This is a genomic window from Embleya sp. NPDC127516, from assembly GCF_044765325.1.
Taxonomy (GTDB): Bacteria; Actinomycetota; Actinomycetes; order Streptomycetales; family Streptomycetaceae; genus Embleya.
Window position 1 is genome coordinate 115,344 of sequence record NZ_JBIWJT010000019.1, and the last position, 106,224, is coordinate 221,567.

General features: G+C 69.9%; 68 protein-coding genes and 4 pseudogenes (1 of these 72 cut by a window edge). 37 read left to right on the top strand and 35 right to left on the bottom strand.

Annotated elements, in window-relative coordinates:
* From ACIRL2_RS32475 to ACIRL2_RS32505, 7 genes are all read left to right on the top strand, one after another.
* Positions 1–698 carry the final stretch of an SCO6880 family protein gene (locus tag ACIRL2_RS32475; RefSeq protein ID WP_402236797.1) on the top strand. Its footprint begins 793 nt before the window's first position, so only the last 698 of its 1,491 coding nucleotides appear in the window; its start codon lies beyond the left edge, outside the window; the stop codon is at positions 696–698.
* 280 nt (positions 699–978) lie between these two features.
* Positions 979–2,352 carry an ATP/GTP-binding protein gene (locus tag ACIRL2_RS32480; protein WP_402236799.1) on the top strand — a complete coding sequence of 458 codons (1,374 nt, stop codon included), beginning with the start codon at positions 979–981 and terminating at the stop codon, positions 2,350–2,352.
* Position 2,353: 1 nt separating this feature from the next.
* Entirely contained in the window at positions 2,354–4,033 is a 1,680-nt protein-coding gene (locus tag ACIRL2_RS32485) for a hypothetical protein (RefSeq protein WP_402236802.1), read from the top strand.
* A gap of 62 nt (positions 4,034–4,095) precedes the next feature.
* Positions 4,096–5,859 carry a type IV secretory system conjugative DNA transfer family protein gene (locus ACIRL2_RS32490; RefSeq protein WP_402236804.1) on the top strand — a complete coding sequence of 588 codons (1,764 nt, stop codon included), beginning with the start codon at positions 4,096–4,098 and terminating at the stop codon, positions 5,857–5,859.
* Positions 5,856–6,503: a DUF4913 domain-containing protein gene (locus tag ACIRL2_RS32495; RefSeq protein ID WP_402236807.1), complete on the top strand. Its 648-nt coding sequence runs from the start codon at positions 5,856–5,858 to the stop codon at positions 6,501–6,503. The genes ACIRL2_RS32490 and ACIRL2_RS32495 overlap by 4 nt, the downstream gene beginning before the upstream one ends.
* A gap of 40 nt (positions 6,504–6,543) precedes the next feature.
* On the top strand, positions 6,544–7,143 hold the full coding sequence (locus ACIRL2_RS32500; protein ID WP_402236809.1) for a hypothetical protein: 600 nt from the start codon (positions 6,544–6,546) through the stop codon (positions 7,141–7,143).
* 47 nt (positions 7,144–7,190) lie between these two features.
* Positions 7,191–7,541, top strand: coding sequence for a hypothetical protein (locus ACIRL2_RS32505; RefSeq protein ID WP_402236811.1), 351 nt, complete (start codon positions 7,191–7,193; stop codon positions 7,539–7,541).
* 19 nt (positions 7,542–7,560) lie between these two features.
* Here the strand turns inward: ACIRL2_RS32505 and ACIRL2_RS32510 are convergent, their stop codons facing one another.
* From ACIRL2_RS32510 to ACIRL2_RS32540, 7 genes are all read right to left on the bottom strand, one after another.
* The gene (locus ACIRL2_RS32510; protein ID WP_402236814.1) at positions 7,561–8,763 is read right to left on the bottom strand and encodes a hypothetical protein; all 1,203 of its coding nucleotides are present in this window, start codon (positions 8,761–8,763) and stop codon (positions 7,561–7,563) included.
* Positions 8,751–11,186 carry a DUF3488 and transglutaminase-like domain-containing protein gene (locus ACIRL2_RS32515; protein ID WP_402236817.1) on the bottom strand — a complete coding sequence of 812 codons (2,436 nt, stop codon included), beginning with the start codon at positions 11,184–11,186 and terminating at the stop codon, positions 8,751–8,753. The genes ACIRL2_RS32510 and ACIRL2_RS32515 overlap by 13 nt, the downstream gene beginning before the upstream one ends.
* Positions 11,183–12,376, bottom strand: a complete 1,194-nt coding sequence (locus tag ACIRL2_RS32520; RefSeq protein ID WP_402236820.1) for a DUF58 domain-containing protein — start codon at positions 12,374–12,376, stop codon at positions 11,183–11,185. The genes ACIRL2_RS32515 and ACIRL2_RS32520 overlap by 4 nt, the downstream gene beginning before the upstream one ends.
* Positions 12,376–13,398, bottom strand: a complete 1,023-nt coding sequence (locus ACIRL2_RS32525; RefSeq protein WP_402236823.1) for an AAA family ATPase — start codon at positions 13,396–13,398, stop codon at positions 12,376–12,378. Before ACIRL2_RS32525 ends, ACIRL2_RS32520 begins: the two co-directional genes overlap by 1 nt.
* Before the next feature lie 198 nt (positions 13,399–13,596).
* Positions 13,597–16,125, bottom strand: coding sequence for a hypothetical protein (locus ACIRL2_RS32530; protein WP_402236824.1), 2,529 nt, complete (start codon positions 16,123–16,125; stop codon positions 13,597–13,599).
* A 144-nt stretch (positions 16,126–16,269) separates the two neighbouring features.
* On the bottom strand, positions 16,270–17,751 hold the full coding sequence (locus ACIRL2_RS32535) for a hypothetical protein (RefSeq protein WP_395867354.1): 1,482 nt from the start codon (positions 17,749–17,751) through the stop codon (positions 16,270–16,272).
* A 260-nt stretch (positions 17,752–18,011) separates the two neighbouring features.
* Positions 18,012–19,412 (bottom strand): hypothetical protein, encoded by a 1,401-nt coding sequence (locus ACIRL2_RS32540; protein ID WP_402236826.1) that lies wholly within the window; start codon positions 19,410–19,412, stop codon positions 18,012–18,014.
* A 2,332-nt stretch (positions 19,413–21,744) separates the two neighbouring features.
* Here ACIRL2_RS32540 and ACIRL2_RS32545 point away from each other — a divergent pair.
* Positions 21,745–22,023: a hypothetical protein gene (locus ACIRL2_RS32545; protein ID WP_395867358.1), complete on the top strand. Its 279-nt coding sequence runs from the start codon at positions 21,745–21,747 to the stop codon at positions 22,021–22,023.
* 875 nt (positions 22,024–22,898) lie between these two features.
* Here the strand turns inward: ACIRL2_RS32545 and ACIRL2_RS32550 are convergent.
* Together ACIRL2_RS32550 and ACIRL2_RS32555 are read right to left on the bottom strand one after the other, a co-directional pair.
* Positions 22,899–24,857, bottom strand: a complete 1,959-nt coding sequence (locus ACIRL2_RS32550) for an endo-1,3-alpha-glucanase family glycosylhydrolase (protein WP_402236829.1) — start codon at positions 24,855–24,857, stop codon at positions 22,899–22,901.
* A 212-nt stretch (positions 24,858–25,069) separates the two neighbouring features.
* Positions 25,070–25,936 carry a hypothetical protein gene (locus tag ACIRL2_RS32555; protein ID WP_395867362.1) on the bottom strand — a complete coding sequence of 289 codons (867 nt, stop codon included), beginning with the start codon at positions 25,934–25,936 and terminating at the stop codon, positions 25,070–25,072.
* A gap of 290 nt (positions 25,937–26,226) precedes the next feature.
* On the opposite strand from ACIRL2_RS32555, the gene ACIRL2_RS32560 reads away from it, so the two are divergent.
* The gene (locus tag ACIRL2_RS32560; protein WP_402236832.1) at positions 26,227–28,065 is read left to right on the top strand and encodes a VWA domain-containing protein; all 1,839 of its coding nucleotides are present in this window, start codon (positions 26,227–26,229) and stop codon (positions 28,063–28,065) included.
* A gap of 830 nt (positions 28,066–28,895) precedes the next feature.
* On the opposite strand, the gene ACIRL2_RS32565 is transcribed toward ACIRL2_RS32560, so the two are convergent.
* From ACIRL2_RS32565 to ACIRL2_RS32580, 4 genes are all read right to left on the bottom strand, one after another.
* The gene (locus tag ACIRL2_RS32565; protein ID WP_402236835.1) at positions 28,896–29,606 is read right to left on the bottom strand and encodes a hypothetical protein; all 711 of its coding nucleotides are present in this window, start codon (positions 29,604–29,606) and stop codon (positions 28,896–28,898) included.
* Between the two features lie 132 nt (positions 29,607–29,738).
* Positions 29,739–30,875 carry a YbdK family carboxylate-amine ligase gene (locus tag ACIRL2_RS32570; protein ID WP_402236838.1) on the bottom strand — a complete coding sequence of 379 codons (1,137 nt, stop codon included), beginning with the start codon at positions 30,873–30,875 and terminating at the stop codon, positions 29,739–29,741.
* A 285-nt stretch (positions 30,876–31,160) separates the two neighbouring features.
* Positions 31,161–32,000 (bottom strand): SAM-dependent methyltransferase, encoded by an 840-nt coding sequence (locus ACIRL2_RS32575; protein WP_395867369.1) that lies wholly within the window; start codon positions 31,998–32,000, stop codon positions 31,161–31,163.
* A gap of 214 nt (positions 32,001–32,214) precedes the next feature.
* Positions 32,215–33,024, bottom strand: a complete 810-nt coding sequence (locus ACIRL2_RS32580) for an alpha/beta fold hydrolase (RefSeq protein ID WP_402236840.1) — start codon at positions 33,022–33,024, stop codon at positions 32,215–32,217.
* Positions 33,025–33,200: 176 nt separating this feature from the next.
* Between ACIRL2_RS32580 and ACIRL2_RS32585 the strand changes: the two genes are divergently transcribed.
* Positions 33,201–34,532 carry a GAF domain-containing protein gene (locus ACIRL2_RS32585; RefSeq protein WP_395867373.1) on the top strand — a complete coding sequence of 444 codons (1,332 nt, stop codon included), beginning with the start codon at positions 33,201–33,203 and terminating at the stop codon, positions 34,530–34,532.
* A gap of 200 nt (positions 34,533–34,732) precedes the next feature.
* Here ACIRL2_RS32585 and ACIRL2_RS32590 read toward each other — a convergent pair whose 3' ends face one another.
* The 3 genes from ACIRL2_RS32590 to ACIRL2_RS32600 all read right to left on the bottom strand — a co-directional run bounded on the left by ACIRL2_RS32590 (position 34,733) and on the right by ACIRL2_RS32600 (position 38,802).
* Positions 34,733–35,788 (bottom strand): hypothetical protein, encoded by a 1,056-nt coding sequence (locus ACIRL2_RS32590; RefSeq protein ID WP_402236842.1) that lies wholly within the window; start codon positions 35,786–35,788, stop codon positions 34,733–34,735.
* Positions 35,785–37,167, bottom strand: coding sequence for a VWA domain-containing protein (locus tag ACIRL2_RS32595; RefSeq protein ID WP_395867377.1), 1,383 nt, complete (start codon positions 37,165–37,167; stop codon positions 35,785–35,787). The genes ACIRL2_RS32590 and ACIRL2_RS32595 overlap by 4 nt, the downstream gene beginning before the upstream one ends.
* A 231-nt stretch (positions 37,168–37,398) precedes the next feature.
* A complete protein-coding gene (locus ACIRL2_RS32600) occupies positions 37,399–38,802 on the bottom strand; it encodes a hypothetical protein (protein ID WP_402236844.1) in 1,404 nt (467 codons plus the stop codon).
* A 549-nt stretch (positions 38,803–39,351) separates the two neighbouring features.
* On the opposite strand from ACIRL2_RS32600, the gene ACIRL2_RS32605 reads away from it, so the two are divergent.
* Positions 39,352–40,518 carry a glutamate--cysteine ligase gene (locus ACIRL2_RS32605; RefSeq protein ID WP_395867381.1) on the top strand — a complete coding sequence of 389 codons (1,167 nt, stop codon included), beginning with the start codon at positions 39,352–39,354 and terminating at the stop codon, positions 40,516–40,518.
* 318 nt (positions 40,519–40,836) lie between these two features.
* Here ACIRL2_RS32605 and ACIRL2_RS32610 read toward each other — a convergent pair whose 3' ends face one another.
* The 3 genes from ACIRL2_RS32610 to ACIRL2_RS32620 all read right to left on the bottom strand — a co-directional run bounded on the left by ACIRL2_RS32610 (position 40,837) and on the right by ACIRL2_RS32620 (position 44,254).
* Entirely contained in the window at positions 40,837–42,264 is a 1,428-nt protein-coding gene (locus ACIRL2_RS32610; protein ID WP_402236845.1) for a relaxase/mobilization nuclease domain-containing protein, read from the bottom strand.
* A complete protein-coding gene (locus tag ACIRL2_RS32615; RefSeq protein ID WP_402236847.1) occupies positions 42,261–42,683 on the bottom strand; it encodes a hypothetical protein in 423 nt (140 codons plus the stop codon). Before ACIRL2_RS32615 ends, ACIRL2_RS32610 begins: the two co-directional genes overlap by 4 nt.
* Before the next feature lie 905 nt (positions 42,684–43,588).
* Positions 43,589–44,254, bottom strand: coding sequence for a M20/M25/M40 family metallo-hydrolase (locus ACIRL2_RS32620; protein WP_402236848.1), 666 nt, complete (start codon positions 44,252–44,254; stop codon positions 43,589–43,591).
* Between the two features lie 523 nt (positions 44,255–44,777).
* On the opposite strand from ACIRL2_RS32620, the gene ACIRL2_RS32625 reads away from it, so the two are divergent.
* From ACIRL2_RS32625 to ACIRL2_RS32635, 3 genes are all read left to right on the top strand, one after another.
* Entirely contained in the window at positions 44,778–46,034 is a 1,257-nt protein-coding gene (locus tag ACIRL2_RS32625; RefSeq protein ID WP_395867388.1) for a M20 family metallopeptidase, read from the top strand.
* Positions 46,035–46,378: 344 nt separating this feature from the next.
* A complete protein-coding gene (mobF, locus tag ACIRL2_RS32630) occupies positions 46,379–50,947 on the top strand; it encodes a MobF family relaxase (protein WP_402236850.1) in 4,569 nt (1,522 codons plus the stop codon).
* 151 nt (positions 50,948–51,098) lie between these two features.
* A complete protein-coding gene (locus ACIRL2_RS32635; RefSeq protein ID WP_402236852.1) occupies positions 51,099–51,611 on the top strand; it encodes a hypothetical protein in 513 nt (170 codons plus the stop codon).
* A 237-nt stretch (positions 51,612–51,848) separates the two neighbouring features.
* On the opposite strand, the gene ACIRL2_RS32640 is transcribed toward ACIRL2_RS32635, so the two are convergent.
* Positions 51,849–52,724: a 4'-phosphopantetheinyl transferase gene (locus ACIRL2_RS32640; protein WP_402236854.1), complete on the bottom strand. Its 876-nt coding sequence runs from the start codon at positions 52,722–52,724 to the stop codon at positions 51,849–51,851.
* Positions 52,725–53,011: 287 nt separating this feature from the next.
* The gene (locus ACIRL2_RS32645) at positions 53,012–53,950 is read right to left on the bottom strand and encodes a hypothetical protein (protein WP_395867396.1); all 939 of its coding nucleotides are present in this window, start codon (positions 53,948–53,950) and stop codon (positions 53,012–53,014) included.
* 401 nt (positions 53,951–54,351) lie between these two features.
* On the opposite strand from ACIRL2_RS32645, the gene ACIRL2_RS32650 reads away from it, so the two are divergent.
* The 6 genes from ACIRL2_RS32650 (at position 54,352) to ACIRL2_RS32675 (ending at position 61,027) form a co-directional block, all read left to right on the top strand.
* Entirely contained in the window at positions 54,352–55,089 is a 738-nt protein-coding gene (locus ACIRL2_RS32650) for a S1 family peptidase (protein ID WP_395867397.1), read from the top strand.
* A gap of 467 nt (positions 55,090–55,556) precedes the next feature.
* The gene (locus ACIRL2_RS32655; protein ID WP_402236856.1) at positions 55,557–56,309 is read left to right on the top strand and encodes a DUF4232 domain-containing protein; all 753 of its coding nucleotides are present in this window, start codon (positions 55,557–55,559) and stop codon (positions 56,307–56,309) included.
* A gap of 1,038 nt (positions 56,310–57,347) precedes the next feature.
* The gene (locus ACIRL2_RS32660; protein ID WP_402236859.1) at positions 57,348–57,602 is read left to right on the top strand and encodes a DUF397 domain-containing protein; all 255 of its coding nucleotides are present in this window, start codon (positions 57,348–57,350) and stop codon (positions 57,600–57,602) included.
* Positions 57,599–58,177, top strand: coding sequence for a hypothetical protein (locus ACIRL2_RS32665; RefSeq protein ID WP_402236861.1), 579 nt, complete (start codon positions 57,599–57,601; stop codon positions 58,175–58,177). Before ACIRL2_RS32660 ends, ACIRL2_RS32665 begins: the two co-directional genes overlap by 4 nt.
* A 538-nt stretch (positions 58,178–58,715) precedes the next feature.
* Positions 58,716–59,837: a hypothetical protein gene (locus tag ACIRL2_RS32670; protein WP_402236864.1), complete on the top strand. Its 1,122-nt coding sequence runs from the start codon at positions 58,716–58,718 to the stop codon at positions 59,835–59,837.
* A gap of 569 nt (positions 59,838–60,406) precedes the next feature.
* Positions 60,407–61,027 carry an L-threonylcarbamoyladenylate synthase gene (locus ACIRL2_RS32675; protein ID WP_395867400.1) on the top strand — a complete coding sequence of 207 codons (621 nt, stop codon included), beginning with the start codon at positions 60,407–60,409 and terminating at the stop codon, positions 61,025–61,027.
* Positions 61,028–61,494: 467 nt separating this feature from the next.
* On the opposite strand, the gene ACIRL2_RS32680 is transcribed toward ACIRL2_RS32675, so the two are convergent.
* Together ACIRL2_RS32680 and ACIRL2_RS32685 are read right to left on the bottom strand one after the other, a co-directional pair.
* On the bottom strand, positions 61,495–62,448 hold the full coding sequence (locus ACIRL2_RS32680; protein ID WP_402236867.1) for a carbohydrate-binding protein: 954 nt from the start codon (positions 62,446–62,448) through the stop codon (positions 61,495–61,497).
* A gap of 727 nt (positions 62,449–63,175) precedes the next feature.
* Complete coding sequence (locus tag ACIRL2_RS32685) at positions 63,176–64,171, bottom strand: MerR family transcriptional regulator (RefSeq protein WP_402236869.1); 996 nt, start codon at positions 64,169–64,171, stop codon at positions 63,176–63,178.
* Positions 64,172–64,348: 177 nt separating this feature from the next.
* On the opposite strand from ACIRL2_RS32685, the gene ACIRL2_RS32690 reads away from it, so the two are divergent.
* From ACIRL2_RS32690 to ACIRL2_RS32700, 3 genes are all read left to right on the top strand, one after another.
* Positions 64,349–65,872 (top strand): alpha/beta fold hydrolase, encoded by a 1,524-nt coding sequence (locus ACIRL2_RS32690; RefSeq protein ID WP_402236872.1) that lies wholly within the window; start codon positions 64,349–64,351, stop codon positions 65,870–65,872.
* A gap of 144 nt (positions 65,873–66,016) precedes the next feature.
* Entirely contained in the window at positions 66,017–66,370 is a 354-nt protein-coding gene (locus ACIRL2_RS32695) for a VOC family protein (protein WP_395867405.1), read from the top strand.
* A gap of 321 nt (positions 66,371–66,691) precedes the next feature.
* Positions 66,692–67,102 (top strand): transposase, encoded by a 411-nt coding sequence (locus ACIRL2_RS32700; RefSeq protein WP_402236875.1) that lies wholly within the window; start codon positions 66,692–66,694, stop codon positions 67,100–67,102.
* A 627-nt stretch (positions 67,103–67,729) separates the two neighbouring features.
* Here the strand turns inward: ACIRL2_RS32700 and ACIRL2_RS32705 are convergent.
* The 3 genes from ACIRL2_RS32705 to ACIRL2_RS32715 form a co-directional block, all read right to left on the bottom strand.
* Positions 67,730–68,185 carry a hypothetical protein gene (locus tag ACIRL2_RS32705; RefSeq protein WP_402236877.1) on the bottom strand — a complete coding sequence of 152 codons (456 nt, stop codon included), beginning with the start codon at positions 68,183–68,185 and terminating at the stop codon, positions 67,730–67,732.
* Positions 68,186–68,527: 342 nt separating this feature from the next.
* Entirely contained in the window at positions 68,528–69,187 is a 660-nt protein-coding gene (locus tag ACIRL2_RS32710) for a hypothetical protein (protein ID WP_402236880.1), read from the bottom strand.
* 973 nt (positions 69,188–70,160) lie between these two features.
* Positions 70,161–70,679 (bottom strand): GNAT family N-acetyltransferase, encoded by a 519-nt coding sequence (locus ACIRL2_RS32715; RefSeq protein ID WP_395867413.1) that lies wholly within the window; start codon positions 70,677–70,679, stop codon positions 70,161–70,163.
* Positions 70,680–71,664: 985 nt separating this feature from the next.
* On the opposite strand from ACIRL2_RS32715, the gene ACIRL2_RS32720 reads away from it, so the two are divergent.
* The gene (locus ACIRL2_RS32720; RefSeq protein ID WP_402236883.1) at positions 71,665–73,179 is read left to right on the top strand and encodes a M1 family metallopeptidase; all 1,515 of its coding nucleotides are present in this window, start codon (positions 71,665–71,667) and stop codon (positions 73,177–73,179) included.
* Between the two features lie 402 nt (positions 73,180–73,581).
* Here ACIRL2_RS32720 and ACIRL2_RS32725 read toward each other — a convergent pair whose 3' ends face one another.
* From ACIRL2_RS32725 to ACIRL2_RS32735, 3 genes are all read right to left on the bottom strand, one after another.
* Positions 73,582–74,718 carry an LLM class flavin-dependent oxidoreductase gene (locus ACIRL2_RS32725; protein WP_395867417.1) on the bottom strand — a complete coding sequence of 379 codons (1,137 nt, stop codon included), beginning with the start codon at positions 74,716–74,718 and terminating at the stop codon, positions 73,582–73,584.
* Between the two features lie 464 nt (positions 74,719–75,182).
* On the bottom strand, positions 75,183–75,266 hold the full coding sequence (locus tag ACIRL2_RS32730) for a putative leader peptide (protein ID WP_395867460.1): 84 nt from the start codon (positions 75,264–75,266) through the stop codon (positions 75,183–75,185).
* Between the two features lie 124 nt (positions 75,267–75,390).
* Positions 75,391–75,987, bottom strand: a complete 597-nt coding sequence (locus tag ACIRL2_RS32735; protein WP_395867420.1) for a TetR family transcriptional regulator — start codon at positions 75,985–75,987, stop codon at positions 75,391–75,393.
* An 87-nt stretch (positions 75,988–76,074) separates the two neighbouring features.
* Between ACIRL2_RS32735 and ACIRL2_RS32740 the strand changes: the two genes are divergently transcribed.
* Positions 76,075–76,869, top strand: a complete 795-nt coding sequence (locus ACIRL2_RS32740) for an NAD(P)-dependent oxidoreductase (RefSeq protein WP_402236887.1) — start codon at positions 76,075–76,077, stop codon at positions 76,867–76,869.
* Positions 76,866–77,243 (top strand): pyridoxamine 5'-phosphate oxidase family protein, encoded by a 378-nt coding sequence (locus tag ACIRL2_RS32745; protein WP_402236889.1) that lies wholly within the window; start codon positions 76,866–76,868, stop codon positions 77,241–77,243. Before ACIRL2_RS32740 ends, ACIRL2_RS32745 begins: the two co-directional genes overlap by 4 nt.
* A 162-nt stretch (positions 77,244–77,405) precedes the next feature.
* Here ACIRL2_RS32745 and ACIRL2_RS32750 read toward each other — a convergent pair whose 3' ends face one another.
* The gene (locus tag ACIRL2_RS32750; RefSeq protein WP_395867426.1) at positions 77,406–78,020 is read right to left on the bottom strand and encodes a TetR/AcrR family transcriptional regulator; all 615 of its coding nucleotides are present in this window, start codon (positions 78,018–78,020) and stop codon (positions 77,406–77,408) included.
* A 291-nt stretch (positions 78,021–78,311) separates the two neighbouring features.
* On the opposite strand from ACIRL2_RS32750, the gene ACIRL2_RS32755 reads away from it, so the two are divergent.
* From ACIRL2_RS32755 to ACIRL2_RS32770, 4 genes are all read left to right on the top strand, one after another.
* Complete coding sequence (locus ACIRL2_RS32755) at positions 78,312–79,709, top strand: MFS transporter (RefSeq protein ID WP_402236892.1); 1,398 nt, start codon at positions 78,312–78,314, stop codon at positions 79,707–79,709.
* Between the two features lie 1,196 nt (positions 79,710–80,905).
* Positions 80,906–81,625, top strand: coding sequence for a hypothetical protein (locus ACIRL2_RS32760; RefSeq protein WP_402236895.1), 720 nt, complete (start codon positions 80,906–80,908; stop codon positions 81,623–81,625).
* A complete protein-coding gene (locus ACIRL2_RS32765) occupies positions 81,588–82,595 on the top strand; it encodes a TMEM175 family protein (protein ID WP_402236898.1) in 1,008 nt (335 codons plus the stop codon). Before ACIRL2_RS32760 ends, ACIRL2_RS32765 begins: the two co-directional genes overlap by 38 nt.
* Positions 82,596–84,047: 1,452 nt before the next feature.
* Positions 84,048–85,040 carry a hypothetical protein gene (locus tag ACIRL2_RS32770; RefSeq protein ID WP_402236901.1) on the top strand — a complete coding sequence of 331 codons (993 nt, stop codon included), beginning with the start codon at positions 84,048–84,050 and terminating at the stop codon, positions 85,038–85,040.
* A gap of 167 nt (positions 85,041–85,207) precedes the next feature.
* On the opposite strand, the pseudogene ACIRL2_RS32775 reads toward ACIRL2_RS32770, so the two are convergent.
* The 3 genes and pseudogenes from ACIRL2_RS32775 to ACIRL2_RS32785 form a co-directional block, all read right to left on the bottom strand.
* A pseudogene (locus ACIRL2_RS32775) lies at positions 85,208–85,588 on the bottom strand (transcriptional regulator); the annotation flags it as partial.
* A gap of 1,186 nt (positions 85,589–86,774) precedes the next feature.
* Positions 86,775–88,052, bottom strand: a complete 1,278-nt coding sequence (locus ACIRL2_RS32780) for an acyltransferase family protein (protein ID WP_402236904.1) — start codon at positions 88,050–88,052, stop codon at positions 86,775–86,777.
* 495 nt (positions 88,053–88,547) lie between these two features.
* Entirely contained in the window at positions 88,548–93,614 is a 5,067-nt protein-coding gene (locus ACIRL2_RS32785) for an FG-GAP-like repeat-containing protein (protein WP_402236907.1), read from the bottom strand.
* A gap of 432 nt (positions 93,615–94,046) precedes the next feature.
* Here ACIRL2_RS32785 and ACIRL2_RS32790 point away from each other — a divergent pair, with 432 nt between their 5' ends.
* Positions 94,047–100,595 carry an RHS repeat-associated core domain-containing protein gene (locus ACIRL2_RS32790; RefSeq protein WP_402236910.1) on the top strand — a complete coding sequence of 2,183 codons (6,549 nt, stop codon included), beginning with the start codon at positions 94,047–94,049 and terminating at the stop codon, positions 100,593–100,595.
* Positions 100,596–100,631: 36 nt separating this feature from the next.
* The gene (locus ACIRL2_RS32795; RefSeq protein ID WP_402236913.1) at positions 100,632–101,054 is read left to right on the top strand and encodes a hypothetical protein; all 423 of its coding nucleotides are present in this window, start codon (positions 100,632–100,634) and stop codon (positions 101,052–101,054) included.
* A 223-nt stretch (positions 101,055–101,277) separates the two neighbouring features.
* On the opposite strand, the pseudogene ACIRL2_RS32800 reads toward ACIRL2_RS32795, so the two are convergent.
* Positions 101,278–101,379, bottom strand: a pseudogene (locus ACIRL2_RS32800) (IS5/IS1182 family transposase); the annotation flags it as partial.
* A gap of 219 nt (positions 101,380–101,598) precedes the next feature.
* Between ACIRL2_RS32800 and ACIRL2_RS32805 the strand changes: the two are divergent.
* Positions 101,599–102,002 (top strand): annotated as a pseudogene (locus ACIRL2_RS32805) (transposase); the annotation flags it as partial.
* 242 nt (positions 102,003–102,244) lie between these two features.
* Here the strand turns inward: ACIRL2_RS32805 and ACIRL2_RS32810 are convergent.
* Positions 102,245–102,577: pseudogene (locus tag ACIRL2_RS32810) on the bottom strand (transposase); the annotation flags it as partial.
* Positions 102,578–102,813: 236 nt separating this feature from the next.
* Here ACIRL2_RS32810 and ACIRL2_RS32815 point away from each other — a divergent pair.
* From ACIRL2_RS32815 to ACIRL2_RS32830, 4 genes are read left to right on the top strand one after another with little or no spacing between them, the layout of a single operon-like run.
* On the top strand, positions 102,814–103,107 hold the full coding sequence (locus tag ACIRL2_RS32815) for a transposase (protein ID WP_402236916.1): 294 nt from the start codon (positions 102,814–102,816) through the stop codon (positions 103,105–103,107).
* A complete protein-coding gene (locus tag ACIRL2_RS32820; protein WP_402236918.1) occupies positions 103,104–103,793 on the top strand; it encodes an IS3 family transposase in 690 nt (229 codons plus the stop codon). Before ACIRL2_RS32815 ends, ACIRL2_RS32820 begins: the two co-directional genes overlap by 4 nt.
* On the top strand, positions 103,760–105,157 hold the full coding sequence (locus ACIRL2_RS32825; protein WP_402236919.1) for an IS30 family transposase: 1,398 nt from the start codon (positions 103,760–103,762) through the stop codon (positions 105,155–105,157). The genes ACIRL2_RS32820 and ACIRL2_RS32825 overlap by 34 nt, the downstream gene beginning before the upstream one ends.
* The gene (locus ACIRL2_RS32830; protein ID WP_402236922.1) at positions 105,138–105,527 is read left to right on the top strand and encodes an integrase core domain-containing protein; all 390 of its coding nucleotides are present in this window, start codon (positions 105,138–105,140) and stop codon (positions 105,525–105,527) included. Before ACIRL2_RS32825 ends, ACIRL2_RS32830 begins: the two co-directional genes overlap by 20 nt.
* Positions 105,528–106,224: the final 697 nt, after the last annotated feature.

The following is a 106,224-nucleotide window of genomic DNA, read 5'->3' on the forward strand; positions in this document are numbered from 1 at the left end:
TGTGCGCGGGTCTGCAGATGACCGGAGCCGGGCAGGCGCGCCCGATGAGCGGCACCGAACTCGCCGAAGCGGTACGGGTCGCATACGACCCCAGCGTGGCCGCACTCATCGACCAGGCCCGCTCCGAGGGCGGCGCGGGCATCACCTGGGACGACGCGGGGCCCAGCGCCACCCAGGAGGCATGGGACCACTACCGGCACGACGGCGCGCTGTCGGTGACCTGGGCGATGTCCGACGCACCGCGTGGCGAGGTCTTCTCCAATGTCCTGGCGCGACTGTTGGGGCCGCACCCCGACATCGACCGCAAGCGGGTTACGCTGCTGTACCGCCCACACGACTCCTCGACCGCCGCGAGCATCGTCGAACGGGACGTGAAGGACGCGCTGTTCAAGGCCAAGCAGGCCAAGGTCGGCAACGCCCGCGACTCGATCGCGGTGCGCGCCGCACAGCAGAGTGCGCAGGAAGAGGCCACCGGAGCGGGACTGGTCAAGTTCGGCATGCTCGTCACCGCGACCGTCGAGGACAGCGACGGTCTGGACCTGGCCGCGTCGGCGATGGACAACCTGTCCGCCTCCGCCCGGATCGCGATCCGTCGCGTGTACGGATCCCAGGCATCGGCCTTCGCCGCCGCGTTGCCGATCGGCCTGGTTTTGCCGAAGCACCTCAAGGTGCCGCAGAGCGTCCGGGATGCGATGTGACCGGTCACCGGACATCGACCGTGTACTCGCCGGGCGTTCGCGCACGCGGCTAGAAGGGCAGGACGAAATGTCGGTGCAAAACCCCACAGGGGTCATGCCCCCGGACGATGCCGAGCAGACGGACGTCGGACGGAAGCGGGGAAGGCGGTCGAAGCCGACTCCTCTTCCCCATGGGCCACAAGGTACGAGCGCCAAGGCGAAGGCCGAGCAGAAGAAGACCCAGACCCCGCGGCCGAGGACGGCCGGCTGGCGAGGCTGGGCCGGCTACGGCGCGGGCTCGGTGGGATATGTCGAGGCGCCACCCGAGTGGCGTGGCACCACCGTCCAGGTCTGTGGGCTGTGGCCGTTCGCGGCCGGGTCCGGCACGCCCGCGGTCGGTGTACCGCTGGGGCGCTCGCTGACCGGCGGCGGCACGCTGTGCTGCGACCCGATCAGTTGGTTCCAGCGGGCCAAACTCATCCTCAACCCGAGTGAGTTCGTGCTCGGCAAGCCGGGTCTGGGCAAGTCGACCATCGTGCGCCGCCAGGCACTGGGGCTGGCGGGGTACGGGGTCAACCCGGTGGTGTTCGGCGACCTCAAGCCCGACTACGCCGACCTGATCCGCGCACTCGGCGGACAGGTCATCGAACTCGGCCGCGGGCGCGGCTATCTCAACGTCCTGGACCCGGGCGAGTCGAAGGCCGCCGCCGCGCGTCTGCCGGAGGCCGCGCGCCGCTCGCTGTTGGCCGACGCGCACGGCCGGCGGCTCAACGCCGTCGCCTCCCTGATCACGGTGCTTCGCGGCGCTCCCCCCGCGGACCGTGAGGAAACGATCCTCAACGCGGCGTTGAAGCTGCTCGACGAACGCTTCGTCGGGGTACCGGTGCTCGCCGACCTGCTGAAGGTCATTCAGGAGGCGCCCGACGAACTGCGGGCTGTGGCCCTGGACCGGGGCGACGTGGCTCGCTACCGGGAGATCACCGAAACCCTGGAGTCGTCGCTGATCGGTCTGTTGGGCGACGGCCGGCTGGGCGAGATGTTCTCTCGGCCGACCTCGGAGCCGATGCGCCGGGACAGCCCGGTCTGCTTCGACGTCAGCGCCATCGACGACGGCGAAAGCTCGCTCCAGGCCGCGGCGTTGCTGGCGTGCTGGAGCTACGGCTTCGGTGCGATCTCGGTCGCCCAGGCATTGGCGGACGCGGGGCTGGAGCCCAGGCGCAACTACTTCGTCATCCTCGACGAACTGTGGCGTGTACTCCGCGCCGGCCGGGGCCTGGTCGACCGTGTGGACGCCCTGACCCGACTCAACCGCCAGCGCGGTGTGGGCATGGCGATGATCACCCACACGATGTCCGACCTGCTCGCGCTGCCGGCCGAGGAGGACCGGATGAAGGCCAAGGGTTTCGTGGAACGCGCGGGAATGGTGATCACCGGTGGTCTGCCCGCGGCGGAGATGCCGCAGTTGAACTCGGTCGTCCCGATGACGATGGCCGAACAGCGGATGATCGAGGACTGGTCGACGCCGCCTTCATGGGACTCCACGCGGGGCGAAGAGGCACCACCCCCCGGCCTCGGAAACTTCATGATCAAAGTGGGCGGTCGCCCCGGAATCCCGGTCCACGTCGACCTCACCCCGGCCGAACTCGATGTGAACAACACGAACAGGCGGTGGTGAGATGTGTGATTTCGCACTGGTCAATCCATACGGCGTCGATATCAACGAGAAAAAGGCACACAACCCGTTCACGGGCGCTTTCCACGTCTGGCCGGAGTCGCAGGACTACGAAATCGGCAAGTTCGGGTGTGAAAAATTCCATCCCGACGACGCTTACAACTGGATCACCACCTGTGAGCTGAAGGACGACGAGTGGAAGTGGGCGGTCGATCAATGGTCGCAAGACCAGCGGAAGAATCCGTACAACTTTCTCGGTGAGCCGATCAACTGGATCCGCTACGAGATGAGCCAGTTGGCATCGGACGCGCTCAGTTGGTGGCTGAAGGTCGATGCCCCGTTCACGGGCGGCTCCGACCGTGGTGCGAGCGGCATCACCAACATGCTGCGCAGCCACACGATCTTCATCACGACGGTCGTCGCGGTGTTGTCGTTGCTGTGGGTAGCCGGGAAGATGGCGCTCTCGCGCAACCCGATGGCGGTGTCGGGCATGGTCAAGGCCATGTTCACGCTGATCGTGGTCACCACCTCGAGCATCGCGTTCTTCGGCCTACTGCTCACCGCCGGCCATTCGTTCACCCAATGGTTCATGATCAGAGGGTTGTCCGGAAAGGGCGATACGGCGGTCAACCAGGCCGAGGTCTGCAACGCCGTCCAGAAGTACCTCGAAGTCACCCCCATGGGCAGCAAGCAGAACCCGATCAACTTCTTCCTGTTCCTGGTGTCCGCAGTCCTGCTCATCATCTGCGGGGTGATGCTGTACCTATACATGCTGGCCAGACTCGTAGGCTTGACGCTACTTCTGGGCATCATGCCCGTATTCGCGGCCGGATCGGGAACGGAAACCGGTAAATCGGCGCTGAAGAAATGCTTCAGTTTCGCCATCGGGTTCGCGCTGCTGGAACCGACGGCGGCCTTCGTCATAGTTCCCGTGTTCCGAATGTGGGCCAGTCCGGCGGACGGCAGCGCCGCCGAGGGGTTGGCCAGCGTCATCATTCTCGCCGCGGGCACGCTGTCGCTACCGGCGACGATGCGTATGGTCAATCCCCTGGTCGGCCTCGTGGCGGAGGACGGCAAGGGCGCCCACGGCATGGTGATGGGATCACTGGCGCTGGGCGCCAAGGGGGTGGGCGCGCTGGCCATGGCCGGCGCTACGGGCGGGACGGGACTTGCCGCGGCCATGGCCAAGGGTTCAGGCGGCGGCGGCGGACGGCGTCGACCGCCTGGCCCACCGCAGGACCCGCAGCAACGACGACAGCAACAACAGCAGCAGCAACGGCAACAACAGCAGCAGTCCAACGATCCGGCTCCGGCTCCGGCACCTGTGTCGCTGGTCAAGGCACCGCGTCCGGCCCCGCCGGCACCGCCCGTGCCGCAACCACCGCCCGTGCCCGCCTCCGCGCCGGTCAACGCCGCCGCCAAGTTCGTGGCCTCCAACGTGGTGCAAAGTGCGACCGGCCTACCGCCTGGCACCGGCAAGCTCGCGGCCATGTCCATCCCGGTCCTGGGAGCGGTCGCCGAGCACCAGTTGAACCAGACCGGTGGAGGCGTTGAGGGCAGCGCCTTCATGAAGTCGCCCAAGTACGTGGAACCTCGACTGCCGCAACCGCAGCCGCAGCCACGTCAGGTCCCCGTCCCGGCGGGCGGCCCCGCAGGAGGAGCGACGGCGCCGGCGCGTTGGTGAGCAGTTCTCGGCCCGGGGCCGTGCGCCCCGGGCCGTGCGTACGAAAGACAAGGGGGTAACGCATGAGCGCCACTCAGAAGCGCAGAGGGCCCAACGTCGAACTCGAGGCGTTGGTATTCCTGTTCGGCATCGTCGCACTGGTGGCGCTGCATGTGATGACCTGGCTCTCCGCCTCGTTGGCGGCCGAAGGGCCGACGGAACAGCCCGGACCCAACCCACTCGTGCTGTGGGTGCGCCTGGCCATCGGCGACTACCAATGGCCGGGCGCGATAGCGACGGTTTACCTGTGCCTGCAACTGGTCGTCGTACTCGTCCTGGTCGGCCTCGGGTGGAAGGTCTGGACGAAGGCTCGGGGCAAGCGCGAGCGGATCGACATGGCCATCCGCTACCTGGCCTCGCCCAAGGAACTGGCACCGTCCATGACCCACCAAGTCACCCGTACGGCCAGCAAGTTCGGCCTCGCGAAGGGGACCACGCCCGGCGTCTTCATCGGTCGCACTGTGCGTGGTGACAACGAACTGTGGGGTTCCTGGGAGGACATGCACGTCGACATCTGGGGTCCGCGTACCGGTAAGACGGCGACCAGGGCGATCCCGAACATCGTCAGCGCCCCGGGCGCGGTCGTGGTCACCTCCAACAAGCGCGACGTGGTGGACGCCACCCGGGCCATTCGTGAGGCCAAGGGCACGGTCTACATCTTCGACCCGCAGAACCAAGCGGGCGGCAAACCGGTGTTCTGGTGGAATCCGCTGACCTACGTCGGCGACAGCATCGTCAAGGCGGTCAAGCTCGCCGCCCGCTTCGTCTCGGTCAACCGCCAGGACCACGCGCGCAGCGACGCCTACTTCGAACCCGCCGCCCAGGACCTGTTCGCCAACCTGCTGCTGGCGGCCTCGATCGACAAGCGTCCGATCACTCAGGTCTACGTGTGGCTGACCCGCCCGACCGACGACACTCCCGTACGCATCCTGCGCGACGGCGGCCATCACATGCCCGCCGAGGCCGTGGAGTCGGTGATCGGTCAACCCGACCGGCAGCGGGCCGGTGTGTACGGCACGGCGATCCAGATGGCCTCGTTCCTGGTGGCCGAGAACATCAACGAATGGGTAACGCCGGGAAGCGACCCCAGCCGACCCGAGTTCGACTACATGGCGTTCGTGCGCTCGCCTTCGGACACCCTGTACCTGCTGTCCGAGGAGACCAACAAGATCGCCGCTCCGCTGGTGATGGCCCTGACCACGATCCTGGCCGAGGAAGCGGAGAACTACTCGCGTGACTCGCCCAACGGACGGCTGCCCATTCCGGCGCTCTTCGTCCTGGACGAGGCCGCGAACGTCTGTCCCTGGAAGGCGCTTCCCGACAAGTACACCCACTTCGGTTCGCGTGGCGTCATCGTGATGGTGATCCTCCAGTCCTGGGCCCAGGGGGTCTCGGTGTGGGGCGACAACGGCATGCAGAAGTTGTGGGGTTCGGCGAACATCCGGGTCTACGGAGGCGGCGTCTCCGACGTGTCGTTCCTGGAGAATCTGGCCAAGTCCGCGGGCATGTTCGAACCTCGTACCACGTCCACCAGCCACAAGTTCGGTGACCATCGCGGGATCAGCCGGGCCAGCCGAGCGGAGGCGGTGCTGGACGCGTCGGACCTGATGTCGATGCCGCGCGGCCGGGCGTTCGTGCAGATCAGTGGTTCGCGCCCGACCCTGGTGCGCACCGTGCCGTGGTGGGAGACGGAGTACGCCGACCGGATCCAGGAATCGATCAACACCTACGACCCGTCCCAGGTGATGAACGCCGCCCAGATCAACATGGCCAAGGCGGTGAAATGAGCGGCGAACTCCCGGACGACGACGTCTGGGGACAGGGCGACGCGCCGGAGCGATTCCGGTCGATGGCCGAAGCCGCCCGGCAGGCACAGGAGGCATCACCCGATCCGGAGGAGTTCGACGAAGAGCTGGAGCCCGAGCCGGAGTTCGTCTTCGAATCGGTCGATCGCTTCGTCGTCGACTACATGGTCAAGGTGATCGAGCGCCGGTTGAACCGCTCGTCGATCATGTGGTGCCCCGCGTGGTGGAAACACCCCGAGGCGATCATTCGCTTCACCGCGATCTGGCGTGCGTTCGAATACCTGCGCCACGACGCGGCGTTGGGCATGTCGACGTGGTGGCTGCAACACGCGGATCCGCATCTGCGGATGCTGATGGATCCCGAACTGGGCCCCTTCGTCGCCTGCGACCCGCGCGAAGGTCACTCGGATCGTCCCCTCGCGGAGCTGCCCATCGAACCCTCGCCGCCGGAGATGTGGGACGACCCGGCGTTCCGGGTGACCCCGCGCGATCCCGACGCTTCATGGGATGATGGCGACATCGCCTTCGAGATCGACGACGATTTCGAAACACCGGGTCAACCGGAACGGCCCAAGGAACAGTACGACCTCCAGAAGGCCAAGCTGAACCGCCCGGGCTGGCCGTGATGTTCGCCGGAGCCATCAGCCGGCAGGGAAGGGATGAGCGATGAGCCAAGCCGTCGAGTTCGGCCCGAACGGTGGTCCTCATTTCATCGAGGATGCGGCCAACTTGGCCCAACCGGTTATCTCGTTCGTCAGTAAGGGGCTCGACAAGGCCCTCAAGTATATGAAGGCCAAGCGGAAGTCCCACTATAAGGTCCTCGGCCCCGCCGCGAAGGCAGGCCTGGCCAAGGGCGTGGCCAATGTCGCAGCCAGATGGCAGTCGGCGAAGTTCTACGCCCAGAACTCCGGAATGCGTGCGGGAGCACGGGCCTATCGCAAGTACGAGAATCAGGCTGTCAAGGCGGCTGACAATCGGGCCAAGGTGCGGTTCTTCGCGGACCGCAGCCGGGCGCAGGCCATGCGATTGAACGAGATCAACGCGGGGAGGGGTCGCCGGATCGCGCCCGGGATCGAGCGACGTGCCGCGGAGCGGCGCAGGATGAGCGCGCAACGCGGTGCCGCCAAGATGGGCAGGCGAGCGGTCGCCGCGCAGCGCAGGGCGTTGGGCTTCGCCGCACAGGCCCAGCCGGCCCGGGACCGGGCTCAAGTGCTGCATCGCAGCGGCCAGGTTCCCCAGCGTGCCCGCGAAATGTTCAACCTTTGATCGACAGGTAACGAGATCCGAGACATCCATCCAGGCCGGGAGGCGACGTGAGTGAGCAGGCCGGTCCCTCGCGACCCGAGCCGTCGGCAATCGGGAATCTGTGGACCGCCGTCGGCCAGGCGCCACCGGCGGCGCCTGGCCGGTCGGTTCCCGCGTGGGCCCTGGGCTACGGGCCGCTGGAGATGACGGCCGCGCCTCAGCCGGCGCCGGGTCCGCTCGCTGTGGTCGGGCGCGGGTTCAATCGACCCGTTCAGCCGCTGGAGCCGCCGGGCACCTACCGCGAGAAGTTGATCCAGGACGGCTTCGCGGTGCCGAGTCGGGCGGTCGAGGGCGGCCGCGACGCGAACGCCACTCGCGCCGCGGCCGTGGCGATCGGCATGACGCCCGCCGGCACGTGACCGGCGGGCGGGCCGCCTCCTACTTGAGCCCCTTCAACCGGCGCGGTTCATACGGCCCCGATCCGTTGAAGTACAGGTAAGGGATCTTGCGGTAGATCGCGCCGGTACTGCCGGCTTCCTCGTAACCCCAGTACTCGTTGCGCTTGTCGTCGACCCACTTCTCGAACAGCACGACATGCCCGGAGTTGCCGCCGTCGTCGTCGAGGATGATGTCACCGGCCGTCAACGCGTCCTTCTTGATCGACTCGGTCATGCCGGTCATCATCGTCGTGTTCGCCCCGGCCTCGACGCCCCACGCCATGGTGACGAACCCCGAGCAGTCGGTGCGGTACCTCTGCTTCGTCTTGCCGTCGGCCATGAAGCCGTCCTTGTAGGTGGTCTGGCTGTAGGGGACATGGGCGTCGGTCCACACCTTCGCCCGCGCGATGATGGCCTGTCGATCCGAACCCACCACTGCGGGGACGTTGCCGCCCACGCCCTTCTTCGAATACTTGTCCTTGGCAAGCTTGATAATGGAGTCCGCGTATTCCTGCGGCTTCTTGTTCTTCGGATCGTCCACGTCCGGCATGCCGTTGGACAGGAAGGTCGTCTTCGGCGGGGGGTTGGTCCAGACGTTCTCGCCGCGGAGATAGCCCGCCAACATCAGGTCCGGCATCTTGAGTTGAGCGTCGGGCTTGACGTTGGGGATCTTCCCCTCCTCCTGAAGCTTGCGCACGTGCTCGGCGATGGAGCAGAGATAGTCGCCGATCGCGATGATCGCGTCCGCCGGCTCGCCGATGTCCTTCTTGTTGTCACCGTTTCCGTCGCGACCGCGCCCGTTGTCCTTGCCCTTGTCACCGTCCCAGGTGTCCGGCATGAACTGACCGAGACCCTGGGCCCGATCGCGATCGCTGTTCACCTCGGGAGGGTCCCAACTCGTCTCGGTTTCGATCAGCCCCGCGATCAAGGGCGCGGACACATCCGCGCACGCCTCACCGGCCTTCTCTATCTGCGGTATGTACTTTTGATACTTTTCCGGAATCGCGGACGCGTCCAACATGTCGGACGTCGCCGATCCGGGACCGAAGATGAGCTGCTGGGCCGACATTTGGATGAAGCGATTCGCCGCTTCGCTACATCCGACCAAGGACGAGCCGACGACGACGAGCGCGGTGAGGCGCAAAAGTTTGGCCCTCGTGCCGGCCCGAATCCCCGAAGCTCCCCCGCTGTTCATTGCCCCCACTCCCGCCGTCCTCTCGACAACCCGAATACCCCGATGACCCTGCGCGGCCGCCAGCGCGCGAGCACGCGCTGCCGGCGTGACGTCGTGGACGACTCGCGGCGCAACACCCCTTCCAGGGCGGCGCACAGACTCCACGCGTCGTCGGCTTCCTGCTGCGTGGCGACCCGTTCGCCGTACGCGCAGTCGTTGACCAGGTCCGCCAACGCGGGCAGCCGTGCCCCGACCTCGGCGGGCAGCAGCGCGCCGCCGTACACCGCGACCTCCTGCGCCGTCGCCGCGCTCCCGGCCGGCAGACCGGCTCGGGTGAGCGCCGCGCCGATCAACTGCCAGGCGCCCAAAACCCGTTCGTTCGGCGTGCCGCCGCGACGTCGTCGCCGCTCCACGCGCGGCGCGATGAAGACCAGCATCGCGTAGCCCAGCAGTACGACGGCGGCGATGATCGCGGCCACCAGCCACCACGGAATACCGGAGTCCTTGTCCTCGCCGTCGTGGGGGTCCGGCGCCACACCGCTGCGATCGGTGCCCTCGATGCCCGCGTCGACCTGGTCGCGAGTGAGCTGCGGAGGCGGCGGCGAGGCCACCGTGCCCGGCTGGGCCACGTCCTGGCCGGGCGCCTTGTTCCGGTCACCCGGTTCGTTCTGGCGTCCCGGGGTGGGGAAGAAGGGCACCCATCCGGCGCCGGCGAACTCGATCTCGGGCCACGCGACCACGTCCCCGGCCCGCACCTCGCGTACCCCGCCGCCGATGTCGGTCCCCGAGGAGAAGCCGACCACCACGCGGCTCGGGAGGTTCAACGTGCGCGCCATCACCGCGAACGCGGTCGCGAACTGCTCCGAGGTGCCGATCTTGCCCGACTCGAGGAAGAACTGGAGGTTGCGGTACGAGTGTCCCGGCGTGGCCGTGATGTCGTATCGGTAGTTGGTGCGCAACCACGACGCGAGCCGCAGCGCCTGCTGGTAGGGGAAGCTGGCGCCGGTGGTCGCCTCCTCGGCGAGTCGCCGAAACACCGGCAGCGCCTCGAACGGCTCGCCCGTGACGTCCTTGTCCGGCATGGTGATGAAGGCGGGATCCGTACCGACCGGCAGGAACTGCAGGCGGTTGGGATCCAGGACCGGGACGCGCGAGTCGACCTCGTAGCGGGTCCCCGCAGGCAGCCGCCGGTGCGCGGCCACCGTGCCGCTGTGCTGCTCCACCGAGATCTCGAGTCCGGCAGGGGGACGGATCTCGCGCGGTCGGTCCGCCGCGGGCAGCCAGATCCCGCCGAGTTCCTTGATGGTCACCAGATGCGACTCGGCCGTCTTGGACACCACGGAGGTGTCCTCACGGTCGGGAACGCGCCCGGTCGTGGTGCGCAGGTCGTCGGCCGGAGCCCAGCGCACCCCGTTGTAGGAGTCGAACACCGCCAGCCGCCAGTTGCGTTCCGCGGGGGCCGGGCCGGAGACGGTGAACAGTGGACGTTCGGGGGTCTGCAACCACGCGGAGATGCGATCCAACGGGCTGGCCCCGCCCAGGCGAACATCGGTCGGCGGTTCGACGAGCGTGTGCAGGTCCGGCGCCTCGCGTGCGGTCGCCCCGGGCAGCGCGGGACCGATCGCGCCCGCGAACACCGACGAGGCCACCACCAACGGCAGGCCGATCGACAGGTTGCGCAGCCCCGATCCGCGTCCCGGACGCCGCGCGACGAGCAACAGGCCGACGGAGCCCGCCAACGCCACCGACGCCGCGACATTGCTTCCCGGCCCACCCGTCCCCAGCACGGCCGGTACCGCGAACAACAACACCGAGGGCACCGCGGGTGCGACGACCGTGCGGGTACGCAGTGCCAACTCGGCGCCGCCGAGGGCGGCAAGCCACACACACGTCGCGGGCAGCACGAGCATCTCGGCATCACCGGGCACCGGCGCCACCACACTCAACACCGCGTGCGGCGCGTCCAACAGCGCCGACCAGATCTCCCGGATCAGCCCGATGCTCGGCAGGAAACCACCCGCGGCCCGGTCCCGGAAAAGCGTCGCGGACAACACCAGCGACCAGCACACCACGGTGATGATCAACGACGGCCACAACGGCCGTACGGCCGGCCCGCGTCGGGCCGCCCCGGTCCAGGCGGCGGTGCCCGACGGCGCGGGGGACCGCACCGGTCGCGAGCAGGCGACCGACAACAACACCGGCACGATCGCGGACGGGAGGATCACCGGCACCAGGTCGCGCGTCTCGAAGGTGCGGCCGAACGCCCAGCCCACCGACAACGCGGCGAGCGTCACGGGAATCAGCGACCACAGGGAGCGATGGTCGGCATCCGGCCGATCGAGCCGACCACGTGGGTGATTCGGGCGCGCGGGCGGCGCGGACGCCGCTCCGCCCGGCCGGGAATCGCCGGTGGGCCCGGACTCCACCGGGCGATCGTCGAGAGTGGTGCTCACCGGGAAATCTCCTTGCGCCACGCCACGGCCATCTCCTCCAGGCTGGACACCCGGATCTGCGACACGTGCATCGCGGTCGGCCGGGCGGTCGAGCGCCGGCCGGGGTCGGTGGTCGAGGGTGGGGCGACGCGAATCAGCAACGCACGATCGAACCGGCCCTGGACCCGGTCCATCCGCGGCAACCCGGGGGTGTCGGTGCTGCCGGTGACCACGATCAACGTGTCGCCGGCCCGGGTACGTTCGACCACGTCGAAGGCGTCCGACAACGAGTGGTCCTCGTGTGCCGAGACCTCGGCGAGCAGGTCGAGCCAGTGCTCGGCACTGCGGTGATCGCCCAGCGGAGCGGGCAACGCCCCGCGCCCGGTCACCACCTTCAGCGGGAAGTTGTTGCTCGCGGCGGCCAGCGCCACCGACGCCGTGACGTCGACGGCGACCTCGAACGCCTCGTCGCGCTCGTCGGCGTTCACCCCCTCGGCGAACGCGGCGAGGTTGGTGTCCAGGACCAGCGTGGTCTGCGGCAGGCTCACGTCGATCAGCTTGCGGACCATCATCGTTCCGGTGCGCGCGGTGGAACGCCAGTGCACCCGACGCAGGTCGTCACCCATGACGTACTCGCGCAGCGAATGGAAGGTGAGCGTCCCGTCGTCCGCAGTATCGGAGTTCGGGCCCTCGAGGTGGTGAGTGCGGCCGGCCGGCAGCGACTGGAGCGCGATCGTGCGCGGTCGCACGAGCAGGGTCTCCAACTCGCCGTGCCGACGCGAACGTCGGGTCAGCCCCAGCGGATCGCTGCGCACGAGGTGCATCGGGCCGATCTCCACCCGGCCGCGGCGGTGGGTGGGCAGCGTGTACCGGGCCCGGATCTCGGCACCGGCGGCAACGGGCGGCAGGTCGACGGGAGGAACCATCAGGCCCGCCACGTGGTCCTCGGCCCGCAGTCCGCGCAGCGCCCGCCGCCCGGTGTTCACCAGGGTGACCCGGCCCTGGGCGATGTCGCCGCGGGCGACCTTCGCGGGCACCACTTCGCGTTTCGCGGCCACGGAGGAGCGGCGCAGGGTCCAGGTCACGGCGACGGTCACGGAGACCAGGCACGCGACCCCCAGGACCACGCCCTCGCGATACCCCAACCCCCAGCCGAGCCCGCACAGGACCAGGCCGAAGACGAGCACACCGCGCCCGCTGGAGGAGAGCATCAAGCGTTCGCCTTCAGTGCCGTCGCGCTCGGGACGCTGACCTGGGAGAGCACCTCGGTGAGCACGTCGGCGGCGGTGACGCCGCTCAACTCCGCTTCGGGGGTGAGCAGCAGACGGTGCGTCAGGACCGGTCCGGCGAGCGCCTTGATGTCCTCGGGCAGGATGTGCGCGCGGCGCTGCGCCGCGGCCCGGACCCGGGCGGCCCGGATCAACGACACGCTGCCGCGCGGCCCGGCGCCCAGTCGGGTGTGTGTCGACTCGCGGGTCGCGTGGCCGATCCGCACGGCGTACTCGACAACCGATTCGACCGCCTTGACCCGGCTGCGGGTGATCTGGACGAACTCCTGGATGTGTTGCGCCGTCGCGATGGTGGGGAGCGTCTCGATCGAGGGGGCGCCGTTCGCCCCGGCCGCGACCGCCACCTCCGAGCGCAGGTCCGGATAGCCCAGGGACATCCGCATCAGGAAGCGGTCCAACTGCGCTTCGGGCAGCGGATAGGTGCCGGACATGTCCACCGGGTTCTGGGTGGCGATCACCATGAACGGGCGGGGTACCGGGTGCGCCACGCCGTCCACGGTGACCCGGGCCTCCTCCATCACCTCAAGGAGCGCCGACTGGGTCTTCGGCGAGGCCCGGTTGATCTCGTCGCCGATCACGATGTTCGCGAAGATCGGTCCGGGCAGGAACTCGAACGTGTTGGTCGTCTGGCGGAACATCGACACGCCGGTGATGTCGGACGGCAACAGGTCGGGGGTGAACTGCACGCGCTGCCACGCGGCGTCGAGCGAGGCCGCGAGCGCGCGGGCGAGGGTGGTCTTGCCGGTTCCGGGCACGTCCTCGACCAGCAGATGACCCTCGGCGAACAGGCAGGTCAGCGCCAGTTCGATCTGCTCCCGCTTGCCGACGACGACCCGCTCGATGTTGTCGGCGAGGGCGCTGAAGCACTCGCCGAACAACGCCAGCGCGTCGGGGGCATGGAACGGCAGGGAGTTCTGACGATCGTCGTTCGTCGTCGATGGCATCGTGTTCACGGCGCTCCAGGTCGATCGCCCACCGTCACTCCGTGCCGTGGACGGTCGGGGAAGGCGGGAGGGCTTGCCGCGTCTTGACGGGTGTGTGGTCGCGGACGGGCTGGGGTGACTCGGTGGTGCGCCCCGATCGGGAAAGGGGGCGCACCACCGGGGAATGCTTGTCGCGTCAGGCGGGCTGCCCGGTCGCGATCACTCGCACTGCCACAACTCCGATGACGAGAATGTGCCGCTGTTGGAGTTGGGCGTGCGGATGTAGAGGTCGCTGGTCCAGCCGTTGCCGGGGTCGCCCGGTCCGCTGTACTCGACCTTGTCCCAGATCGAACCGGTCACGTTGGTTCCCTGGCGGACCTGGTGCTCGCCCTTGACCTGGCAGATCACGGTGATGTTGCCGGTGTAGTCGGCCGCGATGTAGCCGTTGCGCACGGTGCCGGCGACGGAGGGACCCGAGCGGATGCCGATCGTGACGTTGTTGTCGATGTTCGGGCCGACCTTGTAGGTGCGCTTCGGCGGGGTCAGGTTCAGGCTCCCCGTGGCCTTGGGGCTGGTGCCGGCCTCGTTGGTCGCGGTGATGGTGATCGGGTATGTCTTGCTGTTCTTGAGGTTGCTCACCGCGAACTTGGCGGTGGTGGACTTCGTGGTCTTGTCCTGGAAGTCGATCGAGTACGTGAGGCCGGCGACGTCGGTCCACGTGAACGTGCCGCCGTGGCCGCCCGCGGCGGGCTTCGCGGTGAGGCCCTTGGGCGCGGCCGGGAGTGTGCAGGGACGCACCGCCGTAGAGGGCTTCGACGTCTTCTCCACGCCGTCGGCGAAGACCGCAGTCACGGTGAAGCTGTATTCCGTCTTGCACTGGCCCCCGGTGACCTTGAACGACGATGTGGCCTTGGGGCCCAAGGAAGTGGGCTCGGCCTTCATGCCGTCCTTGAGACCGTCGATGCGGTAGCTCTGGGGTGTCGCTCCACTGGACTTGGCGAACGTGACGGTGATGAAGCCCGCGCCGGATGTTGCCTTAAGCGTTGTGGGAGCCGTCTGCTTCGGGGGATCGGGTGTCGGCGTCGTCTGCGTGGGGCTCGCCGTTGTGGTGCCACCGGGTTTCGTCGGCGTGCTGGACGCCGTGGGGCTCTTGGACGCGGACGCCGACGGGGACGCGGATGCCGACGGCGTACTGCTCGCCGTCGGTGTCGTCGTGGCCGTCGGCGTCGAGCTGCCCGTCGGGACGGGCGGGGCGGTGACCGTGATGGTGGTGGTGGGCTGCGGCTTCGGGTCGTTGCCGGGATCGGGGGTGGACGTGTTGCCGCCGCCCTGGGTCGGACGATCCGTGGGCTTGTCCCGGCCCGGGTCGTCGTTGCCGCGGTCGTTGTCGCCGTCGCCTTCGTTGTCCTTCGGGTTCGGCGGAACGTCGGCGTTGCCCGGGTTGTTCGGCCGCTGCTGATCCTCGGCGGGCGGCGTCGTGGGCGGAAGCGTCGGGGGCAGCTCGTCACCCGGGACCGGGTTGCCGCCCTTCTCGTCGTACTTCTGCACCTTGTGCAGCTTGCCGTCGCCGTCGACGACCACCGCGGTGGCGTTCTTCTCGTCGTTGACCCACAGCAGACCGTCGCGGACGAAGGTCTCCAGTTCGCCGGCGACGCCGGTGACCTTGACCTGCTCCTCGAGCTTGGCCTGCTCGGTGTTGTACACGATCAGCGAACCGCTGGTGCGGTCGGCGATGTAGACCTTCTTGCCCAGGACCTGAGGTTCGCCCAGGACATTCCCCCCGGTGCCCAGCGGAACCGCGGACACCTTGCCCGCCGCGATGTCCACCAGGACGAGGGTGCCGTCGGCGGTGCTCAGGACGGGCAGTACCTGTCCTTCGCTCTTGCCGGGTACGACGGTCTTGTCGAGGCCGCCCTTGAACAGATCGGACGGCAGCGTGATGGTCGTCTGCACGCCGGTGTCGGTGAGAATCTTCGCGGCGCCGGCCGCGGCGTCGACGATGACCGCGCGATCCGCGACGAGGGCGAGCGTGATCGGGCTGTTCGGCTCGGACACCTTGATCGGCGTGCCCAACACGGCGCCGCGGACCGGAATCACCTCACCCTTGGAGGGGATCGGGATCCACAACGTGCCCTTGGCGTCCGCCTGGGCGCGACCGATCGGCTTGGCGCCGAGGGCGATCGGCGGTCCCAGCGGCGCGAGGGTGCCCGGATCGATCGGCCGCACCACGGCCGTCGTGGCACCCGGCGCCGTACCGGATTCCACCAACCACGCGCGCTCGCCACCGGTGACCAACTGCATGCCGGCGTCGCCGAGGTCGACCGACAACGGAGCGGTCAACTGGGCGGGGTCGATCCGGGTGACCTGGCCGGTCGATTCGTCCATCACCAGGACGGTGTCGCCGTCCTCGCTCACCTGGTAGTTGGAGCCGGGGGCCCCGGGCAGCCGTACTCGGCCGGTGATGTCGCCGGAGAGGCCGTTGACATGAACCATGCTGCCGTTCGCGCTGGGCAGCCAGGCGCCCACGTCGGCCAGGTCGGCGTCGGCTCCGGCCACGCCGATTCCGACGACGACCGAGGTCGCGAAGAGTGAGCCGACGGCGACCACGGCTACGACGGTGGTCGAGCGTTCGCGACCACGTCGGATCGAGGCGACGGCCTGGGCGACCTGGCGGCGGGTCGACTCGATCGACAGGGAGGCGGCGATCGTTCGACCCGGCTGCGCGGCAGGCTCGGAGTGTTGGGACATGGATCCTCTTCCCGAAACAGGGAACGATTGTCAATCTTTACGTTCGGCCCGTCGGCGAACTATCCGCCGAGCGCGACGCGTTCCGCGCGATCGGGATAGTGGCCGGGCCGGCGCCACCGATGTGGTAATCGCGCTTCGGCCGGCTCAACTCTTCTTCTTGGTGGGGACGGGTACGGCGGGCGGCGGCGGATACATCGTCAGGGTCGTGTCGACCGGCTCCCGGCCCTCGGTGTTGCGGGTCACGAACACACCGACACTGGAGGAGGTGAGGATCGAAGGGGGACGAACTCCGGCGGGCAGGGCCTCGATGCCCTTCGTGGTGATGTTCAGCGCGGCGCGCCCGGCGTTGAGCTTGTCGCTGCCGTCGGAGCTTTGGATCGTTCCGTACGCGATGCCGGCATTGGAGACGGTTTCCAGCTCGACCGCGTTGTTGCGGTCGTTCTGGGCGAAACACACGGCCGTGCCGCGCATGTCCACGGCCAGCGGGCCGACGACGAGGTAGCGGGTGTCGGGGGAGTGCCGGGCGGGGAGCAGCTGATGGTATTCGTCCGGGTTGTCGTCGCGCGGGGTGTGGCAGGGAATCTGCGTCAACACCGCCCCGGTGACCAGGTCGTGCACGACGTACAGGACCTCCTGCGGCTGGTTCTCCTCGGCGGGTGTCCACCACGCCGCCACCACGGCGGTCTTGGTGACACTCACCGGCACCCCGAGCGCGCGCCCGGGCGGCGCCACCGATCCGCTGTTCCAACGTCCGGCGACCTCGAAACCGCGCCCACATGCCTCGTTTCGGGAACTGCGGGTGCGGCACGTGTCCGGCAGGCCGTTCTCGTCCTTGGAGTCGGTCGTCTGCCAGGTCTCGTTGAGCATTCCGGCCGCCGTCGGCAACATCGGATAGGACAACATCGCGCAGGTGCTGCCCAGCAGGCAGCGACGCGGAGTCGGTCCGGTCGGCGCGGTGGGCGTGACCTCGCCCGTCTCGGGATTCCACACCGAACCCCGTTCGAACGGGGCCTCGTCGCGGCGGTCGATGTCGTCGCGGAACAACACCCCGCCGTCCCCGACCCGGGCCGGAAGCTCGGTCAGCCCCTCGGGCACGTCCCGGACCAGGTGCTGCCGCGGAATCACGCTCCGGCCACTGCTGGCGGCGACGAAGCTGTCCACCACCACGACGCGTCGGGCCCGGCTGAGCCCGTCCTCCGGGATCGTGCCCAACCGCATCAGCACGATCATCTCGGTGTCGCGAACGGTGATCAGCGACAGGACCGGTCGTTCCTGATCCTGCAGCGGGGTCACCGGCTGGGACCACCACCAGACCTTGCCGTCGGTGGCGCTGCGGGCGACGACGGCGGTCTTGGTTCGCGTGGTGGACTCACTGCCCGCCGACGGGATGTCGCTGCGGATGTCGATGCTGACCAGTGCGCCGACCTTGGGGGCGACCACATAGGCCCGACTGCGGACGTCGGCCTGCCAGCCGTTGTTCACGTCGAAGCCGGCGGGAACCACCAGCTTGGGTGCCTTGACCGGCTCGTCGACCGGATTGCGCACCAGGGGAACGCTCCCGCTCCCGGCAGCCGAGCAACCGCTCAGCGCCAGCGCGGCGGCGATCAGCAGGGATATCAGAGGCAAGCGTGGGCGAATCACGGATTTCCGTTCCGCTCGGCGGGGCGACTCCGCTCCGGAGTCCGCGACTCGCCGCATGGACAGGTCAGGGCTCGTGCCGGCGCGACAGGAGCCTAGAGGCGTGGATCGGAACGCGATAGGTCACAAAACGCGGAATCGGGCATGGCTTTCGCGCATTCCGGCCTTCGCCGGATGGTGCTTCGAGGCCCTGCCGGAGCCGGCCGGCCCTTGCCGTGTGGACCTTCGACCGACGTGTCGGCCAGGACTTAACCCGACTTCGTGGTGCGGACCTTCGAGATCGCGCCCGAGACGGGAAGCAGGCCGATCCTGGCGAGTGCGGCGACGCGATCGGCGTCGGGCTCCTGGGCGGGTTGCGTTTCCGAGAGGTGGCGGGTCGAGGGGCCGGACAGGGTGCGTACGGACGACACCCGACGGGTGGGCGACGGGGGCGCGGCCGCTGCGGGGGCAGGGGCGGGGGTCGAGACCTGGGCGGGGGCCGGAGCCGGAGTCGGGGGCGTCGTCGGCGCGGGCCTGGTCTTGGTCTTGGTCGCTGTGCCGCCCGATCGTGTCGCCGGGTTCGGCCTAGCCGGCGGTGCCGCTGCCGGTGCCGTTGCCGGTGTTGCCGCACTCGGGTTCCTGCGGGCGGGCGTGGGCGGATCGACGGCCGGGCGCATCGGACGCGGGCGCACTGTCGGCGGGCGCACCGTCGGCGGGGCGGCGGCCGTCGACTCCGCCGCGACGGCGGAGCGCAGCGACGGGAGGCCGCGGGCTTCGAGATCGATCCCGCCGGTGGGCAACGTCGGTGCCGGCGAATTCGCTTCGCGACGGCTCACGTGGTCCGCCCACAACGCGAGCAGTCGCGTCAGGATCCGGCTGAGCAGCTCGGTCACCGCCGGGACGAGCGACGCGGACACCCGCTCGGTCAGCCGGGACCACAGCGCGCGCAACCACGACCACCACGCGGTCGACACGGTGGGCGTGATCCCGGCGGCCGGGACCCCGTTCGCCCCCTGCAGCAACCAGGGGTTGGCGCCGGAATCCTCCGGTACCCACAACGTGCCGGCGGACGGTGCCGAGGCGGGATCGTCCCACGCGATCGCCCCTTCGGCGATGCGTTCGCGCAAGGCCTGTACGCCGGCTCCGCCGGACAACGGCGCGACGTTGCGATCGCGGGTGGCCGGCAACAACAGGTCCAGCCGGCGCAGGAGTGCGTCGGCGTCCGGCGCCCGTCGCAGCACGGCGCGGCATGTCGTGGTCCACAACTCGTCCAGCGCGCCCAGGGGTTCGGCAACCCGACCCTGCCAGATCGAGGGGATGCCGAGCCAGTCGTCACCGGCGCTGCGCTTGGGCGCGGTCCAGGTCGGTACGAGACCGCCCGAGGATGTCTCCTCGTTCGCGGCGACGGACAACATGCCGCGCAGTTCGTCCTCGACAGCGGCTTGCAGCGCGACGAAGTGCAGGATCGAACGGGAGGCCCAATCGGGCGTGGTACACGCCGACAGGACCTGGGGCGTGGGCACGTCGAGCAGACCATGCCGGGCCCCGACGATCACACCGTGATCGGCGAACCGTTCCCGAAGCGAATCGAGTTCGCTCTCGGGGCGAGTCCGTACCGGATCGTCGGCCAGCGCCTGGCGGATTCGCGCGACAGCACCGTGCAGGGACACTCGTAGGGCCTCGTCGCGAGCGGCGGTTCCACGACCACGAGGCCCGCTCGGCGACGACTTGCGTGACTCGGCACTCATGTAACCGCCTGACCCATTGTCCGTCTCCCCCGAAGCATCGAACAGCTCTAGCAGTATGGGGCAGGCGTTGGCTAGCCCGTTGTACGCACCGGGACTTTCCGCGGCGATGTCGACCGCGTTCGACAAGTCCGCCACCGGGTAAGTCGTGCGCAACAGACGGATCGCGCGAATACCTGTGATCGGTCCGCGTGTTGCGACCTAGTCGTGGCGCGCCCGTGATCACTAGCGTGAAGTTTTCCGTGTGTCAGGGCAGAGGGAGATTCGGCCGGTGGCGAACCTCAATCCACTAACTCGGGAGCCCGCAGACGATCGCGGGTGGTTCCGGCGCTTCTTCTCGGCATTCCGCAGAGTGATCGTGCGTACGGCCGTCGGCCTGTGGAACTTCTTCGGTGACTTGCGCGCGTCCTTCGCCGCGCGCAACGTGCGGGCCAAGGACATCCCCATCCCCGGTCCCCTGCCCGGCGGCAACGGGGGGGCCGGCGCGGAGACCGCGGGCAATACTCCTGCCGTCGAACCGACCTCCCCGACTGCCGAGCCCGCTCCGCGACCACGGGCGCCGGAGCGGGAGGCGCCCGCGCCGGAACAGGCGGCGAGCGTCGACGCACGCCGAGAGGCGTGGCTGCGTACGGACGCTTCGGCGTTGCGTGGTGTGCCACCACTTTCGCGGGCCCATTTGAATCAGCTCCGGGCGGACGCGGGCCTGCCTCCTTTGACCAGCTTGGCGCCGGAGCGGCAACCGCTGCGTGCCCGCTTGGCGGCCCGCGCACGGCGTGCCTACCAAGCGGTTGTCGTGCGGCCCTACAGGGCTGCCCGTCAGAGGTTCACAGATCGGCAGGCGCGGCGGGCGGACGCGGCGGCGCAGCGCAACTCGAGGCCGGCCTCGCGGACCGCGCCCAACAGGACCGTGGGTCGAGCGGGTGCGGCCAACCGTGTGACGCGGCGTTTGGCGCCGGGTCGGCGACTGCTGGTGACTCAGCGCGGAGGCGCGGGTCGAGGTCGGTTCGCGCGTACTCGTGCGGTGGGTCGGGGCGTCTGGGCGGGAACTCGTGCGGTGGGTCGGGGTACATGGACGGGTCTTCGTTGGGCCGGCCGTGGCCTCCTGGCGGGTGCCCGCGGCGTGCGGAACCAAGTGCTCAGGGGCCGCGACGCCGTGCGCAACATGCGGCAGGCGAGGGCCAGTGCTCGGGGCAGGGGTCCGAGGCAGGGGTTTTTGACGAGGTTGCGGGCTGGTTTGCGGGCGCAGGCTCAGCAGGCGGATGCTCGGGCTGAGGGGCCGCGTCGGGAGCGGGCGGGGGCTCGGGAGGCTCGTCAGGCGCGGCGTCAGGCGCGGCGTCAGACCAGGGTTGCGAACCGGGCTGCGGCTCGGGAGGCGCGTCAGGCGCGGCGTCAGGCGCGGCGTCAGACCAGGGTTGCGAACCGGGCTGCGGCTCGGGAGGCGCGTCAGGCGCGGCGTCAGACCAGGGCAGCGAACAGGGTTGCGGCGCGGGAGGCGCGTCAGGCGCGGCGTCAGGCGCGGGCGAATGCTCCGGCGAACGCGGCTGAGCAGGGGTTTTTGACGAGGTTGCGGGCTGGTTTGCGGGCGCGGGCTCAGCAGGCGGATGCTCGGGCTGAGGGGCCGCGTCGGGAGCGGGCGGGGGCTCGGGAGGCTCGTCAGGCGCGGCGTCAGGCGCGGCGTCAGACCAGGGTTGCGAACCGGGTTGCGGCCCGAGAGGCGCGTCAGGCGCGGCGTCAGACCAGGACTGCGAACAGGACGGCACGCGCCCAGACGAAGAGAGCTGCCTCCGCCCTCGACGGTCTGAGTCCGGTCAGCCCCGCAGCGGTCGCCAACGCGGTGGGCATCAGCAATGGCGAACCCGCACGCCCCCAACCCTCCGTGGCCTTGCCGGTTAAGCCCGAGGCGACGGCCGGCCGCCTCAAGCCGCTGAGCCCGGAGACGGTGCGGAGTGTCACGAACCGCATCGCCCGGGCTGCCGGTCCGGCTGTTACCGCAAAGCCCGAAGCCGCTCGGACCACGCCTGGTCTGGGAGGGGCCGGTAACGGCACAGGACCCCAGAAAACCGCGACCCGCAGTCGGGACACGGGTCAAGTGCGACAACCCGGCGACTGACATCCCGGGCGCGAAGAGGGCAAGACACCGCAGCGAAATGAAAGGGCGCAAGTGCCGATCCACAAGTACGACATGGGGAAGGAAGCGATCGGCGACAACGTCGATCCGCCCCGGAAACACAATCTGGCGGTGCGTGCCATCGCGAGGATGACCCGTAACTCTCCGGACGTGGTCGCGAACAGCAAGCTCTACAAAGTCGCCGCCGCCGGAACCAAGTTCGCGGTGAGCGTGGGTGCGAAGGTCCTCGACGCACACACGGCGGGTCTCGCCTCGACGACCCTCGCTGTCGCCAAGGGAGTCGCCGCCGTCAATCGGGTTGCCCGAGGCCAGGAGAAGACGGTGCCGAGGGAGCTGGCAGGTCAGGTCCCGAACCCGGTGACCGATCGAGCGGCCGGCCGAGTGGCCCAACTGGCCATGGGTTTCTGATCCCGCCGCAAACGAACCTCCACCGCACCCGGCCCCCTCCCCGCCCCCAAGCGCCAGGTCCGCTTGTCCTGCGCCCCACATTCCCGCAGCCTGCGCGTACTTGGCCAACCGGTTCCCATGCCGCAGGCTGGTCGCATCGAAGCGCTTCACCGCCACACCCCGCGGGGCGCGCCTTCGTTCGCTACACCCCCGGCTTGTCCTGAAAGAGCCTCGTCATCCTTCAGGAACCGAAGGGAACCCGATGGACTGCTCCGTATCGTCCCGCGGCCCAGGCCGCGCCGGCGACGCCCGAGGCACTTCCCGCCTCGGCATCGCCCGGACACCGCGCAGCGTGCGTCGTGTGCCCGGCGGGCACAAGTCGAGGTCCCACCACCCGACGTCCGCCCAGGCGGGCCGAGGGAACTGAGCGCCGCGGATCGGGCGGCGGCCGGGCGTTCCCCCTCAATGGCGCGGGGGAAGCGCACCCTCTCCGGCGATCGCCGCCCGACTTCGAGCGCCAACACCCGTACGGGATAGGGCTATTCGTCCCGGCCCAAGCCCGTACGCGATTGCGACGCCCCGGAAGGCGAGTTGCGCCTCGTCTTCCGGGGCGTCGTGCCGAGTACTGCGATAGGCCCGGTGATTCGCCCCCCGTATCGCCGGGCAGCGAAGGCGACCCGAGTTCCGCCGCCCGCCGCCGGTGAGTGCCACCCATACGACGACGTAGCGCCGACCCCCGGCCGGGGGTCGGCGCTACATCGTTCCTGTCCCGTTCCCGTCCTGTTCCCGTGGACGTGTCGCCCGCGAGCGGCGACTCCGTCCGGACGGACGAGAGTGGGGGCCGGATCCGCAACGGACCCGACCCCCACGTTGTTCCACTCGGTGGGTGCGGAGTGTCAGCCCGCGCCCGGTCGGCCGCTGCTCGCGCCTCGGTAGCCGAGGTCCTGGGCGGCGAAGTCCTTCCGCACCACGTTGGGTGAGGAAACCGTCGCCACCGTGGCCGAGTTGCGAACGATCGACGCCGAGTTGGTGCCGTAGGCGAGCGGGAAGAGCTTCGCCTGTACGCCGGCCGCCGCCTGATAGCTCTGGCCGGCGCCGCCGATCGTCGCGTTCACCGTCGCCGGTGCGACCAGGAAGGTCAGCACCTCCACCGAGTCCCGGGGCGCGTTGGTCCCCGACCTCGGTGTCATCAACTTCGTCTGCGTGCCGCCCGTGGGCTTGGCCGCGGCGAACTGCACGCGATGCGTGAGGTACGCCGTGTCACGCGTGATCCGGGGCCAGGCCCCGGTCTTGAACCGGACCAGGTAGTAGTCGCTGATGTCGACCCAGGTGTGTCCGGAGTTGGCCGAGGGCTGGAACTGGGTGCCCTCGGAGTAGTCGTTCCAGGTGGTGAGCTGTACCCAGTCGGCTCCCCCGGAGATGGTGTTGTCCCACGAGGTGCGCAGGTTCTCGGTGTTGTTCGCCTCGTCGTAGATGCCCTGGTTGGGGCGCTCGTCCTGGACCGCGACCGGCTGCATCCAGATCTTGCCGAGGCTGTGGGCCTTGGCGATGTCCGACTGGATGTTGCCCTGACGGTTGGGACTGCGATTGCCCCAGCTCGAGAATCCGTAGCTGACCGAGGCGTACTTGTCGGCGTTCGCCGAGAAGTTCAGGAACACCGGGACCAGCGCGGTGCCGAGCTTGTGCGTCTTGGTCATCGCGGTCGCGAACTCGCCCCACCACTGCGGGGTTTGCTGCTCCGCCTTGAAGGGGGAGATCACCACGCGGCCGTCCGCGAGGCGCCGGACGGACCGCGAGGAGGCCAGGTCGGCCATCGACGCGGCCAGGCTCGCGGGTGTTGCGTCCTTGAGCGAGGTCATGTCCGGCATCAGCACGATCGCGAAGCCGGGGTCGACGGTCTCGGCGGCCTTGATCAGGTTCTTGATCCTGGTCCAGTGCGCGCCGGTGGTGGACAGTACGTCGACGGTGAAGCCGTCGACGCCCGCCGCGGTCGCGTCGCGGATCTCGCGCTGCATGTCCTGCAGCTGCCAGTCCCCGGTCAACGGCCCACGCGGGACCGGCCGGTCCCGCAGCAGCCCGCCGTACGCGGCGTGCTTGCCGCTCTCGCCCGCGGGGTTGAGGTAGTTGCGGCTGTAGTAGTCCTGGGTCGGCTCCTGATTGTCGAGGGAAGCGGGGTAGGGGGTGAAGTAATGCGCGTACACCTTTTTGTCGCTCGCGCGCAGAGCCGACGTGGACGGCATCTCGAACGGAAGCGACCCGGTGGTGGGGGTGGCCGGATCGGTCCAGCTCACCGACAGGCGCGGGGCCTGCGCGGCACTCGCGCGCGAGGACTGGAATACGCCCTGCGCGCCCTTCCCGGCCGTGAGCGCGAAGCTGTACGCCCCGTTGCCGGCGAAGGCCGACGAGACGTCGATCGAGCCGACCTGCGACGCGGTGAAGCCGTCGCGTGAGCCCACCACATCACCGAACGCGGGTTGTTTGTTCCAGGTCAGGCTCTTCGCCGACCAGGAACCGGTGACCTTGTGCACGCGCACGGAGGTGTCGGTGGTCCTGGCCGAGTACAGATCCAGACTCAGCCGCACATCACGCGCGCCCGCGGGTACCCCCGCGACGGTGAACTTGACGAACGCCCGCCGTTCGGAGCGGGGAGCTCCCTCACAGGTTGCCGGACACACCGACAACCAGGTCTGCGTGGCGTGCGCCTTGGCCGGCGCCACCTGGCTCACATAGGCGTTCTCATTGGTGGGCACCGTGGCCTTGGAGTTGTCCGAGTCACCCGAGGCCACTCCGAAGGTCACACCTGCGCCGACCAACAGGAACGCGGGCAACACGAATTTGAGCGAACGAAATCGCAAGAAGCCCTCCACGGTACTTCGCTGCTCCCGAAGTCGACTTACCCGCAACCGGTATGGGGGCGCCTGTCAGGCCACCGGGACTCGGCCCGGAGTCCTGAAAAGGACACCGGAGCGGTGCGACGTCGGGAGCCTAGAGCAGAGGCTCTCGTGGTGCGAGGGCGGTTCGCGGATCCGCGCGTTCCGGATGAGCCGCGGCGGAAATCCGCCCCGGATCAGTGCGAACGGGGGCCCGACCGGTGCGGGCGACGGCCGATCAGCAGCAGGGCGCCGACCGCGGCGACCAGGATCGCGACGGACGCGCCGGCGATCCGCTTGATGCCGCTGTTGCCGCCGGTCTGGGCGAGTTGGCCGGTAACCGGCGGGGCGGTTTCGGGGGTGCGCTGGTCCTCGGACGGCGGGGTGGTGGTGGGCGGCTTCGTGGTCGGCGGTGCCGAACTCGAGGGCGCCGTGCTGGATGGGGTCGTGGTGGGCGGCGCCGTGGTCGGCGGCGCGGTCGTGGGCGGCTTCGTGGTGGGCGGCGCGCTGGTGGGCGGCTTCGTGGTGGGGGGCTTGGTCGTCGGCGGCGCGCATTCCTTGCCGCCGTTCCACCCGGCGATCAGATCGACGGGGAACTTCGCGTCGGGATAGCGCGGCAGCGGATTGGCTTTGCCGTCGTAGACCTTGTCGTTGCCGTACAGGTCTATCTGGCCGAAGCAGGGCGGCGCGTACTTGGAGATGTCGAGCTTGGCGCTCTTGTGCGCGCTGCTCAGGGTCACCGTCTTGGAGCCGAGATACCGCTGGATCCCCGAGGTTTTCCAGGTGGGTCCCTCCGCGCTGTAGGAGGCGAGGGAGACCTTGTAACTGCACGACTTGGCCACATCGCCGGCGATGCGCACGCTCACCTTGGTGTGAAGCGCGCCCAACAGGCCGGCCTTGGACCAGGTCTTGTCGTCGATGGACCATTCGATGGTGACCGGCCCACACGCCTTCTTGTCGTCGTCGGCCGCGTGGGCCGACCCGGCCGCCGCGATCGGCGCGATCAGCGCGAAGGCGCCCACGCCCAGACCGGCGGCGATCGAACCGGTAAGACCTCGTTGCACTGTGAAGCTCCCCGAACTCGAGGCGTCGACTCGATCCGATGACAGAGTCCGGGGGGAAGATTTTCGCCGTCCTCGCGCGAGCGGCAAGGGCAAGCCGATGAACCGGCAGAGGTATACGTGCCGGTAACGGTCGAACGATCTTGGGCGTACGATGGGGGTCCGAGTCAAAGTATTTGCAACTGCAACAATGGTTTTCCGGTGACATGTCCCGGTGGTACAAGTCGAATCATTCACGATTGCTCTTTGCAAATCCATTGTTTGCGAGTGCAATCCAGTCTAGATTCCCGGCCATGAGATCGAGAGCACTCCCGGCGTGCACCGCCCTGGCGCTGGCCTTCGGCATCGCCTGGGCGCCCACCGGCCAATCACCGGCGCACGCGGCCGAACCGGGCACGCTCAGCCCGGTGATGCTGGTTCTGGACGCCTCAGGGTCGATGAACGAACGCGCCGGGACCGGAACCCGGATCGATGCCGCCAAGAAGGCGATCGGCACGCTGGTGGACGCCGCGCCGTCGGGTTCACGGATGGGACTGACGGTGTACGGCACCGGGCAGAGCGGGTCCACCACCGACAGGGCCGACGGCTGTCGCGACGTCACGGTGGTGCGACCCGTCGGCACCGCGCCGGAGCAGGACCTCAAGGCCGCGGCGCAGGCGATCCGGCCGCTGGGCTGGACCCCGATGGGTCCGGCGTTGCGCAAGGCCGCCGAGGCACTGCCGAAGGAGGGCCCACGCTCGATCGTGCTGGTCTCCGACGGCGAGGACACCTGCGCGCCCCCGGAACCCTGCCAAGTGGCACGCGAACTCGCCGCGCAGGGGGTGGACATGCGCGTGCACACCGTCGGCTTCGCGGCGGACGCCAAGACCCGCGCACAACTGATGTGCATCGCCCGGGCCTCGGGCGGCACCTACGCCGACGCCCCGGACGCCGGCTCGCTCGAACGCGAACTGACCCGGGTGACCCAGCGGGCGCTGCGCAGCTACGAACCCGCGGGCACCCCCGTCGACGGCGGTCCCGATCCCGCGCGCGCCGCGGCCCTGCCCCCCGGCGGCCACCTGGACGAGCTGACGGACAAAGAGGTGAAGTACTACTCCGTCGACGTGCCCGCGGGCTACACCGCGTACGTGTCGGGAACCACCGTCAGCAAGGTCAAGGGCCTGGAGGCCCTGGACGTCAAGCAGCTCGGCGAGCGCGGCAACAGCTTCTGCGCATCGGACACCGGACTCGACCAAGGGCTGTCCAAGGTCGTCACGGCGTCGGTGAGTTGGACGGCATCCGGTCGAGGCACCAACGGCTGTGAGCAACCGGGACGACAGGTGTTCTCGGTGACCCGCAGAGGGACCGGACCACCGGTACCCCTCGAACTCCAGGTCCTGCTCGAACCGCAGGCCCTGGACAAGGGCCCGGCCGAGGCCGACCTCGCGCGCTACACCGAGCCCGGCGGCGCTCCGCAACCGGTGGTCGGCGGAGGTTCGTTCGGCTCGGCGACCACCCTGCCCGGGTCCGGCCACTACACCGACACGATCGCCCCGGGGGAGTGGGCCTTCTACCGGGTCCGCCTCGACTGGGGCCAAAGCCTCGCCTTCCAGACGCGCGTCGGCGGCGGCAAGGATATCGTCGGCGTACAAACCCACTTCTACAACCCGATCCGCGAGCAACTGGCCCAGGACTCGTGGGGTGTGCACGACACCGAACACATCTTCTCGAAGGGCGTCGACCCCTTCGCGACACGTCCCGTGCGCTTCCTCAACCGCAGCGACCGGCAGCAGGAGGTCGCCGACATGCTGCCCGGCTGGTACTACATCGCGGTAGCGGCCCAGGGCGAGGGCGAGTTGCGCACGCTGGCCGTGGACGTCTCGGTGGGCGGCACCAAGGAACCCGGTCCGGTGTACGCGCAGAGCGGGCAGTCGGTAGCGGGCTCACCGCCGGCGAAGTCCCCGTCGACCGCCGCGAACCCGGGTACGAAGACTCCGGCGAAGAGCACGCCGAAGGCCTCCGACTCCTCGACTTCGGACGATTCGGCGGCGTTCGGCGGCCCGTTGGTCTGGGTCGGACTGCCCGCCGCGCTCCTGCTCGGCGCGGCGCTCACCGCGCTGCTGCTGCGCCGTCGACAGTCGCGAAACACATGAGTGCGGATCCCGGGGCCCGCAGGTCGACGTTCCCGGTCGTCGTGTCCGTGGCCCGCTCGGCCGCCGTCCGTTCGGCGTCGATGGTCGCGGCTCCTCCTGCCGAAGCCCTTCCGATGACGGGAAGGTCTCCCGATTGCGTGCGAACGGCGGCGAAAGGCACGGGTGTTCGGAAAGACGGGAGGAACCGGTCCCGATCACCCCCACCCGGCGACCGACCGAATCCGAGCACCAGATCTGCTGAGGCTTTACGCCACGTTCCCGGGGCCTGGAAGTCTTGGCCACAGGTGTTCCGTAGCGCAGGCTTGGCGCGTCGAGGTGCTGCGCCGCCGTCTCCCCGGCGCTCCCCGGCTCATCACACCACCGGCTCGACCCTGAACAGATCCGCACCGTCTTTCAGGAACGGAAGGGAACCCGACATGACTTGCTCCGCTTCGTCACACGGCCGAGGCCGAGGCGGCGGTACCAGGGGCGGATACCGCGCCACCGGACCGCGGGTCTCGCAGCACGCGGTGTCGCCCCGCTAGGACGCCGGGGCCGGTCCGCACAGGCCCCGGGCAGGCGCACCCTTCGGGGTGCGACCGCCGCACATCCCCACACACGACCGGGCGTCGACCCCAGCAAGGGGTCGACGCCCGGCCGTCGTTCGTGGACCTGCCGCCGTGCCGCTCGGGCCGATCACCCGCTCGGGTAGGGCGGGATGCCCCGCGCACAGCCCGGATCACGATCGATCCTCCGGCGGCCGATCGGTGTCATGCGCGCGGTTCGTCGTGGTCGAGCCGCGAAGGCGGGCCGTCCCTGAGGGCGATCCGCGCGGTCGCTGGGCGCTCGTCCTACTCCGTTGGCAACGCGCGGGACAACCAATCGCGCACCGCCTCGCCCACCGGAACGTCACCGATCTCTCGGCGATCGAAGATCCGGAAGCGATCCGGGTCGTCCTCCGCGAGCAACTCGAACAAGGTCGCCTTGACGCCGAGTTGGGCCGGGTCCAGCCCCTTCTCCTGGTCGTGTGCGCGCAACCGCTCCTCGATCGCCCGCGGTTCGTCCGCGGTCAGCAACACCACGTCGGGCAGCGGTCGCCACTGCGCGACGGTCGCGAGGAAGCGCCGCGCGGCCTGGTGGGCCTGCTCGAGGTCACCGGGATGACGGGCGACCGCGTCCTCGACGGCGGCGGTGTAGACGCCGCGCTGCTCGACGACAGTGCGCCCGGCCGCCAGGAACAGCCGGGCGGACTCGTAGCGATGGGTCTGCATGGCGATCACCGTGAGCGTCTCGGAGGCGGACCGACCACCACGGATGTACGGTTCACCGCCGGCCGCTTCGGCCAACGCCATCAAAGTGGCGAAATCCGGACGGGCGTTGGGCTCGCGCGCCGACCCGACGAAGATACGCGGGGGAGAGGCGATCGAACGCAGGAGCGCGGAGCTGACGTCGTGGGCCTCCAGCCCCTCGACCCCCACGAGCGGGCCGGGACGTCGGGTCCGACTGCCGGCCGTCGGTTTCGATGGGCGTTCGCGTGTGGCCTCTTGAGCGTTCTGCGGCATACCGGAATCCTCGCGAGCGGACCCGACGGGAAACAGGCCGCGTCGGGCACTCTCGACGGGTAAACCCCCCGGTAATACGCGATGTTCGGCACGCCGGCGACCGGCGTACACGGCGGCGGCCAACCCCGCCGGTCAGCTCGCGGCGGTGTCGAGCAGGGACGCGGGCAGGGGCGAGCCATCCGAGATGCCGACACACGCCATGGTCTGCGCCAACACCCGATCCACGACCGCCGCAGGGCCGCCCTCGCGCGCGGTACGGCGCTGCCCGGCCGCCGCGGAACCCCGGGCGAGCAGACGCCCGATCTCGGCCTCGACCATGTCGAGGTCGCCGCACTCGCGCAAGTACGGGGCCATCTCGGCGACCAGAGCGCGGACCACCGTGGCCGCGGGCAGTTTCACCGCGGCCACGGGGTCGATCAGGTCGCCCTCGATCCCGGAGCGCGCCGCCCGCCACATCGCCCCTCGGGCGAGCATGGGCGAGGGCGTCGGAGGCGTTCGGTCGGCGGCGACGGCGGCACTCGCGTACAGGTAGAGCGCGCGGAACAGGGCGGCGATCGCGATCGTCACCTCGACGTCGGCGATCGCGTCGCACACCCGCAGTTCCAGTGCGGACCCGCGCGGGGACAGGCGCAGCGCCGGGAGGAAGAGGTCGCGGTCGGGCACGACACCGACCGCCACCAGGCCGGCGACCAGGTCGTCGTACTCCCGAGCCGAGCCCACCGGCCCGATCGGCCCGGCCGCGGGAAGACGCTCGACGCAGACCTGCCGCCAACTCGCGTAGCCGGTGTCGCGCCCGGCCCAGAACGGCGAACTCGCGGACAGTGCCGACAACGTGGCCAGATACGGCGTGATCCAGGCGATCGCCCGAGCCGCCACGTCCCGGTCCTCGACCTCGACCCGGACGTGCATGCCGCACGTGATCCAACCCCGGGACAACTCCGCGTACTCGTCCTCCCAGGCCGCGTATCGGGCCTCGGGGGCCGTCCGTATGTCCGCGAGGCTCATCATCGGCGCGGTGCCGCTCGCCAACACGCCCAGGCGCAGACCGGCGGCGCGGTGCACCAGCGTGCCGCGCAGTTCGGTCAACCGCGCCCGGAGCGCGTCCGGTTCCGCGTGTGTCGAGGTCACGATCGCCACCGTCGACTCCTTGGGACAGCCGACGAAGGGGCCGGCCGGAAGCCGATCGAGGAGGGCGGGGGCGGAGGACACCGTGCGCTTGGTGGCCAGGTCCACGACGTGGAATTCCTCTTGGATCCCCAACTCGAGCACGGCGACTCCCCCACGACCCGGCGCGAGGCCGACAAAACGAGGCGCCCGGGCCCGCCCGTTCGGCCACACGCGGCCACCACGGACCGCCCGATCGGCGCCGAGCGACAGCGCCCATGATCGCCGGCGGCGGACCGACCGGTAAGGCCGGAGCGGGTACCACGCTCCGGTAAATCCGCCGGTAGCTCCGCACGGCGCTCCCGCGACCCGCCGGCGCCGTCGGTGTCGCCTCGCCGGCCGCCCCGGCCGCCCCGTCCGTCTCCCGGTTCCGTCGCCCGGCTCGTTACCTCAAAGACACGAACGGCGCGAGCCGACCACGCCCCGACCCCTGCCCGAACACTCCCAGCGGCCCGTGGGCGGCGACTTGAGGGCGACGCCCGCGTACATCCACTGCCGATTGTCCAGCAGACGCGGCAATCGGTCCGAGCGCCACGACGAGATCGGGACCACCCCGGGATCGATCGGACTCAGCCCGGTGAACAGCGCCCGCACCTCGGTCGCGGTCCGGGGGAACAGCGGTGCAGCGGAATGGCGATACGACTCGGCGGTCGTGCGCGCCGCGTCCGGACGCAGATCCGCGGCGACGTGGGAAAGCACCAGAACACTGCCGGGCACCGTCGCGTCCATCAACGCGCGCACCACGGACCGGGGATCGTCGGCATCCGAGAGATAGTGCAGCACGGCGGTCAGCACGACCGCGACCGGCCGGTCGAAGTCCACCCCCGTGCGCCCGGCCACCCGACGCAACAGCGTCTCCGGGTCCCGGAGATCGCCCTCCACCACCCGTACCCGACCGGGCCGCGCGGACAACGCGCGCGCGTGCGCGAGCACCATCGGATCGTGGTCTACGTACACCGCCCGCGCGTGCTCGGTGCCGAGCACCGCACACTCGTACGTGTCGCCGGCAGCGGGCAGACCCATCCCGATGTCGAGGAACTGACGGACGCCGATACCGGTCGCGAAAGCCACCGCCCGACGCAGGAAGGCCCGATTCGCCAAGGCCATCGCGCGAACCTCGGGCGCCAGGGCCAGGACGGCCTCGGCCGCGCCGCGATCGACGGCGAAGGTGTTCTTGCCGCCCAGGTAGTAGTCGTACATCCGGGCCGGATGGGCAAGATCGGTACGCAAGTCGAGCGACCGCGCCGAAGGCACGCGTGCCCTCGGTCGATCCGCCGGCGATCCATCCGCCGGCGGGCAACCGACGGGGGAACGGGTATCCGTCGCCTTGCCGGGCAGCACAATCATCGGCCTTTCCCCATCCTCGGGTCGCGGGCCGCCCGGACCGGGCGAGGCGGGGGTACCCGCCGGGCGGACCCGCATGTTCCTTCGCACTCCCGGGAGATCAGCGGCGAAGGAATTCCGTGACGACGGCGTCGAAGTGTTCGCCTTCCTCGACGAACGGCACATGCCCGCTCGCCGCGAACCGCTCCACCCGCGCGTCGGGCAGCGCCTCGGCCAGCCAACCGGCCAGGTCCCCGGGGAAGATCCGACTGCGCTCGCCGTAGATCAGCAGCGTCGGCACCTTCACCGCGGGCAACACCGGCCGCCAGTCCGAGTGCGCCATGTCCATCCACACGTCCAACGCGGACGCGGTGTGCGTCTGGGTGGTCTCCGCGTACGCCGCGTCCACCGCCTCCGCCGCCGGCGGCTCGGCGAAACACCCCGCGATGAACGGCTTGATCGCCAAGGGCCGGGCGTGCCGCACGGTCTGTGCGAACACCGCCAGATCGACCGGCGAGTAGCCGCCCTGCAGGGCGAAGTCCCACCCGGGCCCATCCATGAAACGCGGCGACTGATCGACGAACACCGCGCCGCGCAACCCCTCGCAGCCGAACTGGCGCACGTACGACAACACCACCGAGGTGCCCATGGACCAGCCGACCATGGTCACCTCGTCCAGACCCAGTGCCAGCACCAACTCGCGTACATCACGGGCGTACTGGTCCAGACTGTGCCCCTCCGGGGTCTTGCCCGAGCGCCCGTGGCCCCGGAAGTCGGCGACGATCACCCGATTCTCCGCCGCCAGCGCCGCGATGTTGCCCGACCAGAACGAACTGTTCATCGTCCAGCCGTGCAACAGCAGCACCGGGCGACCCGCGCCGTGCTCCTCGTAGTACAGCGGAACGGCGTCGGACAACTCCAGATAGGGCACGTCTCTCCTCGGGTCCCGGCCGGCCGATCGCCGACCCGCGCTGCGGCAGTGTGCGCGAGCGGGAGACCCACGCACCAGAGACCGAAGGGGGGTTGCAGCAACGTTGCAGAACGGCACCCACCCCCGCCACACCACGGGCCCGACGTCCGGGGCCCGCGCGCCGGCATGATGGACGCATGGCGGACGGACCGGACGCACGCGATCGAGCACTGGGCGGTGGGTCGGCCACGGGCGTGCGGGACCCGATCCGGGCCTCGTGGTCACGCGCGCGGCGACAGGGACTGCCGCCCGACGCCTACCTCCCGCCGGTCACCCTCGTCGACGACGAACTGGCCCGACACCGCGAGGAACATCCGCTCACCACGATCTGGCCCCTGCTGCGCCGCACCCTCAGCGGTCTGGTCACCGACCCGGGCCGCCTCCTGTTCCTCAGCGACGCGCACGGGCACCTGCTGTGGGTGCAGGGCGAACACCCCACACTGCGCGCCGCCGAACGCGTGCACCTGTTGCCCGGGGCGCTGTGGAGCGAGGGCGCGGCGGGTACCAGCGGAGTGGGCACCGCACTGGCCACGGGCCGCCCGTTCCAGGTGTTCGGTGCCGAGCACTTCCTGTCCGCGGCCACCGCGTACACCTGCACGGCCACCCCCATCCACGATCCGGCCGGGGGCGAACTGCTCGGCATCCTGGACTTCACCTGCCCCGAACGCAACTGGCAACCGCTCGCGGTACCCCTGCTCGACACCGCGCGCCGACTGGCCCAGGCCGAGTTGGAGAGCGTACGGCTGCGCGAGGAGGCGCGGGTGAGCACCCGCTACGTGGAGCGGATCGCCCGCCGGCTCGGCAGCAAGAGCGCGATCGTGGACCCCAAGGGGCGCGTCCTGCGTGCGGATCCCCCCGGCTGGCTGCCGCAGCGCCTGCCCGGCCCGCCGCGCGAAGGCCCGATGTTGCTGCCCGGCGGTCAGGTCCTGCTCGCCGAGCGCCTCGCCGCCGGCGGCCTGTACCTGCTGATCGCCGAGGACTCCGCATCGGGGCCGGTCACCACCGCGCCGCTGCGCCTGCAGGCGCTGGGCCTGCGCCGGGCCCGGCTCGAGATCGCCGGCACCACGCACGAACTCACGCGCAGACACGCCGAGATCGTCACGACCCTGCTGAGCGAGCCCGGCGGGATGACGGCCAAGGCGATCACCGAGGCGGTCTACGGCCCCGGCGGACGCCCCGCCACCGTCCGCGCCGAACTGGCCCGGCTACGCGCGATCCTGGGCCACCGACTGGCCTCCGACCCGTACCGCCTGACCGGCGACTGCGAGGCCGACTTCCTCGACCTCGATCGCGCCCTGTCCGTGCCCACCACCTCGATCGACACCCTGCTCGACCACTACCGGGGCCACCTCCTGCCCGGCTCCACCGCCCCGCGCGTGCTCGCGCTGCGCGAGGCCCTGCACGAACGCCTGCGCCGCCGCGTCCTGGACAGCGCCGATCCCGACACGGCGCTGCGCTGGTCGACCTGACCCGGCCACGCCACACGCGCGTTCCCCGTCGCGAAGCGACACCGGTGGAAAGCGACACCGGTGGAAAGCGACACCGGTGGAAAGCGACCCCGGCGGGCGGCCGCGGCGCGGCGGCGGGCGGCGCACCCGTCGACCGATCCCGACGCCGCGCACCCGCCCACCACCGCCCCGCGCCCCGCCGGGGCCGCTCCCGGGACTTCTCAGGCTTGCGTGGGCGGCTCCGCGCCGGGCGGATGCTCCGGCCGGCGCGGAACCTCGAAGGCCTGCGTGACCTCGTCGGACTCGGGCGCCGTACCCGGCAGTCGATCGGCGACACCGGGCCGCCAGGTCGACGCCGGATCCCGGACGGGGGCAGGCGGCGCCGCGGGCGGTGGGGGAGGGCCCGGCAGGCGATCGGCCCAGGGGGAGACGGGTCCGGGCGCCCGGGCGGCGAACCGCGTGCGCACCGCGTACCCGAGACCGGCCGCGACCAACAGCGCGACGAGCGCGCCGCCCGCCGGCACGCCCCAATCCGAGGCCACGGACGAGCCCGCACCGCTGTCGGCGCGGCCCGCCGGCGCCGGCGGAGCGCCGGCCCGTACCGGGGAATCGGACCGGGCCGGAGACGGCGCACCGGGCACCGCGCCCGCCGTCGGCCGCGGCTCCTCCTCGGGTCCCAACGGCTGATCCGGCCGCTGCACCACGGTGCCCTCGACCGACACCTCGAGCCGGATCGGCACCACGATGCCGCGCTGCGGCCCCTGGGCCCCGGTGATGGACATCTGGATGTAGTACGACCCGCGCAGCGCGTACTTGTCGTCCTTGAACTCCTTGAACGAGCCCTTGGTCCCGTCGAAGTTCTCGTACTTCTTGCCGTCCCCGACGGTCCACGCCCCCGAGGTCGCCTCCAGGTGCGTGGTGCCCGGCACGAGCTGGTTCGTCGGGTTGTCCAGGAGCGGAATGGCCTCGCGCAGCGGGTTGTAGAGGTTCATCACGAACCTCGGGCCCTGCTTGTACGGGAAATCGGCCGGGATGTCGACGGACCCCTTGATGGAGAGCTTCTGCCCCGGCTGCATGTACACCCGCCAGAACAGGAAATCGCCCACCACCATGCTCTCGCGATGCACCCCGGGCCCGAGTTCGCCCGCGCTGTTGAACGAGAAGCCGCTCGTGGTGTCCGCCGCGGCGGGAGGCGCGGCCATCACCGAGCCGACGACCGCGGCGAGCGCGGCCCCGGCCGAAGCCGCGATGCGGCGTACGCGTACGACGGCGTTCACGCCTGCCTCCCCTGCCGGCGCCGGGCACCGGCGACGAACGATCCCAGCGCGCCGCCGACGAGCACCGCGGCGGCGATCAAAGCGAGAGTCACCCCGGTACCGGGCCCGTCGTCGTCGCCGGACGACGCGGCGACCGAGGCGCGGTCGTCACCGGCGCCGGGCGCGGCGGCCGGAGCGCCGGCGTCGGCGCTCGCGGGCGCGGGGCCGGACGTCGTACCGGTGGTGCCCGGCCGCCTGGGGTGGCTGACCAGGAGTTCGAGCAGGATCCTGCGTTGCGGATCCACCTCGGCGTTGTGCGAGATCCGCAGGCAGCCGATGCCGTCCGGTGCCTTGGCGGAACTCTTCGCCCCGTCGGACGCGCCGGTGGTGACGATGTTGTTCGCCTCCAGGGCCACCCCCTCGGACAGCAGCCAGCTCTGGGGTTGATCCGGCGGGCCGGATCTGATGAACAGGTGGGTCAGGAACGCCGAGTTCTCCCGGTCGTCGGCGACCCGCATGCGCTCCGAGAAGATCGCGGTGGCGCCGATGGCGAGATCCTCGCCCGGATTCTTGCGAATGCGGTACCACAGGTCGCGACTGGTGACGAACGCGTCGAGGTACTGGCCGTCCTCGACGATCGGCGCGTTGGCACAACCGGTCGTCGCGCCCTGGATGGGTCGACCGGACGCGTCGTAGGGGGTCCACGCCCTGCGGAACAGGCTGGACATGTTCGAGACCAGCGAATCGGCGTCCTTGGCGTCGGCGTAGACACCGTTCCCGGCGGCGGTGATGCACTTGAGCTGATCGCGCGCGGCGCCGGAGACGTTGAACCCGACCGCGTCGACCGTCAGTTTGGTGCCCTTCGCGTTCAACTCCTTGGCGACCTCGCACGGTTGCGGCGGCGCGCAGGTGTCCTCGCCGTCGGAGACCAGGATCACGTGGCGCTCGCCCTGGGTGCCGAGGTCGTCGGAGGCGGCTCGCAGCGCGTTGCCGATGGGGGTGAACCCGACGGCGTTCAGTGCCGCGACCCGTTGCCGCGCCGCGCCCTTGGCCCCCTCGTTCATCAGCGCCACCGGCACCAGGAGCTGGGTGTCCGCACAGCCGAGGGTCTTGTCCGTACCGGGATAGGCCGCACCATACACGCGGATGCCGACCTGGGCGGTCGCGGGAGCCGCGTCGATGATGCGGTTCACCGCCTGCTTGGCGGCCTCCAGGCGGGTCTGCCCGCCTGCGTCGTTCTGTTTCATCGAACCGGACAGGTCGAGCACCAGCTCGACCTTGGCCGGGACGGCTTCGGCGGGCGGGGCGGGGTCGGCCGCTGCGAGGGACGCAGGGCCGCACAACACCAGGGACACCGCGCCCAGGGCCACGGCCGAGCGTGTGCGTAGGAAAGGGATCACGACGCCGATCATGGAATCTGCGACGTGCGATGCCAAGAGGGAGGGTCCATCACGGTTCCCTCGGAAGCCCTGAGGGGGCGACCGGGTCGAAGCCCTCGGCGACGGTTCGGTCGATCGGAGCCGACGCCTTCGGCGGTGCACGGGCGGATCGGGGCGGGAGCCCTCGGTTGCGCTTGGGCGGGGCTCGGGTGGATCGGGGAGCCTTCGGCGGGGCTTCGGCCGCCCGCCCGGCTAACGTTCCCGCTCGTCCGAGCGCCCGCGATCCGTCTCCCGCGCGTCGCGGCTCGGCGCCGGCCGCCACGGGTGGACGCCGAGCGGTCGGCCGTCGGGCCCCGGGTCCATCCCGGGAAGTCCGCGTGAGGGCACCTGCTTCGCCCAACCGGCGGCGATCGCGGCGATGGTGGCCGCCGAGAGCGCGCCGCCCGCTCGCAGACTCCGGTCATAGGGACGCGGCATGTCCATCCACACCCGCGCGGGCGTCGGGGCCTGCGGCCCGGCCTCCGCCGCGACCTCGGCGGCGGCCGACCTGGTCGAGGGCCGGCCGGTGGACGGCTCGGCAGGTGCGACCGCGTCGGTCGGCACCTCGGACCTGGCGAACCGGGCGACCGCCGTGACGACCTCGTCGGTGACCTCCTCCGGGGCGGGGTTCTCCCATCTCGGCGCCGCGCCAGGGGCCTTGCGGGGCGCGGGGGCGAGCCCCAGGTGCGCGGCCTCGGCGTGGGCGAACCTCGCGAGGTCGCGCAACCGCACCATCCGGGCCCCGCGCAGGATCCGGGACTCCCCCTTCATCGAGGCGTTCGACCCCCACCACACGCCGTAGGCGACCCGCAGGCTCAGGAACTCCGGGTTGGCCTCGCCGCCGGCCACGGTGCGGCCCAGCTCGCCGAACATGGGACCGAAGTACGCACCCGCGTAGTTCACCCGACCCGCGCTCCAGGGCCGGTACTCTCGCGGCGGCGTACGACCGAGCACCCACGCGCGATCCATCAGCCGGTCGGAGTCCAGGTCCAACGGACGATCGCCGACCCAGTGATAGCGCGCCCAGCCGTGCAGCGGAGGCCGGACACCCGGCGGAACGGCTCCGCTCTCCACGTACCGGTTGCCCTCGGGCACGATCCCCGCGCGAAGCTGCGCGAGGATCGCCTTGCGACGCTCGTACTCGTGGATGACCTGCGGCCACTCGTCGCCCGAGACGGTCCGCGCCAAACGCGCCGCGAACGACGCGACGCGTCGCAACTCCGCCGGGTCGCCGGTGGACCGCGCCTCGGCCCCGCTCTTCGGCTCCGACCACTCGCCGGCCTCCCATCGGCGGTACAACTCGGCCTCGGTGCGCGGCGGACCAGGGGTCTGCTTGTCGGCCGGCTCCCGCTCGTCGATGGTCCACAACTTGGGCATGGCGTACATCTCACCGTCGGGACCCACCCGCGGCCACCAGGTCACGCTCAGGTCCGCCTGCCCCTGCCGCTCGTCGGCGGTGAGCCGGTGCAGCAACCGCAGTGCCCCGAGGGCCACCCGATACATGGGCACCCGGCGGCGCATCCGGCGATACTCGATCCGAAATCGCTCGTCGCTCTCGATCCACGCTCGACCGACGAGCTTCCGACCCCGAAGGTGGTCGCTCAGCGCATTCGCCATGCGGACCATGATGTCGCGCGCGCCTCGGCCCGGGTGCCGAGCCATCGGCTCGCGAGTCGCACGTGTCGAAGACACGCGGGGCGGACAGGGGTAGGAACAACAAACGCGGGAAACACCATCCGCAGGCCGATTCCTTGCTTGTACAACGGGAATTCGCGTTCGGTTCCGCGTCATGCATGATTCAGACCAAGAACCAAGATCGCTCAGCGCAAGAGTTCCTGGACCCAGTGGGGCTTGGCAGCAGGGCCGTGGGGTCGCAGTCTGGTCCAACGGCCTTGCAGGCCAATGGGTTTCGGGCGCTCACATTCGCCGGCCCCGGACCTGCACGGACTTTTCTCGATCTCGGGGCACCCCGGACGTCGAGAACACGGGGCACTACCGACTTCACGCGCAACCACTCCGCGGTTACGCGTGGTTGCAAGAGCCACGCGGTTCCGGTGCCGGCCACCGCACCCATTCGATCCGTCCCGTTGTACGGGTGCCCGATCCGGCGCGGCCGTTCGGCCACGCAGCACAGCGACTGACGCAACACACATCTCAAGGGGACACATGTCGATTCGGACTGTGGGTGTCGAAGAAGAGTTTCACATCGTCGACCGACGCACCGGGCGGTTGAGCCCGGCAGGTACGGAACTGCTCGCCGAACTGCCGACGGTCGGGTTCACGGGCGAGGCCAAGGAAGCCTCCATCGAGACCAACAGCGAACCGCACGTCGAACTCGCCGATCTGCGCGCCGACCTGATCCGCTCCCGGACGCTCCTGGCCCGAGCCGCCGAGAAGATCGGGGTGGCGGTGATCGCCTCCGGGACCGCGCCGTTGATGGACCTCGCGGACTCGCCCCAGGCCCCGGGCGAGCGCTACGCCGCGATCAAGCGCGACTACGCGCTGGTCGCGGACGAACAGGTGGTCTGCGGGCTGCACGTGCACGTCGGCGTCGAGGACCGCGACGTGGCCGCGCGGGCGATGTCCTGGATCTCCCCGCACCTGCCCACACTCCTCGCACTGTCCGCCAGTTCCCCCTACTGGCTCGGTGACAACACCGGCTACGCGAGCTGGCGCAACATGCTCTGGCAGCGCTGGCCCTCGGCGGGCCCGGCGGACAACTTCGCCTCGGCGCGGGAATACGACGACATGCTCGAGGGCATGGTCCGCTCGGGTGTGATCGTCGACGTCGGCATGCACTACCAGGACCTGCGCCTGTCCTCGCACGTGCCCACGCTCGAGATGCGCATCTGCGACTCGTGTCCGGACGTGGACACCTCCGTACTCATCGCCGTGCTCTTCCGCGCTCTCGTCCAGCGCGGCGTCCGGGCGGCCGAGAGCGGCGAACGGCCGCCGGCGCACTCACCTGCGTGGCTGCGAGCCGCGACCTGGCGGGCCGCCCGCTCGGGCCTCGAAGGACTCCTGATCGACCCCACGACGATGGCCACCGACTCCGCGCGCACCGTCATCTGGCAGCTCATCGAGGACCTGGGGCCCGACCTGGTCGCCGCCGGCGACCTCGCGTTCGTGCGCACCGTCGCCCGGCGCATGCTGGACGGCGGCAGCAGCGCCGCACGGCAACTCCGGGTCGCGAACCCGTCCCCCCGGGCGGCCGTCGAACTGCTCCGCGAGCAGACGATCACCTTCTCCGAGTTGCCGGCCGCCCTCGTCAAAGAGCGTGCCGGGATCGCGAAATCGGACCTGGTCGAGGAGTCGCCGACCCTGGTCGCCTGATACCGCGAACCCACCCGATCCGACGGGGTCACGGCCTACGGGCCGTGACCCCGTCGTCGGTTCGGCCGCCGGCACGCGCACCGGGCAGCCGCCCGCGCGGCGCCAACATCCACGCGTCGAGCGGCGCGAGCGCGAAACGCCGAGAGCGACGCCGGCCCGGCCGACGGCGACCGGGGTGGCCGGGCCGGCGCAGCCCGGGGCCCGGTCGCCGGGCCGGGGTGCACCGGCCGGCCCATACGGCTGCTGCCGGCCGGCGACGGCGGCACGTGCGTGTGGAAGCGTGGAACCCCCTTGCCGTGCCTGAGTCCGGCCGCGCGCTCAACCGCCGGCCGGGGTATCGATCCCCCGCGCGGACGGCATGCGCGCGGTTCGGCCGGCACTCATCCGCTCTTCCAACGGCGCGAGGTCCAGGTCCAACGCCGCGAGTCGAGCGGCCTGTGCGGTGCGCCGCTGCGCCGCCTCGGCGTCGTGGATCACCCTTATGGTGAGCCGCAGTTCACGCAACAGCGCCGCCTGCGCCGGGTCGGACGAGGGCGACGGGGGAGCGCTCGCGGCGGTTCGGGCCGCCGAGCGCAGATTCGGGCCACGCCGAAGCGGGCGGTCGAGTACCGCCGTTCGGGCCAGGACGTCGGCCGCCCGGGCCAGCGGCCCGGGACGGGCCGGTTCCGCGCGCGCCGACCACACCGCGAACACTCCGGCGACCTCCCGCGCGATGCCCGCCCACCCGGCCACGTCGTCCAAGGGCCGGTCGCGGGCCGCCGAGCGCAGTCGGGCCACATCCGTCGCCGCCCGGGCCCACCGCGCGAGACCGTCCTCGGCGGAGGCCGGCTCCGTCGAAGAAGCGGGCTCCGTCGCGCGGGCGCCGAGCGGATCGACCGCCGCCGCGCCGGCGGTCCCACCGGCGGACGTGCCCCACCAGTACCGCAGCCGCGGCAACGACAGGTCCGGGGCGAGCCGCCCGCCTCCGTAGCGCACCGGGCTCGTACCGTCCGGCGGCGGCAGGGCGACCGACAGCCCGAGCACGGTCTCACCGTCCGGTCGATCCAGACGCGGACGCACCACGACCCCGGACGAGGACAGTCGCCGGAGGAAATCCTCCTCGTCGACGGCGGCCACCGCCGCGCCGCGCATATGCCGTGCCAGGGTGGCTCGTTCGACCTCCGGACGGCCCCGGCGCGCCGCGCTCTCGGCGTTCGCGCGGGAGTATCCGGGCAACCCCCGCCCCTGCCGCCGGCCCTCGACCGCGATCAGTTCGAATCGCCGCTCCAGTTCGGCGCATACCGCCGACGCCTTGACCCGATCCTGCCAGGGGCTCGCCCGGGTGCCATCCTCGCGGACCAGGCCCACGGCCACGTGGATGTGGTCGTTGCCGTTCTTGGAGAACCCGTGTCGGACCGCGATCCAACGACAGGGCGCCTTGCCCTCCTCCTCACCGAAGCCGAGCCGGTCGATCAGGGTGCGCGCGGCCGTCGCCCATTCCGCGTCGGTGAGCCGGCGGTCCCGCGGGGCGTTCGACAGGCTCGCCGTCCAGACCGATCCGTGCTTGACCTCGGTGCCGAAAAGCTGCCTGGGCGCGTCGAGTTGAGCCGCGAGCGAGGCGGGATCCCCGGTGAGGTCGAGACCCGTGGACGCGGCTATCGCGTGCGCGTCCTCGTGCTCGTTCGCGCGACCGGGACCGAAGAGGTACGTCACGAGCTGCGCCATGTCGTCATGGCGCTCGTGCGCCGCGGAGAGCTTGGCGATCACGGGGCCTGCGTTCGTGGGCCGGCCGACGCGGACGGGTATCCGGTGGCCGCGTCGAGGCGGTCCAGCACAGCCGACAGTCGATCCATGACATCCGTCCATCCCGGCGTTGTCGCATCCACCGCCGCCGGGTCCGCGCCGAGTTCGGACAGCTGCTCCGACAGACGGGCCAACTGCCTTCTTACGGCCAGCAATTCGGCATAGAAGGCACGGCGTTCGGTGGACGTCGGCGCGTCGTCGAAGGCCGACTCCACCAGCAGCCTCGGGACGCTCACCGCCAGGTCCGCCGCCTTGGCCGAGACGCGGGCGTACTCGTCCTCGCTCATCAGCACCTTGGTGACTCGGCGCCGCCCGCCCGTGCGACGGGGCAGTCGAGCCGGACCGCTCCCGGTCCGCGACTGTGCCGTCTCGTCGGTCGACATCCGCGTATTCCCTTTCTCCCGTGGCCGGTTCGCCCGCCGCGCGGCCTTCGCGGTCGAAGTCTCTCGTGAAGCCGGGCGACAGGGAAGACTTCGAAGCAAGATAGTGCAAAGAGTTACCTGATCTTCGCTCGACCTCCCCGCAGAAATCCGTCCGAAGGGGTCACCGCCGTGCGTCGGGTGGGAAATGCGGCCCAGGGGGCCGCATTTCGGGTCCGGCGCCGCGAGGCGGCGCCGGTACCCACACCCGTGCATCACGATGCGAAGGTGCGCCCCGCCCGCGTGCGGGTCGGCGGGCGTACGGGCGGCCCGGCGTCCGCCCAGCCCGGGCCCGGCTCGTCGGTGACCCCGAGGCCGGAACGCCCGGGCGTGGGGCCGCCGGTCGGGACGGGGTCTTGCGGCGGGTCGGCGCGCCGCCGCAAACCCCCGCCCCGGTGGGTCGTCGGTGGGACGGTCTCGGGGCCGGTCGCCACGGCGCACGCCCGGCGGCGGCGACGGTGATCGCGCGCTCGCCGACGCCGAACCGCCCTCGCACAGGCGGGGGAGACGTCGGGGCCGGGCGGCCGGAAGCCCAGACCCACCCGCACCCGGCACGCCCGGCACGCCCGGAACCCCCGGAACGTCCCCGGCGCCCACCGGACACCGGGCGGCGAAGTCCACACCGCCCCGACTCCGTACGGCCCCGCCACCGTGTCCGCGCCGAGCAGGTCCACCACCGCCGCGCACGACCGGCGTCCGAGGGCATTCCCCACGGACGACAACCGGCGGCGCCCGACCGTCCACGCGTCGAAGCCGCCACCGACACGCATGACACCCCCGACGAGCCCGGCGACGATCTCCGGCATCCCGCGCCACGCGTCGGGGCTCGCGGTGCGCGGCGCCCCGCCGAGGTCGTGCCTCGGTGGGGATCACGTCGAGCGCGGTTCCCCCGGCGTGCACCAGGGTCCAGGCGAACACCACGCCGTCGCTGGGGACGAACTCCGCCCGAGCCCACGCAGGGCGAACACCATCCGCCACAGCCCCACGACCACGTTCACGGCGACGTGCGGTCGAGCGCCGCGCCCGCCCGCGCCCTCGACACGCAAGCGGAGCATGCCCATGCCGGACATGATCGGACCGCCGAGGACGGCGACCCGGCCCACCTCGACCGTCGAATCCCCGCGCACCGTGCGGCTCGACTCGACGCCATCGAGCCCTCCGGCCACCACGACCCGCAGCGCGCCACCGGGCCGGATCGCCTCGACGGGCCGGAACACCGGCCGCACGGGCCCGAACAGCAGCCCCGGGCCACGCAGTCCGACCAGGTCGAGCCCGACACCCGGAACCGCGCTGGTGTGCACGTCGTGGCCGCAGGCGTGGCATGCCCCGTCCACGGTCGAACGCCAGGGGACGTCCCCGGGGTCGGTGACCGGCAGCGCGTCCATGTCGCCGCGCAGGGCGATGAACGCGCGGTCCGCCGCGCCGTCGTTCGGAAAGACGTCGCAGCCGACTCCGGCGCAACCGCCGGGGAGGACCCGGGGGTTCGACCGGCCTTCCGCAGGCGGGCGACCAGTCGCCGGGTGGTGCGGGTCCACGCGGCGCCCACCTCGCGATGCCGGTACACGCCGCGACGAAAGGCGATCGGCTCGGGGCCGAGCCCGCCGCCCCCGGGCCGGATCCGGGCGGCCGCGGGCGCGGTCACGAGGGTGCTCCGGTGTGGGATGTCCGGCGAGCTCCGGGCGGCTCCTGCCCACGTCCGACGCTCGCGAGTCCTCGGGAGAGCGGCGCAGGGTGCCACACGCGGCGCGGGTCTCGGTGATCGGCGAGCCACACCCAGCCGATGACCCCCTGTGTGACCGGGCACCGGAGGAGACCATACCCCGGGCATGGTGTCCAGGCGGGAAAGATGCCTGGACACCACACCCGCGCCATGGTCTGGCTGCGCCTGCCCGGCCCACCCAGGGAGTCACCGGCCGGGCGCGCGGCTCGTCGATCACCGAGACCCACGCCGCGCGCGGCGGATCCCTCCGTCGATCTCCCAAGGCCTCACGAGCGCCGAACGGGTTGGCAAAACCCGCCCGGAGCTCGCCGGACATCCCACACCAAGGAGCACCACTCATGACCACGCCCACGGCCACCCGGATCCTCTCCGGGGTCGACGAGCTCGGCCCCGAGCTGATCGCCTTCCGCCGCGACCTGCACCAGCACCCCGAGCTGGGCTTCGCGGAGACCCGCACCACCCGGCGACTGGTCGCCCGCCTGCGGAAGGCCGGGCTCCGCCCCCGCGTCCTCCCCGGCGGCACCGGAGTCGTCTGCGACATCTTCCCGAACGACCCCAGCGCGGTGAACCGCCCGTTCATCGCCCTGCGCGGCGACATGGACGCGCTGCCGGTCACCGACCTCAAGGACGTCCCCTGGCGTTCGACCGTGGACGGAGCATGCCACGCCTGCGGCCACGACGTGCACACCAGCGCGGTTCTGGGCGCCGGGCTCGCCCTGGTCGGACTCCGCAACCAGGGACTGCTGCCCAGGCCCGTGCGGCTGGTGTTCCAGCCCGCCGAGGAGATCCAGCCCGGCGGCGCGCTGCGGGCCATGACGGCCGGAGTGCTCGACGACGTCGAGTCGATCCACATGGTGCACTGCGACCCGACGGTCGAGGTGGGCCGACTCGCCATCCTCGACGGTCCGATCACGTCCGGCATGGACACGTTCCGCTTCCACGTCGAGGGCACGGGCGGGCACAGCGCCCGACCGCACCTCACCGCGAACATGATCGCGGGCCTGCAGCACATGATGCTCGCCCTGCCCGGACTCGTGCAGCGGTTCGCCCCCAGCGACGGCGTGGTGTTCGCCTGGACCACGGTGCACGCCGGGGGAACCGCGCTCAACGTGATCCCCACCGAGGGTGACCTCGGCGGGTCGCTGCGCACCGCGAGCCCCGACGCGTGGCGCAGGATGCCGCAGTTCATCACCGAGCTCGTCGAGGGCGCCATGCGCGTCGGCGGCTCCGGCCTCACGTGGAAGCACGAGCACCACCGGATGCCGCCCGTGGTGAACACCCTCGGCCACCTGTCGCGCGCGGCGGTGGTGGACCTGTTCGGCGCGGGGGCGGTGGCGACGACCGTACAGAGCCAGGGCGGTGAGGACTTCGCCTGGTATCTGGCGGGCACCAAGGACGTTCCGGGGGTCCCGGACATGCCGGGCGTGCCGGGCAACCTGGTGCGCCTGGGCGTCCGGCCGCCCGGGGTCGACCCCGCCGACTACCCCCACCTGCACGAGGGAGGGTTCGACGTCGACGAGCGCGCGATCACCGTCGCCGCCGCCTACCTGACGCGGATGGCGACCGGCCCCGAGACCGTCGGCGCCGCCGCCTGACCCACCGGGTCGGGGGTTCGCGGCGGGGCCCGGTGCCCCGTCGCGAGCCCCCGTCCCGACCGGCGGCCGGGACGGGGTCGGCGACTCGGACCGGAGTCCGTACCGGGACCGAGGTCCCGGATGGGCAAAATCGCCGACCCCTGCCGGCGGCTCCCACGAGCAACCACCCCCAGCGTAACCCGGCTCGTGGGTGCGGCGCCGGGTCCCGCCGCACGTCCCTCGTGGGGAACGGGGGTCGAGGGCAAGGTAATTCGCGCACGGAGCGTGAGAGCAACAGAACCCGCACACCTATGCATCCATCGAGTCCCTTCCGTACCCGTGGCCCCATGATTACCCTCTGTTCCGTGCTGACCATCTCCGCCGGGAGCGATCACCGGTATCTCACCGACCAGGTCGGGCGCGGGGCCGAGCACTACTACCTCAAGGCGATCGAGGTCGCGGGGGAGCCTCCCGGCGTCTGGTTGGGCGCGGGCGCCGCCGCGTTCGGTCTCCGGGGCGAGGTCGACGCCGAGGTCATGGGCAAGCTCTACGGCGACATGGTCGACCCGCGAACCGGTGCCCCGTTGGGCGCGCCGCCGCGCAACTACCGTGATGTGCAGGAACGCTTGGCGGACGCCCTGGCGGCCCTGCCCGACACCGCCACGCCCGAGGAGCGGGACGCGGTGGCCGATCGGGTGCGGAGCACCCAGGTGCGGGCCGTGAAGTATCTCGACCTGACCTTCTCGGCGCCCAAGAGCTGGTCCGTCCTGCACGCGGCGTTACAGGCCGAGGGCCGGCACGAGGAGGCCCAGGCGGTCTGGGACGCGTGGATGGAGGGCGTACGCGCCGGGCTCGAACACCTCCAGGAGCACGCCGGTTTCTCCCGGGCCGGACACAACGGCGTGCGCCGGGTGGACGCGCACGAGTGGACCGTGGCGGCCTTTCGCCAGCACACCTCGCGCGACGACGACCCGCAGTTGCACGTGCACTGCGCCGTGCTCAACCGGGTGCGTTCGGTCGAGGTGCACCCCTATACCGGCGAACGCATCGAGCGGTGGCGAACCCTGGACGGGCGGGCCGTGTACGCCGAGCGGCCCGCCGCCGCGGCCGTCGCCGAGCGGGTCGCCGAGGAGGCCCTGACGAGAGCGCTGAACGTGCGCTTCGCCATGCGCCCGGACGGAAAGGCCCGCGAGATCCTCGGCATCGGCGAGGAGGTCCGCGAGCAGTTCTCCTCCCGACGCCGGGTGATCTCGGCGAAGGTCGCCGACATGGTGGAGCTGTACCGGCTCGTGCACGGACGCAAGCCGTCGGCGTACGAGCTCACCTGCATGGCCCAGACCGCGACGCTGCACACCCGCGCGCCCAAGAAGAAGCATGCCGCGTCGCGCGAGGAACTGCTCGCGCGCTGGGAGCGGACGGCCACCACGCACCTGCGCGAGTCGCTCGCGGGCATCGCCCGGCGGGTGTTCGACGCCGGTGCCGCCGCCACGGTCGAGCCGTTCGACCCGGACCGGGTGATCGCCAGGGCGATCCGCGAACTGACCGCGAACCGACCCACCTTCCGGCAGGCCGAACTCGTCGCCGAGCTCAATCGGCAACTCCCGGACCGGCTCGGCGGTCTGACGCATGGTGAGGTCCGCTCCCTGCTGGCCGAGTTGGCCGCCCGGGCGCTGTCGCCGCAGTCGCGAACGCCGGGCGGGCCCGCCCTGATCCGGCTCACCCCGCCGGACCCGGTGGCCGCGCCGTCGGCGCTGCTGATGTCCGACGGCGCCTCGCGCTACGCCCGGCCGGAGGCGGTGCTCTACACCACGGTCGAGCATCTGGACGTCGAGGCGCGGATCATCGCGCACGCCGTGCACGGACGCGCGCGGGCCGTGCCGCAGGCGATGGTGGATCGATTCCTGGCCGGTGCCACCCTCGGCACCGACCAGGCCGCCGCGGTCCACGACCTGGCGACCGCCGGTCGGTTCGTCGACGTGCTGGTCGGCCCGGCCGGGACCGGGAAGTCCTACACCATCGCGGCCCTGTGCGCGCTGTGGGAGGCGAACGGGGGAACGGTCAAGGGCCTGGCGGTGGGTCAGCGGCAGGCTCGGGTGATGGCCGACGAGGGCGTCTCGCGGGTCGCGAACGTCCGGAGGTTCCTGAACGCCAACGCCGCGATCGCGGCGGGGGAGGTGGTGCCCGACCGGGACCTCTACACCTTCCACGCGGGCGAGTTGGTCATCGTCGACGAGGCCGGCACGTGCGCGACCGCGGACCTGGACAAGATTCTGTCCCTGGCCGCCGAGGCGGGCGCAAAGGTGGTCCTGGCCGGCGACCACGGGCAGACCGCGGAGATCGGCGCGGGCGGCATGTTCGGCCTGCTCGCACGCGATCTCCCGCACACGCACACCCTCGAGGAGGTGCGCCGTTTCCGGGCGGACTGGGAACGCGCGGCGAGTCTGCGGGTGCGCGAGGGCGACGCCGAGGTCTTCGCCGAGTACGACGCGCGTGGGCGGGCGCACGGTGGCACCGCCGAGGAGATGAAGGAGGCGGCCTACCGGGGCTGGCTGGTGGATCACCTCTCCGGCCTGGACGCGCTGCTCGTGGTCCCCACCCGGGAACTGGCCGCCGAGTTGTCGGGCCGCGCCCGTGCGCAACTGGTGAGTCTGGGACGGGTGGAGGCGGCGGGTGTGCCGCTCGCGGACGGCAACGTGGCGGGGCGCGGCGACCGTGTGCAGCTCAGGCGCAACGATCCCACGCTGACAAGTTCGGGGCAGGGCCACTGGGCCACGAACCGGGACGTCGTGCGGGTGCTGGAACGGCATGCCGACGGCGGGCTGACGGTGGCCTACGACGACGGCGAGACCCTGCGCGTGCCGGCCGCGTACGTCCGGGATCACGTCGAACTGGGCTACGCGGGAACGGTGCACGCGGTGCAGGGCCGCACGGTCGAGGCCGCGCACGCGCTGGTCGCCGCCGGCATGAGCCGTGAGCAGCTCTACGTCGCGCTCACCCGGGCCCGGGCGGCCAACCACGTCTACCTGGCGGCCGCGGAATCCGATGACGCGGGGGCGCGGTCGGTGTTCGCCGCGGTGCTCAGTCGCACCGAGGCGCAGCGTTCGGCGACCGAGGCCATGCGCGACGCGTTCACCGAGGCGGACTCGCTGCGGACGTGGGCGCCGGTGTGGAGCGACCTGGTCGAGCAGCGCGCCGCGGCGGACTGTCTGGGCGTGCTGATGGACGAACTCGGCGCGCGCGACGGCGCGAGCGTCCAGGACGACCCGGCGTTCGGTGCCCTGACCCGATTGTTGCGGCGCGTCGAAGGGGCGGGCCACGACGCGTACGGGTTGTTGCGGACCGCGATACGGGCCAGGGGATTGGCGGACGCGGACAGCGTCGCCGAAGTGCTGCACTGGCGGCTGGAGCGGGAACTCGACCGCGCGGCCCGCCCGATGCCCACCGGGCGGGAGGCGCGGACCGCCGAGGGGCGGCGATCGGGGTCGGGGAGGATGCCCGGCGCGCGGTCCCGCGGGGAGGGCGCGGCCCACGGCACGCGGTTGTCGGGGGAGGGCGCGGCCCACGGCACGCGGTCCTCGGGCGCCGGCGCGACGCCCGGCGCCGCGGGTCACGGCGACCGGGCGGCGCGGGGCGGCGACGAACGCGAGGTGCCACGCCCACGATCCGGCTATCTCGCTCGCACGCCCGCGGCGAACGATCCCGTGGGTGTGTACCTGCGACGGCTCGCGGAGGTGATGGACCAGCGTGTGGAGGAACTGGGGCGCGCGGCCGCGCAGTCCCCGCCCGAGTGGGCACTGGAGCGGTTGGGCACGGTACCGAGTGATCCCGGTGCCCGTGAGGAGTGGGCGCGCCGGGCCGGCCTGGTGGCGAACTACCGGGAGGCTTACGGCTACACCCGGTCGGGCGACGCGATCGGCCCGGCTCCGGCCACGGATGCGGTGGACGCCCGGTACGCATGGGACCGGGCCGCCGAGGCGCTCGGCGTCGCGGCCGACGCACACGGCGCCGAAGGCGCCTCGGAAGCCGAACTGCGCCGTTCCCTGGAGCGGTACGAGCGCGAGGAACTCTGGGCCCCGCCGCACGTCGCGGATCGACTCAAGGCGGCGGCGGAGGAGCAGGCACACTGGCAACAGGAGCGGGTCCGGGCGTTGATGGCATCGTGGACCGCCGGTAGCGCGCAGGAGTCGGAGGCGGCCAAGCGATCCGCTGAACTGGCGGCGTGGCGCGCCGCGTCGGCGGAGACTCGGGCCCGGACGTTGGAGACGATCCACGCCGCCCGGCTCGCGTGGTACGCGCACACGGCCGAGGCGCGTGAGCAGGCTCGGACGGCCCGCGCGGAACTGAACCGACGCGAGCGCCGGGCCGATGCGATGCGAGCCGGCGGGATGCGCGCCGACGCGATGCGAGCTGATCCCGAGCCGCCCTTGCCCGGGTCGGCCGGGGCGCGACGTCGATCCGAGGGTGTCGTCGACGGTGCAAGCGGTGCAAGCGGTGCAGGCGGTGCAAGCGTTGGAAGCCGTGAAAGCGGTGGGAACGGCGGGAATGGCGCAAGCGGCGGGAATGGCGCAACCGCGGCTACCTGGCACAAGGCCAAGGGCGCCGGCGCCGACCCGGCCTCCTCGCGTCCGCCGCGACCCGAACCGACCGGCAACGCGTCCACACCGCCCCCACGTTCGAGCAATCCCCCGCCGTCGGAGGAGCCGATGAGTCTGGAGGAGGCATCGGCACGGGCGGCACGCGCCCGAGCGATCATCGAACAACGACGCCAGGCGGGCGCAGGGGTGGCCGCTGCCGGCTTCACACCGGCCGGCGACATCGCCGCCGCTCGCGGCCCCGCCGACGAGGGTGCGGGGGAGGCCGCTCGTACGGTCGATGGCGCCGAGCCCCGGCACGAGATCCCCGCCCGATACGATCGCGAGCCGGACAGGGGATGACCCCGACGGGATACCGGACCGACTCGGGCACTGTGTGCAGTCGTTGCCCATCCAACGTTTCGGTGTATAAAGCTTGTTCGCGCTGCCCGACGGGTGCTGACCGCGGTGCCCGTTCCGTGCCCATACCAAGCCTGAACAATCGGGAGGGACGATGGCCGACAAGTACCAACCGAAGGCTCTTCCGCCGGGAGCTCCGGACCCCAAACTCGCCGTGGCGATCCGCAGCCAGAAGAAATACCCCATGCAACCCGTCGGGTTCGTGCCGCCGAAGCCGATCTATACCGTCCCCAAGGACATCGGGACGAAGACGGAGCAACAGTTCGGCTTCCAGGGGCCCGATTCACCTGGCATACCGCCGCTGCCCGCGATGGAGTTTTCGGCGGAGGCGCCGATCGGCTTCGTGGCATCGGGTATGGCCGACAACTCGATGCGGACCAACGACGCGCCGACGCGGATCAAGGCGGGCTTCGAGGCTCCCGCGCCCACCGGGATACCGCCCCGGTCGCCGGGCGCCTCCGCGCGCCCGCGCCTGGGCTTCGCTCCCGCCAAGGACGCCGGTCGGAGCGGCCGGACCCACTCGGGTCACGGGGCACACCCGGTTGGGTTCCAGGGTTCCGAGAGGACGGCCGCTCGGGACGGCGATCAACGGGATCCGGAACGCTGAGCCGCCCCGGGAAGGTTCGTACCGCTGCGGCGGATTGGTGACGCCCGTGCCGCGTCGGGTCGGGCAACGCGCCCTCTCCCTGGGACGAAACCGCGCGTGCGCAGGCCCCGGCCGGCGCCGCCGCCAAGACGATGCCGCTCGATCCGAAGCTGCCGTCCGGGCGCTGGTCCTCGAAGACTACGAGCGGTCTTGACGACCTTCGCCGACATCGGCACGCAGCGCTCTCGACGACTCCGCCTACATCTGTACGCCGCGCTGGACGTCCGTCCGAGGCACTGTCGCCGGAGCGACCGCGGGGTGCCGGGTATGCGGGGTGGGCGACGACGGGATCCGAGGCGCCCGAGTGGGGCGCACATGACCCGAGGTCGCCCTCGCCGGTGACCAGCCCCGGCCGGCGACGACGGCCGCGGACACACCCTGGGCTCTTGCCCCGGGGCGATACCGGTCGGAGTTGATCACGTTCGCCGCCGTGAGGACCAGGCCGTCCTCCGCGACCATCCACTGCCCCGAAACGCCGGTCAGCGGACGGCCGTTCACCTCGGGGCCGGGGGCTAGCAGCACGTTCGCCCGGAACGTCCCACGGTCCGGGTCGATCAGCACCTCCGCCTGCCGCATGCTTACCTTGGTCCGGGCCAGCGGATACCACGCCTTGAAGGCCGCCTCCTTGGCACTGAACAGGATGCGATCCCACGGGACGTCGGGTCGCTCCGCCGCGAGTTCGGCCAGTCGGCGCCGTTCCGCCGGCCCCGTCATGCGATCCCACCCCACGGTGACCGGTCTGCTTCCGGCGTTGGCGTCGATCCCGATGCTGAGGATGTCCGCGACTCGGGCCACCGCGGCGCAGCGGTATCCCAGGTCGTGGGTGATCGTGCCGGTGACCTCGTTCGGCCACACGGGTGCCTTGTCCGGACCCTTGAGCACTGGTCCGGGCGGACATCCGAGTTCGGCCAGGGCACGGTGGGCGCATCGTCGACCGGTCGTGAACTCCCTGCGCCGTTCAGCGCTGGGAGCGCCGGCGATGATCGCCTCCTCCTCCGGAAACAGCGCGTGCCCCGGCGGATCACCGAACACCTCCGAGAAGACGACTCCGGGCGGCAGAATTCGTTCGATCATCATCTGCCTGTCTCGGACGTACGGGCCACGGGAGGCGAAGGAAACGCAAATCATCCTATCCACCCCGACGCCCCGCCCCCGCGCGGCCCGTCCGAGGCGACCGCGCGGGGAGGAATGCCGCCCTGATCGGTGACGGGCTGCAGTCGGCCGCCGACCACCGCCATCGCCGCAGTGCGACGATGCCGTCGAGGTCACCGCGCCCGGCCACCATCGCGTCGCAGCGCCGCCACCGACCGAGATCCGCTTCTGTCGCTGTCCGCCGCCTACGCCTTGCCGGCGGCCGGCCGTCAGCGCTTTCGCTCGAACTCGTAGACCGTGGCGCGCGCCGCACAGTCACGCGGCGGAATCATCTCGACGCGGAGAACCCCCGTGCGCCGGTCGTAGTCGTCGCCCTCGGTCTCGAAGTCGACGGCCGCACCGGGACACGCGCTGAGCAGGGGGAGCGCGCCGAGCGAAGTCACGTGCCCGGTCACCGTCTTCCCGTTCAACGCCTTCTTCAGCTCGATCTGCAGGAGTGGCTTGGCCTCGGGAAACAGCTTCGCGTCGGAGTCGTCCGAGGCGCACAGCAGCCGCTTGGCGTCCAGGAACGTGCATCCCTGGATGTCCTTGACCGGACGATCCAACTCGATCGTCGCGGCGAGCGGCAGCGTACCTCCGCTGCGCGGCGTGGCCCCGTTCAGGATCGGTGTCGGGAAGACCAGCAGCCGGGTCATCGTGTCCCACTCGCCGGAGACGAGCCAGCGGCCGTCGGGGGCAACCGCCGCGAACGAGTTGTTCATCGCCTCGCCCGGCGCCAACGCGTGTACGTACTCGTGCGCGACACCCGAGGGCGTGGTCACCCTGAACATCTTCGACGTCGCGTCCCCGCCGCCCTGATAGGCGTCGAACACATACCCGCGAGAGGAGTCCGGGTCCCCGATGTGCGACCACCCACGCTCCCGCACAGGTGCGGGAATGGAGGTGTTCCCCGCGTAGTACATGTACGGCTTGCCACCGCGCGGCCGTACGCCGGCGAGCCCCTGAGCCTGGGACTGCGCGTCGATCTCGTACTGCCCGATCGCCTTCCACCCCTTGATCGCGGACGGGAACGCCGCGCTCGTGCCCTCCGGCGCCTGTTCCGCGTGCGCCGTACCGGTCAGCCCGACCGTCGCACACAGTGCGAGGCAGGCCGCGCCCACCGACAGTCCTCGCCGCACCGCTTTCCGACCCCGCACGATCAGCTTCACGTCCACCCAACTCCTTGTCGCGCCCACGCCGCACCACCATGTCCGGCCGCCAAGACCATGGCGCAGGAACCATGTCCGGCAGGCGCCGCTCGCCTGAACGATCAAGGAATTCCCAACCCCTCGGTCCCACCCACGCCCTCCGGCATCGACGCGCCCTCCCGACGACCCCGACCCGGATCCGTCGTCCCAGGTCCTCCGCGATCCGTGCCCGATACCTGCCGAAGTCGATCGGATTTCTCCCCAAACCGACTCAACTCCCGCCACAACCGGCACAGTTCGCGCCGATCCATAACATCGCCAAGAGGGGAGATTGCTATTACCCGTGGAATCCGGCGTTGGGGATCCTGGTACCCCCTGCACCCCACACGCGAGATATCGCGTGTCGTCGGAAACGAGGAACTTTGCGAATAACCAAGATCGTCCCCGCCCTCTTGGCCGCATTGCTCATGGTGCTCACCCTCGGCGCCACCGCCACTGCTTCCCCCGCCCCAGCCGGCGTTTCCAACGACAACCCGTCGGCCAACGGTCCCCAGCCGATCATCGGTGGCGGATACGCACAGAACGCCCCATGGGCAGCCCGCCTGTTCTCCGCCGGCAGGCAGACCTGTACCTCGACCATCATCGCGCCCACCTGGATCCTCACCGCCAAACACTGCGTAAGCGGCGGGCAGTTGACCTTCCGGATCGGCAGCCTCGACCAGAGCTCCGGCGGCACCGTGGCCAACGGCGCCCAGACCTACACCAGCCCGTCGGCGGACCTGGCCCTGGTGCGCCTGGACCGCTCCGTCTCGGCGACCTACGCCCGACTCGGGCAGCCCGGATCGGTGACGGTGGGTCAGAGCGTCCAGGTCTACGGCTGGGGCGCGACGTCCCGGTGCGGCCAGGAGATCAACTGCCAGTCGCAGTTCCTGAAAGTCGCCAATGTGACGGTCACCGGCGGCTGCCGCGACGCGTACAACGGCTCGGCGATCTGCGCCCGTTACGGCAACGGCATCACCGCGGGCGGCGACTCGGGCGGTCCGATGAACGCGAACGGCATCCAGGTCGGCGTTGCATCCACCAGTGACCGTCAAACCACTACCGCCTACACGAACGTGACCGCGTACCGCTCGTGGATCCAGTCCATCGCGGGCGTCTGACCGACTCGTCGTTCCCAACCTCGCTGCGCCTTCCTCTCGCCCCTGGACCCGTCCCCGCCACCGAACTCCGGGCGGGCCCAGGGGCGGTGCCCTGCGTGGACGCACCGCCGGACGCCACACGGCTTCCAACACCGCCGCCCCACCGAGCTCCGACTCGACGTCGTTCCAACAGGAACAGCACCTGGAACCGCCCCGCGAGCACGCCACCATCCGGGGCGAGGCCGCGGGGCGAGGCGGCGGATCGAGGCCGCGGATCGAGGCGGCGGTCACCGAGCGCCGCAGTCGACGCATCGCCGGATATCGGATCGCGGATATCGGATCGCCACGCGGGGTTCAAGGGGTTCGTATGTCACGGTTTCGTGGGTGTGTTGTCCCGTCGATTGTGACGTGCGGCGCGGAACTCGAACGGATCTTGGTTCCGTCCTTGGAACCGTCCCGTTGTTCATGCGCGTTCGAGAAGAGCCCCCATGTCTGTGCGTCGCCGTCCCTTGATCCTGTCGACCGCTCTCGTTGCCGGTGCCGTCCTGAGCCTGGCGGCATGTGGGTCCGACGGCGCGTCCTCACCCGCGGCGGGTGGTTCGGTGTCGTCCCCGCCGACCGGGGCACCGGCCGCACAGCCCGATTCGCTCACCTCGGGGCAGCCCGCCGCCGCGCCCACGTCGTCCACTTCGGCGTCCTCGCGTCCGAGTGCGCCCGCCGGGGCCACATCCGGCGCGAACAACAAGCCCGGCGGTGGAGCGGACGACGCCTACGCCTACACCCACCCGTGCGACAAGCAGAAGTTGTCGATACGCGTGACCCCGCGCCCCGGCGCGACCGGTCAACGGGTGATCGAGGTCCGCAATACCGGTACCACCGCGTGCGGTCTGAGCCACTATCCACTGGTCTACCTGGACACCGCGAAGTCATCCGATCGCACCGCGAGCGTCAAGCCGCTGATCCCCGGCGGCCTGGGTGGCGCGCCGGCGTACCCCCTGTCGGTCGGCCAAACGGCCTACGCGGTGATCGACCTCAACCCCGAAGGTGCGAGCACCTCCGCCACCCGCGTCGACGAACTCAACGTCCTCGCGGACCCCGAGCACATGGCCAACGCGGACACCCTCAACTTCCCCCTCGGCTCCGCCACCCCCGTCCTCAAGCCCAAACTGGGCCTCTACCGCAGCACGGTCACAGACGCGGTCACCTCGATGACCGCCGCCGACACACCCACAACCTCCTGACCGCAACGGCAACGCACACGGAAGCGCCGCCGAACCCAGGCCCTGGTCACCCCACAACCCCGCCCTCGCCACACCCGGCGACCCGGCGAACCCCCAAAGAACCCGCCCGCACACCTGCGCGGACCGAATCCCGGCCGACAACCCCGCAAGACCACGGCCCCAGTCGCGACCCGTCCGCCCGGCGAGGGATGTACTCCCCACCACCACCGCACCGTTCCGGAATCGGTCGAGCGGCCGCAGACGCACGCCCACCGACGAACCTGACGATGTCGCTCTTGTTTATCCCGGCGCACACCTCGACCCGACCCCGACGACCCCTTCCCGAGCCGTCCGCCGGCCGTGAAACGGTGGCCGAGCCCAACGAGGGACGGTGCGCCGATCGGCCGGCGTTCGAGCACCCTTCGAGCACCGTACGAAAGATCCTGGAACCCGGACCGGACGGAACGGGCCTCGCGAACGGGAAAACAGCGAAGGGCATTTCACGCCGCCCACGCGCTCCGGGCGTACCTCCCGGACATCCGCGGGTCGCGTGCATCGGATGTTCGGAAGGATCACCCCAGTGATAGGCACCACCTGGCCCAGCGGAGCCGGGAACCTCCGACCCCTCATAGTCGTGCTCACCTTCGTTTCCCTCGTACGGGCCGGAGTTCCCACACCGCGCCCGACCGGCGTCTCCCGACACCGAGGCCGCCCCGGGTACAACCTCCGTGCCACGTGCCACGTGCGCCGTGCGCGGGAAAGGCGGCGGACGATGAGTGAATCCCCCGAAGCGTGTGACGGGTCGACGCCCGTCACGAGACGTCGAGGACCGTCGTGACGGGCTCTTGCGCGTCCGTGTGTTCGTGTGTTCGTGTTTCCGTCAGCGCGTCACATGACGCGCAGGCGTTCGACGTTGCCGTTCTTGTTGTGCAGGGTCGCAGCCCTCCTCTTGTCGTTCCTCCCGGTACGTGACCAGGTGTATTCCATCCGGTCCACACGAAGTCCCGCGCCTGGTCACGGTTCGACATGATGGAGTGACCAGCGAACGAGGGGACGCTCATGGGCGGGCGCCGGAAGTCGACGAAGAACAGTAAGGCCGACCCGAGTTGCGGCAACCCGGAGCGGCCATGCTGGCGCAAGAGCACCCACAGCGGTGCCGAGGGATGTTGCGTCGAGGTCGCCCCGGTGTCGGTTCGCGTCGGCGTTCGGGATTCCGGTTGGCCCCGGCCCGAGAGCATCCTGTTCGGCCGACCGGCGTGGCAGGGATTCCTGGCGTCCACGCGGGTGCGGCCCACCGATTCGGACCGTCTGTGAACGACTCACTCATCGTGGCGATCGTCGGGGTGGTCGGTACGCTCGCCGCCGGTGTCTTCGCGCAACGCGGAGCGATGAAATCCAAGATCATCGAACTTCGCCACGCGGAACGGATGCACATCGACACCGAGGCGGAGAACGCGCGCCGCGCCCACCTCGAGGCACGGCGGCAGTCGTACGGCGACCTGAACCAGGCCCTACGCGACAAGTACACGCACCTGCTGCACCATTGGCGGACCTTGAAGGCAAACCAAACGATCGAGCCATCACAGGTCCAGGTCGAGGACGAATCCGAAGGCGAACTGAGAGCCGCCTACGCGAAGGCACAGATGATCGCCGCGGACAACGTCATCGAACTGGTCGGGCCACTCGTCCAGCGCCTGTACCTCGTGCACCGAGTCGTGCGGCAACACGACAGGGGCGAAACGCCGGATGAGAACCTCGACGCGTTGAAGGCGCACATCGACAAGGCCGCCGAGATGTTGTACGAAGTGCGCCAGGTGATGCGACGAGACTTGGGCATCACGGAACTCCCGCTCGACCGCCCCCCGGGCTACGGCTCCGTCCCCCGATAGCGCCGTTCGGGCAGACGCCCACCGGCGTCGGCGAGGCGCCCTCCCGTGTTTCCACGTAGGAGAAGCCGTCGCGTAGCTCCCGGAGCTACCGGTTGCGACCGGGCCGCCACCGGGAATGTACGAACCTGCGGCGGGGGTTCGGCGATCGGCGCGTGCCGGTCGACCCGACAAGCCGGACGCGCCGACGGCTCCGTCCTGCCCGCCCGGCGCTTCGTGCGTAGTACCACGGCGAAGCGGGACCGCCTGCGTCGGCTGCGAGACGCGCCGCCCACCACGACCCGCCCCTCGATCCCGTACGGTGCGCGCGTGCGCCGCAGTCGCCTCGTACCGGAATGGAGTGTGCGGACGAGACGGCTGTGCCATGGGTGGGGTCGATGGCGGTGGGGGCGGGGGCCTGGGATCCTGGCGCTTCGATGGGCCGTCGGATCATCGGTGTCGGAAGGGGACGGAGATCGAGAATCCATGGGCCAGGTCCGTCCCGTTTCGTTTCCCCGAAACTTCCACCGAGATTCGGGAGAGCCTGCGAAACGCGAGAACCGTGGACGACATCGAGATGGTCCTCGTCGACGAGGCCTGGGTGGCCGGCGTTGACCTCACCGCCAGCCTGGGTGGTGAGGCCACACATCCGGAGACGGCTCGCGAGTACGTCGAGGGCCTCCTGCGGTGTATCGAGGACTTTCCCGACTCCGGATTGCGCGTGGTTGCGATAGAGGATATCTCGGAATCGTTTGGCAATGCCTATGCAATCGCCGACGACGAGAAGATCACATTCGATTCGAATTGGGCGGGAGTCGATAATCGGGACATCCTCCTGGGCACTCTGCGCCATGATGTCGAGAATGGATGGGAAAGTCAGGATGTCCCGGCGAATCCGATCGCCATCGCGACCCACGAGTTCGGGCACATTCTTCAAGCCGACGCCGAGGCGAGGAAGAACGGCGGCCGCGGCGTCAAGGGAAGCGACCTCATTTCCAAGATCGGAAGGAATGCCCGGCGCACGAGAAACAATACGTCGACCATCGAGGTCGGGCGCGTCCTCGGAAAGTACGCGCTCAAATTTCTCGAGGGAGAGGAGTACGAGTTGGGTGCCCGAGCCTTCGAGGTCGTGCGCCTGAGCACTGGGCGGCCGCACGAGGTTGCCCTTGATGCCTATGGCGAACTCATGAACGATCTCGATCGCCCGTGGCACGGTAGCGGGACCGGCCGCCGCTCGAACCTCCGAGAACGGGCCGGCGACTTCGCTCGGGAATGGGGAGGGCGAATCGCCGATCGAACGGGCGCCGGACGCGTCGGGGCCCGCGTCATGGATTCGTTGCGAGGAGCGAGTAGGGCCACTGCGGGTCTCGTCCACAGGTTCCGCAACCTGACCCGGGTTTTCAAGCCCCGTCCCGCCGTTTCCAACGCCTACCTCAACGACTCCCGTATGCCCTTGCCCGATATTATTCGCTGGGCCGCTCCGACCACGGTCGCGGGGCTGAAGCCCGAAAAGTCGAACCCGATCCGCGCCCAGGACCCGGTGACCGGCAGCCTGGGCTTCGTGCCGGCGTCCCGCGTGATGACGAATCAGCGAGCCTCGGCCGATCGCATTCTGCAGAATCCCATCCACAGCGCATTCATGGCAACCGGTGCCGGTGTGCACAAAAGCCTGGAAAAAGGCTGACGACGCGCGTCCCATGGAACCGCGTTCACGCCGAGCGTGGGCGCGCGCGAGCCGCCTGCCGTGTCGGGACGACGATCGGGACTGCCAGGGCCCGGGAACGCCACCAACACCGCGGGACGCCACCAGGGCCCGACCACGGACAACGGCGGGGCCGTCGGCCCCTTCGTTCCCCGCCCCGACCCGAACGTACACCGCACCTCCCGAACCAGTTGGGCGCCCCCGCCCGATCCCGCCGCTTCGCCGTTGTAGGGGGCGGCGATGGGTGTGCCCGCTCAGGCAGCGCTACCCACCACCGTTTCGGGGCCCGCCACCATGACCACGATTCCCGCCACCCCCATCCCATCACCGACTCTGCCTCCGGATCGCGACGGCGGACCTGCACCGAGATCGTCCTCGGCGGAGCCGTTCCGGAGCCGTCCGCGCCCTCGTCGGCCGGCTCCCGGCCCACCTCACCGAGCACACCTGACACCGGCGCCGGCCGCGACGCCTCTGCGGGCCGGGGCCGGCGATCAGGTTCGGAGTCGCATCCGTTGGCCGGCGGCGGGCGCTCTTCCCCTTAGGGTCGGCGGATGGCGAAGTATTTCGATGTGCACCCCGATAACCCCCAGCCGCGCACCATCACCAGCGTGGTCGACCTGATCCGCGCCGGATCGCTCATCGCGTACCCGACGGATTCCTGTTTCGCACTGGGATGCCAGTTGGGCAACCGTGACGGCATCAGCCGGATCCGGACGATCCGCAACCTCGACGACCGGCACCACTTCACCCTGGTATGCGAGAGCTTCGCCCAACTGGGCCGGTTCGTACACCTGGACAACGACGCGTTCCGTGCCATCAAGGCATCGACGCCCGGTCCCTACACCTTCATCCTCCGCGCCACGTCCGAGGTACCGAAGCAACTGTTGCACCCGAAGAAGAAGACGGTCGGCGTCCGCATTCCCGATCACGTCGTCACCCGAGCCCTGCTCGCCGAACTCGGTGAGCCGATTCTCTCCAGCACGCTGCTCCTGCCCGGCGAGGACGAACCGCTGACACAGGGCTGGGAGATCAAGGAGCGGCTCGACCACGTGGTGGACGCCGTGGTGGACTCGGGCGACTGCGGCACCCAGCCGACCACGGTCGTCGACTACTCCAGCGACGAGGCCGAGATCGTACGCCGAGGCGCGGGCGACACCGCGCGGTTCGAGTAGCGGCCGGCCTTCGGGCGAAGACGCCGGCGCCCGGGTCGAGCCGCCGACCCGGGCCCGAGCGACACCGGGCCCGGGCCGGTCGGTGCGCGGTTGCGGTGTGGGGTGAGGTGAGGGGTCAGTGTGTGGTGGTGGCGTAGCGGGCGAGCGGGTCGACGCCCTAGGTGATCATCTCGGCGAGTGCACCGCCACACCGCCGCGCCGCCGTCTCGGATTGACCCTGGCCCTGCCGGCCCTTGCCCAGTTGATCATCGCGATCGACTACAACTCGGCTCGCTGCCCGGTGGTGTGCCGGCGGGTCGGCAGCGCCTCGGAGGGCCTTGCGAGGCCCTCCGGGCGAGGTGTTGCGGTCGAGTGGTGAAGGTCGCGGAAGCGGACGCGGCAAAGGCCGACTTGCGGCGGGTGCGGGTCCGGCGTGCGTTGTGGTCCGGCCCGTGCGAAGTCCGGTCGTGGCGCGGTACTTGTGATGGTCAGGGGTGGACGGTCCAGTGGTGGTTGGCTGCGGCGCGGGTGAAGGTGAGCGTCGGGCACAGGAAGTCGCTACCGCGTGGGTTGGTGCTGGTCCAGGGGGAGTCGGTGGGGGTGGCCAGTTGCCATGCGCCGGCCCTGCGGAGTTTGATGTCGGCGCTGTCGAATGCTGTGCTGCGGGCTTCGGTGCAGAAGTAGCCCTTGCCGGTGGCGGGGTTGACCGTGGCGTAGATCTCGAAGATGTCCCAGCCGTAGGCGAGCCGGCTCTGGTCGGTGCCGGAGGAGCGGAACAGCAGTTCCCAGGCCTGGGTGCGGTGGTTGTACAGATACGACGACCATGCGTTGCCCGAGGTGGCGTCCTTGGTCAACTGCACGCTGTAGGACGTGATTCCACCGGTGGTGGTGGTGTACTTCGCCAGGAAGTCGGCATTCACCTTCAGGGTCTTGGCGGGGCCGCTCGTGCCGCACCAGTCCCACGCCCATATCTCGGCGCCCTGGCTCCAGTAGGCGGTGACCACCTCCATGCACGAGTTCTGCGCCTTGGTGGTCGGGGCGTAGGCGAAGTTCTGCGAGTTGGTGACCTTGTACGAGGGATCCACGCTGTGCGTGGCGGTGATCCCGTCGTGCGTGCCCGGCTGCGGGAAGACACCCCAGAAGTTGTGCGTCGGTGCGAGGCTCGCGCCCGCACCGCCCTTCGCGGCGTGGTCCGGCGTGTCCGCGGAGTCGCCGGCGAGCGCCGCGCGCAGCTCGGCGCGCTGCTCGACGAAGGCCCGAACGGCCGCGTCCCGCCCGGGAGTCGGCGCGTCGGACCCGGTCTGCGCGACGACTCCCCGATGCGGCGCGGTGGGCGAGGGAACGGCGCCGGACGGCGGCGAGCCGGCCGCACCGGCGGGTCCGGCCGGGCCCAGCGCGACGAGCGCAACGAGCGTGGTGACCACGGCGGTTGCCAGGGCCATGGGTAACGAGCGAGGACGTGGACGGGCGCGGCGGGACATGCGTCTCCTCGACGGGGGCGGAAGTGGCATGAAACCGGGAGACGAGCGCCGCCGCGGAGTCCGAACCGACCACCGTCGAGCGGGACGTTCCCGTACAGCTCCGATCGGGCGGCACCAAAGTAGCCGGTGGCACGGTGCCCGGGGTAATCACATCTGCCCATAACATCACGTGATCCGGGCGCCACAAGTCCGTCCGCCACACGCGGTGGTCGTGGGCCCTCAAGGCGCCCCCGCTCGCGTGAAACAGCCGAAACCCGGACCGGCGATCGACGGACGAGGCCGACCGGTGGTTGAACAGTCGCCCGTTGTCGTCGGACGGGGACCGTGCGGGCCGCGTAACGGCCGCAGTACACAACTCGACGTCTGTTGCGACTCGAACCCGACGTCCGTCGGTTCCGCCTCCGGGGTCGAGTCGGAGTGCGCGCGGCCTCGACGCAGCTGTGGACGGTCGTGTTCATGGGGCAACGTTCCTTGCGGCGTATGACCTCGTCGACGCCGGACGGCGCCAGGGGGAGTGCGGGGCGCGCGTCCTCGCCCGGGGCCGGCCATCACGGAACCCCTCCCGAAGGCGTAGGTCGTCGGCATGCGGCCGGCCCCACGGCCCGGCTGCCCCACACGGCCCAACTCGGCACCCCAGGCGCGGGATTTTCCCGGCCTGGCCCTGCCCGACCCGCCCCCCGCGTGGGCCTCAGGCTGCCGAGAGGCCGATGTCGGCGGCGAGGGCCTCGGTGAGCCAGTCGTGTGCGGCACCGGGCGTGGGTTCCGACGCGCCGGAGCCGGGCGTACGGATTGCGGCCACCTGCTGCCAGTAGTGGTCGACGCGCGGGTCCGAGGCGAGTTGGCCGTGCAGGGCGCGGCGGAAGGGCGCCGTGTCGCCGGTGCGGCGTGACGTGGCGTAAGCGTCGACGAAGCAGTCCAGGGCCTCTCCCGGCTCCGGTGTCCGCCGCGCCCGCAGTTGTGTCGATGCCAGCGCGTACGCGTCGACAAGGCCGTCGTAGAGCACGGCGGGCCGGTAGCCCTCCTCGGGCCGGTGCACGGCGGGTTGGCACTCGTCGAGGTTGTCCCCGGGGCAGTTGCCGGTGACGAACGCGTGCAGTCGGGCGAACGCCAGGACCTGTTCCGGCGTCGGGTCGTCGGGGGGTTGCGGCACCGCGTGGTCGATGATCATCGCCGTGACGCGGGCCGGGAGCCGCGCGGGGAGCCAGCGGCGCCAGAAGCGGGCCATCGCGGTGGTGTCGGGTGGCGTGGCGATGGCACCGACGAGGCGGAGCCGATCCGCGCGCTCGTCGGGTGCGGCATCGCGGAGCGGCAGGAGGGCGGCCTCGCGCCAGCGGAGCGCAGACATCTGCGAGCCGAGTTCGCGCAGGTGACGGGCTACGGCGTCGTCGAGGGCGTCCTGGTCGACGCTGCCGGGCGCGCCGTCGCGGTCGAGGATGCGACGGATCGCGGGGAGGGGGAGGTCCAGGCCGCGGAGCGAACGGATGAGGCGGAGGCGTTCGGATGCCTGGGGCGCGTAGCGGCGATGACCGCCGGCGCTGCGGCATGCCTCGGGCAGCAGGCCTTGGTCGGAGTAGTAGCGCACGGTCTTGACGGTGACGCCGGCCTGTTCCGCGAGTTCCCCGATGCTGCGCAGACCATCGGCCGACGAAGACGAAGACGAAGACGAAGACGAGGGCAGGGGCAAGGGCAATGGCGAGCGCGCGGACGGTGGCGACGGCGTGATCCGGGGCCGTGGCGGAGACGACACTTGAACCTCCCTCAAGGGGAGTTCCTACCGTACCCACGAGCGCGGACGGCCGATCTGGCCGGGGGCGCGGCAGCGCGGCGACGCAGCGTTGCGACGGTACGGAAGGAGAAGGTCATGACGGCATTCGTCCTGGTGTCGGGTCCTTTCACGGGCGGCTGGATATGGCGGCGGACGGCCGCCCGGCTGCGGCGGGAGGGGGCGGAGGTGCACGCCGTGACGCTGACCGGTCTCGGCGACCGCCGCCACCTCGCGGGTCCGGGCACGGATCTGGAGACGCATATCGAGGACGTGCTGCAGGTGATCGAGCACGCCGACGCGCGCGAGGTGGTTCTTGTGGGGCACGACTACGGCATCCATCCGGTGCTGGGCGCGGCCGATCGACGGCCGGACCGGATCGCGCGGGTGGTGTACCTGGACGCGGGCATGCCGAGCAACGGCGATGCGGCTCTCGCGCTCGTGCCGCTCCAGGGCGTCCGCGACGGGCTGTCGGAGCGGCACAAGGAGAGGGCTCCCGGAGAGGTCGACACGCGGTTGCCCGCACCGTCGCCCGACGAGTGGCATCTGTGGGGCAGTACGGACGGTCTCGCGCCGGAGGCGTTGGCGGCGATGACCCGGTCGGCGGCGCCGCATCCGGAGGGGACGTTCGGACAACCCCTCGTGCTCTCCGGCGCGGTCGACGAACTCCCGGCAACCGGCGTGTTGTGCACCTCCAGCGGTACGGACATCGCCCTGCTCGAATCGCTCGCGAGTCTCGGTGACGCCCGTCTCGGCGCTCTCGTCGAACGCCGCGTGACGCTCTTCGAACTGACCACCGGACATTGGCCGATGGTGTCCGCCCCCGACGAACTCGCGACGGTGCTCATGGGAGCGGCCTCGGGTGAGGGGCACGTGATGGGTGCAGCGACCGCGACGCGCGAGGAACCGGCGCATCGGCGGCCGTTCCTGCTCGACGTTCCGCCGTGCCCGCGCGAGCGGATCGGTGCCGTCGATCTGCATCTGCCGGACGACGATTCCCCGCGTCCCGCGGTCGTGTTCCTGCACGGCGGCCCGGTGCCCCCGGACGCACGGCCGACGCCGCGCGACTGGCCGGGTCTGGTGGGCCACGCCCGACTCGCGGCGAGTCTGGGGGCGGTCGGTGTGACGGTGGATCACCGGCTGCACGGTCTCGAGGACTTCGAGCGGGCCGCCGCCGACGTCGTGGCGGCGGTCGAGCGGGTACGCGCGCATCCGCGCGTCGACGGCGAGCGCGTCGCCCTGTGGTTCTTCTCGGGTGGCGGCCTGCTGACGACGGACTGGCTCGCGGCTCCGCCCGAGTGGTTGCGCTGCCTGGCGGCGAGTTACCCGGTGTTGGCGCCGCTGCCGAACTGGGGGTTGGGGGACTCGCGGTTCCGTCCGGCGGACGCGGTGGGTGCGGCGGGTCGGCTGCCGATCGTGCTCACCCGCGTGGAGTTGGAGCACGAGGCGATCGCCGCGACCGTGGCGCGGTTCCTGTCGGCGGCGGAGGCGGCGGGAGCCGACATCGAGGTGATCGACGTACCGCTCGGTCACCACGGCTTCGACACGATCGACCACACGGAGGAGGCACGCGCCGCCATGCAGGGTGCGATGCGCTCGGTTCTGCACCACCTCGCCGAGTGAACTCGCAGGTGGGGCACCGATGTTGGCCCCCACCTCCCAGCTCCCCACACCGCTCTGCGGGATACGACCCGCGCACCGGACCGGCGGTCGACGGTACTTACCCCCAGCCCCGGCAGCCGGCCGACCCTGTTTATGCTCACGCCCATGGCACTCGAATGGGAACAGATCATCGTAGACTCCTCCGATCCCATCGCCCTCGGGCGCTGGTGGGCCGAGGCTCTCGGCTGGGTAGTGGTCGACGAATCCGAGGAGATCATCGAGATCCGGCCCGAGCCGGACCGGATGCCGGGGCTGCTCTTCGTGCCCGTCCCCGAGGGCAAGACGTCGAAGAACCGGCTCCACCCCGACTTCCGCCCCGACGACCAGGCGGCCGAGGTCGCCCGGCTGCTCTCCCTCGGTGCCCGGCGCGCCGACACCGTGCAGGACGAGCAGCACTGGGTGACTCTCCTCGACCCGGAGGGCAACGAATTCTGTGTCCTGGGTGAACGGAAGAGCTGAGCCGGGCCGGGCCGGGCAGCCGTTCGGGCGGAAGTGCCGGACGGTTTCGCCCACCCGCAGCCGCCCCACTCGCAGCTCGCCGACCCGGCTGCGCCGGGTGCTCCGACCGTGGCCTCCGTGCATGGCTCCGGCTGGTGCGTCGACGACGCGCGGCTCGGCCCGGACGACCTACGAACCACCGGATGGTGTCCTGCCGAGTGGTGTTCCGGTGATCTCGGTATAGCCCCTGGTCATGGGGCGGCCATCGCGCAACTCTGAGAGTAGTGACGCTCGTTGAGAGGTGACGCGATGGCCTCGTCTCGGCGTGACCTACTCCGGTTGATGGGAGTCACCGCGTACGGCGGACGGAATCGAGTCGGTGCGGTCCCGGCCCGGCGGATCCTGCAGGAACTCATCGAAGCCGAGGCCGCCGCCCACATCGGTGCGGAGCCCGGCGAGCCCGGCGAGCACGCCGAGACCCGGGCGACCCGGTGTAACGGGCACCGGGAGAGGGTGCCGACCACGCAGGCCGGGGACCTGGACCCGGCGATCCCCAAGGTCGACACCGGCAGCTTCTTCCCCTCGCTGCCGGAACGCCGGCGCCGCAGCGACCAGGCCCTCTACGCGGTCATCATGGAGGCATACGTCCACGTGTCTCCACCCGCAGCGTGGACGACCTGGTCAAAGCACTTGGTGGGGACATCGGGATCTCGAGTCCGAGTGCCCCGCATCTGCGGCAACCTCGACACCTAACCAACGGTGTTCCGCACGCGGCACTGGATCATATCCGCTTTCCCTACATCGATCTGGACGCGACCTACTGCACGCCCGCGTCCAGCGCCGGATCGTCCCCCAGGCCGCGGTCATCGCGACCGGCATCCCCGAGGCGGGCGGTCGCGTCCTCGTCGAGATGCACGACGGATGGATCGCCTTCCCCCGCCGCTACCTCCCCGAAGGCAGCATGGACAAGGTCTACCCCCAGGACATCGACCAACTCGACCCGGCTACACCACTCCACGGGACATGACCCGCCGAGGAGGATCCGCGCGGCCACCGGGCCCACCGACCAGCAGGCCGACCGCACGGATGCTGCGCCTGCACGGGTGTACGCGGATCGCCTTCGAGAGGTGGACCGATCGGCCGGAACCGCCCTCGGCCCGCCACGCGTTCGGCCGATCGCGCGCGAGGTCCGGATCGCGGCCGTGTCGTCCGCGAACCGCGGTGGATCACCTCGGCGTCCGGCAGTGACGACGAACGCGGCGGCCGGCCCCGCCGGCGGCTGGAAGGCGGATCTCGACGCTCGCTCGGCCGCGGAACCGGCCGGGGGCACGGTCGCGCGGCTCGCCGGCGGATGCCCCCTTACGGGTGCCTGGTTCCGGCTCACTCGGGTTCGGCGCGGTGTGGGTTCGGTTCCGCGGTGTGGACGGCGGCGAGGAGGCGTGGGCCGGCGAACGGGCGGAAACGGGGCCACAGTTCGGGGTCCTGCGAGAGCGGGGTGAGGACGCGGATGTGGGTCGCGTCCCGGACGTCCTCGTCCGAGGACGCGAGCAGTGCTTCCACGATCGCGGCGAGCGCGGGTAGTCGCCCGACGTCACCGGTGCGGGCGGCCGGAGCCAGGACGGGCCAGAAGAACGCCTCCGACAACACGCTGTACGGGTTGAGCGCACGCGCGACCGAACCGGGGATCGCACGCTCCGCCGCCGTGGCGTCGAGCCCGGCCTCGTGTGCCAGTCGGTCCAGGTGGGGCCGCGCCGCGGGGCACGCGCGCCAGAGCCGGTTGAACAGCCGACCGGATGCGGGCCGGGTTCGTCCGGTGTCGTATCGGGGTCGTGTCATCCTGCGGCCTCGCGCTCGTGGTGCTCGTGGGACGGTGGAGCCGGGTTCGGCTCGGGAGTCGGTTCGGGTTCGGGTCCGGGTGTTCCTGCCCAGCGCGGTTCCGATCGCGGATTGGATCCGATGCCGGTTGGGTCCGCGGCGTTCCCGCTTCCGGTGCGGGTCCGATCCCCGAGTCGGGAGCCGGAGTCGGACCCAGGGTGCTTCCGTCTCCGGTTCGGTTCCGATCGTCGGGTCGGGTTTGGTCGGCTCATCGGGTCGGCTCGGGAGCCGGGGCCGGATCCCTGTGCGTTCCCGTGTCCGGTGGGTTTCGATCGCCGGTTCGGGTCGGAAGCCGGGTTCGGGTCAGGAGCCGGGTTCCGGCCCGGGGCGCTCTCGCCTCCGGTGTGGTTCCGTCGGGGCCGCAGCCGGGCCCCGGCGACCGTCGCCGGGTTCGACGGCGGGGCGACTCGACGTCGGCAGGCCGGCGGCCGTGATCCGGGTGGGATCGAGACCGGGAGTGGCCGGTGGCGCCGCGCCGCGACCTTTCCTCGCGGCCCCCAGGTCTCGGAGCAGCCCCCGCAGCGGTGCGGCGGCGATCAGGGTGCGTCTGCCGTACGGGGACGTCTCGAACCGGGATCCGGTGGCCGGAGCCAGGTCGGGGTCGCGCCGGACCCGGTCGGCGACGTCCAGGACGGTACGCACTCGTGCGGGATTCCCGAGCAACCACCGGGTGATCGCGCCGGCTTCGTCGGGCGCCTGCAGCGCGCTCCACAACTCGGTGGACTCGGTGACGGTGACCCGACGGTCGCGTTCGGTGAGCGTACGGTCGTGGCGCAGCAACTTGTGATACCGGCCGAGGAGGTCGGCGACGTCGACCGCGTGGAAGCGGTCGTTTCCGGTGCGTTCCCCCGTGCCGAGTTCGTGGGCGAGGGCCGCCGACGCCTTGCCGTTGCCTCTCCACGTCGACGTACCCGGCTTGGCATAGGTGTCGCGAAGCACCAGCGAAAGCCTCTCGCTGTCCACCTCGGGAGGTGTGGCTCTTGCTTCCGGCTGCCGACCCACCACGCTCCACCGCCCTGTACCGACTCGGATGTCCGAGCGGTTGGGGCCGATGACGCCGTGCGTAATCGCCGCCTTCCCCGGCTCGACGTTCCGGGGAACCGGAAACGGACGATCATGATAGATGCCCGACTTCAAACGCTTTGCAGCGGCTCACACCAAAAGACCAACCGGTCCCGACCGCCGGACATCGACACCACCGAACACCCCGACCACAAGGCCGACATCACCGATTTCCCGTGAACCCACGGCCGAACACACCGCCCTGCCGAGCACGGATTTCGCGGCCAACCCCACCCGCAGACTCCGGGGACCACATCGAGCGAAGAAGCGCCGCCTCCGGGGGAACGGGCACCACCACCGCGTCGAGGACCCCGCTCTTGCGGGCTGCGCGGGCCCTGTCGGCGGCCATGCGCCCGGCTGCCCGGTGCCGCCGACCCCTTCGCGTCCGGGGCCAGGCTCGGTAGTAGTAACGGGCCCTTGTCGGCGTGCGAGCCGGCTCGTGGGCCTCGCTCTCGCCGGTCATCCACTGCCAGGGGTGAGGTGGTCGTGTCGGGCTGCGGCGTTGTCGTCGGCGACGTTCCCGGGCGACGGGCTTCCACGCCCCACGCCCCCGGGCACGTTGCCGTACGGCTCACGACGTCGAGGCCGTTTCGACGAGGGGAGCGGCCCCGTTCGTGTGGAGGCCGCTGCGTGTCGGTGTCGCCGGCACCGGGGTCGTCCGGCGGATTCACCTCGTCGGGCCGTCTTCGCCAAGGGATGGACGGCCTCGTCCGTAACAGGGCCGCTTCGTGTCGGCCTCGTAGTCGCCGAGTCGCCGCGACCCATCCGCGAGGTCGGGGTTCCGAACCTCGGCGAGGATCGGCATCCGAGGTGCGGGAGTCGAGGTTTCGAACCCCTGCCGGGTGGGGGTTCGAGGCCCGGTGAAGGGTGGGAGTCAGGACAGGTCGAGTTCGCCTATCCGTTCGTCTCCGCTGTTCTCTCCCGTCGGTCGGAAGCCCAACCTCAGGTAGAAGCCCTCCGGTCCGTCGTCGCCGGGGTGCCAGCTGGTCGTCAGGCGGGTACCGCCGCGGCGCCGGATCTCGTCGGCCACGGACGCGACCGCGAACCGGCCATATCCGCGGCGTTGTTCCCCGGCCGCGATGTTCAGGCGCCACAGCCCCGAACGCAGGTCGGCGACCTTCCCGCCCCCGTCCTCGTCCCGAGCCGCCCCGGCTTCGGTCGGGTCGTCGTCGAAGAACGCCATATCGATGTCGAAGAACGCCATGAGGAACCCGACGGGCCGGTCCCCGTCGAGGATCAGACGAGGCCAGGCCGTATCCGGATGCACATACGCCTGGGCGAGCGACTTCACCACCGGGGCGACCAGATGCGCCTGGTCCGGGCGTACCCGCAGGGCGACGGCGTCGTCGAAGTTGGCAGGGGTGATCTTCTCCAGACGGAGCGTAGTCGTCATGCGTGAACCCTCGAACGGTCCGCGCCGAGGGTCAAGCGGGTTTCGCCGGTCATGCCCGGCGGCGGCGGATTGAGGAACTCGCCCGGCTGCGGCGGGAGCACACCCGGGTGCGCCAGGAAATGGAGGTCCTGAAGCGGGCCACGACCTTCATCGTGAGAGAGACCCGGTGCCGGTGCACCCGCTCATCGAGACGGAGAAAAGCGCAGGTCACAGCGTCCAACGTGTCGGTGAACCGCTGAAGGTCTCCCGAGCCGCCCACTTCCGCCGCCGCAGCGTGGCCCCGGCGCCGCGCCGTGGAGCAGGGTCGGCTGATCCTCGCGACCGTGATCGACATCGCCACCCGCGAAGTCGTCGGCTGGGCGACCGCCGACCAGCTGCGCACCGAACCGGTCGCCAACGCCCTGCGCGACGCCGTCCGCAAGTCCCGCCCAAACTGCCGGGACGAGCAGCCGTGTCGTGGGACGTGGTCCGCCGGCCACGGCGGGAGGGGCGCGGTCAGCCGTGTGCGGGCGATGGCAGGCGCGGGTGACCGGCCACATCCCCGCCGTGGCGAACGTCCCCTGGTCGCAGGCCGCCAACGACGACGGAACCTTCCACCCGGCGCAGGAGCAGCGCACGCTGTTACGAACGGGCAGAGCGTCGAGTTCGAGCGCGAGATGACCGCCCCATGCCTGCCGGATCGGGGAGCTTTCGGCGCACACCCGGCGCGCGCCGACCGAGCTGCTCGGGCATCTGCACGTCGAGAAATACGACGGCCCGCGGCCAGAGCACGGCTCGCCGATCCCGGCGCCGGCGCCGGGATCAACGCCGTTGGCGATGGGCCCCGAGGAGCCATCGGCCGGGGCGGTGTCGCAACAAGATCGCAGCGCCCTCATTTCGGCTCGCTTTCGTCTCGCGAACATCCGTTCGTTCGGGCGTGGGACAGGGCCCGTAGGGACAAGGATCGATCCGACCCGTTTTCCCAGTGACCCTGTGGAGGACCACTGTGCGCAAGAGGCTGATCGTCTCTGCCGCCGCCGGCGCGCTCGCCATGCTCCTGTCCGTCCCCGCCTCCGCCGCCAACGTCGGCGCGGGAGCGGCGGGCATCGGCGACCCCTATTACCCGTACGCCGGCAACGGCGGCTATGACGTCTCGCACTACGACATCCGGCTCAAGTACCAGCCCGCCACCGACGAGTTAGAGGGCACCACCACCATCCTGGCCACCGCCACCCAGGACCTCACCCGCTTCAACCTCGACTTCGTGCTCAAGGTGAAGGAGGTGCTGGTCAACGGCCGCGTCGCCAAGTTCGCAGGCACCGGTGAGCATGAACTGGAGGTCACCCCCGCCCGGGTGATCACCAAGGGCAGCCCGATCACCGTCGTCGTCCGCTACGCCGACAAGCCCGGTGAGGTCGAGCGCGGAGGCCAGTCGGCGTGGCTGCGCACTCCCGACGGCGGCGTCGCCGCCAACGAGCCGGAGAGCGCGGCCTGGTGGTACCCGAGCAACGACCACCCGACCGACAAGGCCACCTTCGACGTCTCCGTACTGGTGCCCGACGGCACCCAGGTGGTCAGCAACGGCACCTCGACCCAGAGCTCGCGGGCCGGCTGGACCCGCTACAACTACCGGCAGAACAAGCCGCAGGCCACCTACCTGGCCACGCTGGCGATCGGCAGGTTCGACATCCGCACCGACACCACCCCGGGCGGCCTGCCCGTGATCACCGCGTACAGCAAGGACCTCGGCGACAACGCCGGTGCGGCACAGGCCAGTGTCGAGCGCACCGGTGAGTTGGTCGACTGGCTGAGCGGCTACTTCGGCGCGTACCCGTTCGGCACGGTCGGCGGCTACGTGCCCAACGTGCCCACCGGGTACGCGCTGGAGACCCAGGGGCAGATCTTCTACAGCCCCGCGCAGTTCGCCCGGGGCGCCAACACCTCCGTCGTGGTACACGAGTTGGCCCACCAGTGGTACGGGGACAGCGTGTCCGTGCAGCGCTGGAGCGACATCTGGCTCAACGAGGGCTTCGCCCGGTATTCGCAGTGGTTGTGGTCCGAGCACGAGAACGAGGGTACGGCCCAGGAGTTGGCCGACTACGTCTACAACCTCTACCCGGCCAACCACGCGTTCTGGACCGTCAAGCCCGGTGACCCGGGTGCGGACCATCAGTTCGACATCGCGGTCTACGACCGGGGCGCGGTGGCGGTGCAGGCGCTGCGCAACGCCGTCGGTGACGAGAAGTTCTTCCGGATCCTCAAGGGGTGGCCGACCGAGCGCAAGTACGGCAACGCCACCATCCAGCAGTTCCAGGCGTACGCGGAGCGGATCTCCGGCAAGCCGCTGGGCGAGCTGTTGAACACCTGGCTGTTCACGCCGGCGAAGCCCGCGGCGGGCTCGGCCGGTGCGGCGGCGGCGCCGAGCCCGGCGAAGTCGAGTGTCACGGCGGACGTACTGCCGGAGCCGAAGTCCTGGAAGAAGATCCAGGAGACCAACACCGTGCACACGCACGAGGATTGATGAGCCGTCCGCTCTGAACCCCGAACGGCCCGGCCATCCGCAGGTGAAGCGGACGGCCGGGCCGTTCGCCGTGCCCAGCCCCGGGGGATCCGGGCGGCGGCGTGGCTCAACTCTCTTATTACGCAAGGGAATCGCTTCAACACGAAGCGGAGGAGGACGGACGAGCCGACAGTCAGAGCGAGTTGCAGCTCATCGGCGGCCCGCAGGACGCCCAGGGCCCAGCCGAGGCGCCCGGCAGGCCGGGATGCAGGCCGAACCCGAGACGCCGACCGGCCATGCTGCGGACACCAGCGTCGGCATCGGTATCGGCGTTGACATCGGCATCGACATCGGCGGTGGTGCGACGGCCCGGCTGCAGCGATGAGACCAACCGAGAGCAGATCGCGCGTTTTGCCCCACCGCTCACGACCCGCCCCCGGCCCCGACCGCGCGTTCCTCGTCCGGGTGCCGCCACAGGCCCTCCGCGGCCAGCCTCGGCAGCACCCCCTCCCCGAACCAGTACGCCTCCTCCAGGTGCGGATAGCCGGAGAGCACGAACTCCTCGATCCCCAACGCCGCGTACTCCTTGATCAGTTCGACGACCTCGGCGTGGCTGCCGACCAGCGCCGTGCCCGCGCCCCCGCGCACCAGCCCGATCCCGGCCCACAGATGGGGATGGATCTCCAAGCCGTCCCGACTGCCGCCCCCGTGCAATGCCAGCATCCGTCGCTGCCCCTCCGACTCGCTGCGGGCCAGCCCCGCCTGTACGGATCTCACCGTTTCGGGATCGAAGCCGGCCAACAGCCGCTCCGCCTCCGCCCACGCCTGGGCCGAGGTGTCGCGGGTGATCACGTGCAGGCGGATGCCGAAGCGCAGCACGCGGCCGTGTTCCGCCGCCAGCCCGCGGATCCACGCGATCTTCTCCGCGACCCGGGCCGGCGGCTCGCCCCAGGTGAGGTACACGTCCACGTGTCGTGCCGCGACCTCTCCGGCGACGGCCGAGGAACCGCCGAAGTACACCTCTGGCACCGGATCGGGGACCCGGGCCAGCGTCGCGGCCTCGACCCGGAGGTGGTCGCCACGCACGTCCACGGTCTTGCCCTCCCACAGGCCGCGCACGATCTCCAGGAACTCACCGGTGCGCCGGTAGCGGGCGTCCTTGTCGAGGAAGTCGCCGTAGGCGCGCTGCTCTTGGCTCTCGCCTCCGGTGACGACGTTGAGCAACAGCCGTCCACGGGTGTGGCGTTGGAAGGTGGAGGCCATCTGCGCGGCCAGTGTCGGCGAAACGAAGCCGGGCCGGAACGCGACCAGGAACTTCAGCCGTTCACTGTGCTGGGCGACCATCGCGGTGGTCAACCAGGCGTCCTCGCACCAGGCGCCGGTGGGCGTGAGCGCACCGACGAAGCCGAGATCCTCGGCGGCACGGGCAATCTGACTCAGGTATGCGACCGTCGGCGGCCGATCCCGCCCGGAGGTGGTGACCGGGGCTCCGTGGCCGCCGCCGACGACATGCCGGCTGTCGCCGTTGGTGGGCAGGAACCAGTGAAAGGTGAGGGACACGGGAAGACTCCGCTTGGATCGTCGGCACATTGAGGGCGTTGTACGTGCGGCGCCGGGACACCTTGTCGACGCGGCCGACCGCCGAGGACCACAGCGTCCACACCCCGTCGAGGCGACGCTCCCGCTCCCGGTGAGGCGCCGGCCGAGATCGTCCCGGTCGTCGTGAAAGCTCAGGCCCGCGGAGTCGAAGCCCGCGCTCGCGAAGCTGCGGCCGTCGGCAGGCGCGGACCCGCGGAACTCCCGTTGCGGATACCGCCGATTGCGGGTGCTCCCGAAATCTTCGGCACGCCGATGTCATCGAACGCGACGAACGCACCGAAAACGACGAATGCACCGGACACACCGGACCGGCCGGGCACGCCAGACGCCGGGTTCAGGCGCTGCGGCTGCGGTGATTGCCCGACAACCGCCGTCCACCGGTGGACGTGAGCACGGGAGGCGGGCCTACGGGGTCGAACCCGGAATCAGGCCTCGGCGCAACAGAAGGCACTGGAGACACGCGAGAGGTCGACATGGCGTCGCCGCGTGAGCACCAATCGCGTCTGCATGCCGCCGATGCTCGCAGTCGATACCAACGATCGTCAAGATCCAACCCGTGCCACCAACCGCAATACACCAGCCGGAAAGCCCCCGACCCAAGAGCGCGGCACAGCGCCTCCCCGGCCCGCGTGGTCAGGCCGCGGCGCGGCGCGTCCCGCTCCGTACCCGTCCGCCCTGAAGTGCCGCCCGAAGTGTCGGTCCCAGCACGCGTCGCACGTCGGCCGGGGACAGCCGTTTCGCAGCCGGCAGCGGTTGCAGGTACCGCGTGAAGATCAGTCCGCCGATCACCGTGACGACGGCGGTCGCGCGCTCGGTCGCGTCCGTCCCGCCGAGATATTCAGCAATCTGGGGGAGTACCTCGCCATCGAGGTACTCCCGCAGGACTGCCATCACGTCCTCGTCCCGCAGTGCGTCGCGGTTGACCACCGTGGCGTCCCACAGGTCCGTGACGGCCTCCAGGATCCTGTCGGCGACGCCCGCCGGGTCACCGTGCAGCGCTTCGGTGAGACCCAACGACTGGGCGCATTGCAACTCCGTGACCTCGCCGAACAGCCGTTGTTTCGACCCGAAGTGGTACTTGATGAGCGCCTGGTCCACGCCGGCCGCCGCGGCGATGGCTCGCAGGGTCGTACGGCGGTATCCGTGCTCGAGGAACAGGCCGCGCGCGGCTTCGGCGATGAGCGCTCTGGTCGGCGGGTTGCCCCGCGGACGGCCCCGAGATTTATTCATCGTCTTTGAATACCACGCCTTCGCCCCGGCAGAGTCGGCGTCTGTCGAGCCCCGGGGACGTCCGGGGCGGGAACAAGGAGCGAACACATGCGCATCACCGTCTTCGGCGCCACCGGCCCGACCGGCCGTCAACTCACCGACCAGGCCCTCGCCGCCGGCCACCTCGTCACCGCCGTCTCCCGGCGAGCCGACGCCCTGGCCCCTCGCACGGGCCTCACCGTCGCCGGCGTGGACGTGGCCGACGCGCACGCCGTCGCCGCGGCGGTCGCGGGCAGCGACGCGGTGGTGTCGGCGCTGGGAGTGCCACCGACCCGGGAGTCGGTCACGGTCTACTCGGACGGCGTACGGAACATCTTCGCGGGCATGGAACAGCACGGCGTCAAGCGCCTCTTGGCGGTCAGCTCCAGCGTGACGGACCCCGCCTGGCGGCCCACCGGCGAGCACTTCTTCAACCTCGTCATGGACCCTCTGGTCAATCGCAGGATCGCGAAGACGGCGCACGACGACATGCGCCGCATGGAGGCGCTGATGAGGACAAGCGATCTGGACTGGACGATCGTGCGTCCGGGCGGGCTCTTCGAGCACCACGAGGTGACGAACTTCGAAGTCGGCGAGGACAGCGTCGACGGGCTCTACACCGCACGGACCGATCTCGCCGCCGCCATGCTGAGCCAACTGGAGGATGATCGGTTCATCGGGAAGGCCATGGGAGTGGCGACCCGGGACGTCCCGATGAGCATCCCCAGGTTGATCCTGCGCCAGGTCAAGGCGGAGAAGAAGGCCAAGGCAGAGGCGAAGGCCAAGGCAGAGGCGAAGGCCAAGGCACAGACGAAGGCCGACACGCGCAAGAACGCCAACGCACCGCAGAAGGCGGGGAAGTGAACCCGTCCGCCGAGGCCCTGTTGGCGTCGCCGAGTGTCGGGACGCTGACGACACTTCGTCCCGACGGCTCGCCGCACGTGGTGGTCGTCCGCTTCACCTGGGACGGCACGTCGGGACTGGTCCGAGTCCTGACGATCGGCACGACACGCAAGGCACGGAACGTGTCGGCCGCCCCGGGAAGCCGGGCCGCGATCTGCCGGCCGGCAGGCTTCCGGTGGATCACCTTGGAAGGCCCCGCGACGCTGTCCGCCGATCCGCGGCGAGTCGACGAAGGCGTCCGCCGCTACACCGTCCGGTACGGCTCTCCGCCGCCCGATCCGCCGGGCCGCGTGGTCCTCGAGATCGCGGTCGACCGCGTGTTGGGGACCCATTAGCGTCCACCGCTACGCCACGACCGGCTTTGGGGCCCGAGCGGGCGGTGTGGGCCCGCAGGTGGCGGGTGCTGCCGTCGTGGCCGCCCGGGGTTGCCCGACGGGGTTGCCCGACGCGAGTGCCGAGCGCGAGTGCGAGCGTGGGCGACGCGGAGACCGCCGAGGTCAAGCCGGGCCGCGCAGCATGGGGAGCAGGACGTCGTCGACGACGGACACCACGAATTCGTCGGTGAGTTCCGCAGGTGCGCTCAGGTTTTGGTAGGTGATCATGGCCGGGCCGACGCGGGCGGCGAGGGGGGTCGCGGAACCGGGGCGGGTGTCGCCGCGTTCTTCCGCCGCGCGCAGGGTCTGCAGCATCAGGCGCCGGGTCGGCTCGGAGATGCGTTCGCGCACCATCGCGTGTGTGGCCTCGGACTGCTGCTTGACCGTCTGTAGCGCCGTGTCGGCGCTGATCGTGCACGCGCTGTGCAGGAACCGCAGGATCGCGATCAGGTCGGATCGCAGGTCGCCGGCGAGCGGGATGTCGTCGGCCGAGGGCAGCCGGTCGCGCAGCGCGTCGACGAGCAGGGCGTCCTTGTCGGGCCAGCGCCGGTACAGCGGGGCCTTGCCGGTTCGCGCGGCGGCGGCGACGCCGTCCATCGTCAGGCCCGCGTAGCCGACCTCGCGCAGTTGCTCGAAGGTCGCCTGGTAGATGGCCTGTTGGAGCTCGCGGCCGCGCCGTCGGGTGGGTGACGCCGCGGCGTGGCGGGGTTCTCCGGTGGGGGATTCCAACGCGGTCACCTTTCTCGTCTGCGGACTCCAGTATCCCCAATCCCTTGTAAGAGACTATCTGGTCTCCTATAGTCCTCACAGGAGACTGGATAGTCTCTTAAATTCACCTGTCCCGAACTGCGGAGCTCAGCCATGCCCTCTACCACCGCGTCCGACGGGTCCAGCGCATCCCGCGCATCCGAGGCGCCATCCGATGCGCGGGCCGGGTCTTCACCCGGGACTTCACCCGGGACTCCGGGCGGCCCACCCGGGCCCGGAGCCCGCGGGGTCGGCCTCGTACTCGCGGTCGTCACCGGCTCGATGCTGCTCATCGGCATCGACGTCACCGTGGTCAACCTCGCACTGCCCGACATGGGCTCCGCCCTCGACCTCTCGCCGACCGCGTCATCGTGGGTACTCAACGCGTACACGCTCGCCTTCGGCGGCCTGCTCCTGCTCGGCGGGCGGCTCGGGGACGCATTCGGGCGCCGCCGGACGTTCCTCGCCGGCGTTCTGCTGTTCACCGTGGCCTCGCTGCTCGCGGGCCTCGCACCGTGGGCCTGGTGGCTGGTCGGCGCCCGTGTCCTGCAAGGCGTCGGCGGCGCGCTCGTCGGACCCAGCACGATGGCCCTCATCGTCAGCACGTTCGACGGACCCGCACGGGCGCGCGCCCTGTCGTGGTACTCGGCGGTCCTCGGCGGCGGCGCGTCCGTCGGCCTCATCCTCGGCGGCGTGCTCACCCAACTCGCCTCGTGGCGTTGGGTCTTCCTCGTCAACGTGCCGCTCGGCGCGATCCTCGTCGCGCTCGCCATGCGCGTCGTCCGCGAGCCGGAGCGGCCCGCCCCGGCCGTCCGCCCACGCTTCGACCTCGCCGGCGCGCTGATCGGCACCGCCGGAATCACCGCCCTGGTGTACGCCTTCATCCGCGCGGCGTCCGACGGCTGGCGCGACGGCCGTACCATCGCGGGCCTCGTCGCCGCAGTCGTGCTCCTGCCCGCGTTCGGGCTGGTCGAGCGGCGCGCCGCCGAGCCCGTCCTACCGCTGCGCCTGGCCGTGTCCGGCACCCTGGCCCGGGTACTGCCCATCGTCGCGTTCTATTCGGCCGCGATGTTCAGCGTGCTCTTCATGCTCGGCCGGTACTTCCAGGAAGGGCGGGGCTTCAGCCCCGTCGAGAGCGGCCTGGCCTTCCTGCCCCTGATGGCCGCCCAGTTCACGATGGCCAGGCTCGCGCCCGCGCTCGCCCGGCGCGTGGGCACCGCGTTGCCGGTGGTGGTCGGCGCGCTCGCCTGCACCACCGGGCTTGCGTGGCTTGCCCACCTCGGGGACGCCACCGAGTACCCGACGGGCGTCCTCGGACCGGTGATACTCATCGGAGCAGGTGCCGGAATCGCCATGACGCCGCTGAACATCTACGGCCTGTCGGGCGTCGCCGCGCACGAATCGGGCGCGGCGTCGGGGCTGTTGCAGACCACGCAGTGGATGGGCGGCACCCTGGGCCTGGCGGTGTGGGTAACCGTGTTCGGCACCGCGACGCGCGGGGCGCCCCCCACGCAGAGCGCCGAACACGTCCTCACATACGGTGTCGCGACCGCGTTCGCCGCCGCCGCGATCAGCGCCGGACTCGCCGCCGCCACGGCACTCACACTCTTCCGCCCGGCACGCCCGACGCAACCGGATGAGACGAGGCGCGCCCGACTCCCCGCAGAGCGGACGACATAGCGGCGGAGCCATCCCTTCTTCCGAGTCGCGAAGGACGACTCGGCCATGGCGTCCGTGTCTCACGAAGTCGACTGGGAGATCCTCGTATACGGGTGGGAGCGAGAAGCCGTCGTGCTCTCGTGGTTACGGCGCCCGCGCCGGGAGCAACGGTTGCACAGCCGTTCGGTGGCGATCATGACGGCCCCGGCGAAAGGAATACCCGGTCTGCGGGGCCGTTGACCGGCGGAGGCGGACCGCCGATCGAACGCCGCCCACCGCTCGGGGTGGGATTCGCGGTCGCCCGACGAGGGCCCCACCCCGCCGCCGGCCACCTCGGTGCCGCTCTCGCCGGTGCGCAGCCGCGCCTCGATCAGGTCCACCGGCGGCGCGGCTTTCACACGCCGGGGCCGACGTGTGAAAGCCGCGCCCCAAAAGCGATGGCATCGCCGACCCGGGACCGAGCCACGGAACCGGCCGACCACGCCGGGTTCACCGCCGCCACCGGCGTCCCCGTGTACTTCTGCGACCCCAAGAGCCATGGCAGCGCCGTTCGACGAGAACACGAACGGCCTGCTCCGCCAATACTTCCCCAAGACACCGACCAGTCTCTCGGGTCACACACAGGTCCAACCCGACAGCACCGCCCTGCGACCCGATATCCGGCCACGCAAGAAACTCGAGTACGCAACGCCCGCCGACACCGTCGATTGGCCGATTGCGGCGACCGGTCGAACTCACCGCCGCCTATTTCGGGAAGGATTTCACCATCTCCGGTTCGCGGACGCGGTGTCCGAGTTCCTTCAGCCTGGCGTGCTCGTCCACGCAGGACGCCTCGTCGATGCTCTCGTGCTCTCGTGCTCTCGTGCTCTCGTGCTCGCGCTCCCGGACCCGGGTCGGAGGGTCTCCGGGAGCACATCGAGTTCTCGCGCGGCCTTTGCGAATGGGCCGAGGAACGGACTTTCAGCGTGCAGTCCTGGAGCGATCTCAGTAGAGTACGGCTCCGATCGAACGACATCGAACGATGACGTGGCGAGTGCCCGCGCTCAGCGGTCGGCCCCTTCCAAGGAAGAGCCACCGGACGAGGAAGTACGCCGGGCGGCCACGGCAACAGGCCCTCACGTTTCGAGCGATGGCCATCGGCCGTCCCGGACGGTTGCCCCGTCGCCACTCACGCGCCCGTCGGACGACGGCGCGTTGTCACACATCAGGGAAGTCTCTTGAACCACCCCACACCCGCTCCCCAACGTCGATGCGGGCCATGGGCCACGGCGTTCGGCTCGTCGAGGGCACTGGTCCAGGCGGAGGAAGCCCTGCGCCGGCAGGCCGTCGAGCGGCGCGATCTCGCTCCGATAGTGCGCTTCGCGTCCGTCTACGGCTCGGGTCCGGACGCGGCCACGCACGCCAGAGGGTTCGGCATCGACCCCGAAAACCCCTACGCCGCCGATGGTTCGGCCAACTACATCGACGCGAACTTCACCGACGGCGGTCTGGTCTACGGCATCTACCGTCCCGTGCAGGGGCTCGCGGCCGAGGGCACCGGGCCCGGAAACGGGCAAGAACTCGCGAACACGACCCTGTACCCGTACCCGTTCGTCAGGGTGGATCCGACCACGGTCCCGCTGTCCGAGTTGGGACTCGACATCACAGGTATCGACCGCCGCTTCGTCCACTTCTGCGCAGGCCCTCTCGGTGTCGAAGCCGCGGATGACATCGCCATGCTGCGGCAGACATTCCCCACGGCGTGGCCCGACTACCGAAACGTCATCGACACCGGCCTCCGGCACGTCTTCCGCGAACGCCCGCTCTCGGTCCGGCAGTGGTACGACCTGACGTACATCCCGTTCGACACCGACGATCAACTCGCCCTCTACATAGCCCAGGTGATCACATACCTGTTCGGTGACAACGATCGCATCCCTGTTGCCCCAGGCCGTTGACATCGACCGATGGCGACCCGCCCCGCACGCGATGCGCGCCTTGAACCGCACCGCGCCGCCCGTGTACGCAACCACCCCGGACCTCGCCGAACACGGCCCCGCCCACCGGGTCCGCATCCGCGCCCGACGCGTCGTCGACGAGACCGTCGGCGAAACCGAGTGCCTCGAGCAGGAGCAGCCCGGCCCGGTGCGAGGACGCGTCCGGGCCACCAAGGCCACCACACCCGGCTCGGCGCCGCCCTCCACCGCGCCCTGCGCCAACCAGGCGACCGCGCGGCGCGTGCGCCGGGGACCGCCGACCGGGAGCCGTAGGGTCGGGCGCATGGCGCCAACCGGTGGATTCGGCGACGAGCACGGTCCCGAACGGCTTGTCGCGTTGTCCGACGGCGTCTTCGCGATCGCGATGACGCTGCTCGTCCTCGATATCTCGGTCCCACCGGACCTGGGGGCCGCGGGGTTCCGCCACGCGTTGGGCGAACTACCACCCAAGATCGCCGCGTACGCCCTCAGCTTCCTCATCATCGGGGCCTTCTGGCTCGACCACCGGCGCGCCCTGCTGGGCATGCGCTCGGTCGACCTCCCGTTCACCGCGGTCACCCTGGCCGGGCTCGGTGTGACCGCGTTCGTGCCCTTCCCGACCTCACTGCTGTCCGAATACGGCTCCATGCCGGCGTCGATCGCCATCTACGCCGCCACCATCGCGGCCATGGACCTCACCCAGATCGCCCTGGTCCTGCTCCGGGCCCGCCATCCCGAACGCGACCGCACACCGCTTCCCCCCGCCCTCGCCAGGGCCTGGATCATCGACCTCGCCACCACGGTCGTGGTCTTCCTGGTGACGATCCCGCTCGCATGGCCCCTCGGCGGGGACGCCATGTGGCTCTGGCTGGTATTGATCCCACTCAAGGGCGCGACCGGCCGCTCACGCACCGCGGCATCCCGAAAGACCCCGGAAACCGACAGCCGCTGAGCCCCTCGTGCGGTCCTCGGCCGGGGCACCCCGCACAACTCCACCAATGTGATTCCGGGGGTGTGATGGGGTGTTGTGGGTTGGGGTGTTACAGGCAGGTGGGGTGAGAACCTTTCGGCGCCGTTTGGGTGAGGGCTGTGGGGTCTGGCCTGGGGGTGTCGCGGATTTGTTGAGAACGGTTCGCGCGTGCCCAGGCGTGCGGGGAACGCCCCGCAGTCGACGAGTGAGGCCCGTCCGGCGAGTTGTGCCCCCCACTCGCGTAGCGAGGTTCACCGGCCCGGCAAGGGTGCGCCCGGTGAACGCTCGGGGGGTGCCGGTGAACCTCAGTCGGTGCAGGAGCCGGCGGCGACGGGGGTGTTCTTCCCGCAGAGCCGGCAGCACCATGTCGCCTCCTCCGGTACACCCGGCCCGAAGATCAGGCGGCCCGGGGGCGGCGGGATGGAGGCAAGGGGCAACTCCGGCCGCCGCATCCCGAGGGGCGTGTGCTCGACCGACGTCGCCGAGTCCTGGGACAGCCACTCCGGCGTCGTCCCCGGCGACGACCCGGATGGCGGCTCGGAGAAGGGGTGCCGGTGCGGACGCGGCGGGTCCCGGCGCCCGCTCGGGGCGCGGTCCCGGGAGTAGCCCCGCTCAGCGGTCCCCTTGATTGCCTGGGGCGGAGGCATTGCTTGCGCGAGGCTGCGCGCAAGCGGCAGCAGCCCGGCAGTGTTTGGGCCGACCCGGGTGTAGCCGTCCCCACCCCCACACGACTGCCCCTGCCCCTGGGCGGGCCGCTGCAGTTCTTCGTACGGCGTCCTGTCGGTGTTCGTGTGCCAGAACGATCCCGGCGCGTGCGAGTTCTGGGACGCGACGTCCGGCGGGAACCGGGTCCATCTGTTTCCCCGGGAGGAACTGCGGCCGGTCGAGGTGCCCGCGACGGGCGTCACGCTGCTGCCCGCCGCCTCGGCCACCCGCACCCACGTCGTGACGCTCGACCCCGCGGAGGACGGCGATGACGACGAAGTCGTGCCCTGCGGACAGGCCGACAGCGCGATCCCCCTCTTGCACGCGACTCCGCCCCCATGCCCGCGTCCCCGCAGCCGCCTCGCTCCCGCACCGTTCCACCGCAGACCGCGTCCACGATGCGTCACAGTCCTCTGTCATCGAACCCTCGTGCGTGTGCCATCGATGAGCGATAGCGATCAGGGATTCGATCCGGAGGTTCGAGACCGATGGCGCGTGCCCCGTAGGATCCGCGCACAGGCCGGCAGCCCACCGATTGAGGCCCTTCGGGCCGGGGCGTGGTCGGCGCCGTGGGGTTGCCCCATCAGTCGGCATGCGGAATCCTCGGGGTGCCCAAAAATCCCGCACGGCACGGCTTGGCCGAAGGATGTCCGCCGGAGTAATTCGGTTACCGCCCCTATCGAAGCCTTTCCGGGCACGAGGACACGAGGTGTGATGAGACCGGAAGACGTGGCAGTGGTGGACGAGTTCTTCGGCGCCCTCGTCGAATCCATGGGTGCGCACGTGCAAGCCCATTTTCTGTCCGGTTTCATCACCCTCGACATTCGAACAGGGGCCCGGCCAGGCGCTCGCTCGATATTTGCTGACGGCGCCAGACGCAAATGGGCGGAGGAGGCCAAAGAATACGGGCGGACCAGGGATGCGAAAGGGAGAAAAGTCCGGGATGTCACCCAGGCATATATAGAGGAACGCGCGGGTGACCGCGCTGCTGAGGAGGCCACTCCTTCGACCATCGTCAATCGTTTGTTTCCCCCACCCGAACCGTACGGACAATCTGATTCGGGGCTTCTTCTCCCCCCGAACCCGGACGAGTCCAAAATAAAAGATCGGCTCGCCGGTACCGTGCAAATCATCCATGGCGCCCTCGGCCGGGGTGACGACGATGTGCTTCGGCGGGACCCGGCAACCGTGCACTTGATCCCCGAGACGGTGGCCGTGGCCGGAGGCAAGGCCGTCGAATCGGTTTTTGCCGACCCGCAACTGCGCACCACTGCGGCGTGGCTGCTGAATGCGGTTGGCTCGGATCCATCCGCCGAACAGAAGCCCTTTTTTAGAAAAGTGGGAAGGAATATTGCCGGAATGGTCGCCACGGGAATGTGCGAGGAGATCGCGCAGAGAGCCCCGGGAATTTTTCTGGATAAACTGGCGGACAATCTCGCAGCCGAGTCGGCACGACCGCAGGCCCTTGGCAAAGGGGCCGGCGCCCTCGCGCAGACCGGTTCCCGGGGGATTTCCAACGAGAAGGCGGGCCCGGTCCCCGCGTCCCGCAAAACGGGCCGTTCCATACCCGGTAATCGCCTGGTGGGGATGGGATTCAAGCAACTGCCGGGCTCTCAGGGGCCCAAGCTCCCCACTGGCGGAGCCGCGAACACCAATAAAAACCCACAACTGACGCACAGCCAGATGGAAAAAATGCGACCCGGGCGAAACCCGGGCGAGTAGTTCCGTCGACGGCCTGGCGGTAGTCGCGCTCGCGGATCGCCGTCGAGCCGTGGCCGTACGGTCGACCGCGATCCCGGTGACCTCCCGGTCGAATCGTGCCCGCACGTCCGGCCGCAACACGGCGACACCGACCGCGCGCCTCGGAGGCCAACTCAACCGACACGTCCGTTCAGGCAGAGGGCGGCGACGTACTCGCCGGCGGCGTTCCTGATCCCGATGGACGTGCTCTTGACGGGGCGGCCGTCGGGGAATTGGTTGGGATAGTTCTGGATGACACTGGGGTAGCTCGGGTCCTCGATCCGGGCCAGGCCCAGCTCTGTGACCGAATCCCCGACCTGGCGGCCGGAAAGGTTGTTCTCGATTGCCCGGATCGCGTGCTGCGGATTCCGCAGATCGTGCAGAACCACTTCGCACAGACCGGGAAACATGCGGCCCAGCGCGACGGCGATCCTTTCGACCTCACGGATGAGATGCTCGTCCGCCTCGGTGGAGGCCGCGGCAGCCGTGCCCGTGCGGTCGTCCGCTTCCGGGCCGTCGATGCGTTCCATGAGGTCCTCCCGGCCATTTATACTTGTTATCTATGATTAGACAATCAGTCTAAGAAGATCGTTCGGTGGTTGTCCAGCGGGCCTGTTTGCCGGCGAAGCCACCCGTGTGGGGTGGGGTGCCCGTCCGGTCCCGGGTCGACGCCTGGGAAGAGTCCGGCGTACGGCGGCTGCGCGAGGGGCGGACCGACGGCCGCGCACGTCCGGGAGCGCTCCGAGAGGGCAGCCGCCTCGACGGCGGCCCCGCCGGTACTCGATGCCGCCCGATCGGCCGGTCGAGGCATCGGCGCCGCAGGCTGCTCTTGGTCGCGTCCGGCGGCCTGGACGTCTCCCCGGTCGACCACGCACACGGTCACCGGAACCCGACCGAGGCCTGGCCGGCTGCCTACGTCCGGCGTCGCGCTCTACCTCGTAGGCAATGTGCGCTTCCTGCGCCGGGGCCGCAGCCTCCGGCTCCATCTGCTCTCGGCGGCGGTGATTGCGACAACCGTGTGCCTGACCCCAATGGTCGGCCGCAACCGGCTCACTCCAGAACAACTGCTCCCGGTCGTCGCCGCGTGGACGGTGGGCACGGCGGCTTGGATCGGGCGGTAACGGGTCGGGCTGACGTCAAGCGCGAGCGGGTCGAGGTGACGATGGTCAGGAAGAAGTCGACGCCTGGGGCGACGTCGAAGCTGCTCCCGGGCCGCGCTGCGGTCGACGCGCAACAATCGCCGAATCAGTAATGGCGCGCGGGGACTGCATCGTCACTGCCAAGGGTGACCACACACTTGCCGAGCATGCGGCTGTCGTCCGCTCGCCAGAACGGCGCGCGACCCGAACCGACCGGCACATGGCGAACCACCGGCCCTCCTCAGACGGCAAATACCTTCATGACAGGAGGTTCGCAGGTTGTGTGTCGACCTGCCGGGTGTGGGGCCTACCGTGGACATGTGGCCGCTGAGCCCGTGATGCCTCTCTGTCGGTGCAGTACAGCAGCCGCCGTGAGGGCAACTCAGGCTGTGTGCGGTGGACTTCGAATGACCGCCGGACGAGGCGCAGGCGGACCAGTGCCTCGGGGTGCATTCACCACTGCGGGCACCAGGTGCTCCGCACCGCCGGGGCGCCGACCGTGCGCCGTCGCCCCGTCCAGATCTGCCTCGCCGTCCTGTGGCCGGCCAACTTCCGGCATCGAACCGAGAAGAGCCCGTCAGGGCATCCAGGGACCCGTCGGGGTGCGCTGGTGGTCGATGTCCTCGTGAGCCTGCTTCGAATGCGGCTGGGCAGGCTGGGCGACCCCGGGCGCGGCCGGTGCGGCCAAAAGATGCTCCCTGCCGAGCGCTGTGCGCAGGCTCCGACCGAGGGGGCGCTCGACAAATCGCTGCAGAAGGTAGGCGAGAACGACGGCGCCGATGGTGACGCAAGCGATGAGGACCGGGGGCGAGAGGCGGCCGCGGAAGTGGTGGACGACGATCAGGCCCAGGACGAAGTGCGTGAGGTAGAGAGGAAACGTCATGGCTCCGGCAGTGCTGAGCCAGCGCCAGCGAATACGGGATGTCCAGCCGAGGGCGACGATGGCCACGGCGGCGTAGATCCCGGTCAGGACGACCAGGATCCAGATTTTCCTGGGCTCCCACTGGCTCCACGGGATCGCCCCCGAGGTCTTGGCGAGGGCGTAGTGGGCGCTCAATATCCAGGACATGGCCACGATGCTCCACAGAAGCGGGGTGGGCCGGAATCGATACATCAGGTAGTAGGCCATGCCCGCGATGAAGAACGGCGAGTAGATGGGGTTGACGACGAGGGTGAGGGTGGCGTCGTCGATGCCGTACGCGATGACCGAGGCAATGGTCCAAAGGCCACAGAACAGGACGACCCGCCGGTAGGTGACGCCACGCCAAACGACGACGGCGAACATGAGATAGAAGGTGAGTTCCACCCAGAGCGTCCAGTAGACGGGGTCGATGTTCTCGACACCGAGCGGTTTCTGAAGCATCGTCAGGTTGGCGAGGACGGTTTCCGCGCTGGGCTTGACCAGAGGCGACTGAGGCAGGGGAAGGGAGTACAAGGCTGCGGTGGAACCGAGCACGGCGACGACGTACATCGGGTAGAGCCGACTGACCCGGGATACGAAGAACTCGCGCGGTGAGCGCCCCCAGGCGCTCATGCATATGACGAACCCGCTTATGACGAAGAACAGTTGAACGCCCAGCCGGCCGAATGCCAGCACCGCATGTCCGGTGGGCATCAGCTTCTGGTAGGGCTTTCCCCACACGTCGGCGTAGATCCCGGGGATGTCTCCGCCCAAGTGGAACAGCACAACAGCGAGTGCCGCGACGAAGCGCAGACCGTCGAGGACAGCCAGGCGTTGGCCGCCACCGTGCTGAGTCCTACCACCCGGGGCGGAGCGGTGGCGGGCCGCACGGGAGGCCTCGGCGGCCTGCGGCGCGGGGGTCGACGCCGTTGCGGCGCGGTCGAGCATGTTCATCGCTCCCGTTGATCCAGCGGTGGAGTGCCCTCACGGGACATCGAAGCATTCCACGTCCGGCGCGGTGGTTGGATGCCGGGGTCGGGGGGCCGTCGAGGGTGGGTGATCCGCGAGTTATGCGCCTCGCGAGGCGGTGTGGCGGGTCGCTTTTGGGTCTGCCACGAAGCGATGTCCCGTTGGGCACCACCTGTCCACGGCTCCTGAGCGCTCGTGACATCGCCGGCAATGTTCATGTGTCGGTGTAGCGGGACATTCGCGGTTCCCGGCGCCGAACGCCTCTTTCCGCAGGAGCGGAGCCGGAGATCCGTCGTATCGATGCACGTGTGCCGGTGGCGCAGTCGGCGCGTGGCGTGGCTCGCGGATACCGCGCGTGAGGTGTGGGCGGCTCGAGCCGTGGAGCTGTGCTGCGCCTCGGATCGAGATCGGCCCGTCCCACCTTCCGATGGAGAGTGGGACGGGCCGACGGTTACGGGTTGTCGTTACCCCTTTGTTCGGTCACCAGGTTCCGGGGGCAGCTCGCCATCCCTGGGAGGCTCGGGTGAGAGTGCCGTCGGGGTTGGCGAGGAGGGCGTCGAGGGTGGTGCTCCCGTCCGTCCATTCGTACATGGCGGTGAGGTCGTCGCGTCCGTCGCCGTTGTAGTCGCCGGTCACGGGCCAGGCGGCGGTGATGGTCCAAGAGCCGGGCGCGGAGCGCCAGACGACGGTGGGAGCGGTGAACAGTCCTCCGGGTGTCGTGGGGAAGACGCGGTATTCCGTGACGCCGCCCCCGAGGTCGTACATGGCGCCGACCTCGACGCGGTGGTCGCCGTTGTGGTCGCCTGTGACCAGTTGCACTCGGTTCCAGTCCCACGCCCCGGGTGCGGCGCGCCAGGATTCCACGGGTTGGGCGAGTTTCCCGTCGGGTCCGGCGAGGAGCGTGTGCAGGGTAACGCTGCCGTCGGACCAGCCGTACAGGGCGGCGATGTCGGTGCGTCCGTCGCTGTTGTAGTCGCCGTAGGTGTATTTGGCGGAGGCGGCGTTCCAACTGCCGGGTGCGGACTGCCAGCCGGGGACGGGAGTATCGAAGGCACCGTCGCTGCGGACGACCCACGTGTGCAGCGACGTGGTGCTGAGCGCGGGATCGACAACCTGGGCGTAGACCATGGCGACGTCGTCCTTGCCGTCGCCGTTGAAGTCGCCGGCCATGATGGTGGCGCGGTTCCAGTCCCAATTGCCTGCGGGCGTGACGTAACCGGAGACCGGGTCGGAGAAGACCCCGCCGGGCTGGGCCATGAACTTGAGCAGCGAGGTGCTGCCGTCGTTCCACACGTGCAGGGCGGCGAGGTCGTCGCGTCCGTCGCCGTCGAAGTCCCCGACGCTGAACTTGACGCGGGTCGCGTCGAAGTGGCCGGCGAGGCTGACCCACGCCTGACGGGGTGCCCCGAAGGCACCCTCGGCGTTGCCGAAGGAGATGAACAACGCGGTGGTGGACTGGCCGTAGCCGTACACGGTCAGCACGTCGGCCCGGTGGTCGCCGTCGAAGTCGCCCGAGTACTCGTTGCGTTGGGCTTGGGTGCTGTCGCTGGGCCGGTGGTCGACGGTGGCGCCGGTGGTGGCGTTCCAGCGGACGTAGCCGCCCTGGAAGTCGCTGCGGCGCCCACCCGCGACGTCGTATTCATCGCTGGTGGGGAATCCGAGCCAGCCGTTCTCCCAGCCGAGTGCGGACCATCGAGTGCGGATGTTGCCGTAGACGGCGTGGGCACCGTTGTTGGGGCTGGTGTAGATGGAGCCGTTGTCGGCGCCCGCGCCGGGGGTGCGGAAGTGGGTGTAGGTCCCGGGCTTGGCCGGGGTGTTCGCGATGTCGGTCGCGGGGAAGCCCAGCTTCCCGCGTGGGCCGCCGGTGACCTGCCAGCGGTTGTAGGTCTCGCCGTTGATGGGATGCGCTGCGCCGGTATAGCCGGTCCAGGTGACGGCGCCCGGTCCGGTGGAGATGGTTCCGGCGAAGCGGGAGATCCAGCCGATGGTGGTCCCGGCGCCGTCCTGTACGGCGTTCTCGTCGCTGACGGGATAGCCCAGCGGGCCTCGGGTGCCACCGCCGGCCAACCACGCGTTGCGGATGTTGCCCTGCGCGAACCAGGCGCCGGTGGTGGGCGACCAGTTGATCGACGCGTTCGTATTGGTGCCGCCGCCGACGGCCTGGAAGTCGGCGTACTTGCCGACGCCGTCGGGATCGATCGTGGTTCCGACGGTGGGCAGCCTCAACGGTCCGGTGGGTCCCCCGGTCGCCTTGTACTTGGCCAGGATCGGGCCACACAGGTCGAGTTTGACGTTGGCGTCCTGCGCGGACGGGAACTTCTCGCACGTGCTCCACGGCAGTTGGTTGTCCGCGATCAGCCGCATGGGTCCGAAGGCGTTTCCGTCGGCCCCGGGGGTGATGCCGAGTGCGACATAGAGCCGTCCGTCGGTGGCCTGGGCCCACAGGTCGCCCTTGCCGTCGCCGTCGAGGTCGCCGTCGGAGTTGAGTTTGGGGTAGGCGGCGGCGTCGAGGCCGGTGCCGATGAGGGTGCGTGTGGCGGTGTTGCCGAGTGCGGTGACGTCGACGGTGCCGTCGGCGTTTTTCTTGGACGGGTATTGGTACACCTGGCCGGTGGTGCGGTCGCGTGCCCACAGGTCCGGCAGTTGGTCGCCGGTGGTGTCGCCGGGGGCGAGGAGGTCGAGGTTGTTCCAGGCGTTGCCGCTGCCGATGAGGGTGGCGTGGTCGAAGGAGGACGCGCTGCTGGTGCCGTGGAAGAGCCACAGCCGGCGGACACCGGAGGCGTCCTGTTCGAGGGTGATCAGATCCAGGCGTGCGCCGCCGGCCTCGTCGAGGTCGGCGTCGACGTTGCCGGCCGCGAGGACGCCGAGGACCTGCGACCAGTCGCTCTTGTAGCCGGTGCAGGTCCTGCTCGGGAGGTTGGTGGGGTCGACGCAGCGGGTGGCCGAGGGTCGGGCGACGGTGCTGCGGCGGCCGCCGGTGGCGAAGTAGTTGCCGTCGCCGTCGGCGCCGCTGTTGCGGTAGAGATACAGCCGGCCGTCGGCATGGGCGTAGAGGTTGTCGCGGGTGATGCCTGCGCCGCCTCGGTGGGTGAGGAGCGTCCCGGTCCAAGTCGATTGGCCGGCCGTCAGTGCGGGACCGTGGAGGGACGTGGAGGCGGTGGTGCCGCCGGCGGCGGGGTCGGTGTCGGCGGCGTACATGCGCAGCGCGCCCGTGTCGTCGACCGCGAGCAGGTCGATGCGTTGGTCGCCGGTGATGTCGCCGAGGGTGGTGGTGGCCTTGGGGTCGCTGGGTGCGTAGAACTTGTAGTCGGTGGGCTGGGAGCGGTTCCCGGCCTTGTCGACGGTCTGCGCGAAGAGGTGGTTGGTGCCCCACAGGCCGACGGGGAGATCCTTGATCTTCCAGGTCTTGTCGGTGTCGTCCCAGGTGGCACGGGCTGCGCCGCCGACGGGGATGGTGGCGTTGAGCGCGTATTCGACGGTGTCGACGCCGGAGGCGTTGTCGGTGGCGGTGAGGGTGAAGGTGCCCTTGTTGCCTGCGCTCTTGCCGCCGCCGTTTTGCGGATAGTCGACGCTGTCGACAGTGGGCACCGACGGCGGTGTGGCGTCTATCGTGAAGGTTTGGCCGTTGGTGAGAGCGGAGGCGAGGTCGCCGTCGCCGGTTTGCGCGGTCCAGCGGTAGGTGCGGCCGTCGAGAAGCTTTCCGGCGGGGATGTCGGCGCGGGCCTCGTGGCCGTTGGAGCCCTTGGAGATGAATCCGCTGGTGTAGACGACGGGGTCGCCGTTGCCGACCTCGGTGACGACGAAGTTGGCATCGAGGGTCTGGCCCGGGTCGGGATCGGTGACGGTGGCGAAGAGGCTGACACCGCCCACCGCGGGGTTGACGGCGCCGATGTAGCCGGCGTTCCCGGATGCGCCGCCGTTGACGGGTACGGGGGTCATGCGCGGGTTGGTGGGTGCGTTGGGCGGGGTGTTGTACTCGATGTAGATGTAGTTGTCGGCGGCGGTGCGGGAGAACCGCTTGAAGCCGTCGTTGCTCGTGGTCTTCGGCGATTCCTTGCCGTGGACGCTGAGGGTGAGGAACTCCCAGTTCTGGTGTGGGAGGACGTTCGAGGTGATGTCGAAGTCGACGAGGCGGTTGCCGCAGTTCGACTGGGTGCTGGAGCTGGGTACCGACGCGGTGCCCCACAGGCCCAACTCGGTGGGCTTGTTGTCCCAGTTGGTGCCGGTGGTCAGGGTGTCGTTGGTCAGGTGGAGCTCGACGGGCTGGGCGTATTGCTGCTCGCAGCTGAAGATGGCGGAGTCGACCTGGGTGGTGTTGAAGGTGACCCGTTTGATCGCTTTGCCGTTGAGCCGGCCCTGCCAGTTGTAGTCGACGCGGTAGTAGGTGCGCTCCAGACCCGTCTTGACCCGGTAGTGCTGATATCCGGCACCGGGCTGGAAGTCGGTCCGGCCGTACCCCGGGGTGTCGGGGTACGCCTCCTGGGCCCAGCCGTACATGCTGGCCCGGTCGAGCATGGGAACCCAGGCGGGGTCGATGTAGAGCGGGAAGACGGTGTCCGGCGCGCCGAGCAGGCTCGCGTCCGGGGCCAACGTGAGTGTTCCCGCGCCGACGGTGGCATCGAGGGAAGCCCGGGACGCGAGCGCTCCGGGCCGCTCCGCGGTGGAGGCCAGTTCGGCTGCCGGAACCTCACCGACAAGGGCGGTTTGCACGCTCTTCCCGGTGGCGGAGGTCTTGGGCGTCGTGCGTGAGTCCCACATCGTGGGTGTGGGCGCGGAGAATGCGACCTTGCCGTCTGTGGACTTGGCGGTGAGTGATCCGTCGTTGTTCTCGCCGACGGTGATGCCGTCGGTGGTCATCCCCAGTTTGAGGGTGGCGAGTTGGGGGTTCTTGGCGGCCCGGGCGGTCTTGACGATGAGGGTGTGGGTGAACCCGCCCTGCTCGCCGGTGACGACCTTGAGGTCTACGTCCGGCAGGACGCCCGGGTAGAGCGCGGTGTTGCCGGCGAGCATGGGTGTGGGCAATGCGGTGGGCCAAGTGAAGGCGAGCTTGCGGCCGTTGTTGGTCATCGATGCCAGGAGCTTGCCGCCGCCGGCGCCCAGGACGAGGTCGCCGGTCGTGCTCGACGGTCGGACGGTTCCGTCGGGTGACTTGGTCAGGGTGGGGTCGAGTTCGCGCCAGGTGCCGGTCTTCTTGGTCCGGGCGGGTTCGACGGTGCGCTTGAGCGCGAGGTTACCGTTGGGCAGGGCGGTGACGGTGTCGGTCTCTGTGGTCAACTCCGGTACGGGGACCGGGACTCCGGTGCGCTTGGCCTGCTCGATGGCGTTGGCCTCGGCCTGGGCCGGGGTCTGCGCCTTCACCGTGGCGGCGGTGGTCGGTGTCGTCGAGCCGGCCGGTGTACCGCTCGGGACGGGGGCGGAGTCGGTGCGGGTGACGACTGACGCGCCGGCGGTACCGACGATGCCACAGGACAGCGACAGGGCGACGAACCCGCAGACGGCCGCGGATAGTCGCGGATAGGGACGTGCGACAGGAGGCGAATGCCTCATGAGGGGTACTCCCGGGGTGTGGTGTTCGGGGTGACGCGAACGCGCATGAGTGCGCGAAACCTACCGGTTGGCCAAGCGTGCGACCAGGTGACGCAGATCACTTTCCGGAAGTCATGGTGTCGACAAGTACTTACGCCGCGATGTCCTGCCGGTGGATTGTCGCCTATGGATCCCAACGGGTGATCTGGTCCCACGGGGGACTATCGACAGGCCGTGGGAGTTGTAGTGACGAACCCCACATTCGCTTCGGGAATCCCCTTTGCCGGCTAGGGACTTGGGCTCGTACGGTGCGCTCCGTCTGTGGTCTTTCGCCTGTTCGGGGGCGGGATCCGTCCTGTCCCGATGGGGGTCGTGCTGATGCGTGTTCGGTCGTGGTGGACGGGCGATTCCCGTCGGGGGCGGGGTCGTTCGGCCCGGTTCCTGGTTGCGGGTGTGACCGTCCTGGCGTTGACCGCGAGCGTGGGCCCGGCCCAGGCCGCGAGTTGGATCAAGAACGAGCCGGATCCGGGTGCCTGGTCGCCGCGCGACCTGCCGAAGACCCCGTCGGTGAACGGGAAGAAGGCCGACGTCGCCAAGCCGACAACGCTCAATGGCGACGGCCGCGGCTCGTGGAAACCCACCGCTACCACCTGGCCGAAGGCGGCCGAGGCAGAGACCGCCCCGGCGCCCGCCTCCGACTTCGTTGCCCGCGGCGGATCTTCCTTGCTGGCCGCCCCCTCCGGCGGCAACGCCCCCGGAACCCCGGTCTGGATCACCACCCCCGACACGAACGGTCCCGGCCCGCTGCGCGCCGGCACCCCCGCAACTGCCGTTCCCAAGGCCCCGAGTCGGGTCAAGGTCACGGTCGCCGATCACGCCGCCGCCGAACGCGCGGGCGTCGACGGCGTCCTGGTCACCGTCCGTCGCACGGACGCCGACGCCGCGGCCGGCAAGGTCACGGTCGGCGTCGATTACGGCGCGTTCAAGGACGCGTTCGGCGCCGACTGGTCCTCGCGCCTGCGTCTGGTCGCGATGCCGGAGTGCGTGCTGACGACGCCCGACGTCGCGGCCTGCCGGGTCAAGACCCCGGTAGCCGGTGCGCGCAACGACCGTGTGAAGAACCGCGTCCTCGCCGACGTCGACCTGCCCGCAGCCCCGCCGGCCACCGCACGGTCGGCGAACGCGCCCACCCCGAGCGGCGCTTTGGTCTTCGCGGCGACTGCGGAGGCGTCCGGACCGTCCGGCGACTACAAGGCGACTTCCCTGTCCCCGTCCGGCGAGTGGTCGGCGGGTGGCAACTCCGGCTCGATGAACTGGTCGTACGGCATCGGCGTTCCGCCCGCGGTCGGCGGTACCGCGCCGACGGTGAACCTGTCGTACAACTCGGGCAGTGTCGACGGTCGTACGACCTCCACAAACAATCAGGCGTCGTGGATCGGCGAGGGCTGGGAGTACTCGCCCGGCTTCGTCGAGCGCTCGTACCAGGCCTGCTCACGCGACGGCCAGGACAAGTCGGGGGAGAAGTGCTGGTCCAACCAGAACTCCCTGACACTGTCCCTGAACGGCAAGTCCTCGACCCTGGTCCAGGACGACACCGACAAGTCCAAGTGGCGCCTGGAGGGTGACGACGACTCCCGCATCGAGCCGTTCACCGGCGCGGTCAACGGCGACGACAACGGCGAGTACTGGCGCCTGACCACCGGCGACGGCGTCCAGTACTACTTCGGTGTGGGCCACAAGCCCGGCGGCGACAACTCCGACCCGGGCACGAACTCGACCTGGTCCGCGCCCGTCTACGGCAACAACGCCGGGGAGCCGTGCAACAAATCGTCCGGTTTCGACGCGTCGTGGTGTCAGCAGGCGTGGCGCTGGAACCTCGACTACGTCGTGGACGCCCGTGGCGGCATGGTCACCTACTGGTACAACGCGGAGACCAACCGATACACGCGCGGCGCGGTCCTGGTGGGCTCCGGCACCTTGACCGAGTACACCCGCGGCGGCACGCTCGCCAAGATCACCTACGGCTCGAAGAAGTCCGACACCACCCAGCCCACCGCCCAAGTCCTCTTCGACACCGCCGAACGTTGCCTGAAGAAGGACGGCTTCGACTGCGATCCGGCGAAGATGACCAAGGCCAACGCGTCGAAGTGGCCGGATGTCCCCGTGGACAAGCAGTGCGCCACGTCGGGCAAGTGCGAGGAGTACGGCCAGACATTCTTCTCGACCCGCCGCCTGACGAAGATCGTCACCCAGTCCCTGGTCGGCTCGGCCTATCAGACCGTCGACGAGTTCGCCTTCGACCAGGACTACCCGGACCCGCAGGACGGCTCCTCCCCGACGCTGTGGCTGAAGTCGATCACCCGCACCGCCTGGGACGGCACGAAGAAGATCGACGTTCCCTCCGTGGACTTCGTGGGTCAGTTCATGCACAACCGCGTCGACGCCGGTGGTGACCTGGCGCCGCCGATGAACCGCCGCCGCCTGACGGGGATCACGAACGAGACCGGCGGCCAGACCACGGTCACGTACAACGCCCCCGAGTGCACCCCGGCCACCCTCCCCACTCCGGACGCCAACACCAAGGCGTGCTACCCGAGTTGGTGGAACTACGACGAGGACGCCGAGCCGGTCCTGCACTGGTTCCACAAGTACACCGTCGCCGAGGTCACCGAACACGACATCGCCACCACGGCCCCGAACCGCTCGACGCGCTACGAGTACGTCGGCGGTACCGCCTGGCACCGCGACGACACGGAGCTGACCGAGGACAAGGAAGCGTCCCGGCCCAAGAGCAAGGATCGCCGGACCTGGAACCAGTTCCGCGGCTACGGCCAGGTGATCACCCGCTCGGGTGTGGCCCCCGCCGACGCGGTCACCCAGTCCACGGCGTTCTACCTGCGCGGCATGGACGGCGACGTGAAGAAGGACGGCACCAAGCGCGCCGTCACCCTCACCGACTCCACCGGCCAGTCCATCGTCGACGCGAACCAGCACGCCGGTTTCGCCTACGAGACACAGACGTTCACCGGTGACGGCGGCACCGTCGCGGCCAAGTCACTGAACACCCCGTACTCCTCCGCCGTTACCGCGACCCACACCCGCGCCCGCGGCCTTCCGCCGCTGACCGCGCGTCGCACCGCGATGGAGAAGAGCCGCTCTCGCAGCCTCCTCGCGGACAACACCTGGCGCGAGACGTCCAAGACCACGACGTTCGACGCCGTCCACGGCCTTCCGGAAACCGTCTCGGACAAGGCCGACGGCCTGCTCGAGTACTGCACGAAGACCACCTACGCACACAACACCACCGCGTGGATCATCGGTAAACCCACGGAGAGTCTGTCGCTCGTCGGTGCCTGCACGACGCCCGCAGCCAAAGACACCGTCTACGCGTGGTCGCACACCCTCTACGACAACAAGCCCTTCGGCGAGGTCGGCGCGGTCGGGGACGTCACCTCGACCGACGCGGTGATCGACTACAAGGCGGACGGCACCCCCAACTGGGTCACCACCGCCAAGTCCGAGTACGACGCCTACGGCCGCGTGACCAAGGCCACCGACGCCGAGAACAAGACCACCTCCACCACGTACACCCCCGCCGCAGGCACCCTGCCCACCACGGTGGCCGTCACCGGCCCGACCAATTGGACCTCCTCCACTGTCTACGCCGGAGCACGCAACCTGCCCGTGACGGCGATCGACGCGAACGGCCTGGTCGTCGAGCAGGAGTACGACGCCCTCGGGCGGCTGATTGCGGTGTGGAAACCGGGTCACACCAAGACGGACAACGCAGATCTGCAGTTCGCGTACGCGCCCAGCAAGACCGGGCCCTCCGTCGTCACCACCAGGACCCTGCGCCTCAACGACACCTACACCACCTCGTATCAGATCCTGAACAGTTTCCTCCAGGAGCGGCAGACCCAGTCGAACCCCGCGCCCGGTGGTCCGGGTCGAGTGATCACCGACACCTTCCACGACAGTCTCGGTAGGCCGGTCAAGACGAACCAGCCCTACTACAACAAGACTTCCGGCCCGGATACGGCAGTGTTCGTCGGCAACGACAACGAAGTCTCCGGGCAGAACTCGGTCGTCTACGACGGGATGGGCCGCACCACCGCGCAGGTGTTCTCCTCCAAGGCGATCGAGCAGTGGCGCGCGACGACCACCTACGCCGGCGCCGACGAGACGAGGGTCACCCCGCCCACCGGCGGCGTCGCGACGCTGTCCATCTCCGATGCCCGGGGCAAGCCGAAGGAACTGCGGGAGTATCGCGGCGGATCTCCCACCGGTACCGACTTCTCGAAGATCACCTACACGTACACCCCGCGCGAGGAACTGAAGACCGTCACCGACGCGGGCGGCAACACCTGGACGTACACCCACGACTTCCTGGGCCGCAAAACCCACGTCGAGGACCCGGACAAGGGCCCGTCCGACACCCGCTACGACCTGGTCGGCCGCATCACCGGCACTACCGACGCTCGTGGCCAGAAACTCGCCTACACCTACGACGCCCTCGGCCGAAAGACCGCCTCCTACAAGGACTCGGTCGCCGACGCGAACCTCTTGGCGGAGTGGACCTACGACCGCTTCGCCAAGGGCCAGGCGGACGGCTCGTCCCGCTACGTCGGCGGCAAGTCGGGCGCCAAGTACACCAACGAGATCACGGGCTTCGAACCCGGCACCTACCGCCCCACCGGCACCCGCACGACCATCCCGGCGATCGAGGGCAAGCTTGCCGGCGTATACCAGACGAGCACCGAGTACGAACCGAAGCTGGGCCTACCGGTGCGTACCGACGTCGGCGCGTACGGTGGTTTGCCCGCCGAGGCCCTGACGTTCGGCTACAACGACGGCGGCCTGCTGACCGAACGCGGGGGCGCCCGCGGCTACCTGAACTGGGCGGACTACGACCCGTTCGGCCGCAACACCCGCGCGATCCTGGGCGCCGAGCCCAGCCAGGCGGCGTTCACCAGCACCTACGACCAGGCGACCGGGCGCCTGCTGTCCACCGACTGGGACAAGCAGACGGCAACCACCACCAGCGTGGACGCCACCACATACACCTACAAGCCGTCCGGCGACGTCACCTCGATCAAGACCGTCCGCGACAACAACACCACCGACACCCAGTGCTTCGCCTACGACGGCAACCGCCGCCTCAAGGAGGCCTGGACCGACACCGCCGGCACCACCACCCTCCCGGCGCCCAGCGTCCCCGGCGTCGGCGGCTGCGTCACCCAGACCCCGACCAAAAACACCGTCGGCGGCCCGGACCCGTACTGGCAGTCCTTCGACTACGACGTGGTCGGCAACCGCACCAAACTCGTCGACCACGACGTGACCGACGATCCGACCAAGAACGCCACGACCGAATACGGCTACCGCCCCGGCGCCCAGGCCGGCGACCGCACCCACCGCCTGGACACCGTCACCGTCAAAAACGGCACCGCCGCCCCGGTCACCACCAACGTGACCTACGACCAGGCCGGCAATACCAAAGCCCGACCCGGCACCGGCACCAACCCCCAGACCCTCACCTGGAACGAAGAAGACAAGCTCACCACCGTTGCCTCCGCAACCGGCACCAGCGAGTACGTCTACGACGCCGACGGCAACCGCATCATCCGCCGCGAGAACGGCAAGAGCACCCTCTACCTCGGAACCGACGAACTCACCACCAACACCAACGGATCCGGCCCCGTCGTCGGCACCCGCTACTACCCCACCGCCGGTGGTGCCACCGTCGTCCGCAACGGCTCCGGTGCGATCACCTTCATGGCGACCGACCATCACGGCACCCCCAACAGCATCCTCGACGCCGCCGGCCTCACCGCCACCCGCCGCCAGTCCAAGCCCTTCGGCGAACCCCGCGGCACCCAGCCCACCCAAGCGAACGGCCAATGGCCCGACGACAAGGGCTTCCTCGGCAAGCCCATGGACGCCACCGGCCTCACCCACGTCGGCGCCCGCGAATACGACCCGAGCCTCGGCCGCTTCATCAGTGTCGACTCCGTCATGGACCTGACCGACGCCCAACAGATGCATGGCTATACCTACAGCAGTAACAATCCCACCACGGTCAGTGACCCGACCGGCCTTGCCGAGTACGACCCCTACACCCCCTACAAGGGGGGAAGCGGTGGCGCGGGTGTAACAAACCCGAGGCCTTCGAATCCGCCCCCACCCGCCGAGCAACCGGTCAGTACTGGTGGAACCACGTCCAGCGGAAATAGCGGTTCGGGGACGGGTGTGGATCCTGGGTTGATCGCTAGGTATGGGTACAAGAAGCCTACGGTGAATAAACCGAAGAGCGGTGGAGGTAACTGGCTGACCTCCGGGCTTGGTTTCGTTGTGAAAGCTGCCTATGAATACTCGGGTGTAAAATCCGTCGTGGAGTGTGGGAAGGACCCCGGACTCAATGGGACGTGCCTGGAAGCCGGTGTCACGGTGGGAGGCTTTCTCCTGACAGGTGGCTCGGGTGCCGCAGCGAAGGCCTCACTCGAAACCGTTTCCAAGACTGCCGCAGCTCGCATTGCGAGCAGGGATGCGGTTGTGAGCGCAGGCGCCTATGCTGATGACGCTGCAATGCTCGCCGAAAGGAACATCAAGGGCTTGGATGGCGGATGGAAGGAGCTCTATGGCCCGTATCATCGCTCGTCTTCGAGAACGCAAACTGATGAGCTCGCCCTGACGCAGCAGGGAAATAGGCAGCTTTGGGGACGAGAGCCTCAACACGGAATGTGGCCTGCTGCAGAGGCGCACGGTGGGCCCCTTCCGGCAGGAGCTCGGGGGGTTGAGTTTACGACTCCAATCAGGCCGACCGGGCCTGGTCGATATGGAGCCGAATGGGAAGTGGAGAAAAGCGCCGGAGTAATCGGTACCAGGCAGGATGATTTCGCAAAAATTCCGATTATGATTACAAGGAATACTCAGATTCCTGACTCGATGTTCACGGGCCCACAGAATCAGTTCGTTCCTTTTTCGAAGGCTTATCATCAGTAGAATAATTCATGCGAACCTCGAAGATTAGGGCTCTCGATGTCTGAAATTCCTCCCGTCCCAGGCCCTGAACCCGAGTGGCGATCGGCTGTGTCGGCGGCGATTCCTGAACTTCGCCATGTGAATCCAGTGCGACAGCACGGAATCTGGTGGGGTGTTGCCTCGATGTTCGAAGAAGTCCTTGCCCTGGAATGTGATATCGGTCTGATCGCCAGTCGACTCGTTTTGACCCTTGAGACGAGTTGGGATTCATTGGCTGATGTCAAACTTGCATTGTTCGAATGGAGAGGGAATCTTTACGTGGTTAGTCAAAGATCTGGAGGAAATATTTCCGCTATCTCTATCCGCGGGAATGTTGGGCTGGATTTCGAAGAGGTAGTTGAAGAGCTAATTTCTCTGATTCAACCCCAAGCGGAGATTATTGTTTGGCGCGCGGAGTCGGGCGGAGATAAGAGCTTGTAAAGGAGGTCGGGTCGATGTCGGGGACGCCTTCCGCGTCCCCGGCGTGGGGGGCTTTGGCGAGCAGAGGCAGGAGCCTGGTAGCTCCATGGCAGCTGACCTCGACCATCCAAGATCACTGACAGAGTCAAGCTAGTGTTCCTGTGTCGATAGTTGCTCGTTAAAGAGCGTTTTACGCCTGGAAAGGTGTTTGCTTCCGGTCCTGAGGTTGGATGTCGCGCCACCGGCCGTTTCCCCGGCGTTCGGCTCGCCAGGCCGTCAATGTGGGTTCGAGTATTTCCCAGCGGACGTCGGACGGATCACTGGGATGGCGCCGATGTCCGGTCATGTTTCGTTGGTAGCGCCGGGCGTCCCGTTCATCCAAGGCGTGAATGGGGGCGGACGGGCGCGTCCCGGGAACAGACAGGAGTGAACGTGGCGAAACGGGCAGGCGCGAATCACCTCAAGCCGCACCCGTTGCAGAAGACGTGCACCGACCCAATCACGTGGACCACTCGAGCACTTCAAGTACGGTCCCCGGCACCGCTGTTCGTGTAGGAGCTCTTCCGTGAGCCAACGGAAGCCGTACCCGAGCGACCTGTCCGACGCCCGATGGGCCCTGATCGAGCCGACAATGACGGCATGGAGAAAAGCCCGGCTCGACCGCAGACCCACCGGCCGGCCAGAGTCGACCTCCGCGACGTGTTCAACGCGATTCTCTACGTGAACCGCACCGGAATTCCCTGGAAATACCTCCCGCACGACTTTCCGACCCACGCAACGGTCTACGCCTACTACGCGGCCTGGCGCGACGAGGGAATCTTCGCCCGACTCAACTACGACCTGACCGCACTGGCCCGCGTGAAGGACGGCCGCAAGCCCGAACCCACGGGCTCCGTCATCGTCACCCAGAGCGTGAAGACCTCCACCAACGTGCCCCTGAGCAGCCAAGGAACGGACGCCGCAAAGAAGACATCCGATGCGAAGAACACGTCAAGCGACAAGGGAAAGATGGGGTTCTCGTGGGGCAGGGAAGGCCACGGCCTCGTCGAACGGGACGCGGTGCAACAGGCAGTGGTGAAGGCAGCCGAGCATGCGGTTGCAGAGGTTCTCTGAGCTGCCGTGTGACGTTCTCCTGCCTCACGTCCGCGGTCGTAGTGGGCCCGCGCTCCGTCCGAATGGGCCATCGCTGAGAAGGCCCACATGTAGCCGACGCCGGCTAGCCTCTGGTTCTTGACCCTCCGGGCCACGACGGAAACGCTCTTGCCGGAGGCTCTGGTGACGGGGGCGGAGCCCGCGTACGCCCTCAGACCTATGGCGTCGGCGAATCGGGCACGATCGTCGCCGATCTCGGCCAGAACGCGAGCCCCGCTGAGTGGCCCCAGCCCGGGAAAACTGGCGATGATCTCGGCATCGACATGTGTCTTGAACGCCTCTACTGCGGCTTCGGCGAGGTCCTCGGCACTTGCGCACGCGGCCTCCAGTTGCCGAAGCAGTGCGAGTGCCTGCCGTCCCATGGTCTCCTCGACCAGGGGGAGATGGCGCATCTGCGGAGCGCGGAGCGCGCCGTGCAGGCGCTCGACCTCTCTGTTGATGGTGTTCTTGCGGCTGGCCTTCTTCAGCAGGGCCCGCAACTGCGTCCGGGTGAGCTTGGCCGCTTGGCGTGGAGTGGGCACCGCGGCCAGGAGAGTACGGGCTATGGGGTGATAGATGCCCTTGAGGTTTCCTCTTGGTCGTGGACACCCTGACACTTGGATCGTTGGGTCCAGGAAGGGAAGTCCACGTGGGACGTCCGTCGCAGTTCACGGATGAGTTCAAGCGCGACGCGGTCGCGTTGTATCGCCTTTCGGGTGGAAGTCGAACATTCAGCTCGGTGGCGACGGAGTTGGGGGTCAACGCGGAGACGTTGCGGGCCTGGGTGCGCCGGGCCGAGGCGGACGCGGGCGAGCGCGACGACCGGCTGAGCACCGTCGAACGCGAGGAACTCGCCCGCCTGCGCAAGGCCGAACGCGAGTGGCACCGGGAACGCGAGATCCTGCGCCGGGCAGCCGCGTATTTCGCACGGGAGATGAAGTGAGGACCCTCCGCTGGGACTTCGTCTCCCCCCATCGCGCCGAGTTCGGCGTGAAGCGGCTGTGTCGGGTCCTGGGCCTGTCCAGGTCCTCCTTCTACGCCCACGCGGCGGCCGCGCCGGCCCGGCGGGCCCGCGCGGCGGCGGACGCCGAACTCACCGAACGCATCCGGGTCGTGCACGCCGCGTCGCACGAAACCTACGGGGTTCCCCGGATCACCGTGGAACTGCGGGCGGACGGGCACGGGGTGAATCACAAGCGCACCGCCCGGTTGATGCGTGGGGCGGGCATCGTGGGCCGCCACCTGCGGCAACGCGTGCGCACGACCGTGGGTGACCGTGCCGCCGTGCCGGCGCCGGACCTGGTGGAGCGGGACTTCACCGCGTCCGCCCGGGACGTGAAGTGGGTGGGCGACATCACGTATCTCCCGGTCGGCGACGGGTGGGTCTACCTCGCGACGGTGATCGACCTGCACTCGCGGCGGCTGATCGGCTGGTCGATCGCCGACCACATGCGAGCCTCGTTGGTCGTCGACGCGATCGAGGCGGCGGTGCGAACCCGGGGCGGGAGCGTGGCCGGGGTGGTCTTCCACTCGGACCGAGGCTCGCAAGGCGTATTCAATCGGTCGTCGCAACACCTTGATCGAGGTGGTGTTGTATGGGGCGGCCAGCAGGTTGGATTACGACGTTGACGGGGCGTCCGGCGATGCGTTCGCCGGGGAGGCCCCCGATCCGGCGCGGGGTGGAGCGGGAGTTCTGGGTGCGGATCGCGGAGGGGATGTCCAGCGAGGAGGCGGGGATCGCGTGCGGTGTCTCGGGCGTGGTCGGCTCGCGGTGGTTCCGCGAGGGCGGCGGCATGCCCACGCTGCGGCTGGGCCCTGACTCGGGCCGGTACCTGTCCTTCGTTGAACGCGAGGAGATCGCGCTGCTGCGGGCTCAGGACGCCGGGGTCCGGGAGATCGCGCGTCAACTGGGCCGGTCGCCCTCGACGATCTCGAGGGAGTTGCGGCGCAACGCGGCCACCCGCGGTGCCCGGCTGGACTACCGGGCCTCGATCGCCCAGTGGAAGGCCGAGTTGGCGGCTCGGCGCCCCAAGACCCCGAAGCTCGTGGCCGACGAGCGCCTGCGCGGCTACGTTCAGGCCCGGTTGTCGGGTGAGGTCCAACTCCCGGACGGGTCACCCGTGTTCGGTCCGCGGACCCCGGAGTGGAGGGGACGCAACAAGCCGCGCCGCGAGGACCGGCGGTGGGCGACGGCCTGGAGCCCCGAGCAGATTGCCAACCGGCTCCCGGTCGACTTTCGGGACGACGGCTCCATGCGGATCTCCCACGAGGCGATATATCAGGCGCTCTACATCCGAGGACGCGGAGCGCTCGATCGCGAGTTGGTCGCCTGCCTGCGGACCGGGCGGGCGCTGCGGGCTCCCCGGGCACGCTCCCGGCAGCGTGCCGTCGGCCACGTCACCCCCGAGACCGTGATCGGCCTGAGGCCGGCCGAGGCCGACGACCGAGCTGTTGCCGGCCACTGGGAGGGTGACCTGATCATCGGGACCAACCAGTCCGCGATCGGCACCCTCGTGGAACGCACCACGCGGCTCACCGTACTTCTGCATCTGCCTCGACTTGAGGGCTATGGCGTCGAGCAACGCGTCAAGAACGGCCCGGCCCTGGCGGGACACGGTGCCGAAGCCGTCCGCAACGCCATCGCCTCCGCGTTCGCGGCTGTGCCGGAGCACATGCGTCGCTCGCTGACCTGGGACCGCGGCAAGGAACTGGCCCAGCATGTGCAACTGAGTGCGGCCACGGGGATGAAGGTGTTCTTCGCCGACCCGCACAGCCCCTGGCAGCGCGGCACCAACGAGAACACGAACGGGCTGCTACGACAGTACTTCCCGAAAGGAACGGATCTGTCCCGATGGACCGCCGACGAGATCAACGCGGTCGCCGCCACCCTCAACGACAGGCCTCGCAAGACCCTCGATTGGCGGACGCCCGCCGAAGCCCTCGATGATCAGCTAAAGTCGCCGGTCAGAGCCGGTGTTGCGACGACTGGTTGAACCCAAGCAATACACGTCTGCGGACTTCGCGAAGGCCTGCGGGCGGCACGGGATCCGCCGGTCGACGGGGAAGGGCGGATCGAGCTACGACAACGCCGCCGCGGAGAGCTTCTTCGCGACGTGCAAACGCGAAGTCCTCTACGACAAACGGTGGTTGATTGAGCAGCAGGCCCGGCTGGACGTGTTTCGCTGGATCGCGTTCTACAACCACCGCAGACGACACAGCACCCTGGGCTACGTCAGCCGCCTTCGAGGAACAAACAGTCAAGACGGATATGGTGTCACTGGCCGCATGAAACCCCGTGTCCATGATCCGGGGGAAACCTCATGTCGTCCTGCGGTTTCCCGTCGGGGTGGGTCGTGGTTTTGATCGGGTGGTGTTCGGATCCGGTGATCCGCCCGGGGTGGCACCCTCGCCCCCGGGGGGGCGTCAGTGGGTGAGGTCCTTCCTGTCGAGTTTTCCTCTCCGGTTTTCCTCACGACTTTCGGGTCGGATTTGTCGATGGTGCTGTGTGGCGTTGTCCGGGCCTCGGTGGCGGGGTAGTGGCGGATCGGGGTGCGAGGGCAGCAGGAGGGCGTCCAGGGCGCTTGTCGAGGGGTCCTGGTGGGTTGTCGGAGCGCGCTTGTGGTAGCTGTGGGACGGTTCGGTGCCCGCGAGCCGGCGGCGGTTCGCTCGCCGGATGTGGCGGTGGGCCGCGGAGCGGACCTGTCGGGCGTCTTGGCGGGACCTGCCCCTACTCCCGAATCGTACCCAGGTAGAGTTTTGATGCACCACCTTGTCCCGTGACGCAATACCCACCTATATTGGAAGTGGCCTCCCGGTCGTGAAGTCGCCTGTTTCCAATGATGGTTGGCGGCGACGATTCCAAGTCCTTTGGTGTTGCGGGGTATTGGTCTGCTCCACGTGCCGGCCCGCCGACCTCGGGCGGATGCGGCACCGAATGCAAACCCCGCTGCTACCGGCGCAGTTCTCGACGAGCAATGCGGTCACGAGCCGAACATGCCCGGTGTGGTGGGCAATCGCGTAGCGATTGGGTGTTGGTTGGAAGTGACGTAGTCACTTCCAA

Bases quoted from the DNA above. Each gene is read 5' to 3' on its own strand.
- ACIRL2_RS32485 (WP_402236802.1), top strand. From the start codon at position 2,354: ATGTGTGATTTCGCACTGGTCAATCCATACGGCGTCGATATCAACGAG.
- ACIRL2_RS32490 (WP_402236804.1), top strand. From the start codon at position 4,096: ATGAGCGCCACTCAGAAGCGCAGAGGGCCCAACGTCGAACTCGAGGCG.
- ACIRL2_RS32495 (WP_402236807.1), top strand. From the start codon at position 5,856: ATGAGCGGCGAACTCCCGGACGACGACGTCTGGGGACAGGGCGACGCG.
- ACIRL2_RS32500 (WP_402236809.1), top strand. From the start codon at position 6,544: ATGAGCCAAGCCGTCGAGTTCGGCCCGAACGGTGGTCCTCATTTCATC.
- ACIRL2_RS32520 (WP_402236820.1), bottom strand. From the start codon at position 12,376: ATGCTCTCCTCCAGCGGGCGCGGTGTGCTCGTCTTCGGCCTGGTCCTG.
- ACIRL2_RS32525 (WP_402236823.1), bottom strand. From the start codon at position 13,398: ATGCCATCGACGACGAACGACGATCGTCAGAACTCCCTGCCGTTCCAT.
- ACIRL2_RS32530 (WP_402236824.1), bottom strand. From the start codon at position 16,125: ATGTCCCAACACTCCGAGCCTGCCGCGCAGCCGGGTCGAACGATCGCC.
- ACIRL2_RS32545 (WP_395867358.1), top strand. From the start codon at position 21,745: ATGACCCGTAACTCTCCGGACGTGGTCGCGAACAGCAAGCTCTACAAA.
- ACIRL2_RS32560 (WP_402236832.1), top strand. From the start codon at position 26,227: ATGAGATCGAGAGCACTCCCGGCGTGCACCGCCCTGGCGCTGGCCTTC.
- ACIRL2_RS32565 (WP_402236835.1), bottom strand. From the start codon at position 29,606: ATGCCGCAGAACGCTCAAGAGGCCACACGCGAACGCCCATCGAAACCG.
- ACIRL2_RS32585 (WP_395867373.1), top strand. From the start codon at position 33,201: ATGGCGGACGGACCGGACGCACGCGATCGAGCACTGGGCGGTGGGTCG.
- ACIRL2_RS32600 (WP_402236844.1), bottom strand. From the start codon at position 38,802: ATGGCGAATGCGCTGAGCGACCACCTTCGGGGTCGGAAGCTCGTCGGT.
- ACIRL2_RS32605 (WP_395867381.1), top strand. From the start codon at position 39,352: ATGTCGATTCGGACTGTGGGTGTCGAAGAAGAGTTTCACATCGTCGAC.
- ACIRL2_RS32615 (WP_402236847.1), bottom strand. From the start codon at position 42,683: ATGTCGACCGACGAGACGGCACAGTCGCGGACCGGGAGCGGTCCGGCT.
- ACIRL2_RS32625 (WP_395867388.1), top strand. From the start codon at position 44,778: ATGACCACGCCCACGGCCACCCGGATCCTCTCCGGGGTCGACGAGCTC.
- ACIRL2_RS32635 (WP_402236852.1), top strand. From the start codon at position 51,099: ATGGCCGACAAGTACCAACCGAAGGCTCTTCCGCCGGGAGCTCCGGAC.
- ACIRL2_RS32640 (WP_402236854.1), bottom strand. From the start codon at position 52,724: ATGATCGAACGAATTCTGCCGCCCGGAGTCGTCTTCTCGGAGGTGTTC.
- ACIRL2_RS32655 (WP_402236856.1), top strand. From the start codon at position 55,557: ATGTCTGTGCGTCGCCGTCCCTTGATCCTGTCGACCGCTCTCGTTGCC.
- ACIRL2_RS32660 (WP_402236859.1), top strand. From the start codon at position 57,348: ATGGGCGGGCGCCGGAAGTCGACGAAGAACAGTAAGGCCGACCCGAGT.
- ACIRL2_RS32675 (WP_395867400.1), top strand. From the start codon at position 60,407: ATGGCGAAGTATTTCGATGTGCACCCCGATAACCCCCAGCCGCGCACC.
- ACIRL2_RS32680 (WP_402236867.1), bottom strand. From the start codon at position 62,448: ATGGCCCTGGCAACCGCCGTGGTCACCACGCTCGTTGCGCTCGTCGCG.
- ACIRL2_RS32690 (WP_402236872.1), top strand. From the start codon at position 64,349: ATGACGGCATTCGTCCTGGTGTCGGGTCCTTTCACGGGCGGCTGGATA.
- ACIRL2_RS32695 (WP_395867405.1), top strand. From the start codon at position 66,017: ATGGCACTCGAATGGGAACAGATCATCGTAGACTCCTCCGATCCCATC.
- ACIRL2_RS32700 (WP_402236875.1), top strand. From the start codon at position 66,692: ATGGGAGTCACCGCGTACGGCGGACGGAATCGAGTCGGTGCGGTCCCG.
- ACIRL2_RS32705 (WP_402236877.1), bottom strand. From the start codon at position 68,185: ATGACACGACCCCGATACGACACCGGACGAACCCGGCCCGCATCCGGT.
- ACIRL2_RS32715 (WP_395867413.1), bottom strand. From the start codon at position 70,679: ATGACGACTACGCTCCGTCTGGAGAAGATCACCCCTGCCAACTTCGAC.
- ACIRL2_RS32730 (WP_395867460.1), bottom strand. From the start codon at position 75,266: ATGCAGACGCGATTGGTGCTCACGCGGCGACGCCATGTCGACCTCTCG.
- ACIRL2_RS32735 (WP_395867420.1), bottom strand. From the start codon at position 75,987: ATGAATAAATCTCGGGGCCGTCCGCGGGGCAACCCGCCGACCAGAGCG.
- ACIRL2_RS32740 (WP_402236887.1), top strand. From the start codon at position 76,075: ATGCGCATCACCGTCTTCGGCGCCACCGGCCCGACCGGCCGTCAACTC.
- ACIRL2_RS32755 (WP_402236892.1), top strand. From the start codon at position 78,312: ATGCTGCTCATCGGCATCGACGTCACCGTGGTCAACCTCGCACTGCCC.
- ACIRL2_RS32780 (WP_402236904.1), bottom strand. From the start codon at position 88,052: ATGAACATGCTCGACCGCGCCGCAACGGCGTCGACCCCCGCGCCGCAG.
- ACIRL2_RS32785 (WP_402236907.1), bottom strand. From the start codon at position 93,614: ATGAGGCATTCGCCTCCTGTCGCACGTCCCTATCCGCGACTATCCGCG.
- ACIRL2_RS32795 (WP_402236913.1), top strand. From the start codon at position 100,632: ATGTCTGAAATTCCTCCCGTCCCAGGCCCTGAACCCGAGTGGCGATCG.
- ACIRL2_RS32825 (WP_402236919.1), top strand. From the start codon at position 103,760: ATGGGGCGGCCAGCAGGTTGGATTACGACGTTGACGGGGCGTCCGGCG.